This window comes from Pseudomonas sp. NFACC56-3 (genome assembly GCF_900100025.1).
GTDB classification, from domain to species: Bacteria; Pseudomonadota; Gammaproteobacteria; order Pseudomonadales; family Pseudomonadaceae; genus Aquipseudomonas; species Aquipseudomonas fluorescens_AA.
In genome coordinates this window covers 181,481-292,659 of sequence record NZ_FMTK01000006.1, presented here as the reverse complement: position 1 = coordinate 292,659, position 111,179 = coordinate 181,481, and the positions used below count along the sequence as shown (strand labels likewise).

94 protein-coding genes, 1 other RNA gene and 3 pseudogenes are annotated in these 111,179 nt (G+C 62.1%); 50 read left to right on the top strand and 48 right to left on the bottom strand.

Features of this window, described 5'->3' with window-relative positions:
• Nucleotides 1-234 (top strand): annotated as a pseudogene (locus BLO80_RS12085) (IS110 family transposase); the annotation flags it as partial.
• Between the two features lie 177 nt (nucleotides 235-411).
• Here the strand turns inward: BLO80_RS12085 and BLO80_RS12080 are convergent.
• The 4 genes from BLO80_RS12080 to BLO80_RS12065 all read right to left on the bottom strand — a co-directional run bounded on the left by BLO80_RS12080 (nucleotide 412) and on the right by BLO80_RS12065 (nucleotide 3,856).
• Nucleotides 412-990, bottom strand: coding sequence for a BON domain-containing protein (locus tag BLO80_RS12080; RefSeq protein WP_030139689.1), 579 nt, complete (start codon nucleotides 988-990; stop codon nucleotides 412-414).
• Entirely contained in the window at nucleotides 987-1,580 is a 594-nt protein-coding gene (locus BLO80_RS12075) for a phosphoheptose isomerase (protein WP_007928463.1), read from the bottom strand. The genes BLO80_RS12080 and BLO80_RS12075 overlap by 4 nt, the downstream gene beginning before the upstream one ends.
• 102 nt (nucleotides 1,581-1,682) lie before the next feature.
• Nucleotides 1,683-2,045: a YraN family protein gene (locus BLO80_RS12070; RefSeq protein ID WP_060740748.1), complete on the bottom strand. Its 363-nt coding sequence runs from the start codon at nucleotides 2,043-2,045 to the stop codon at nucleotides 1,683-1,685.
• Complete coding sequence (locus BLO80_RS12065) at nucleotides 2,045-3,856, bottom strand: penicillin-binding protein activator (protein ID WP_060740749.1); 1,812 nt, start codon at nucleotides 3,854-3,856, stop codon at nucleotides 2,045-2,047. The genes BLO80_RS12070 and BLO80_RS12065 overlap by 1 nt, the downstream gene beginning before the upstream one ends.
• A gap of 207 nt (nucleotides 3,857-4,063) precedes the next feature.
• Here BLO80_RS12065 and rsmI point away from each other — a divergent pair, with 207 nt between their 5' ends.
• From rsmI to lpxC, 18 genes are all read left to right on the top strand, one after another.
• Nucleotides 4,064-4,936 (top strand): 16S rRNA (cytidine(1402)-2'-O)-methyltransferase, encoded by an 873-nt coding sequence (gene rsmI / locus BLO80_RS12060; protein ID WP_092331983.1) that lies wholly within the window; start codon nucleotides 4,064-4,066, stop codon nucleotides 4,934-4,936.
• 74 nt (nucleotides 4,937-5,010) lie between these two features.
• Nucleotides 5,011-5,364, top strand: an RNA gene (rnpB, locus tag BLO80_RS12055) — RNase P RNA component class A.
• A 308-nt stretch (nucleotides 5,365-5,672) separates the two neighbouring features.
• Nucleotides 5,673-6,128, top strand: coding sequence for a division/cell wall cluster transcriptional repressor MraZ (mraZ, locus tag BLO80_RS12050; protein WP_003205355.1), 456 nt, complete (start codon nucleotides 5,673-5,675; stop codon nucleotides 6,126-6,128).
• Nucleotides 6,125-7,072, top strand: a complete 948-nt coding sequence (gene rsmH / locus BLO80_RS12045) for a 16S rRNA (cytosine(1402)-N(4))-methyltransferase RsmH (RefSeq protein WP_371914571.1) — start codon at nucleotides 6,125-6,127, stop codon at nucleotides 7,070-7,072. The genes mraZ and rsmH overlap by 4 nt, the downstream gene beginning before the upstream one ends.
• A complete protein-coding gene (gene ftsL / locus BLO80_RS12040; protein WP_003178214.1) occupies nucleotides 7,069-7,362 on the top strand; it encodes a cell division protein FtsL in 294 nt (97 codons plus the stop codon). Before rsmH ends, ftsL begins: the two co-directional genes overlap by 4 nt.
• Nucleotides 7,362-9,101 carry a peptidoglycan D,D-transpeptidase FtsI family protein gene (locus BLO80_RS12035; protein ID WP_170842280.1) on the top strand — a complete coding sequence of 580 codons (1,740 nt, stop codon included), beginning with the start codon at nucleotides 7,362-7,364 and terminating at the stop codon, nucleotides 9,099-9,101. Before ftsL ends, BLO80_RS12035 begins: the two co-directional genes overlap by 1 nt.
• The gene (locus BLO80_RS12030; protein ID WP_072408878.1) at nucleotides 9,101-10,564 is read left to right on the top strand and encodes a UDP-N-acetylmuramoyl-L-alanyl-D-glutamate--2,6-diaminopimelate ligase; all 1,464 of its coding nucleotides are present in this window, start codon (nucleotides 9,101-9,103) and stop codon (nucleotides 10,562-10,564) included. Before BLO80_RS12035 ends, BLO80_RS12030 begins: the two co-directional genes overlap by 1 nt.
• Nucleotides 10,557-11,924, top strand: a complete 1,368-nt coding sequence (gene murF / locus BLO80_RS12025) for a UDP-N-acetylmuramoyl-tripeptide--D-alanyl-D-alanine ligase (protein WP_092331856.1) — start codon at nucleotides 10,557-10,559, stop codon at nucleotides 11,922-11,924. The genes BLO80_RS12030 and murF overlap by 8 nt, the downstream gene beginning before the upstream one ends.
• Nucleotides 11,924-13,006 (top strand): phospho-N-acetylmuramoyl-pentapeptide-transferase, encoded by a 1,083-nt coding sequence (gene mraY / locus BLO80_RS12020; protein WP_039591553.1) that lies wholly within the window; start codon nucleotides 11,924-11,926, stop codon nucleotides 13,004-13,006. Before murF ends, mraY begins: the two co-directional genes overlap by 1 nt.
• A 5-nt stretch (nucleotides 13,007-13,011) precedes the next feature.
• Nucleotides 13,012-14,358, top strand: a complete 1,347-nt coding sequence (gene murD, locus BLO80_RS12015; protein ID WP_092331859.1) for a UDP-N-acetylmuramoyl-L-alanine--D-glutamate ligase — start codon at nucleotides 13,012-13,014, stop codon at nucleotides 14,356-14,358.
• Nucleotides 14,355-15,572, top strand: a complete 1,218-nt coding sequence (gene ftsW / locus BLO80_RS12010; RefSeq protein WP_092204140.1) for a putative lipid II flippase FtsW — start codon at nucleotides 14,355-14,357, stop codon at nucleotides 15,570-15,572. The genes murD and ftsW overlap by 4 nt, the downstream gene beginning before the upstream one ends.
• Nucleotides 15,562-16,632, top strand: a complete 1,071-nt coding sequence (gene murG, locus BLO80_RS12005; protein ID WP_092331862.1) for an undecaprenyldiphospho-muramoylpentapeptide beta-N-acetylglucosaminyltransferase — start codon at nucleotides 15,562-15,564, stop codon at nucleotides 16,630-16,632. The genes ftsW and murG overlap by 11 nt, the downstream gene beginning before the upstream one ends.
• Nucleotides 16,625-18,085, top strand: a complete 1,461-nt coding sequence (gene murC, locus BLO80_RS12000) for a UDP-N-acetylmuramate--L-alanine ligase (RefSeq protein WP_092204138.1) — start codon at nucleotides 16,625-16,627, stop codon at nucleotides 18,083-18,085. Before murG ends, murC begins: the two co-directional genes overlap by 8 nt.
• Nucleotides 18,082-19,047, top strand: a complete 966-nt coding sequence (locus BLO80_RS11995; protein ID WP_092204137.1) for a D-alanine--D-alanine ligase — start codon at nucleotides 18,082-18,084, stop codon at nucleotides 19,045-19,047. The genes murC and BLO80_RS11995 overlap by 4 nt, the downstream gene beginning before the upstream one ends.
• Nucleotides 19,048-19,050: 3 nt before the next feature.
• The gene (locus BLO80_RS11990) at nucleotides 19,051-19,917 is read left to right on the top strand and encodes a cell division protein FtsQ/DivIB (RefSeq protein ID WP_092204136.1); all 867 of its coding nucleotides are present in this window, start codon (nucleotides 19,051-19,053) and stop codon (nucleotides 19,915-19,917) included.
• A gap of 15 nt (nucleotides 19,918-19,932) precedes the next feature.
• Nucleotides 19,933-21,192 carry a cell division protein FtsA gene (gene ftsA / locus BLO80_RS11985; protein ID WP_003205342.1) on the top strand — a complete coding sequence of 420 codons (1,260 nt, stop codon included), beginning with the start codon at nucleotides 19,933-19,935 and terminating at the stop codon, nucleotides 21,190-21,192.
• Between the two features lie 98 nt (nucleotides 21,193-21,290).
• Nucleotides 21,291-22,484: a cell division protein FtsZ gene (gene ftsZ / locus BLO80_RS11980; RefSeq protein ID WP_072348503.1), complete on the top strand. Its 1,194-nt coding sequence runs from the start codon at nucleotides 21,291-21,293 to the stop codon at nucleotides 22,482-22,484.
• 112 nt (nucleotides 22,485-22,596) lie between these two features.
• On the top strand, nucleotides 22,597-23,508 hold the full coding sequence (gene lpxC / locus BLO80_RS11975) for a UDP-3-O-acyl-N-acetylglucosamine deacetylase (RefSeq protein ID WP_092331864.1): 912 nt from the start codon (nucleotides 22,597-22,599) through the stop codon (nucleotides 23,506-23,508).
• 264 nt (nucleotides 23,509-23,772) lie between these two features.
• Here the strand turns inward: lpxC and BLO80_RS11970 are convergent, their stop codons facing one another.
• From BLO80_RS11970 to BLO80_RS11950, 5 genes are all read right to left on the bottom strand, one after another.
• Nucleotides 23,773-25,269 carry a sensor domain-containing diguanylate cyclase gene (locus BLO80_RS11970; protein WP_092331867.1) on the bottom strand — a complete coding sequence of 499 codons (1,497 nt, stop codon included), beginning with the start codon at nucleotides 25,267-25,269 and terminating at the stop codon, nucleotides 23,773-23,775.
• 260 nt (nucleotides 25,270-25,529) lie between these two features.
• The gene (locus BLO80_RS11965; protein ID WP_092331869.1) at nucleotides 25,530-26,897 is read right to left on the bottom strand and encodes a heavy metal sensor histidine kinase; all 1,368 of its coding nucleotides are present in this window, start codon (nucleotides 26,895-26,897) and stop codon (nucleotides 25,530-25,532) included.
• Nucleotides 26,884-27,567: a heavy metal response regulator transcription factor gene (locus BLO80_RS11960; protein ID WP_092331871.1), complete on the bottom strand. Its 684-nt coding sequence runs from the start codon at nucleotides 27,565-27,567 to the stop codon at nucleotides 26,884-26,886. Before BLO80_RS11960 ends, BLO80_RS11965 begins: the two co-directional genes overlap by 14 nt.
• A 9-nt stretch (nucleotides 27,568-27,576) precedes the next feature.
• Entirely contained in the window at nucleotides 27,577-30,693 is a 3,117-nt protein-coding gene (locus BLO80_RS11955; RefSeq protein WP_092331874.1) for a multidrug efflux RND transporter permease subunit, read from the bottom strand.
• On the bottom strand, nucleotides 30,690-31,847 hold the full coding sequence (locus BLO80_RS11950) for an efflux RND transporter periplasmic adaptor subunit (RefSeq protein ID WP_092331875.1): 1,158 nt from the start codon (nucleotides 31,845-31,847) through the stop codon (nucleotides 30,690-30,692). Before BLO80_RS11950 ends, BLO80_RS11955 begins: the two co-directional genes overlap by 4 nt.
• A gap of 235 nt (nucleotides 31,848-32,082) precedes the next feature.
• Here BLO80_RS11950 and BLO80_RS11945 point away from each other — a divergent pair, with 235 nt between their 5' ends.
• Nucleotides 32,083-32,340 (top strand): hypothetical protein, encoded by a 258-nt coding sequence (locus BLO80_RS11945; protein ID WP_092331878.1) that lies wholly within the window; start codon nucleotides 32,083-32,085, stop codon nucleotides 32,338-32,340.
• A 27-nt stretch (nucleotides 32,341-32,367) separates the two neighbouring features.
• On the opposite strand, the gene BLO80_RS11940 is transcribed toward BLO80_RS11945, so the two are convergent.
• Complete coding sequence (locus BLO80_RS11940; protein WP_092331881.1) at nucleotides 32,368-33,336, bottom strand: LysR family transcriptional regulator; 969 nt, start codon at nucleotides 33,334-33,336, stop codon at nucleotides 32,368-32,370.
• 323 nt (nucleotides 33,337-33,659) lie between these two features.
• Between BLO80_RS11940 and BLO80_RS11935 the strand changes: the two genes are divergently transcribed.
• From BLO80_RS11935 to BLO80_RS11920, 4 genes are read left to right on the top strand one after another with little or no spacing between them, the layout of a single operon-like run.
• Entirely contained in the window at nucleotides 33,660-35,135 is a 1,476-nt protein-coding gene (locus BLO80_RS11935) for an efflux transporter outer membrane subunit (protein WP_092331883.1), read from the top strand.
• Nucleotides 35,136-35,142: 7 nt separating this feature from the next.
• The gene (locus BLO80_RS11930; RefSeq protein ID WP_092331988.1) at nucleotides 35,143-37,347 is read left to right on the top strand and encodes an FUSC family protein; all 2,205 of its coding nucleotides are present in this window, start codon (nucleotides 35,143-35,145) and stop codon (nucleotides 37,345-37,347) included.
• Nucleotides 37,337-37,537 (top strand): DUF1656 domain-containing protein, encoded by a 201-nt coding sequence (locus BLO80_RS11925; RefSeq protein ID WP_003205331.1) that lies wholly within the window; start codon nucleotides 37,337-37,339, stop codon nucleotides 37,535-37,537. Before BLO80_RS11930 ends, BLO80_RS11925 begins: the two co-directional genes overlap by 11 nt.
• 10 nt (nucleotides 37,538-37,547) lie before the next feature.
• The gene (locus BLO80_RS11920) at nucleotides 37,548-38,411 is read left to right on the top strand and encodes an efflux RND transporter periplasmic adaptor subunit (protein WP_092331885.1); all 864 of its coding nucleotides are present in this window, start codon (nucleotides 37,548-37,550) and stop codon (nucleotides 38,409-38,411) included.
• 224 nt (nucleotides 38,412-38,635) lie between these two features.
• Here BLO80_RS11920 and BLO80_RS11915 read toward each other — a convergent pair whose 3' ends face one another.
• The 14 genes from BLO80_RS11915 to BLO80_RS11845 form a co-directional block, all read right to left on the bottom strand.
• On the bottom strand, nucleotides 38,636-39,460 hold the full coding sequence (locus BLO80_RS11915; RefSeq protein WP_092331887.1) for an SDR family oxidoreductase: 825 nt from the start codon (nucleotides 39,458-39,460) through the stop codon (nucleotides 38,636-38,638).
• Nucleotides 39,461-39,497: 37 nt separating this feature from the next.
• The gene (locus tag BLO80_RS11910) at nucleotides 39,498-39,962 is read right to left on the bottom strand and encodes a multidrug transporter (RefSeq protein WP_092204125.1); all 465 of its coding nucleotides are present in this window, start codon (nucleotides 39,960-39,962) and stop codon (nucleotides 39,498-39,500) included.
• 161 nt (nucleotides 39,963-40,123) lie between these two features.
• The gene (locus BLO80_RS11905; protein WP_092331891.1) at nucleotides 40,124-41,575 is read right to left on the bottom strand and encodes a mannose-1-phosphate guanylyltransferase/mannose-6-phosphate isomerase; all 1,452 of its coding nucleotides are present in this window, start codon (nucleotides 41,573-41,575) and stop codon (nucleotides 40,124-40,126) included.
• 215 nt (nucleotides 41,576-41,790) lie between these two features.
• Nucleotides 41,791-42,456 carry an alginate O-acetyltransferase AlgF gene (locus tag BLO80_RS11900; protein WP_092331894.1) on the bottom strand — a complete coding sequence of 222 codons (666 nt, stop codon included), beginning with the start codon at nucleotides 42,454-42,456 and terminating at the stop codon, nucleotides 41,791-41,793.
• Nucleotides 42,457-42,470: 14 nt separating this feature from the next.
• Nucleotides 42,471-43,646, bottom strand: coding sequence for an alginate O-acetyltransferase (locus BLO80_RS11895; protein WP_092204122.1), 1,176 nt, complete (start codon nucleotides 43,644-43,646; stop codon nucleotides 42,471-42,473).
• Nucleotides 43,647-43,657: 11 nt separating this feature from the next.
• Nucleotides 43,658-45,223, bottom strand: coding sequence for an MBOAT family O-acyltransferase (locus tag BLO80_RS11890; protein WP_092204121.1), 1,566 nt, complete (start codon nucleotides 45,221-45,223; stop codon nucleotides 43,658-43,660).
• Nucleotides 45,224-45,444: 221 nt separating this feature from the next.
• Nucleotides 45,445-46,581: a mannuronate-specific alginate lyase gene (locus BLO80_RS11885; protein WP_092331896.1), complete on the bottom strand. Its 1,137-nt coding sequence runs from the start codon at nucleotides 46,579-46,581 to the stop codon at nucleotides 45,445-45,447.
• A gap of 11 nt (nucleotides 46,582-46,592) precedes the next feature.
• Complete coding sequence (locus tag BLO80_RS11880; protein WP_092331899.1) at nucleotides 46,593-48,041, bottom strand: alginate O-acetyltransferase; 1,449 nt, start codon at nucleotides 48,039-48,041, stop codon at nucleotides 46,593-46,595.
• Nucleotides 48,042-48,052: 11 nt separating this feature from the next.
• Nucleotides 48,053-49,642 (bottom strand): mannuronan 5-epimerase AlgG, encoded by a 1,590-nt coding sequence (algG, locus tag BLO80_RS11875; protein ID WP_092331901.1) that lies wholly within the window; start codon nucleotides 49,640-49,642, stop codon nucleotides 48,053-48,055.
• Between the two features lie 26 nt (nucleotides 49,643-49,668).
• Nucleotides 49,669-51,159, bottom strand: coding sequence for an alginate export family protein (locus BLO80_RS11870; protein WP_092331991.1), 1,491 nt, complete (start codon nucleotides 51,157-51,159; stop codon nucleotides 49,669-49,671).
• A 5-nt stretch (nucleotides 51,160-51,164) separates the two neighbouring features.
• Nucleotides 51,165-52,676: an alginate biosynthesis TPR repeat lipoprotein AlgK gene (gene algK / locus BLO80_RS11865; RefSeq protein WP_092331904.1), complete on the bottom strand. Its 1,512-nt coding sequence runs from the start codon at nucleotides 52,674-52,676 to the stop codon at nucleotides 51,165-51,167.
• 9 nt (nucleotides 52,677-52,685) lie between these two features.
• Nucleotides 52,686-53,855 (bottom strand): alginate biosynthesis protein Alg44, encoded by a 1,170-nt coding sequence (locus tag BLO80_RS11860; RefSeq protein WP_092331907.1) that lies wholly within the window; start codon nucleotides 53,853-53,855, stop codon nucleotides 52,686-52,688.
• Between the two features lie 35 nt (nucleotides 53,856-53,890).
• On the bottom strand, nucleotides 53,891-55,372 hold the full coding sequence (gene alg8 / locus BLO80_RS11850) for a mannuronan synthase (protein WP_371856603.1): 1,482 nt from the start codon (nucleotides 55,370-55,372) through the stop codon (nucleotides 53,891-53,893).
• 100 nt (nucleotides 55,373-55,472) lie between these two features.
• Nucleotides 55,473-56,789 (bottom strand): nucleotide sugar dehydrogenase, encoded by a 1,317-nt coding sequence (locus tag BLO80_RS11845; RefSeq protein WP_053124910.1) that lies wholly within the window; start codon nucleotides 56,787-56,789, stop codon nucleotides 55,473-55,475.
• A gap of 473 nt (nucleotides 56,790-57,262) precedes the next feature.
• Between BLO80_RS11845 and BLO80_RS29140 the strand changes: the two genes are divergently transcribed.
• Nucleotides 57,263-57,496 carry a hypothetical protein gene (locus BLO80_RS29140; protein WP_139196970.1) on the top strand — a complete coding sequence of 78 codons (234 nt, stop codon included), beginning with the start codon at nucleotides 57,263-57,265 and terminating at the stop codon, nucleotides 57,494-57,496.
• Between the two features lie 104 nt (nucleotides 57,497-57,600).
• On the opposite strand, the gene yaaA is transcribed toward BLO80_RS29140, so the two are convergent.
• Nucleotides 57,601-58,380 carry a peroxide stress protein YaaA gene (gene yaaA / locus BLO80_RS11840; RefSeq protein ID WP_092204114.1) on the bottom strand — a complete coding sequence of 260 codons (780 nt, stop codon included), beginning with the start codon at nucleotides 58,378-58,380 and terminating at the stop codon, nucleotides 57,601-57,603.
• A 309-nt stretch (nucleotides 58,381-58,689) separates the two neighbouring features.
• On the opposite strand from yaaA, the gene BLO80_RS11830 reads away from it, so the two are divergent.
• The 5 genes from BLO80_RS11830 (at nucleotide 58,690) to moaE (ending at nucleotide 62,974) form a co-directional block, all read left to right on the top strand.
• Nucleotides 58,690-59,814: a polysaccharide deacetylase family protein gene (locus BLO80_RS11830; protein WP_092331915.1), complete on the top strand. Its 1,125-nt coding sequence runs from the start codon at nucleotides 58,690-58,692 to the stop codon at nucleotides 59,812-59,814.
• Nucleotides 59,815-60,150: 336 nt separating this feature from the next.
• Nucleotides 60,151-61,545, top strand: a complete 1,395-nt coding sequence (locus tag BLO80_RS11825) for a PhoH family protein (protein WP_092204112.1) — start codon at nucleotides 60,151-60,153, stop codon at nucleotides 61,543-61,545.
• A 260-nt stretch (nucleotides 61,546-61,805) separates the two neighbouring features.
• Nucleotides 61,806-62,279, top strand: coding sequence for a cyclic pyranopterin monophosphate synthase MoaC (gene moaC / locus BLO80_RS11820; protein WP_092204111.1), 474 nt, complete (start codon nucleotides 61,806-61,808; stop codon nucleotides 62,277-62,279).
• Nucleotides 62,276-62,518 (top strand): MoaD/ThiS family protein, encoded by a 243-nt coding sequence (locus tag BLO80_RS11815; protein ID WP_092331917.1) that lies wholly within the window; start codon nucleotides 62,276-62,278, stop codon nucleotides 62,516-62,518. The genes moaC and BLO80_RS11815 overlap by 4 nt, the downstream gene beginning before the upstream one ends.
• Before the next feature lie 3 nt (nucleotides 62,519-62,521).
• Nucleotides 62,522-62,974 (top strand): molybdopterin synthase catalytic subunit MoaE, encoded by a 453-nt coding sequence (gene moaE, locus BLO80_RS11810; RefSeq protein WP_092331920.1) that lies wholly within the window; start codon nucleotides 62,522-62,524, stop codon nucleotides 62,972-62,974.
• A 137-nt stretch (nucleotides 62,975-63,111) separates the two neighbouring features.
• On the opposite strand, the pseudogene BLO80_RS11805 reads toward moaE, so the two are convergent.
• From BLO80_RS11805 to BLO80_RS11785, 5 genes and pseudogenes are all read right to left on the bottom strand, one after another.
• A pseudogene (locus BLO80_RS11805) lies at nucleotides 63,112-63,478 on the bottom strand (PAS domain-containing protein).
• Nucleotides 63,479-63,565: 87 nt separating this feature from the next.
• Nucleotides 63,566-64,693, bottom strand: coding sequence for an NAD(P)/FAD-dependent oxidoreductase (locus BLO80_RS11800; protein ID WP_092331922.1), 1,128 nt, complete (start codon nucleotides 64,691-64,693; stop codon nucleotides 63,566-63,568).
• A gap of 148 nt (nucleotides 64,694-64,841) precedes the next feature.
• Nucleotides 64,842-65,282 (bottom strand): annotated as a pseudogene (locus BLO80_RS11795) (ornithine cyclodeaminase family protein); the annotation flags it as partial.
• Between the two features lie 116 nt (nucleotides 65,283-65,398).
• Nucleotides 65,399-66,862 (bottom strand): ATP-dependent RNA helicase RhlB, encoded by a 1,464-nt coding sequence (rhlB, locus tag BLO80_RS11790; RefSeq protein ID WP_092331925.1) that lies wholly within the window; start codon nucleotides 66,860-66,862, stop codon nucleotides 65,399-65,401.
• Between the two features lie 98 nt (nucleotides 66,863-66,960).
• On the bottom strand, nucleotides 66,961-67,617 hold the full coding sequence (locus BLO80_RS11785) for an alpha/beta hydrolase (protein WP_092331928.1): 657 nt from the start codon (nucleotides 67,615-67,617) through the stop codon (nucleotides 66,961-66,963).
• A gap of 472 nt (nucleotides 67,618-68,089) precedes the next feature.
• Here BLO80_RS11785 and BLO80_RS11780 point away from each other — a divergent pair, with 472 nt between their 5' ends.
• The 4 genes from BLO80_RS11780 (at nucleotide 68,090) to BLO80_RS11765 (ending at nucleotide 72,252) form a co-directional block, all read left to right on the top strand.
• Nucleotides 68,090-69,121, top strand: a complete 1,032-nt coding sequence (locus BLO80_RS11780) for an amino acid ABC transporter substrate-binding protein (protein WP_092331930.1) — start codon at nucleotides 68,090-68,092, stop codon at nucleotides 69,119-69,121.
• Between the two features lie 65 nt (nucleotides 69,122-69,186).
• On the top strand, nucleotides 69,187-70,368 hold the full coding sequence (locus BLO80_RS11775; protein WP_092331933.1) for an amino acid ABC transporter permease: 1,182 nt from the start codon (nucleotides 69,187-69,189) through the stop codon (nucleotides 70,366-70,368).
• A 10-nt stretch (nucleotides 70,369-70,378) separates the two neighbouring features.
• Nucleotides 70,379-71,476: an amino acid ABC transporter permease gene (locus BLO80_RS11770; RefSeq protein ID WP_092331935.1), complete on the top strand. Its 1,098-nt coding sequence runs from the start codon at nucleotides 70,379-70,381 to the stop codon at nucleotides 71,474-71,476.
• An 11-nt stretch (nucleotides 71,477-71,487) separates the two neighbouring features.
• Nucleotides 71,488-72,252, top strand: a complete 765-nt coding sequence (locus BLO80_RS11765; RefSeq protein ID WP_003178331.1) for an amino acid ABC transporter ATP-binding protein — start codon at nucleotides 71,488-71,490, stop codon at nucleotides 72,250-72,252.
• A 59-nt stretch (nucleotides 72,253-72,311) separates the two neighbouring features.
• Here BLO80_RS11765 and BLO80_RS11760 read toward each other — a convergent pair whose 3' ends face one another.
• Together BLO80_RS11760 and BLO80_RS11755 are read right to left on the bottom strand one after the other, a co-directional pair.
• Nucleotides 72,312-72,794, bottom strand: a complete 483-nt coding sequence (locus BLO80_RS11760; protein ID WP_003178333.1) for a type II toxin-antitoxin system MqsA family antitoxin — start codon at nucleotides 72,792-72,794, stop codon at nucleotides 72,312-72,314.
• A complete protein-coding gene (locus BLO80_RS11755) occupies nucleotides 72,791-73,102 on the bottom strand; it encodes a type II toxin-antitoxin system MqsR family toxin (RefSeq protein ID WP_053213349.1) in 312 nt (103 codons plus the stop codon). The genes BLO80_RS11760 and BLO80_RS11755 overlap by 4 nt, the downstream gene beginning before the upstream one ends.
• 164 nt (nucleotides 73,103-73,266) lie before the next feature.
• Here BLO80_RS11755 and BLO80_RS11750 point away from each other — a divergent pair, with 164 nt between their 5' ends.
• The 5 genes from BLO80_RS11750 (at nucleotide 73,267) to BLO80_RS11730 (ending at nucleotide 77,185) form a co-directional block, all read left to right on the top strand.
• Nucleotides 73,267-73,926: a FadR/GntR family transcriptional regulator gene (locus tag BLO80_RS11750; protein WP_092331993.1), complete on the top strand. Its 660-nt coding sequence runs from the start codon at nucleotides 73,267-73,269 to the stop codon at nucleotides 73,924-73,926.
• Between the two features lie 14 nt (nucleotides 73,927-73,940).
• Entirely contained in the window at nucleotides 73,941-75,245 is a 1,305-nt protein-coding gene (locus tag BLO80_RS11745; protein WP_092331938.1) for a CynX/NimT family MFS transporter, read from the top strand.
• A gap of 87 nt (nucleotides 75,246-75,332) precedes the next feature.
• A complete protein-coding gene (locus BLO80_RS11740) occupies nucleotides 75,333-75,803 on the top strand; it encodes a nuclear transport factor 2 family protein (protein ID WP_092204097.1) in 471 nt (156 codons plus the stop codon).
• Nucleotides 75,804-75,843: 40 nt separating this feature from the next.
• Complete coding sequence (locus BLO80_RS11735; protein WP_060740799.1) at nucleotides 75,844-76,167, top strand: GIY-YIG nuclease family protein; 324 nt, start codon at nucleotides 75,844-75,846, stop codon at nucleotides 76,165-76,167.
• A 79-nt stretch (nucleotides 76,168-76,246) separates the two neighbouring features.
• The gene (locus BLO80_RS11730; protein ID WP_092331941.1) at nucleotides 76,247-77,185 is read left to right on the top strand and encodes a glutathione S-transferase family protein; all 939 of its coding nucleotides are present in this window, start codon (nucleotides 76,247-76,249) and stop codon (nucleotides 77,183-77,185) included.
• Between the two features lie 61 nt (nucleotides 77,186-77,246).
• Here BLO80_RS11730 and BLO80_RS30610 read toward each other — a convergent pair whose 3' ends face one another.
• The 3 genes from BLO80_RS30610 to yejK all read right to left on the bottom strand — a co-directional run bounded on the left by BLO80_RS30610 (nucleotide 77,247) and on the right by yejK (nucleotide 79,237).
• Nucleotides 77,247-77,537, bottom strand: coding sequence for an Ig-like domain-containing protein (locus BLO80_RS30610; protein ID WP_170866848.1), 291 nt, complete (start codon nucleotides 77,535-77,537; stop codon nucleotides 77,247-77,249).
• A 339-nt stretch (nucleotides 77,538-77,876) separates the two neighbouring features.
• Nucleotides 77,877-78,233, bottom strand: coding sequence for a glutaredoxin family protein (locus BLO80_RS11725; RefSeq protein ID WP_092331944.1), 357 nt, complete (start codon nucleotides 78,231-78,233; stop codon nucleotides 77,877-77,879).
• A complete protein-coding gene (gene yejK, locus BLO80_RS11720) occupies nucleotides 78,233-79,237 on the bottom strand; it encodes a nucleoid-associated protein YejK (protein WP_014340016.1) in 1,005 nt (334 codons plus the stop codon). The genes BLO80_RS11725 and yejK overlap by 1 nt, the downstream gene beginning before the upstream one ends.
• Before the next feature lie 395 nt (nucleotides 79,238-79,632).
• Here yejK and BLO80_RS11715 point away from each other — a divergent pair, with 395 nt between their 5' ends.
• Nucleotides 79,633-79,914: an HU family DNA-binding protein gene (locus BLO80_RS11715; protein WP_092331946.1), complete on the top strand. Its 282-nt coding sequence runs from the start codon at nucleotides 79,633-79,635 to the stop codon at nucleotides 79,912-79,914.
• Between the two features lie 87 nt (nucleotides 79,915-80,001).
• Here BLO80_RS11715 and rlmF read toward each other — a convergent pair whose 3' ends face one another.
• The 5 genes from rlmF to BLO80_RS11690 form a co-directional block, all read right to left on the bottom strand.
• Nucleotides 80,002-81,027: a 23S rRNA (adenine(1618)-N(6))-methyltransferase RlmF gene (gene rlmF / locus BLO80_RS11710; RefSeq protein ID WP_092331995.1), complete on the bottom strand. Its 1,026-nt coding sequence runs from the start codon at nucleotides 81,025-81,027 to the stop codon at nucleotides 80,002-80,004.
• 255 nt (nucleotides 81,028-81,282) lie between these two features.
• Nucleotides 81,283-84,129, bottom strand: a complete 2,847-nt coding sequence (locus tag BLO80_RS11705; RefSeq protein ID WP_092331949.1) for a valine--tRNA ligase — start codon at nucleotides 84,127-84,129, stop codon at nucleotides 81,283-81,285.
• A gap of 260 nt (nucleotides 84,130-84,389) precedes the next feature.
• Complete coding sequence (locus BLO80_RS11700; protein WP_092331951.1) at nucleotides 84,390-84,755, bottom strand: DNA polymerase III subunit chi; 366 nt, start codon at nucleotides 84,753-84,755, stop codon at nucleotides 84,390-84,392.
• 8 nt (nucleotides 84,756-84,763) lie between these two features.
• Nucleotides 84,764-85,192, bottom strand: coding sequence for a DNA polymerase III subunit chi (locus tag BLO80_RS11695; protein ID WP_072408970.1), 429 nt, complete (start codon nucleotides 85,190-85,192; stop codon nucleotides 84,764-84,766).
• Nucleotides 85,193-85,252: 60 nt separating this feature from the next.
• Nucleotides 85,253-86,743 (bottom strand): leucyl aminopeptidase, encoded by a 1,491-nt coding sequence (locus BLO80_RS11690; RefSeq protein ID WP_092331954.1) that lies wholly within the window; start codon nucleotides 86,741-86,743, stop codon nucleotides 85,253-85,255.
• 458 nt (nucleotides 86,744-87,201) lie between these two features.
• Between BLO80_RS11690 and lptF the strand changes: the two genes are divergently transcribed.
• The 8 genes from lptF to pdxJ all read left to right on the top strand — a co-directional run bounded on the left by lptF (nucleotide 87,202) and on the right by pdxJ (nucleotide 95,690).
• The gene (lptF, locus tag BLO80_RS11685) at nucleotides 87,202-88,323 is read left to right on the top strand and encodes an LPS export ABC transporter permease LptF (protein ID WP_092331956.1); all 1,122 of its coding nucleotides are present in this window, start codon (nucleotides 87,202-87,204) and stop codon (nucleotides 88,321-88,323) included.
• Nucleotides 88,316-89,377, top strand: a complete 1,062-nt coding sequence (gene lptG, locus BLO80_RS11680) for an LPS export ABC transporter permease LptG (protein WP_092331959.1) — start codon at nucleotides 88,316-88,318, stop codon at nucleotides 89,375-89,377. The genes lptF and lptG overlap by 8 nt, the downstream gene beginning before the upstream one ends.
• Nucleotides 89,378-89,575: 198 nt before the next feature.
• Entirely contained in the window at nucleotides 89,576-91,375 is a 1,800-nt protein-coding gene (lepA, locus tag BLO80_RS11675) for a translation elongation factor 4 (protein ID WP_060740809.1), read from the top strand.
• A 5-nt stretch (nucleotides 91,376-91,380) separates the two neighbouring features.
• Nucleotides 91,381-92,235, top strand: coding sequence for a signal peptidase I (gene lepB, locus BLO80_RS11670; RefSeq protein WP_092166276.1), 855 nt, complete (start codon nucleotides 91,381-91,383; stop codon nucleotides 92,233-92,235).
• 184 nt (nucleotides 92,236-92,419) lie between these two features.
• On the top strand, nucleotides 92,420-93,109 hold the full coding sequence (rnc, locus tag BLO80_RS11665; protein WP_092166278.1) for a ribonuclease III: 690 nt from the start codon (nucleotides 92,420-92,422) through the stop codon (nucleotides 93,107-93,109).
• The gene (gene era / locus BLO80_RS11660) at nucleotides 93,102-94,004 is read left to right on the top strand and encodes a GTPase Era (RefSeq protein ID WP_079303829.1); all 903 of its coding nucleotides are present in this window, start codon (nucleotides 93,102-93,104) and stop codon (nucleotides 94,002-94,004) included. The genes rnc and era overlap by 8 nt, the downstream gene beginning before the upstream one ends.
• 203 nt (nucleotides 94,005-94,207) lie before the next feature.
• On the top strand, nucleotides 94,208-94,897 hold the full coding sequence (recO, locus tag BLO80_RS11655) for a DNA repair protein RecO (RefSeq protein ID WP_092251906.1): 690 nt from the start codon (nucleotides 94,208-94,210) through the stop codon (nucleotides 94,895-94,897).
• A gap of 49 nt (nucleotides 94,898-94,946) precedes the next feature.
• Entirely contained in the window at nucleotides 94,947-95,690 is a 744-nt protein-coding gene (gene pdxJ / locus BLO80_RS11650; RefSeq protein WP_060740813.1) for a pyridoxine 5'-phosphate synthase, read from the top strand.
• Nucleotides 95,691-95,814: 124 nt separating this feature from the next.
• Here pdxJ and mltF read toward each other — a convergent pair whose 3' ends face one another.
• The gene (gene mltF, locus BLO80_RS11645; RefSeq protein ID WP_092331962.1) at nucleotides 95,815-97,275 is read right to left on the bottom strand and encodes a membrane-bound lytic murein transglycosylase MltF; all 1,461 of its coding nucleotides are present in this window, start codon (nucleotides 97,273-97,275) and stop codon (nucleotides 95,815-95,817) included.
• A gap of 288 nt (nucleotides 97,276-97,563) precedes the next feature.
• Here mltF and purL point away from each other — a divergent pair, with 288 nt between their 5' ends.
• Together purL and BLO80_RS11635 are read left to right on the top strand one after the other, a co-directional pair.
• Nucleotides 97,564-101,460, top strand: coding sequence for a phosphoribosylformylglycinamidine synthase (purL, locus tag BLO80_RS11640; RefSeq protein WP_092331964.1), 3,897 nt, complete (start codon nucleotides 97,564-97,566; stop codon nucleotides 101,458-101,460).
• Between the two features lie 4 nt (nucleotides 101,461-101,464).
• Entirely contained in the window at nucleotides 101,465-101,776 is a 312-nt protein-coding gene (locus BLO80_RS11635; protein WP_092331967.1) for a YqfO family protein, read from the top strand.
• 245 nt (nucleotides 101,777-102,021) lie between these two features.
• On the opposite strand, the gene BLO80_RS11630 is transcribed toward BLO80_RS11635, so the two are convergent.
• The 7 genes from BLO80_RS11630 to BLO80_RS30055 form a co-directional block, all read right to left on the bottom strand.
• The gene (locus BLO80_RS11630) at nucleotides 102,022-103,104 is read right to left on the bottom strand and encodes a scabin-related ADP-ribosyltransferase (protein WP_139196964.1); all 1,083 of its coding nucleotides are present in this window, start codon (nucleotides 103,102-103,104) and stop codon (nucleotides 102,022-102,024) included.
• 520 nt (nucleotides 103,105-103,624) lie between these two features.
• Nucleotides 103,625-105,337, bottom strand: a complete 1,713-nt coding sequence (gene nagE / locus BLO80_RS11625) for an N-acetylglucosamine-specific PTS transporter subunit IIBC (RefSeq protein WP_092331972.1) — start codon at nucleotides 105,335-105,337, stop codon at nucleotides 103,625-103,627.
• Between the two features lie 33 nt (nucleotides 105,338-105,370).
• On the bottom strand, nucleotides 105,371-107,884 hold the full coding sequence (gene ptsP, locus BLO80_RS11620; RefSeq protein WP_092331975.1) for a phosphoenolpyruvate--protein phosphotransferase: 2,514 nt from the start codon (nucleotides 107,882-107,884) through the stop codon (nucleotides 105,371-105,373).
• A 41-nt stretch (nucleotides 107,885-107,925) separates the two neighbouring features.
• A complete protein-coding gene (locus BLO80_RS11615; RefSeq protein ID WP_092331977.1) occupies nucleotides 107,926-108,948 on the bottom strand; it encodes an SIS domain-containing protein in 1,023 nt (340 codons plus the stop codon).
• Nucleotides 108,929-110,035 carry an N-acetylglucosamine-6-phosphate deacetylase gene (gene nagA / locus BLO80_RS11610; RefSeq protein ID WP_092331980.1) on the bottom strand — a complete coding sequence of 369 codons (1,107 nt, stop codon included), beginning with the start codon at nucleotides 110,033-110,035 and terminating at the stop codon, nucleotides 108,929-108,931. Before nagA ends, BLO80_RS11615 begins: the two co-directional genes overlap by 20 nt.
• Before the next feature lie 17 nt (nucleotides 110,036-110,052).
• Entirely contained in the window at nucleotides 110,053-110,784 is a 732-nt protein-coding gene (locus BLO80_RS11605; protein ID WP_092205378.1) for a GntR family transcriptional regulator, read from the bottom strand.
• A 190-nt stretch (nucleotides 110,785-110,974) separates the two neighbouring features.
• The coding region (locus BLO80_RS30055; RefSeq protein ID WP_218189371.1) for a hypothetical protein at nucleotides 110,975-111,179 on the bottom strand (205 nt) is incomplete at its 5' end.

Genomic DNA, 111,179 nt, shown 5'->3' with positions numbered 1-111,179 from the left:
AAAAAGAAGGGACGCCGCTGCCTGTCTAAGCGAGGTGACCCAGAGGCCCGTCGATTGATGCATAACGCCGCGATGTCGGCGAGGCGCACAGCGGCATGGAAGGGTTTTTATGAGGCACTAAGGGCCCGGGGACTCAGCACAACCGAAGCATTAGTAGCACTGGCCCGCAAGCTTGCCCGAGTGGTATTCGCCCTGCTGAAGAATCAGAGCGAATATTTACCGAAAGGCATTTAGGGGGTAGCCCTGCACCATAGAATCTCCCACAGTTTGGATTGAGGGGCTGTAAGGCCGCCTTGCTTTGGCTTTTGATCTTGATCTGGGCGCCCCCAACCAAACAAAAAAACGGCGCTCCCCCTGTATGAGTGAGCACCGTTTTTTAGCCGCATGCAGCCTCAAGAGCCGCGAGTCGCCTCAGTCAATATACTCAAACAACTTGACGATCTTCTGTACCCCGGACACACCCTGCACCAGGTTGGTCGCCTGGGCGGCCTCCTGCTTGGTCAGCAGGCCCAGCAGGTAGACGATGCCATTCTCGGTCACAACCTTGATGCGCGAGCCAGGAATGCTGGCATCGGTGAGCATCTGGGTCTTGATCTTGGTGGTCAGCCAGGCGTCATTCTGGCGCGCCAGCAGGGAGGAGGGTTGCAGGACTTGCAACTCGTTATGCACGGTCTTGACCCGCTGCACGGCGCTGGCTTCCTGCTCGGCCTTGGCCTTGAGGTCGGCGCGTGGGGTCTGGCCGGCCAGCAGTACGACACCGTTGAAGCTGGTGACGACGATGTGCGAGTTGTTGTCCAGGTCCGGGTCGGCCTTGGCAATGTTCACGCCGACCTTGGTTTCAATCAGGGAGTCGTCGATCTTGCTGCCGAAGGTGCGGGTACCGCGGTCGTCTTCAATCGGCTTTTCCCGGCTGGCATTAACCACCGATGTGCAGCCGCTGATGCCGAGGCACAGGGTCAAGGCCAGAAGGCCTAGGCGATTAGGGGTCATTCTTCACTCCCGAACAGTTGGCTGTCGATCAAGTCGCAAAGGCAGTGGATCGCCAGCAGGTGGACTTCCTGGATACGTGCGGTGACATTGGCCGGTACGCGGATCTCGACGTCTTCGGGCAATAGCAGCGATGCCATGCCACCGCCGTCACGACCGGTCAATGCTACGACAATCATTTCGCGATCATGTGCGGCCTGGATCGCTTGAATAATATTGGCCGAGTTGCCGCTGGTGGAAATCGCCAGCAGCACATCGCCAGGTTGGCCCAGGGCGCGGATCTGTTTGGAGAAGACTTCGTTGTAGCTGTAGTCGTTGGCGATCGAGGTGATCGTCGAGCTGTCGGTGGTCAGGGCGATCGCCGGCAGGCTCGGGCGCTCGCGCTCGAAGCGGTTGAGCAGCTCCGACGAGAAATGCTGGGCGTCGCCGGCCGAGCCGCCATTGCCGCACGAAAGCATTTTGCCCTCGTTGAGCAAGGCGTTGACCATCACTTGGCTGGCTTGCTCGATGTGCGGTGCAAGTACGTCCATCGCCTGTTGCTTGGTGTCGATACTGGCCTGAAAAAGCTGGCGAATTCGCGATTGCATGTCCATCTGTGTGACCTTAAGTAGCGCGGCTTATGGGCACAAACATGTGCGGCGCGCAAAGCAAAGAGCAAAAAAGTTAGGTGAAGGTGTCCGGCTCGGCATGGGCGCTCAACTGTCGAAGGCGTTCTGCAGCCAGTTCAACTGGGCGGCGTTGCTGTCGATGGCAACCACGTCGAAGCGGCAGGGATAATCGGCCCAGCGAGACTCGCGTTGCAGGAAATACTGCGCGGCGAACACCAGCTTCTGGCGCTTGCGCTCGTCAATGCTGTCGAGCGCGCCACCCCATTGGGTATTTTTTCTGTAGCGGACTTCGACGAATACTACTGTATCGCCGTCAAGCATGACCAGATCAAGCTCGCCGCGTTTGCACAACCAGTTCTGCGCCACCAGCCGCAGGCCGTGTTGCTGGAGATGCGCGAGGGCCTGGCCCTCGGCATCCCGTCCGCTTTGCTGGCGTGATCGGTCAGGCATCAGCGCTGGGTGTCCGGCAGGCGCTGCACCTGGCCGTTGACGAACTCGGCCCAAGGCAATTGACGCTGTACGCGCTGGGTGGGCGACACGGCCAAGCTGCCCGACAAACCTTCGATGCGACTGTCCGGCAGTGTCTTGAGCTGGCCCAGGCGCGGTGCCAGGCGATAGGCATCCGCGCCCATCGCGTACAACCGACCCAGGCTGCCACCCGCCTGGGGCCACTGCGCGGTGACCTGCTTGCGCAGCGGGTCATTGGCGTCGAGCAGCCACGGGGTTTCGCAGAAGCGGATGCCGCTCATGTCGTTGTACTGGTTCTGGTCGCCGCTGGCGCTGAACACCGAAGACGTCGCGTAGACCGGCACGTCGCCGGCGTATTGGAAGTTCAGGGTTGGCTTGATCTGCTGGGCCTGCTGCGGTGTCGAGGCCAGGAAGATGAACTCGATGTCCTGGCGACGGGACGGCTGGGCCGCGACCGTGGTGCCCACGGTGCTTTGCAGGCTCTTGGCGCGACCTTCGCTTTGGCGCAACTGGAACATGTCGGCGATCTGCTGGGCCAGTTGGACCGGCTGGTCGACCCGTTCGATCGCGACGATGGTGCCGCCGTTGGCCTGCCAGTCCTGGCTGAAGGCTTTGAGTACGCGATCGCCCCATTCGCCCTTCGGTACCATGGCGGCGGCGCGGTGCAGGCCATCGGCGCGGGCGCGACGGGACACTTCGCGAGCTTCGTCCTCGGGTGCCAGGCCGAACTGGAACAGTTGCGGTGGCCCTTGCTCGCCTTCGCTGTAGTTCAGCGCCAGGGTAGTGATTGGCAATTGCGGGCGGGTGCTGATCTGCTTGACCAAGGGTTTTTCCAGCGGGCCGATGACCAGTTGCACGCCGTCGGCCTGGGCCTTGCGATAGAACTCGTCCATGGAGGTCAGGCTGGCGCTGTCATAGAACTGGATGCTGGGCGGCGTCTGCCCGGCCTGCTGGGCCTGGTAGTGCGCGGCCATGAAACCCTCGCGCAAGGCCTTGGCAACCGCTGCCAGCTGGCCACTTTGTGGCAGCAGCAGGGCGATCTTGCTCAGTGGCTGGCTGGCCAGTTCCTTGAGCTTGACCAGGGGCGTCGGCAGTTGCAGGGCAGCGGGGTGCTTCGGGTTCTGTTCGCGCCAGTGGTCGATGGCCGCCTGCTGCTGTTCCAGGGTGCCGGCGGTCTTGACGGCCTGGGCCAGGCTCAACCAGCCGCCGAGGTCGTCGTTGGAGGCGGGCTGCAATTGGTCGGTGGGCAGCGAGGCGATCAGCGACCAGATGGCTTCGTGGTTTTTCGCCGCGGCATCGTCCTTCAGCAAGGGTGCGATGAAGATGCGCTCCTTGGCGGCGGCCAGGGTCTGGCCGTCGGCTTCGAGGGCGCGGGCGCGGACGGTGCCGGTGCGGACCTGCTGCTCCACGGGCATTTCGCTCAGGTGTTGCAGGCTTGGGTGGCTCAGGGCGGTGAGCGCTGCCTTGGGCTGGTTGCGGGTCATCGCCAGTTCCGCCGACAGCGTGCTGGCGAAAATCTGCTGGCCGGGCTTGAGTTGTTCCATCGGCACTTGTTGCAGGATCTGTGCGGACTGGCCGGCATTGCCCTGGCGGTAGGCCAGGTCTGCGGCGCTCAGGCGCAGCAGGGCGGCTTTTTCCGGGGTTTTGCTTTGGGTGGCCTGTTCGAGCAACTGCTCGATACTGGCATCCGGGGTCCGTGGAAGTTCGCCAAGGCTGGACGAGGGCGAGCTGGCGCAGGCCGCGAGGAGGGCAGCGAGGCAGAGGGCGGAGAGCAGCCGCAGGCAAGCGATCATGTAAGTGTTCCCGATACGAGATCAAATTAGCGTCGAATTGTACCCAAGCACTGGCCGGGGCGCGATGTTACTGGTGTGAATCGATCAATTTAGGTATTTCAAAGAGTGCGGCGCGCCACAAAAGACAGGGTATTGCCTCTGTGGTGAACAGCTGAGATGGCTGGCACACGCTACAATGGCGGTTTTTACGATCATGAGGTGCGCGTTTTGACTGCTCCAGGTGCTTTGAATTCCGCTGCCGGCTCGCTTTATGTGGTGGCGACGCCCATCGGCAACCTGGACGATATCAGCGCCCGGGCGCTGAAAATCCTGCAGGAGGTTGCGCTGATCGCGGCTGAAGACACCCGTCACTCCCAGCGCCTGCTGCAACATTTCGGCATTTCCACGCCGTTGGCGGCCTGTCATGAACACAATGAGCGGGACGAAGGCAGTCGTTTCATTACCCGGCTGTTGGCAGGCGACAACATCGCGCTGATTTCCGATGCCGGTACGCCGTTGATTTCCGACCCTGGCTATCATCTGGTGCGCCAGGCCCGGGCGGCGGGTATCAGCGTGGTGCCGGTGCCGGGGGCTTGCGCGTTGATCGCGGCGCTGTCGGCGGCAGGCCTGCCGTCGGACCGTTTCATCTTCGAAGGTTTCCTGCCGGCCAAGGCGGTGGGGCGGCGGGCACGCCTGGAAGCTATAAAGGAAGAGCCGCGTACGCTGATCTTCTATGAGGCGCCGCACCGCATTCTGGAATGCCTGCAGGACATGGAGCTGGTGTTCGGTGCCGAACGCCAGGCGCTGCTGGCCCGGGAGTTGACCAAGACCTTTGAAACCCTCAAGGGGCTGCCGTTGAGCGAGTTGCGCGCCTTTGTCGAAAGCGACAGCAACCAGCAACGCGGCGAGTGCGTCGTGCTGGTGGCGGGCTGGACGCCGCCGCAAAGCGAGGACGCCGTCAGCGGCGAGGCGATGCGCGTCCTGAACCTGCTGCTCGAGGAAATGCCCCTCAAGCGCGCCGCGGCCCTTGCGGCGCAGATCACTGGCGAGCGCAAGAATGTGCTGTATCAGGTCGCACTGGAAAAACAGAAAGACCAGTGAAACCGGGACACGGTGCTGGCCCGGGGCTTTTAGCGCTTGTTCTTCAAGCGCTCTACCGTTAACCTTCGCGGCGGAGAGTCGATCGGACAGTCGCTGCCCTCTATGAGAATTAGGGGGGGGAGGAAAGTCCGGGCTCCATAGGGCGAAGTGCCAGGTAATGCCTGGGAGGCGTGAGCCTACGGAAAGTGCCACAGAAAATAACCGCCTAAGCGTTTCGGCGCCGGTAAGGGTGAAAAGGTGCGGTAAGAGCGCACCGCACGGCTGGCAACAGTTCGTGGCTAGGTAAACCCCACTTGGAGCAAGACCAAATAGGGTCCCAAGGCGTGGCCCGCGCTGGGACCGGGTAGGTTGCTAAAGATGTCCAGTGATGGCCATCGTAGACGAATGACTGTTCAAGACAGAACCCGGCTTACAGATCGACTCTCCACCTTTTCCCTTCCTGCCGGAATCACTGGCAGACGCAGTTCCTAATACCAAAAAAATCTTACTCTTAACAAATCACTTTAACTTGTGCGCGCAGTCCCCTGTGCTGCTTCAGGTTGGAGCGAATTTTCCTACGTCAGATTCTTGTTACCCCTCCTGAAACGCTCCTAAATCTCCGATCTATAAGGCTTTTCCTTCATTACGCGCCTTGACGGTGCGGTGGGCGCATTCCTATAGTGTGCGCAAGTGGCGGAAAGTGGCATGAAGTGGGTTTTTTTGAAGGTAAAACGCCAAAAAGTGGAGAAACGCTGACGTGTTTCGCGGAGCTAACGCTATCAGTCTCGATGCAAAAGGCCGGCTCGCCATGCCCAGCCGGTATCGTGACGAGCTCGTTTCGCGAAGTTCGGGGCAGTTAATCGTCACGATCGACGCCGTTGACCCATGTTTGTGTGTTTATCCTCTGGATGAGTGGGAAATCATCGAAACCAAACTGCGCGCACTGCCTTCGCTGCGTGAAGAAAACCGCCGTCTGCAACGCTTGCTGATCGGTAATGCCGTCGACCTCGAGCTCGATGGCAGTGGTCGTTTCCTGGTGCCCCCGCGCCTGCGCGAGTACGCCAAGCTGGATAAGCGCGCGATGCTGGTGGGCCAACTGAACAAGTTCCAACTGTGGGACGAAGATGCCTGGAATGCGGTTTCTGCCGCTGACCTCGCTGCTATTCAACAACCGGGCGCCATGCCTGACGAACTGCGTGATTTGATCCTGTGACTATTGATAGCGGCTTTAACCACATCACCGTACTGCTTGACGAGGCCGTCGAGGCGCTCGCCGTATGTCCTGATGGCTGCTATCTGGACGGCACGTTCGGGCGTGGTGGGCACAGCCGGTTGATCCTCAGCCAGCTGGGTCCGGACGGCCGGTTGCTGGGGTTCGACAAGGATCCTCAAGCGATTGCCACCGGGCAAGCGCTGGCGGCCGAAGACGGCCGCTTTGTCGTTGTGCAGCGCAGCTTCGCCGAGCTGGGCGCGGAAGTCGCCGAGCGCGGCCTGGCCGGCAAGGTCAATGGCGTGCTGCTCGACCTGGGCGTGTCGTCGCCACAGCTGGACGACCCGGAGCGCGGCTTCAGCTTCCTCAATGACGGCCCGCTGGACATGCGCATGGACCCATCCCGTGGGATCAGCGCCGCCGAATTCGTCAACACCGCCCCGGTGGAAGAAATCGCCCGTGTCTTCAAGGAGTACGGTGAAGAGCGCTTCTCCGGCCGCATGGCCCGTGCCGTGGTCGAACGCCGCGACATCAAGCCTTTCGAGCGCACCGGCGACCTGGCCGAGGTGCTGAAAGTGGCCAACCCGGCCTGGGAAAAGGGCAAGAACCCGGCGACCCGGGCTTTCCAGGGCTTGCGCATCCACGTCAATAACGAACTGGGCGATCTGCAGGTGGGTCTCGAAGCGGCGCTCGAGGCGCTGGAGATCGGCGGTCGCCTGGTGGTGATCAGCTTCCATTCCCTGGAAGACCGTATCGTCAAGCTGTTCATGCGCAAGCTCACCAAGGGTGAAGCCGATAACCTGCCGCGCAACCTGCCGGTGCGTTTCGAAGCCTTCGTGCCGAAAATCAAGATCCATGGCAAGGCGCAGTTCGCTTCCGAAGCCGAACTCAAGGCCAACCCGCGCGCCCGTAGCGCCGTTATGCGCGTCGCGGAGAAGTTGCGGTGAGCAAGCTCTTCGCCAAGCCCCTGCCCGGCGGCAGCTTTTTCATGCTGCTGCTGTTCATCGGCGTGCTCGTGTCGGCCATCGCCGTGTCCTATAGCGCGCACTGGAACCGGCAGTTGCTCAATACCCTTTATAACGAACTCAGCGTGCGCGACAAGGCGCAGGCCGAGTGGGGCCGGTTGATCCTGGAGCAGAGCACCTGGACCGCCCACAGCCGTATCGAAGTCCTGGCCACCGAACAGTTGAAAATGCGCATTCCCGGCGCCGCCGAAGTGCAGATGGTGGCGCCATGATGAAACTCGAAGGGGCGCTGTTCCCGTGGCGGTTTCGTCTGGTCCTGGGCTTGCTCGGGATCATGGTGGCGGCGATTTCGTGGCGCATCATCGACCTGCAGGTCGTCGACCGTGACTTCCTCAAGGGGCAGGGCGATGCCCGCAGTGTGCGGCATATTCCGATCCCGGCTCACCGTGGCCTGATCACCGACCGCAATGGCGAACCCCTGGCCGTGAGTACCCCGGTGACCACCTTGTGGGCCAACGCCAAGGAAATGCAGCTGGCCAAGGAAAAATGGCCGGCCTTGGCCGCCGCACTCGGGCAGGACCCCAAGGCCCTGGCCGAGCGCCTCGAAGCCCAGGCCAACAAGGAATTCATTTATCTGGTGCGCGGCTTGACGCCCGAGCAGGGCCAGAGCGTGCTCGACTTGAAAGTACCCGGTGTCTACGGCATCGAAGAGTTCCGGCGTTTCTACCCGGCCGGTGAAGTCACGGCCCACATGGTCGGGTTTACCGACATCGATGACCGGGGCCGGGAAGGCGTCGAACTGGCCTATGACGAATGGCTCGCCGGAGTCGCCGGCAAGCGACAGGTCATCAAGGACCGGCGCGGCCGGCTGATCAAGGATGTCCAAGTCACCAAAAACGCCAAGGCCGGCAAGCCCTTGGCGTTGTCCATTGACTTGCGCCTGCAATATCTGGCCAACCGCGAACTGCGCAATGCCATCGTCGAGAACGGTGCCAAGGCTGGCAGCCTGGTGATCATGGACGTGAAGACCGGCGAGATCCTGGCGATGGTCAACCAGCCGACCTACAACCCGAACAACCGTCGCAACCTGCAGCCGGCGATGATGCGCAACCGCGCGATGATCGACGTGTTCGAGCCGGGTTCGACCATGAAGGCCGTGTCCATGGCCGCCGCCCTGGAAACCGGGCGCTGGAAGCCGAGCGACACCGTCGAGGTGTACCCGGGCACCCTGCAGATCGGCAAGTACACCATCCGCGACGTGTCCAAGACCGAAGGTCCGGTGCTCGACCTGACCGGCATCCTGATCAACTCCAGTAACGTTGGCATGAGCAAGATCGCCTTCGATATCGGCGGCGAAACGATCTATCGCCTGGCCCAGAAAATCGGCCTCGGCCAGGACACCGGCCTGGGCTTCCCGGGCGAGCGTGTCGGCAACCTGCCGAACTACCGTGACTGGCGCAAGGCTGAAACCGCCACGTTGTCCTATGGCTACGGTGTTTCCGTGACCGCGATCCAGTTGGTCCATGCGTTTTCCGCGCTGGCGAACAACGGGCGCATGGCACCGCTGACCCTGATCAAGACCGACAAGGCGCCGCAGACCACCCAGGTGATCCCGGAAAATGTCGCCAAGACCATGCAGGGCATGCTGCAGCAGGTGATCGAGGCGCCGCGTGGTGTCTATCGCGCCCAGGTGCCGGCCTACCATGTGGCGGGCAAATCGGGTACGGCCCGTAAGACCTCCGTGGGCACCAAAGGCTACGCCGAGAATTCCTACCGTTCGCTGTTTGCCGGCTTCGGCCCGATGAGCGACCCGCGCTACGCCATCGTCGTGGTCATCGACGAACCGAGCAAGGCGGGCTACTTCGGTGGCCTGGTCTCGGCGCCGGTGTTCAGCAAAGTGATGTCCGGCACCCTGCGCCTGATGAACATTACCCCGGATAACCTGCCGCCGACCCAGCAGGCCAATACCGCACCGGTCGTTCCCTTGAAAGCCGAAGGAGGGCGTGGCTGATGTCCCTGAGCCTGAACAAGATTTTCGCCCACGCCGGTCACGATCTGCTGATTCGTGAATTGGCCCTGGACAGCCGCAATGTACGCGCCGGGGACTTGTTCCTGGCGGTGCCGGGCGCCCGTGTCGATGGCCGCGACCATATCGCAGACGCCCTGAAGCGTGGCGCGGCTGCCGTGGCTTATGAAGTGCGAGGCGCCACCGTGCTGCCGATCACTGACGTGCCCTTGATTCCGGTCAAGGACCTGGCGGCGCAGCTGTCGGACATCGCCGGGCGTTTTTATGGCGACCCGAGCCGTCACCTGAACCTGGTGGGCGTGACGGGTACCAACGGCAAGACCAGCGTGACCCAGCTGGTGGCCCAGGCGTTGGACCTGCTCGGCCAGCATTGCGGCATTGTCGGCACCTTGGGCAACGGTTTTCATGGCGCACTGGAGAGCGGCCTGCACACCACGCCGAACCCGATTGCCGTGCAAGCGACCCTGGCGGACCTGAAGAAGGCCGGTGCCAAGGCTGTTGCGATGGAAGTCTCGTCCCATGGCCTGGATCAGGGCCGGGTGACGGCGCTGGCATTCGATGTGGCGGTGTTGACCAACCTGTCTCGGGACCACCTGGATTACCACGGCACCATGCAGGCCTACGGTGAAGCCAAGGCCAAGCTGTTTGCCTGGAATGATTTGAAATGCCGGGTCATCAACCTCGATGACGAGTTCGGTCGGCAACTGGCCGCCGACAAGCGCGAGTCCCGGTTGATCACCTATAGCCTGGAAGATACCAGCGCCTACCTTTATATACGTCAGGCCCAGTTCAACGACGAAGGCGTGCGCGCCACGCTGGTCACGCCCCAGGGCGAGCACCACTTGCGCAGCACCTTGCTCGGCCGCTTCAACCTGAGCAACGTATTGGCGGCCATCGGCGCCTTGCTCGGCCTGGACTACGCGCTGGACGAAATTCTCAAGGTGTTGCCAAAGCTGGAAGGGCCCGCCGGGCGCATGCAGCGACTGGGCGGTGGGGCGCAACCGTTGGTGGTGGTCGATTACGCCCATACCCCCGACGCGTTGGAAAAAGTCCTCACGGCCTTGCGTCCTCACGCCAAGGGCAAGTTGCTGTGCCTGTTTGGCTGCGGTGGCGATCGCGATCGCGGCAAACGCCCGTTGATGGCCGAAGTCGTGGAGCGGCTGGCAGACGGCGTGCTGGTCACCGACGACAACCCGCGCAGCGAAGACCCGCTGCGGATTTTCGACGACATCCGCGCCGGTTTTACCGCTGTGGATAACGTTACCTTCGTCGCCGGTCGCGGCCAGGCCATCGCCCAGTTGATCGCCAGCGCTTCGGCGGACGATGTCATCGTCCTGGCCGGCAAGGGCCACGAGGACTATCAGGAAATCAACGGCGAACGCCATGCGTTCTCCGATCTGGTGGAAGCCGATCACGCCCTGACCGCGTGGGAGGTGGCCCATGCTTAAGGCCCTGAAACTCAGCGAACTGACCAACGCCCTGAATGCGCGCCTCATCGCCGCGGACGCCAGTTTCGACGGCGTCAGCATCGACAGCCGAGCGATCGCACCGGGGCAATTGTTCGTCGCCCTGGCCGGGCCGCGTTTCGATGGCCACGATTACTTGAACGAGGTCGCGGGCAAAGGTGCGGTCGCGGCCCTGGTCGAGCGGGAAGTGAGCAACAGCACGTTGCCGCAATTGCTCGTCAACGACACCCGCCAGGCCCTGGGCCAGCTCGGTGCGCTGAACCGTGCGGCGTATGGCAACCCGGTCGCCGCCATCACCGGCTCCAGCGGCAAGACCACGGTCAAGGAAATGCTCGCCAGCATCCTGCGCACCCGCGGTCCGGTGCTGGCGACCCGGGGCAACCTGAACAACGACCTCGGCGTGCCGCTGACCCTGCTGGAACTGGCGCCGGAACACAGTGCTGCCGTCATCGAGCTGGGGGCTTCGCGGCTCGGCGAGATTGCCTACACCGTGGCCATGACCAAGCCTCATGTGGCGGTGCTCAACAACGCCGGTACCGCCCACGTCGGCGAGTTCGGCGGCCCGGAAAAAATCGTCGAGGCCAAGGGCGAAATCATCGAAGGGCTGGATGCCAATGGCATCGCCGTGCTGAATCTCGATGACAAGGCTTTTGAAATCTGGAAGACCCGTGCGGGCGAGCGCAAGGTGCTGACCTTTGCCCTGAGCAACCTCGCCGCGAATTTCTACGCCAGCGACCTGGACCGTGATGCCCGTGGTTGCCCGGCCTTCAACCTGCACAGCCCCGACGGCGCCGAGCGGGTCCAGTTGAACCTGCTGGGCACCCATAACGTCGCCAACGCCCTGGCCGCGGCGGCTGCCGCCCATGCCCTGGGCGTGTCGCTGCCGGGCATCGTCGCCGGGCTGAACGCCGTGCAGCCGGTCAAGGGGCGCTCCGTTGCGCAACTGGCCAGCAACGGCATGCGCGTCATCGATGACACCTACAACGCCAACCCGTCGTCCATGTGCGCGGCCGTGGACATCCTCGCCGGTTTCTCCGGCCGCACCGTGCTGGTGCTGGGGGATATCGGTGAACTGGGCGAATGGGCGCAACAGGGCCATCACGACGTTGGTGCCTATGCACGCGGCAAGGTGGATGCGCTGTATGCGGTCGGTCCGATGATGGCCCATGCGGTCGCCGCGTTTGGCGAACACGCGCGGCATTTCACCACTCAAGCCGAACTGATCCAGGCCCTGGGCGCCGAGCAGGACCCGAACACCACCTTATTGATCAAGGGCTCACGCAGCGCAGCGATGGAAAACATCGTCGCGGCACTGTGCGGCGCCTCCACGGAGAAACATTAATGCTGCTGCTGCTAGCGGAGTACCTGCAACAGTTCCACAAAGGCTTCGCGGTCTTCCAGTACCTGACCCTGCGCGGGATCCTGGGTGTGCTGACCGCGTTGTCGTTGTCGCTGTTCCTGGGCCCGTGGATGATCCGCACTCTGCAGAACCTGCAGATCGGCCAGTCGGTCCGTAACGACGGTCCGCAATCGCACCTGTCAAAATCCGGCACCCCGACCATGGGTGGCGCGTTGATCCTGTCGTCCATCGGCATCAGCACCTTGCTCTGGGCCGACCTGGCGAACCGCTACGTCTGGGTCGTGCTGCTGGTGACCCTGTTCTTCGGCGCCATCGGCTGGGTCGACGACTACCGCAAGGTGATCGAGAAGAACTCCCGTGGGCTGCCAAGCCGCTGGAAGTATTTCTGGCAATCGGTGTTCGGCCTCGGCGCGGCGATCTTCCTTTATATGACCGCCGCCTCGCCGGTGGAAACCACCCTGATCCTGCCGATGCTCAAGGACTACAGCATTGCGCTGGGCGCAGGTTTCATCGTGCTGACCTACCTGGTCATCGTCGGTTCGAGCAACGCGGTCAACCTCACCGACGGCCTCGACGGCCTGGCGATCATGCCGACGGTCATGGTCGGCGGCGCGCTGGGGATCTTCTGCTACCTGTCGGGTAACGTGAAATTCGCTGAATACCTGCTGATCCCTTATGTGCCGGGGGCGGGCGAGCTGATCGTGTTCTGCGGCGCACTGATCGGTGCCGGCCTGGGCTTTTTGTGGTTCAACACCTACCCGGCGCAAGTCTTCATGGGCGACGTCGGCGCGCTGGCGCTGGGCGCGGCCCTGGGCACCATCGCTGTCATCGTTCGCCAGGAAATCGTCCTGTTCATCATGGGCGGCGTGTTCGTGATGGAGACCCTGTCAGTCGTCATTCAGGTTGCTTCCTTTAAATTGACCGGCCGCCGCGTATTCCGCATGGCGCCGATCCACCACCACTTTGAACTCAAGGGCTGGCCCGAGCCGCGTGTGATCGTCCGTTTCTGGATCATCACCGTGATTCTGGTGCTGATCGGCCTTGCCACCCTGAAGCTGAGGTAGAACGAGTGTCCCTGATCGCTTCTGACCACTTCCGCATCGTTGTCGGCCTCGGCAAGAGCGGCATGTCCCTGGTTCGCTTCCTGGCGAACCGAGGCGTGTCGTTTGCCGTGGCCGACACGCGGGAAAATCCGCCTGAGCTGGCCACGCTGCGCCGTGACTATCCCCAGGTGGAGGTGCGTTGTGGCGAACTGGATGTCGAGTTCCTGTGCCGCGCCGATGAGCTCTACGTGAGTCCCGGCCTGGCCCTGGCGACCCCGGCCCTGCAGGCGGCTGCGGCCCGTGGCGTGAAACTGTCCGGCGATATCGAGTTGTTCGCCCGTAACGCCAAGGCGCCGATCATTGCCATCAGTGGTTCGAACGCCAAGAGCACCGTCACCACCCTGGTGGGCGAGATGGCCGCGGCGGCCGGCAAGCGCGTCGCCGTGGGCGGCAACCTCGGCACCCCGGCCCTGGACCTGCTCAGCGACGACGTCGAGCTGTACGTGATGGAGCTGTCGAGCTTCCAGCTGGAAACCACCGACCACCTGGGCGCCGAAGTGGCCACCGTGCTCAACGTCAGCGAAGACCACATGGACCGCTACAGCGGCCTGCCGGCCTATCACCTGGCCAAGCACCGGATCTTCCGTGGGGCCCGGCAGGTGGTGTTCAACCGCCAGGACGCCTTGACCCGCCCGTTGCTGGGCGAGGGCATGCCGTGCTGGTCCTTCGGCCTGGGCGTTCCGGATTTCAAAGGCTTCGGCTTGCGCGAAGAGAATGGCGAGAAATACCTGGCCTTCGAATTCCAGAACCTGATGCCGGTGCGCGAACTGAAGATTCGTGGCGCCCATAACCAGGCCAATGCCCTGGCCGCGTTGGCCCTGGGACATGCGGTCGGCCTGCCGTTCGACGCCATGCTGTCGGCCCTGCGCACGTTTGCCGGTCTCGAACACCGCTGCCAGTGGGTGCGCGACCTCGATGGCGTGGCCTGGTACAACGACTCCAAGGCCACCAACGTCGGTGCCGCGCTGGCGGCCATCGAAGGGCTGGGGGCGGACATCGAAGGCAAGCTCGTGCTGATCGCCGGCGGCGACGGCAAGGGCGCCGACTTCAAGGACCTGCGCGACCCCGTGGCAGCCAACTGCCGTGCCGTGGTGCTGATGGGCCGCGACCGCGAATTGATCGCCCAGGCCCTCGGCGATGCCGTGCCGCTGGTTCGCGTCGGTTCGCTGGACGAGGCGGTGCAGCAATGCCGCGCGCTCGCGCACCCGGGCGACGCGGTGCTGTTGTCACCGGCCTGCGCCAGTTTCGACATGTTCAAGAACTATGAAGAGCGCGGGCAGCTGTTCGCCCGGGCCGCGGAGGACTTGGCATGAGCCTGATGAATATCATCAAGCCGTACCCGTCGCCGTTGATCACCGGACGTGGCATCGACCTGGATTTCCCGATGCTCGCCGGTTGCCTGGCCTTGCTGGGCCTGGGCCTGGTGATGATCACCTCCGCGTCGTCGGAAGTGGCCGCCGTGCAGTCGGGCAACACGCTTTATCACATGATCCGCCACCTGGTTTACCTGGTGATCGGCCTGGGCGCGTGCGTCGTCACCATGATGGTGCCGATCGCCACCTGGCAGCGCCTGGGCTGGATGATGCTGCTCGGGGCCTTCGGCCTGTTGGTGATGGTGCTGGTGCCGGGGATCGGCCGTGAGGTCAACGGCTCGATGCGCTGGATCGGCTTCAGCTTCTTCAACGTGCAGCCCTCGGAGATCGCCAAGGTCTTCGTGGTGATTTTCCTGGCCGGTTATCTGGTGCGTCGCCAGAAAGAAGTACGCGAGAGCTGGATGGGGTTCTTCAAGCCGTTCATCGTCTTGCTGCCCATGGCGGGCCTGCTGCTGATGGAGCCGGACTTCGGCGCCACGGTGGTGATGATGGGCGCCGCGGCGGCGATGCTGTTCCTCGGTGGGGTCGGGCTGTTTCGCTTCATCCTGATGGTGGCGTTGGCGGTGGCGGCCGTGACCGTGCTGGTTCAGGCGCAACCGTACCGGATGGCGCGCCTGATCACCTTTACCGACCCGTGGGCCGACCAGTTTGGTTCCGGTTATCAATTGACCCAGGCCTTGATTGCCTTCGGTCGCGGCGAATGGTTGGGCGTGGGCCTGGGCAACAGCGTGCAGAAGCAGTTCTACCTGCCGGAAGCCCACACCGACTTCGTGTTCTCGGTCCTGGCCGAAGAACTTGGGGTGGTGGGGTCCCTGTGCACCGTCGCCCTGTTCGTGTTCGTCTGTGTGCGCGGCATGTACATCGGCTTGTGGGCCGAGAAGGCCAAGCAGTTTTTCGCCGCGTACGTCGCGTATGGCTTGTCGTTCCTGTGGATCGGCCAGTTCCTGATCAACATCGGTGTGAACGTCGGCCTCTTGCCGACCAAGGGCCTGACGCTGCCGTTCCTCAGTTATGGCGGCAGTTCCCTGGTGATCTGCTGTGCCTGTCTCGGCCTGTTGCTGCGCATCGAATGGGAAAGTCGAACCCACCTGGGCAGCGAAGAGATGGAATTCCAGGAGAGCGACTTCGCCGAGGAGCCGACTCATGGGCGCTAACGTGCTGATCATGGCGGGCGGTACCGGTGGGCACGTGTTCCCGGCGCTGGCCTGTGCCCGGGAGTTCCAGGCACGGGGCTACACCGTGCACTGGCTGGGTACGCCGCGGGGGATCGAGAACGAACTGGTGCCTGGCGCCGGCCTCGAACTGCACCGGATCGATGCCAGCGGCCTGCGGGGCAAGGGCAAGTTGTCGTTGCTCAAGGCGCCGCTGATGCTGCTCAAGTCGATCTGGCAGGCGCGAGCGATCATTCGCCGGTTGCGCCCGGTGTGCGTGGTCGGGTTCGGTGGTTATGTGACCGGCCCTGGTGGCGTTGCGGCAAAACTGGCCGGTGTGCCGGTGATCGTCCACGAGCAGAACGCCGTGGCCGGTACCGCCAATCGGTTACTGGTGCCGTTGGCCGCCCGGGTCTGTGAAGCTTTTCCCGACACCTTTACCCTGTCGGGCAGCCGCCGCACCACGGGTAATCCGGTGCGTACCGAGCTGTTCCTGGAGACACCGCGCCCGGCCCTGGCTGGACGCAAGGCGCGTTTGCTGATCCTGGGTGGAAGCCTGGGGGCGGAACCATTGAACAAATTGCTGCCCGAAGCCTTGTCGCTGGTCGCTCCCGACCTGCGGCCGGACGTGTTCCATCAGGCTGGCAAACATCACGATGAAGTGACCGCCGAGCGCTACCGCGCCGCCGGTGTCGAGGCGCAAGTGCAGCCTTTCATCAAAGACATGGCCCAAGCCTATGGCTGGGCCGACCTGGTGGTCTGCCGCGCAGGCGCGCTGACCATCAGTGAACTGGCTGCCGCCGGTCTGCCCTCGATGCTGGTGCCTTTGCCCCACGCCATCGACGATCACCAGACCCGTAACGCCGATTATTTGGCCCGTGAAGGCGCTGCCTTCCTGATGCCGCAAAGAACGACTGGCGCCGCGGATCTTGCCGCCCGCCTGACAGAGGTTTTGATGCAGCCGCAACGACTTGAAGACATGGCCCGCGCCGCCCGCCGCCTGGCCAAACCCGACGCCACGGCCCAAGTGGTCGATACCTGCCTGGAGGTGGCCCATGGTTGAGAATCGCAAAGCCATGCCGCAACCGGAAATGCGCCGTATCCGCCGCATCCACTTCGTCGGTATCGGCGGCGTGGGCATGTGCGGGATCGCCGAGGTATTGCTGAACCTGGGTTACCAGGTCTCGGGTTCCGACCTGAAAGCTTCCCCGGTCACCGAGCGCCTGGAGTCCTTCGGCGCGCAGATCTTTATCGGTCACCGCGCCGAGAACGCCGCCAATGCTGACGTGCTGGTGGTTTCCAGCGCCGTGAACACCTCCAACCCGGAAGTCGCCACCGCCCTGGAACGCCGCATTCCCGTGGTGCCACGGGCTGAGATGCTCGCCGAGCTGATGCGCTATCGCCATGGCATCGCCGTCGCCGGTACCCACGGTAAAACCACCACCACCAGCCTGATCGCCTCGGTGTTCGCGGCCGGTGGCCTGGACCCGACGTTCGTGATCGGTGGTCGTCTGAATGCCGCGGGCACCAATGCCCAGCTGGGCACCAGCCGCTACCTGATCGCCGAAGCCGACGAGAGCGATGCGAGCTTCCTGCACCTGCAACCGCTGGTGGCCGTGGTGACCAACATCGATGCCGACCACATGGCGACCTACGACGGTGACTTCAACAAATTGAAGAAAACCTTCGTCGAGTTCCTCCACAACCTGCCGTTCTACGGTCTGGCGGTGGTGTGCCTGGACGACCCGGTGGTGCGTGAAATCCTGCCGCTGATCAAGCGTCCGACCGTGACCTACGGCTTTGGCGAAGACGCCGACGTGCGCGCCATCAACGTGCGCCAGCAAGGCATGCAGACGTTCTTCACCGTCTTGCGCCCTGATCGCGAGCCGTTGGACGTGTCGGTGAACATGCCCGGTAACCACAACGTGCTCAATTCCTTGGCCACCATCTGCATCGCCACCGACGAAGGCGTCAGCGATGAAGCCATCGTCCAGGGCCTGTCCGGCTTCCAGGGCGTGGGCCGGCGCTTCCAGGTCTACGGCGAACTGCCGGTGGAAGGCGGCAACGTGATGCTGGTGGACGACTACGGCCACCACCCGACCGAAGTCGCGGCGGTGATCAAGGCCGTGCGCGGTGGCTGGCCGGAGCGGCGCCTGGTGATGGTCTACCAGCCGCACCGCTATAGCCGCACCCGCGACCTGTATGACGATTTCGTCCAGGTGCTGGCCGACGCCAACGTGCTGCTGTTGATGGAAGTCTACCCGGCCGGTGAAGAACCGATCCCTGGGGCCGACAGCCGCCAGCTGTGCCACAGCATTCGTCAACGCGGCCAGTTGGACCCGATCTACATCGAGCGTGGCGTAGACCTCGCGCCGCTGGTCAAGCCGTTGCTGCGCGCCGGCGACATCCTGCTGTGCCAGGGTGCCGGTGACATCGGTGGCCTGGCCCCGAAACTGTTGAAAAGTCCGTTATTCGCCGGAGCAATCGTGGCCTCCAGCGAGGGGAAACTGAAATGACTGCTGCCTACGCCAACCTGGTCTCGACCCTCGATCCGAAAGCCTTCGGCCGCGTGGCCGTGCTGTTCGGTGGCAAGAGCGCCGAGCGCGAGGTGTCCCTCAAGTCCGGCAACGCCGTGCTGCAAGCCTTGCAAAGCGCCGGCGTCGACGCCTTCGGCATCGACGTGGGCGATGATTTCCTGCAGCGCCTGCTGAACGAAAAGATCGATCGCGCGTTCATCATCCTCCATGGTCGCGGCGGTGAAGACGGCAGCATGCAAGGCCTGCTCGAATGCCTGGGGATCCCCTACACCGGCAGCGGCATCCTGGCATCCGCCCTGGCGATGGACAAACTGCGCACCAAGCAGGTCTGGCACAGCCTCGGCATTCCGACGCCGCGTCACGCCGTGCTGGCGTCCGAGGCCGATTGTATTTCGGCGGCCACGGAACTGGGTTTCCCTTTGATCGTCAAACCGGCCCATGAAGGTTCAAGTATCGGCATGGCGAAAGTGAATTCGCTGCCTGAGTTGACCGCGGCATGGAAAGACGCCAGTTCCTACGATTCGCAAGTGTTGGTCGAACAATGGATCACCGGTCCCGAGTTCACCATCGCCACCCTGCGTGACCAGGTGTTGCCCCCGATTGCGCTGGGCACGCCCCACACGTTCTACGACTACGACGCCAAGTACATCGCCAACGATACCCAGTACCGCATTCCCTGCGGGCTGGACGCTGCCAAGGAAAAAGAACTGATGGACCTCACGGCCAAGGCCTGTGAGGCGCTGGGTATTGCCGGTTGGGGCCGGGCGGACGTGATGCAGGATGCCGATGGGCAGTTCTGGTTCCTGGAAGTCAACACCGCGCCCGGCATGACCGATCACAGCCTGGTACCGATGGCGGCCCGCGCCGCCGGTCTGGATTTCCAGCAACTGGTGCTGTCGATCCTGGCGGCCAGTGTCGGCACTCAAGAGCCAAGAGGTTAAGCCATGCAAGGCGCATCGCTTCGTCATCAGCCATCCGCACCCGGTCGCAAGCCGGTGCCGCGGGGTGCCAGCCGAATGGTGGCCAAGGAGCCGATGTCGGCGCGCTTGCCGAAAGCCAATTTTGGTTTTCTCAAGAGCCTGTTCTGGCCGGTGCTGCTGGTGGCGTTGGGGTTCGGTACCTATGAAGGCGCGCAACGGTTGCTGCCGTATGCCGACCGACCGATCGCCCGGATCAACGTCCAGGGCGACCTGAGCTACATCAGCCAGCAGGCGGTGCAGCAGCGGATCGCTCCGTTCGTCGCGTCGAGTTTCTTCACCATCGACCTGGCGGGCATGCGCACGGAGCTGGAGCAGATGCCCTGGATCGCTCACGCCGAAGTCCGGCGGGTGTGGCCCGACCAGGTGTCGATTCGCCTGGAAGAGCAACTGCCGGTGGCCCGTTGGGGCGACGAGTCGCTGTTGAACAACCAGGGCCAGGCGTTTACGCCGCGAGAACTGGCCAACTATGAACATTTGCCACAACTGTTCGGTCCACAGCGGGCCCAGCAGCAAGTGATGCAGCAATACCAGGTGTTGAGCCAGATGTTGCGGCCGTTGGGCTTCTCCATCGCGCGCCTGGAATTGCGTGAGCGCGGCAGTTGGTTCCTGACCACTGGCGCGGGCAGCTCGGGGCCGGGCATCGAGCTGTTGCTCGGGCGCGGCAACCTGGTGGAAAAGATGCGCCGCTTCATCGCCATCTATGACAAGACGCTTAAAGAAAAGATTACGAACATTGCGCGCATCGATCTGCGCTACGCCAACGGCCTGGCCGTTGGCTGGCGGGAACCTGTAGCGCCGACGACGGCCGAACCCGCCGTCGCGAAGAATTAAGAAGAGGCAGGACCCATGGCAAACGTGCAAAGCGGGAAAATGATCGTCGGTCTCGATATCGGCACTTCCAAGGTGGTGGCGCTGGTAGGCGAAGTCGCGGACGACGGCACGCTGGTCATCGTCGGGATCGGTACACATCCGTCCCGCGGCTTGAAAAAAGGCGTGGTGGTGAACATCGAGTCCACCGTGCAATCGATCCAGCGCGCCATCGAAGAGGCGCAGCTGATGGCCGGTTGCCGGATCCACTCGGCGTTCGTCGGCGTGGCGGGCAATCACATCCGCAGCCTGAACTCCCACGGCATCGTGGCGATTCGTGATCGCGAAGTCAGCTCCGCGGACCTCGAGCGCGTACTCGACGCGGCCCAGGCCGTGGCGATCCCGGCCGACCAGCGTGTGCTGCACACCCTGCCGCAGGATTACGTGATCGATAACCAGGAAGGCGTGCGTGAGCCCCTGGGCATGTCCGGCGTGCGCCTGGAAGCCAAGGTCCACGTGGTGACCTGTGCGGTGAACGCCGCGCAGAACATCGAGAAATGCGTGCGTCGCTGCGGCCTGGAAATCGACGACATCATCCTCGAGCAACTGGCCTCGGCCTACTCGGTACTGACCGACGACGAGAAAGAGCTGGGCGTGTGCCTGGTGGACATCGGCGGCGGCACCACCGACATCGCGATCTTCACCGAAGGCGCGATCCGCCATACGGCCGTGATCCCGATTGCCGGCGACCAGGTGACCAACGACATCGCCATGGCGTTGCGCACCCCGACCCAGTACGCCGAGGAAATCAAGATCCGTTACGCCTGCGCCCTGGCGAAGCTGGCCGGTGCCGGTGAAACCATCAAGGTGCCGAGCGTCGGCGACCGTCCACCGCGCGAACTGTCGCGCCAGGCCCTGGCCGAAGTGGTCGAGCCGCGCTACGACGAGCTGTTCACGCTGATCCAGGCCGAACTGCGTCGCAGCGGCTACGAAGACCTGATCCCGGCCGGCATCGTGCTGACCGGCGGTACGTCGAAGATGGAAGGCGCGGTCGAGCTGGCCGAAGAGATTTTCCACATGCCGGTGCGCCTGGGCGTGCCCCATGGCGTCAAGGGCCTGGATGACGTGGTCCGCAACCCGATCTATTCCACCGGCGTGGGCCTGTTGATGTACGGCCTGCAGAAACAGTCCGACGGAATCTCGTTTTCAGGGATCGGCAGCCGCGACAGCTACAGCAGCGACGAGCCGAAGGCGCCGCTGTTCGAGCGGCTCCAGGCTTGGGTCAAAGGCAACTTTTAAACAGTTTCAAAGCTTCACGCGGCAGGTTTCAGGCTTGGCGCTGGAAGACGCAGCAAACGCAGTAGGCGAAAAAACTAGAGAATGAAAGGAGAGGGAAAATGTTCGAACTCGTAGACAACATCCCCGCTAGCCCGGTTATCAAAGTAATCGGTGTCGGCGGTGGCGGCGGCAACGCTGTCAACCACATGGTCAAGAGCAACATTGAAGGCGTTGAGTTCATCTGCGCCAACACTGATGCCCAGGCGCTGAAATCCATCGGCGCGCGGACCATCCTGCAACTGGGCACTGGCGTAACCAAAGGCCTGGGTGCCGGCGCCAACCCTGAAGTCGGTCGTCAGGCCGCCCTCGAAGACCGTGAGCGCATCGCAGAAGTCCTGCAAGGCACCAACATGGTGTTCATCACCACCGGCATGGGCGGCGGCACCGGTACGGGGGCGGCGCCAATCATCGCCGAAGTGGCCAAGGAAATGGGGATCCTCACCGTTGCGGTGGTGACCCGTCCGTTCCCTTTCGAAGGCCGCAAGCGTATGCAGATCGCCGACGAAGGTATCCGTCTGCTGTCTGAAAGCGTCGACTCGTTGATCACCATTCCCAACGAGAAGCTGCTGACCATCCTGGGTAAAGACGCAAGCCTGCTGTCGGCTTTCGCCAAGGCTGACGACGTACTGGCCGGTGCCGTTCGCGGTATCTCCGACATCATCAAGCGTCCAGGCATGATCAACGTCGACTTTGCCGACGTACGGACGGTCATGAGCGAAATGGGCATGGCAATGATGGGCACCGGCTGCGCCAGCGGTCCGAACCGTGCTCGCGAGGCCACCGAAGCGGCCATCCGCAACCCGTTGCTCGAAGACGTGAACCTGCAAGGTGCGCGCGGCATCCTGGTGAACATCACCGCCGGTCCTGACCTGTCCCTGGGTGAGTACTCCGACGTGGGTAGCATCATCGAAGCCTTCGCTTCCGAGCACGCGATGGTCAAGGTCGGTACCGTTATCGATCCGGACATGCGCGACGAGCTGCACGTTACCGTGGTTGCCACCGGTCTGGGCGCGAAAATCGAGAAGCCTGTGAAGGTCATCGACAACACCGTTCACACCTCCATGGCTTCGCAACCGCAACAACAAGTGGCTGCGCGTCAGGAAGCGCCTGCGGTGAACTACCGTGACCTGGACCGTCCGACCGTCATGCGCAACCAGGCCCAGGCCGGTACCGCGACTGCCGCGAAGATGAATCCGCAAGACGATCTGGATTACCTGGACATCCCGGCTTTCCTGCGTCGTCAGGCCGATTGATGAAATGTATCAGGGGGATACGGGTGATTGGTGTTCAGCAAAGGTCTGGTCTGCTATCATCGCCAGCCTTTGTTGATACCAGTTCGCAATTTGCGCTGAAGCGGCCCATGCCATGATTAAACAACGCACCCTGAAGAATATTATCCGTGCCACAGGTGTCGGCTTGCACTCCGGCGAGAAGGTCTACCTGACCCTCAAGCCCGCGCCTATCGATACCGGCATTGTGTTTTGTCGTGCCGACCTCGACCCTGTGGTGCAGATTCCTGCTCGCGCGGAAAACGTTGGTGAAACCACTATGTCGACCACTCTGGTCAACGGTGACACCAAAGTGGATACGGTGGAGCATTTGCTCTCGGCCATGGCTGGCCTGGGCATCGATAACGCCTACGTCGAGCTCTCCGCGTCCGAAGTCCCGATCATGGATGGCAGTGCCGGACCCTTCGTATTCCTGATTCAATCGGCTGGCCTGGAAGAGCAGGACGCAGCCAAGAAGTTCATCCGCATCCTGCGGGAAGTGACAGTGGAAGACGGCGACAAGCGCGCCACTTTCGTCCCTTTCGAAGGTTTCAAGGTGAGCTTCGAGATCGATTTCGATCATCCGGTTTTCCGTGACCGCACCCAGAGTGCAAGCGTGGATTTTTCCAGCACTTCGTTCGTAAAAGAAGTCAGCCGCGCCCGTACCTTTGGTTTCATGAGTGATATCGAGTACCTGCGCAAGCACAACCTCGCACTCGGCGGCAGTGTTGAAAACGCGATCGTGGTCGATTCCGATGGTGTGTTGAACGAAGACGGCCTTCGTTATGAAGACGAATTCGTCAAGCACAAGATCCTCGATGCAATCGGCGACCTCTACCTGCTGGGCAATAGCCTGATTGGTGAGTTCAAGGGCTTCAAGTCCGGCCACGCACTGAACAACCAGCTGCTGCGCAAGTTGATTGCCCAGAAAGATGCTTGGGAAGTCGTGACGTTCGAAGACGCCAGCACCGCACCGATCTCTTACATGCGCCCTGTCGCGGCTGTGTAAGCAAAAAACCTCTCTAGTTTTTTAAGGGCTGCCTTCGGGTGGCCTTTTTTTATGGCCGGGTTTTCGTCGGGAGCCGGGAGCGATGAGGGAAACCTGTGGCGAGGGAGCTTGCTCCCGCTGGGGCGCGCAGCGGCCCTGAAATCTGGCGCCGCGGTGTATCAAACTCATTAGCCAGGGCCGTTTGGGGCTGCTTCGCAGCCCAGCGGGAGCAAGCTCTCTCGCCACAGAGAACACCATGTCCATAGCCTTTTGGGTGCTGCGGTGTTACATCGCGCAGACCACACGATTGCGTCCGCTGGCCTTGGCCTGGTACAGCGCCTTGTCCGCGGCGAACAAGAGTTGTTCGAGTTCGTTGTACGGTCCCTGGGTCCAAGTGGCGATGCCGATACTGACCGTCATGGGCGCTCCCCCCTCGGACACCGGTGGCAGTTGTTCGACCGCATCGCGAATATTCTGGGCCATGGTGAAGGCGCCAGCGGTGGTGGTCTCCGGCAGCACCACCGAGAACTCCTCACCGCCATAGCGCGCCGCCAGGTCGGCGGGGCGTCGGACATGCTGGCCGATCAATTGCGCCAAGGTGCGCAGGGCCTCGTCACCCTGTTGATGACCATGGCGATCGTTGAACGCCTTGAAATGATCGGCATCGATCATCAGCACAGACAACGGTTGGCCCGAACGTTGGGCGCGCAGCCATTCCTGCTGCAACGTCTCGTCCAGTGTCCGTCGGTTGGCCAGGCCCGTGAGGGCGTCGACGGACGCCAGTTGGGCCAATTCCCGTTCAGCTCTGTAACGGCGGCGCAATTCGCGGCGCAGCAGCCAGGTGAGCCAGAGCAAACCGATGCACAGCGCGCCGGTGGCACCGCTGACCAACAACGCTGTGCGTCGCCATGAGGCGAAGACCTCTTGGGAGGAGAGTGCTACCACGACGATCAATGGCAAGTCACCCACCTGGGAAAAGGTGTACAGGCGCGGCTTCTGGTCCTGACCGGACACGCTGGTGAAGCTGCCGTTGCCTTCGCGCAGGATGCGCACGAAGTTCGGCCGCTTACTGAAGTCCTTGCCCGTCAGGTCTTCTGCCAAGGGCGGTTCTTGCGCCAATAGAATGCCGTCTCGGCTGACCAGGTTGACTGTGCCGCCATGACCGATGTTCAGGCTCTTGAACAATTGGTTGAAGTAATTCAAACGCATCGCGGCCTCGGCCACGCCCATGAACTCTCCCTGGTCGTCGCTCAGTCGATAGCTGAAGCTGATACGCCAATCTTGCGCGTGACTCCTGGAACGGAACGGGCGACTGATCATCATGTCCAGGCTCGGGTCCTGGACATGGGACTGGAAATATTCCCGGTCGGCGTAATTGCCTTTGCGCGGTTCGACCGAGGCGGAGTCGGCGATGACATCGCCATGCTTGTCGAGCAGCAGGATGTCGCCTTTGTAGGGGGCGGCAGTGGCGCGGTCGAACAACGCCAGATGGCGAATCGCGGGCGAAACGTCTTTCAGGTCGTCGCGTTTGGCGGCGGCGACCAGACCTTGCAGCGACAGGTCGTAGAGCTCCACGTTGCGCAGCACATCGGCGTCAATCAATTGCACGATATTGGACGCCGCACGTGTCGCAGCCTGTTGTGCGGCGGCATGTTCGCGGATCAACAGAAACGTCACGATGCTCAGGATGGCAATGACAACCAGCGAGCTGGCCAGTACGAGTACCCGTTCCGAACGTCTCGAAAGCGGGGTGTTGCCGGGTGTCGCACTGCGCGCGCTCATGGTTCCGATGTCTGCATTGTCATGTGGCTGGGATCCGTCCCAAAGGATTGCAAACCGGCAATAAACCAGATGCTGGCCTTTTGCTGATTGTGCTTGGATCAATGAGAGCGGGCAATCAGTGTTTGCGCAATTACCCGGTAATTAATGAAAGCTGGGGGCGCGTTCGGACGGTATTCCGATTTTGCTACAGTTGGCTTTCGCCCAGCATTCATTGGCCTGGAAAGATCTGATGATGCGTACGAACCTATGGGGGAGGGGCGTCAGGCTGGCAAGCGGATCCCGAACGTGTTGGCACCCTGGTCGCTGCGCACGAACACATCGCCACCGTGCATCAGTGCAATGGCCTTGACGATGGCCAGCCCCAGCCCATGGTTGGCGCCACTGTTGCTGCGCGAGGCATCGACGCGATAGAACCGTTCGAACAGGCGTGGCAGATGCTCGCCGGCGATCGGTTCGCCGGGGTTGGTGACGGCGAGGGTGATCTGGTCGCCAAGGGCTTCGATGCGCACGTCGATCACTTGCCCGGGTGCGGTGTGCTGCACGGCGTTGCTCAGCAGGTTGATCAGCGCCCGCCGCAGGTGGGCGATCTCGATGTTGGCCTGGGCGTCGCCGCTGACCCGGACCTGGACCTGGGCATCTTCCAGAATGAAGTCCAGGTAATCGAGGGTGGTCGCCACTTCGCCGGCCAGGGATGCGCTGGTCAACTTGGTGGCCTTGCTGCCCTGGTCGGCGCTGGCCAGGAACAGCATGTCGTTGATGATCGAGCGCAGCCGCTCCAATTCCTCGAGATTCGATTGCAGCACTTCGAAGTAATGTTCAGCCGAGCGCCCACGGGTCAGCGCCACCTGGGTCTGGCCGATCAGGTTGGTCAGGGGCGAGCGTAATTCATGGGCGACATCGGCGTTGAACGACTCCAGCCGCGAGTAAGCCTGTTCGACCCGGTCCAGGGTGGCGTTGAAGGAACTGACGAACTGGCTCAGCTCCGGCGGCAAGGGCGACAGTTGCAAGCGCCCGGACAGGCGGGGTGGAGCCAGGCGCCGGGCTTCCTCGGACAGCTTGATCAGCGGTTTGAGACCGATGCGTGCGACCCAGTAGCCCAGCAACGAAGCCAGGAGTACGCCGACAATCGCCAGGCTCACTAGCGCCACCAACAGGCGATGCTGGGTCTGGTAGAAGGTCTCGGTGTCGATGCCGATCATGAAGCGCAGCGGCGGGCGTTGGTCCTTGGCCGGGAATTGGCTCACCAGCACTTTCATCGGGTAGTGCCGATGGGGCAACGTCAGGTCGCGTTTACCCAGCGGGCCTTGGGCAAAGGCGCGGATCTGCGCATCGGGATTGCCGTATTCAAAGCGCGGATCGTCGCTGACGACCCAGAAATGGATGCGCTTGTCTTCTTCGCCAAGCAATCGCAGCTTGTTGTTGATCTTCACCCAGTGTTCAGGCGTGCCGTAGCGGCCGACGGTGGACTCCAGGACACTGTAGCGGGCATCGAGCTCGGCTTCGGGCAACAGGCCCAGGCCCTTGCCGACCTGTTGGTACAAAGCGCCCCCGATCAACAGGAACACCAGCGCCGCCACCAGCGTGAACATGGCGCTCAAGCGCAGGGCGATGCTGTCAGGAACGCTCATCGCCGCGACTCTCCAGCACATAACCCATGCCGCGAATGGTGTGCAGCAACTTCTGTTCGAATGGCCCGTCGAGCTTGGCCCGCAAGCGTTTGATCGCCACTTCCACCACGTTGGCGTCACTGTCGAAGTTGATGTCCCAGACCATTTCGGCAATGGCGGTTTTCGAAAGAATTTCGCCCTGGCGGCGAGCCAGGACGCTGAGCAGGGAGAACTCCTTGGCGGTCAGGTCCAGGCGTTGGCCGGCGCGGGTGGCCTTGCGGCTGATCAGGTCGATCCACAGGTCGGCGATGCTCACCTGCACCGGTTCATGGCCACCGCTGCGGCGGGTCAGGGCTTGCAGGCGGGCCACCAGTTCGAGGAAGGAGAAAGGCTTGCCCAGGTAGTCATCGGCCCCGTCGCGCAAGCCCTTGATGCGGTCCTCGACCCGTTCCCGGGCGGTGAGCATGATCACCGGTGTCTGCTTGCGGGCGCGCAGGGCCCGCAGTACGCCGAAGCCGTCCAGGCCCGGCAGCATCACGTCGAGCACGATCACCGCATAGTCGCTTTCCAGGGCCAGGTGCAGCCCTTCGATGCCGTCCGGCGCCACGTCCACGGTGTAGCCCTGTTCGGTCAGGCCGCGGTGCAGGTAGTCCGCGGTTTTTTCTTCGTCTTCGATGATCAGAACGCGCATGGCCCCGCCTCAGTGGTCTGTGCTCGCCAGCGCCGCCGTCGGCGCCGACCCTGGCTGTTGGGTGGGCCGATGGAACACTCGCTCGAGCCACAAGTATATGACCGGTGTCGTGAACAGCGTCAGCGCCTGGCTCACCAACAGGCCGCCCACCACCGCGATGCCCAGGGGCTGGCGCAGTTCCGCGCCGGGGCCATAGCCGAGCATCAGCGGCAGGGCACCGAGCAGGGCCGCCAGGGTGGTCATCATGATCGGGCGGAAGCGGGTCAGGCACGCCTGGAAAATCGCTTCCTGGGGCGCCAGCCCTTTGTTGCGCTGGGCGTCGAGGGCGAAGTCGATCATCAGGATGCCGTTCTTCTTGACGATCCCGATCAGCAGCACCAGCCCGATCAGCGCCATGATCGAAAAGTCCTGGCCCAGCAGCCAGAGCATGATCAGCGCGCCGAGGCCGGCCGAGGGCAGGGTGGAGATGATCGTCAACGGGTGCACGAAACTCTCGTAGAGCACGCCGAGAATGATGTACACGGCCACCAGCGCGGCGAGGATCAGCCACGGCTGGCTCGCCAGCGAGCTTTGGAAGGCCTGAGCCGCGCCCTGGAAACTACCGGTGATGGCGGCCGGCATGCCGATTTCGTTCTTCGCCTGGTCGAGCAGGCGCACCGCGTCTCCCAGGGCCACGCCAGGCGCCAGGTTGAACGACAGGTTGGCGGCCGGGAACATGCCGTCGTGGGCAATCGACAGCGGGCCGTTGCTCGGCGCATCGAAGCGGGCCAGGGCCGAGAGCGGCACCATTTCCCCACTCAGGGGCGAACGCAGGTAGAAATACGCCAGGCTTTCGGCCTTGCCCCGCTGCGCGGTATCGAGCTCCAGGATCACGTTGTACTGGTTGGTCTCGGTCTGGAATTCATTGATCTGCCGCTGGCCGAAGGCGTCGTACAGGGCCTGGTCGACATCGGTGGCGGTGAGGCCGAAGCGCGCCGCCGCGTTGCGGTCGATGTTGATGTGGGTGATGCTGCCGCCCAGTTGCAGGTCGTTGGAAATGTCACGGAACGCCGGGTTGCCGCGCAGCTTTTCGGTGAGTTTTTGCGCCCAGGCGTTGAGGCTCGGCCCGTCGTTGCTCTTGAGCACGTATTGATACTGGGCGCGGCTGGGGCCGGAGCTGAGGTTGATGTCCTGCCCGGCCCTGAGGTACAGCACCACGCCGGGGATTTTCAGCAGTTGCGGGCGGATCCGGTCGATGAAGCCGCTGGCCGACACGTCACGCTCGCCCCGGGGTTTGAGGGCGATCCAGAAACGGCCGTTGGCGATGGTCTGGTTGTTGCCCGAGACGCCGACGGAGTGGGAGAAGGTCTGCACCGCCGGGTCGGCGGCGACGATGTCGGCCAGGGCCTTGTGCTTGGCCACCATGTCCGGGAACGACACATCGGCGGCGGCTTCGCTGGTGCCCAGCACCAGGCCGGTGTCCTGCACCGGGAAGAAGCCCTTGGGAATGAACACATAGCCCACCACCGCCAGTGCCAGGGTCAGGCCGAACACGCCGATCATCAGCTTCTGATGGGCCAGGGTCTTGCGCAGGCCCCGCTCATACCCGCCCAGCAGACGTTCGCCGAACCCCGCCTTGCTATGGGCGTGATGCACCGGGGCGCGCATGAACAACGCAGCCAGGGTCGGCGCCAACGTGAGGGACACCACCACCGAGATCAGGATGGTCGAGGTGGCGGTCAGGGCAAACTCCTTGAACAGGCGCCCGACCACGCCGCCCATGAACAGCAGCGGAATGAACGCGGCGATCAGCGAGAAACTGATGGAGACCACGGTAAAGCCGATTTCGCCGGCCCCCTTCATCGCCGCCTCGCGCATGCCGTCGCCGGCCTCCAGGTGCCGGTGGATGTTCTCCACCACCACAATCGCATCGTCCACCACGAACCCTACCGAGATGACGATCGCCACCAGGGTCAGGTTGTTCAGGCTGAAACCCATCACGTACATCAGGGCGAAACTGGCGGTCAGCGACACCCCCAGCACCGCCGATACGATCAGGGTCGCCGAGAGCTGGCGCAGGAACAACGCCATCACCGCCACCACCAGCAGCACCGCGATCAGCAAGGTGATTTCCACTTCGTGCAGCGAGGCGCGGATGGTCTGGGTGCGGTCGATCAGCACCTTGACCTGCACCGCGGCGGGCAACATGGCTTGCAGGGTGGGCAGGGCCGCCTGGATGCGGTCGACGGTCTCGACGATATTGGCCCCCGGTTGCCGGAAGATCACCAGGTTGACCCCGGGCTCGTTGTCGGCCCAGGCCTGGACGTAGGCGTTTTCCGAGCCGTTGACCACCTTGGCGATGTCCTTGAGGTGGACCGGTGCCCCGTCCCGGTAGGACACGATCAGCTCTCCGTACTCCGCAGGCTTGAACAACTGGTCGTTGGTGGACAGGGTGGAAATGCTCGACTCGCCGTACAAGGCGCCCTTGGCCAGGTTGAGGCTGGCCTGTTGGAGCGCCAGGCGAATGTCCGCCAGGGTCAGGCCGATGGCGGCGAGCCGGTCGGCCGAGGCCTGGACCCGGATCGCCGGACGCTGCTGGCCGGTGATGTAGATTTGCCCTACGCCATCGATCTGGCTGATCTGACGGGAGAGCAGGGTTTCGACGTAGTCGCTCAGTTCGGTGCCGGGCATCAGCGTGGAACTGATGCTGAGGATCAGCACCGGGCTGTCGGCGGGGTTGACCTTGCGCCAGGTCGGCAGGTTCGGCATGTCGTTGGGCAGCTTGCCGGCGGCGGTGTTGATCGCCGCCTGCACTTCCTGGGCGGCGGTGTCGATGCTTTTATCGAGGCTGAATTGCAGGATCAGGTTGGTCGAGCCCAGGGCGCTGCTGGAGGTCATCTGGGTAATGCCGGGAATGGCACTGAATTGCACTTCCAGCGGCGTCGCCACCGACGACGCCATGGTTTCGGGGCTGGCCCCGGGTAACTGGGCGTTGACCTGGATGGTCGGGAATTCCGCCTCCGGCAAGGGCGCGACGGGCAGGCGAGGAAACGCGATCACCCCCAGCAGCACCAGGGCGAACGTCAGCAGTACCGTGGCGATAGGGTGGTCGATGCACCACGCCGAAACCGAGCCGCGACCCTTCATGGTTGCGGCTCCGCGGTCTTGGCCAGGGCGGGCGGATCGCTGAGCACCTGGATGTGGCTGCCCGGCTTGAGCCGTGACTGGCCGTCGCTCACCAGTTGGTCGCCGGCGTTCACCCCCTTGATGATGTGCAGGTCGCTGTCCTGGTAAACCATTTCCACCGGCACGCTCTCGACCTTGTCGCCCTTTATGCGGTACACGAAGTGTTGCTCCAGGCCGCGCTGGACCACGGTGGGCGGTACCACCAAGGCGTCCTTGTCGATGGCGGTCTGGATTTTCAGTGTCACCAGTTGCCCCGGCCACAGCCGTTGCGCGGCGTTGTTGAATTCAGCCTTGGCCCGCAGGGTGCCGGTGTTGGCGTTGATCTGGTTGTCGATGAGGCTCAGTCGCCCCTCGCCGAGCAGCTCCCCGGTGGCGCCATCGGCGCCGATATAGGCCTTGACCAAGGCTTGCTCGGGGGCGGCGATCAACCGTTGCAAGGTGGGCAGCATTTGCTGGGGCAGGGAGAACTCCACGGCGATGGGGTCGATCTGGGTCACCGTGAACAGGCCTGCGGCGTCGCTGGTGCGCAGGAAGTTGCCTTCGTCCACGTTGCGAATGCCGACGCGACCGCTCACCGGGGAGCGGATCTGGGTGTAGGACAGTTGCACCTGTGCCGAGTCGATAGCCGCCTGGTTGCCCTGGGCGGTCGCCTTGAGCTGGTTGACCAGCGCCTGTTGCTGGTCGTAGGTCTGCTTCGAGACGCCGTCATCGACGCTCAGCAATTTGTAGCGCTTGAGATTGACCTGGGCCACCGCCAGTTGTGCCTGGCTTTCGCCGAGCTGGGCCCGGGCCTGGTCGAGGCTGGCGCGGATCGAGCGGTCGTCGATGGTCGCCAGCAGGTCACCCTTCTTGACCAGTTGCCCCTCCTTGACCAGCAGCCGGGTGAGGATGCCGTCGATCTGCGGGCGGATCACCGCGCTGTGCAGCGACAGCACCGTGCCGATGCCGCTGGCAAAGCGCGGTACATCCTTTTGCATCACGCTGATGGCCCGTACCGGAACGGCGGCGGGAGCGCCGGGTTTGGCGGTCACGGGCTTGAGCACAAACCAGAGGGCGAGGGCCGCCAGGGCGATCAACAGCACGACAATCAGGACAGTTTTCTTCTGGATGCGCATGGATATGAAGGGCCGGTTCGAGACGCAGGAGTTGGAGCTTTCTTATATAGCGTTGCGAGCCGGTCAGGAAGGTGACGGCTAACTGACGGGCTTGTCAGCTTTGCCCCGGCTTGCTGTCGGATGAATGCATATACTGAATGAAACTGCCAGCGCGCGGTGATATCGGGCAGGTATACTGCCGCCTTTCGCGGCTCGCCCTTCGGGCCCGACTTGCATGCATGACCCGGAGCCTTACATGACTTCCCCGACACCTTCGCCCGCGGACGATCTCCCCGGCGGCGAACAGGCCGATTTGCCCGTCAGCGATGCTTCCAGCAGCGAGGACATCAAAGCGGCGATCCCGGCTTTCAAATTCCCGTTCAAACCCGGTGAACTGGCGGCGGCCAAGGGCGCCGGGCAACAGCCGTGGTACAAGAACGGCGCGAAGAATGGCCATACCAAGACCCCGGGCGCGGCGCCTCCCGGCACGCGGCGTTCCATGGGCAAGCGCTGAATTGCGCCTTCAGGCACGGGGACGACTTCAGCTCGTGACCCGTGCGCCTGTCAGGCTGCCACTCAATTCGTAAGCCGTCAGTTCAGCCTGGTGCGCCGCGAGGATTTCCGGCAGCGAGCCGCGCAGGTACTCGACCCAGGTCTTGATCTTCGCATCCAGGTATTGGCGCGACGGGTAGATGGCATAGAGGTTCAGTTCCTGGGAGCGGTAGTTGGGCATGACCCGCACCAGCGTGCCGTTGCGCAAGCCTTCGATGGCCGCGTACACCGGCAATACCCCTACGCCCATACCGCTGGTGATCGCGGTTTTCATCGCATCGGCGGAGTTCACCAGGAACGGTGAACTGTTGATGGTGACCATCTCTTGGCCTTCCGGGCCGTCGAACACCCATTTTTCCAGCGGGATGACCGGGCTGACCAGGCGCAGGCAGGCGTGGTTGAGCAGGTCGCTGGGTTTTTGCGGGCAGCCGCTGGCTTTCACGTAGGCGGGCGAGGCGCAAACAATGCTGTAGGTGATCCCCAGGCGCTGGGAGACGAAGCCCGAATCCGGCAGTTCGCTGGCGAGCACGATGGAGACGTCGTAGCCCTCGTCGAGGATGTCTGGCACCCGGTTGGCCAGGGTCAGGTCGAAGGTCACGTCCGGATGCGTCTTGCGGTAGCGGGCGATGGCGTCGATCACGAAATGCTGGCCGATGCCGGTCATGGTGTGGACCTTCAACTGTCCGGCCGGTCGCGCGTGGGCGTCGCTGGCTTCGGCTTCCGCTTCTTCGACGTAAGCCAGGATCTGTTCGCAACGCAGCAAGTAGCGTTTACCCGCCTCGGTCAGGGCAATGCGCCGCGTGGTGCGGTTGAGCAGGCGGGTTTGCAGATGGGCTTCCAGGTTGGAAACCGCACGCGAGACGTTGGCTGTAGTGGTATCCAATTGCACGGCGGCGGCGGTGAAACTGCCGGCTTCGGCCACACAGCTGAACGCGCGCATGTTTTGCAAGGTGTCCATGGAGGGCTCTCTTGGGAGGTGGCAAATTGTGACATGAAGTTACAGAGCTGCGGGACCCGACTAATGGATTATCGCGTTAACGGTAACAAAGATTCGCAAAAAGGTCGGCTTATCGCCGTTCGGCGGGGTGCCTAGAATTGCCGGCACTGTGGCGCTGGTCTGGCCCTGCTGTCTGGCGCAGCACCTGTGGGAGCGGGCTTGCTCGCGAAAGCGGTGAGTCAGTTGGCGGTGATGTTGCCAGGGGAACCGCCTTCGCGGGCAAGCCCGCTCCCACAGGGTGCCCCTACAGGTTCTCGACTCTCTCTCCTAGGAATCTTGCGCAAGTGCCGCGTTGCATCAGCAGAGAGCTGAAGACTCTCAGTGTTTGGGTTCTGACATTAACCATCAGCGGTTGCATCGGCACGGGGGGTATTGCGCCGCAAGGCCAGGTGTTGCCGGCCAATCAACTGGCCACCGATGCCGCGATCCGCGAGGCCGCCCGCGACGCCCACTGGCCCACCCGCCAGTGGTGGCAAGCCTATGGCGATCGGCAACTCGACCACTGGATCGACCTGGCCGTGCAAGGCAGCCCGAGCCTGGCCATGGCCGCGGCGCGAGTACGTCAGGCCAAGGCCATGGCCGGCATTGCCGAGGCCGCCGAGTCGTTGCAGATCAATGGCGAATCGACCCTCAAGCGGCATAACTGGCCCACCGATCAGTTCTACGGCCCGGGCGAGTTGGCCGACACCACGACCTGGGACAACAATGCTTCCCTGGGCTTGAGTTATGCCCTGGACCTGTGGGGCCGTGAGCGCAATGCCAGCGAACGGGCGGTTGACCTGGCCCACCTCAGCGTCGCCGAGGCACGGCAGGCGCAACTGGAATTGCAGAACAACATCGTGCGCGCCTACATCCAGTTTTCGTTGCACTACGCCCAGCGCGATATCGCCGCCGCGACCCTGCGCCAACAAGAGCAGATTCTCGACCTGGCGCAGAAGCGCCTGGACGGTGGCATCGGTACCCATTTCGAAGTCAGCCAGGCCCAGGCGCCGCTGCCCGAGACCCATCGTCAACTCGATGCCCTGGACGAGGCCATCGCCTTGAGCCGCAATCAATTGGCGGCCTTGGCGGGCCAGGGGCCGGGAGCGGGTGCGCAGTTGCAACGTCCGACCCTGGCCCTCGGCGCGCCCTTGAAGCTGCCGTCGGCCTTGCCCGCCGAACTGCTTGGCCAGCGTCCGGATGTGGTGGCCGGGCGTTGGCAAGTGGTGGCCCAGGCCCGGGGCATCGATGTGGCCCGGGCCGGCTTCTATCCCAACGTCGACCTGGTGGGGAGTCTCGGCTACATGGCCACCGGTGGCGGGGCGCTGGAGTTTTTGACCGGCAAGAAACTCACCTACAACGTCGGGCCGGCGATCACGTTGCCGATCTTCGACGGCGGGCGCCTGCGTTCGCAGTTGGGCGAGGCGGCCGCCGGGTATGACATCGCCGTGGCGCACTACAACCAGACACTGGTAAACGCGCTCAAGAGCATTTCCGATCAGTTGATCCGTCGCGAATCCATGGACAAGCAACGGGCCTTCGCCGCCGAGTCGGTGGCCGCGGCCCAGCGCACCTACGACATCGCCAAGGTGGCGTTCCAACGTGGCCTGACGGACTACCTCAACGTGCTCAACGCCCAAAGCCTGTTGTTCAAGCAGCAACAGGTGCAACAGCGGGTGGAGGCCGCCCGGTTGAGTGCCCATGCCGATCTGGTGACGGCGTTGGGCGGTGGGCTGGAGGCCGACAGCGACAGCCCTGACCTGAACCACGATGCTGAGTAGGTCTGTCGTGATGTCCTTACTTGCCCCCGCACGCTGGCTGTATCGCCTCGAATGGCGCCGTGGTTTCTTCGACTGGGCCCGCAGCGACGGGGTGACCTGGGTCTATATCTTCAAGGTCCTGTTTGCCGCGTTCCTGACCTTGTGGCTGGCGATGCGCCTGGAATTGCCACAACCGCGCACGGCCATGATCACCGTGTTCATCGTCATGCAGCCCCAGAGCGGGCAGGTGTTCGCCAAGAGTTTCTATCGCTTGCTCGGCACCTTGGCCGGCTCGGCGGTGATGGTGGCGCTGATCGCGATGTTTGCCCAGAACACCGAGCCGTTTCTCGCTTGTCTGGCGATCTGGGTCGGCCTCTGTTCGGCGGGGGCGGCGCGTTATCGCAACTTCCGCGCCTATGGTTTCGTGCTGGCCGGCTACACCGCGGCGATGATCGGCCTGCCAGCTTTGGCCCACCCCGAAGGGGCGTTCATGGCGGCGGTCTGGCGGGTACTGGAGATCTCCCTGGGGATCCTCTGCGCCACGCTGGTCAGCGCCGCGATCTTGCCGCAAACCGCCAGTGCCGCCATGCGCAATGCCTTGTACCAGCGCTTCGGGGTGTTTGCCCTGTTCGTCACCGATGGCCTGCGTGGGCGCAGCCAGCGGGAAGCCTTCGAAGCGCGCAACGTGGGTTTCATTGCCGAAGCGGTGGGCCTGGAAAGCCTGCGCAGCGTGACCGTGTTCGAAGACCCGCACATGCGTCGGCGCAACGGCCGGCTCAGTCGCTTGAACAGCGAATTCATGGGCATCACGACCCGCTTCAACGCCTTGCATCAGTTGCTCGAGCGCTTGCGCGGCAGCGCGGCGGATCATGTGGTCAACGCCATCAAGCCTGGCCTGCAAACCCTGGCTGAACTGTTGGACGGGTTCAGTGGCCGCGCCCTGACCGACGCCGATGCGGCCCGCCTGGCGGCCGCGCTGGCCGAGTACAAGGCCGATTTGCCGGCCCAAGTGCGCCGGTTGCGGGCGTTATTCCAGGAAACGGCGCCCAGTGACGGGCAGCAGCTGGATTTCCATACCGCCTACGAGTTGCTTTATCGCTTCGTCGAAGACCTGCATAGCTACGCCCTGACCCATGCCTCCCTGGCCGAACATCGCCACGAACGCGAGCGCTGGGACGAACCGTTCGTGCCCCAGACCAACTGGCTGGCCGCCACGGCATCGGGGGTTCGCGCCGCGTTCATCCTGCTGGTGCTGGGCAGCTACTGGGTCGCCACGGCCTGGCCGAGCGGCGCGACCATGACGATGATCGCCGCCGCCACCGTAGGCTTGTCGGCCGCGACGCCGAACCCCAAGCGCATGGCCTTCCAGATGGCTTGCGGTACGTTGTTCGGGGCGCTGATCGGTTTCGTCGAGATGTTCTTCATCTTCCCGTTGATCGACGGTTTCCCGCTGCTGTGCGTGATGCTCGCGCCGGTGATCATGCTGGGTTCATTCCTCAGTTCGCGACCCCGCTACGCCGGGGTCGGGTTGGGGCTGCTGATCTTTTTCTGCACCGGCTCGGTGCCGGACAACTTGACGCTCTACAACCCATACGCCTTTATCAACGACTACATCGCGATGATCCTCGGCATGCTGGTGTGCGCCGCGGCCGGGGCGATCATCTTGCCGCCCAATAGCCGCTGGCTGTGGCGCCGGCTGGAGCAGGACCTGCGCGAGCAGGTGGTGTTTGCCATCAGTGGCCGGCTCAAGGGGCTGGCCTCGGGGTTCGAAAGCCGTACCCGTGACTTGCTGCATCAGGCCTACGGGCTGGCGGCCGGGCAGCCGCAGGTGCAGCGGGACTTGCTGCGCTGGATGTTCGTGGTGCTGGAAGTCGGTCACGCGATTATTGAGTTGCGCAAGGAGCAGGCCATCTTGCCGGTGCACCCGGCATATGCCGAAAGCCAGCCATGGCGCCAGGCGATTCGGGTGATGGGGCGGGCGCTGGTGCGGCTGTTCCGCCAGCCGGGCCAGAGCAATCTGGAGCGTGCGTTGGTGGCGGTGGATCATGCCATCGGCCGTGTGCAGGCCACCGACGAACCCTTCGCCCCGCATTTCGACACCTCGGCCCTGCGCCGGGTGAAGAGCTACCTGCATTTCATCCGCACTTCGCTGCTGGACCCGCAATCGCCATTGGCCGGCTATGCCATGGCGCATGCCACATCGCTTCCCCAGGAACCTGAACATGCCCCGTGAGATCGCCTTCCATGGCGTGTACATGCCCACCATGACCCTGATGTTTTTCATCGCCGCCGGCCTGGCCTGGGCCTTGGACCGCTTCCTGTCAGGGTTGGACCTGTACCGTTTCTTCTGGCACCCGGCGTTGTTGCGCCTGAGTCTGTTTACCTGTCTGTTCGGCGCGCTGGCGCTGACGGTCTACCGTTGAGATCGATGCGATGAAAAAGTTTTTCAGCCTGCTGGCGACGCTGTTGGTACTGGCCCTGGCGTTGTGGATCGGCCGTACGCTGTGGGTCCATTACATGAACACGCCCTGGACCCGCGATGGCCGGGTGCGGGCCGACATCATCAATGTGGCCGCCGATGTCAGCGGCGAGGTGGTCGAGGTGTCGGTGCGCGACAACCAGTTGGTGAAAAAGGGCGACTTGTTGATGCGCATCGACCCCGAGCACTACCGCATCGCCGTGAAGCAGGCGCGCTCCCTGGTGGCCTCGCGCAAGGCCACCTGGGAGATGCGCAAGGTCAACGCCCATCGACGGGCCGATTTGGACAGCCTGGTGATCTCCCGGGAAAACCGCGACGACGCCAGCAACATCGCCGACTCGGCCCTGGCCGACTACCAGCAGGCCCAGGCCCAATTGGAAGCCGCGGAGCTGAACCTGTCGCGCACCGACGTTCGCGCGGCGGTGGATGGCTACGTCACCAACCTCAACGTGCACCGCGGCGACTATGCGCGTATCGGCGAGGCGAAAATGGCCGTGGTGGACATGCATTCGTTCTGGGTCTACGGCTTCTTCGAAGAGACCAAGTTGCCCAAGGTGCGGGTCGGCGATTCGGCGCAGTTGCAGTTGATGAGCGGTGAGACGCTCAAGGGCCATGTGGAAAGTATTTCCCGAGGCATCTACGACCGCGACAACCCCGAAAGCCGCGAACTGATCGCCGATGTGAACCCCACCTTCAACTGGGTTCGCCTGGCCCAGCGAGTGCCGGTGCGCATCCATCTGGACGAAGTGCCGGACGGCGTGCTGCTGGCGGCGGGAATGACGTGTACGGTGGTGATCGAATCCAACGACAACCGCTGAGATCACTGGCTACTCGTGGTCAATAGTAAAATTTTTCGCACACCATAAATTCCCTGTGGGAGCGGGCTTGCTCGCGAAAGCGGTGGTTCAGCTGCACTGATATCGACTGTGCCGGCGTCTTCGCGAGCAAGCCCGCTCCCACATTGGATCTTCGCTAAAGATGCGTTTTGTATTCGCCTCCGATTCCCTCGCCACAGAAGTAATGCCTGTTACTCCTCCGGTACTTACAGCGATTTTCCCAACCCGAACCGCTTCATCAACCCCTTTTCCAGCAACCCTTTGGGCAACAAACCCGCCATCAACGGCAGCGCCCGGCTGCCGTTGCCCAGACGCAGCAAGCGGGGTGGCTTGGGTTGTTGAACCGCCTTGAGCAGCGCCGCGGCGAATTCGTGGGCGGGGGTCGGGTTGTCCTGGGAAGCCTTGGCCCGGGCGCGGATGCCATCGCGCAGGGGCCACCAGGGCGATTGTTCGCTGATCAGTTGTTCGGCTTCATGGCCGGCATTCTTGGCGAAGCTGGAGGCAATCGCGCCAGGCTGGACCTCCATCACGCGGATGCCGAACGGTGCCAGTTCCATGCGCAAGGCATCGCTCAAGGCATGCACCGCCGCCTTCGAAGCGCAATAGGCGCCAGCGAACGGCGTGACCAGCACCCCGGAAACGCTGCCGATGTTCACCACCAGCCCCCTGGCCCGGCGCAGCACCGGGAACAGCGCCCGGGTGACCCCGACGATGGCGAACACGTTGGTTTCGAACTGGCGCTGCATGGCCGGCACGCCGCCGTCCAGCAGCGGGCCCATGGCGCCGTAGCCGGCATTGTTGACCAGCACATCCAGGCCGCCACATTGCTGGTTGATCCGCTCACCCAGTTGTTCCAGGGCCTGGCCATCGTTGACGTCCAGTGGCACGGCGGTGAACCCGGCCGCGGCGAGTGTCGCCACGTCTTCAGCCCTGCGCGCCGTGGTCCAGACCTGATAACCCGCGGCCTTGAAGGCGTCGGCGAGGGCGCGGCCAATGCCGCTGGAACATCCGGTAATCAACGCAACAGGCATGGCGCGGTCCTCGTGCAAAAAAATTGGGGAAGGGCAATCAGTTGGAAAAGCTACCGTGCAATCGCTCGGCGCGAAACTCCAGGGTCTGCGGGCGATAACCCGGGCGCAGGGGCGGCAGCGGCAGGCAGTCTTGCCAGTCGGCGCCGGCTTGCAATTCGCCGGGGCCACGGTAGCGCGGAGCGTCGTAGGGGCTGTCGGCCAGGTTGATGGTGTCCCCGGGCGCATAGGCGGCGACCCGCCAGCGCAGCTCGATCAGCGGCACGTCGTTGTTGTTTTTCAGGGTCAGCGACAGCGGCCGGTCGGCGGGGCATTGTTCGGGGGCATAGCGGATGCGCAGTTCCAGGCGCTCCAGTTGCCGGGTCTCGCGGTTTTCCTGCCAGAGCACCCACGCGGCGACCAGTCCCAGCCCGATGAAGGCCGCCAGGGAGACCGGCAAGGCCTTGGCCGGGTAGCGCAACAGCAGGATGAGCCAGGTGATGACCAGCAAGACGCCGATAAGCATGGTGGAAGCCTCCGTTACCGTAGGCACATCCTACCGAAGGGCGCGGGCAATGTTGAAGCAATGATGTCAGGCCATCACTCGACTCAAAAAAAAGCCCCCACCCAACCCACTGCGGATAGGGGACGCAGTGGGCTGGACGGGGGCTTCTCTTTTGCCAAGGGTTACTGGGCGATGGTTTTCACCGAGACGCCGCGTTCGATCGGCGTGGAACGACCGTAGATGTCTTCGAAACGCTCGATGTCATCTTCGCCCAGGTAGCTGCCGGACTGCACTTCGATGATTTCCAGCGGGATCTTGCCCGGGTTGCGCAGGCGGTGGACCGACGCGATCGGGATGTAGGTCGACTGGTTTTCGCAGAGCAGGAACACGTTCTCGTCGCAGGTCACTTCGGCGGTGCCGCTGACCACGATCCAGTGTTCGGCGCGGTGGTGGTGCATCTGCAGCGACAGGCACGCGCCCGGCTTGACCGAGATGTGCTTGACCTGGAAGCGACCGCCCATGTCCACCGAGTCATAGGAGCCCCACGGACGATAGACCTCGCAGTGGTTCTGGGTCTCGGTGCGGCCCTGTGCGTTGAGGGTGTTGACCATCTGCTTGACGCCTTGGACCTTGTCCTTGTGGGCGATCATCATGGCGTCCTTGGTTTCGACGACCACGATGTTTTCCAGGCCGATCACCGACACCAGCTTGCCGTTGCCGTGGATCATGCAGTTGCGGCTGTCCTGGATCACCACGTCGCCCTTGGTGACGTTGCCGTTGGTGTCTTTTTCATTGACTTCCCACAGCGACGCCCAGCAACCGACATCACTCCAGCCGGCGGCCAGGGGAACCACGCAGGCGCGTTGGGTTTTTTCCATCACGGCGTAGTCGATGGAATTGTCCGGGCAGCAGGCGAAGGTGGCTTCGTCGAGGGTCACGGTGTCTGCGGTCTGCTCACTGCGCTCCAGGGTCAGCAGGCAGGTGTCGTAGATGTCCGGGTCGTGCTTTTTCAGCTCTTCGAGGAAGCGGCTGGCGCGGAACAGGAACATGCCGCTGTTCCAGAAGTAACCGCCGGCCTCGAGGAACTCGGTGGCGCGCTTGGCGTCGGGTTTTTCGACGAAGTGCGAAACCCGGCTCACGCCTTCAGGCAGCAGCGCATCGTTGGTCGACTTGATGTAGCCATAGCCGGTTTCCGGCTTGGTTGGCGGAACGCCGAACAGCACCATCTCGCCACGCTCGGCAGCCACGGTGGCCAGGGCCAGGGCGCGTTGCAGGGCTTTCTGGTCTTCGATCACGTGGTCGGCCGGCAGCACCAGCATCAGCTCGTCGCGGCCTTCGTTGACCAGCATCATGGCCGTCAGGGCCACGGCCGGTGCGGTGTTGCGCCCGAACGGTTCCATCAGGATGCGCTGGGCTTCGAGTTTGCGGTTGGCCAACTGCTCGTTGACGATGAACCGGTGGTCTTTGTTGCAGACCACGATCGGCGTGTCCATGCCTTCGAACACCAGGCGCTCGAGGGTCTGCTGGAACAGGGTGTGTTCGCCGGTCAGGGCCAGGAACTGTTTAGGGAATTGCTTACGCGAAAGCGGCCAAAGACGTGAGCCGCTACCACCTGACAAGATCACCGGAATCATGTTTGTTACTCCTACAAATCGAAATGGTTATAGAGCTACTGCGTTCTGTCGTTTCACTCTCTTGTTGTTGTTCCGTACCCGAATGACACCCCCGATTCAGGGTGGGAGCGGGCTTGCTCGCGAAAGTGGTTCAGCCAACATCAATGTTGAATGTGAGACCGTATTCGCGAGCAAGCCCGCTCCCACAGGGGTACAACGTCAATCAGGTGAATTCATCAGCGGGTCGACACCGGGCGTTTCACCCAAACTGGCGACAGGCTGCTGCCCGAACCGGTGACGTACAGCACGGCGGCTTCGCCGCGCTCCAGGGCCACAGGCTTGAGGTCGCCGACTTTCTTGTCGCCTTCGAACAGCGCCAGGGTCACTTTCACCGGGTTGATTTCACGTTCGCCGCGGCCTTTGGCCGCCACGTTCGGTACCACTTCGGTCTTGCCATCGGCGGTCTTGAGGGTCAGCGCCTTGTCGGTGAGGTTCTGTACGCGGACCAGGGATTTCTGCTTGTTCTTGAACGGCGGTTCTTCGATCAGCTGAGGCTGGCCGCTGGCGTTGTTGACCAGGGTGTAATAGTGGTCGGGGGCCAGTTTTACCGGGACGGTCTGGCTGCCAACCTTGGCGCTGTAGTCGCCACCGGGCATGAAGCTGAAATCACTGCTGGCCAGGGGCGCCACGTCGTTGAGGTTGGTGCTGCCGACAGTGGCGCTGACTTCGGCGTTGCTGGCGTTGTAGATGCGCACGAAGCTCGAGCCTTTTGGTGCGACCGGGCCGTACAGGGCCGAGTCACCGGCAAAGGCGGACAATGAGAGGGCGCTCATGCTGGCGACGAGGGCTACGGCCTTGAAGGAGCGAGCAGCGAGACGGCGAGGAGTAGTGTTGAAAGTCATGGTGGACCTCTCTTTCAGTTTTGCGCCCGTTCGGGCGTCTCGGATGGGGTGTTGGCGGCTACGTTCTGTTGGCGAGCGCCGGCTTGCTTGAGCTCTGCGACCCACTGTGGGTCGGCGTCGCCGATTTCGTTGTTTACAGGCAGATAACGTTCAGGGAACTCCCAGATCAGCACCTGCGGCGGGCTGTTCTTGAAGGCATCGCTCTTGAGGTAGCTGAGCATTGGCAGAATCGGGCCGTGGCCGTCTTCGGCGTAGTTCACGACGTCGCTGTGCAGGGCTTGCTTGAGCGCACCGACGAAGTTCCAGTTGGGGTTGGCGCTGTAGCTGGTGCCGATCAGGGCCACGGGCACCTGGGCATCGGCGAACAGCGCGTCGTCGCCGGCCGGCTGGTCGTCGACTTCGCGGGTGTTGCGCTTGACCAGCGGCTCCTGGGCTGGCATCAGGTTTTCGAACAGCGGGTCCAGCGGCAGGAACTGGCGCAGGTCACCCTTGTGGGTGATTTTTTCTGCAGGCTCGGTGACGAAGCGCTGCGGCTCGCCGTTGAGCGGCGCGCGTTCGGCAATGGCCTTGGCCAGGTTCTCGGCAGCGACCTGGGCGCCTTCCGGCGTCCAGTGGGTGTCGGTGCGCAGGAACACTTGCTGGCCGCTTTGCTTGGCCTGTTGCAGCGGGCCGAGCAGGTCAGGGGCGAGGATATTGTCGGCCGCGACACGAGCATGGAAATCCTGGTAGAGGTTGGTGTGAATGCTCGATGGCTTCACTTCGCCCAGGTGCTCGGGGTACAGCCGCGCCTTGGCCGGCACGATCGCCATGACCAGGGTGATGCCTTGTTCCTTGAGCTTCTGGCGCACGCCTTCGACCAGCGCGTAGTTGCCTTGCAGGTTCAGCTCTTCATTGACGATCGGGTTGAACTCTTCGTCGCTGTACAGCCACTGGTCGCGGCCCAGGACCACGCCTTTGCGGCCTTCGTTGAACAGCTTGTAGTCCAGTGCGGCCCAGATGTTGGTGCCCAGGCGCTTGATCGGGAACTGGTCGTCGTAGTGCGTTTCCACGGCCTTGGCCCAGCGACCGTTGAGCACGGTCGCGTCGGGGTTGGTGCTGAAGCCGAAGAAACTGCGCATCGACCACAGGCCCAGTGCTGTCAGGATCAGCAGGAACAGTGCGATGTAAAAGATGCGTAATGAGCGGGTCATGTTCAGATCCCTCAGAACTGGAAGTAAAGGAACGGCGAGAAGCTTTGCGCCGAGAGTTTGAGAATCGAAGCGATGAACAGCAGCAGCACGAGGGCGCGCATCACGTAGCGCGACCAGTCCACGGTCCAGTAGGCCGGTTGCACCTGGGCTTCGACACCCACGGTGTAGCCGGGTTCGTGGATCGACGCCGGGTTGTCGCCCGGTACCGCCTTGATCAGCCCCGGTTGCGCGGTGGCCGGGCCGTTGGCCTCGGTGTTGACTTCAGGCTTGGTCTTGACCGGCGGACGGTTGGTGTAGAAGTCCCGCAGGCCGAAGAAGGCGAGGGTGACGTAAGCCACCACCAGCGTGGCGATCTGCAGGCCGGTGAGGTTGGCGCGGGTCAGTTCCGACAGCGACCAGTCGCCGAAGCTGAACATGGCGCCGTACATGCGACCGGCCACGTGCAGGTTCTCGGCCCGGAAGATCACCCAGCCCATCACCACCAGCAGGAAGGTCAGCGCCCAGCGGATCGGGTTGATGCTGCGTGGCGTGGTGTTGATGCCCACCGCTTTCTCGATGGCCAGCCACATGCCGTGCCAGGCACCCCAGATCACGTAGGTGATGTTCGCGCCGTGCCACAGACCACCGAGCAGCATGGTCAGGAACAGGTTGCGATAGGTCATCAGCGTGCCTTTGCGGTTACCGCCCAGGGTGATGTAGAGGTAGTCACGCAGCCAGGTCGACAGGCTGATGTGCCAGCGGCGCCAGAACTCGGTGATCGACTGGCTGATGTAGGGCTGCTTGAAGTTTTCCATGAAACGGAAACCCATCATCAGGCCCAGGCCGATGGCCATGTCGCTGTAGCCGGAGAAGTCGAAGTACAGCTGCGCGGTGTAGGCCAGGGCGCCGAGCCAGGCATCGCCCGTGGTCGGGTTCTGCAAGGCGAAGCAATGGTCGGCCACCACCGCCAGGGTGTCGGCGATGAACACTTTCTTGATGAAGCCCTGCATGAAGCGGGTGCAGCCTTCGGAGAACTTGTCCAGCGTGTGGGTGCGGTTGTTGAACTGGTCGGCCAGGTCGCGGAAACGCAACACGGGCCCGGCGATCAGGTGCGGGAAAATCGCCACGAACGCTGCGAAGTCGATCAGGTTGCGAGTCGCCGGCGTGTCACCGCGATAGACGTCGATGATGTAGCTGATGGACTCGAAGATGTAGAACGAGATCCCGATCGGCAACAACACGTGGGTCAGGATGAACGGGTTGAGACCGAAGCCGGTGATGATGGCGTTGAGGCTGTCCACGCCGAAGTTGGCGTACTTGAAATAGCCCAGGATGGCCAAGTCCACGCCCACGCCGAGCAACAGCCAGCGCTGGGCCGGTTTGGTGCGCACACCGGCGGCGCCGACTTTCAGGCCGATCCAGTAGTTCCACAGGGTCACGCCGGCGAACAGGGCGAGAAAGTCCACCCGCCACCAGGCATAGAACACGTAGCTGGCGATCAGCAGCAGCAGGTTGCGATAGCGTTGCCCGCTCAAGTAGTACAAGCCGAGAAAGATCGGCAGGAACAGGAACAGGAACACGTTGGATGAAAATACCATCCCGATCTCTCCATGTTGAATCAACAGTCAAGGGCCAGAGCCCCCCCAAACCCCCCCATGAAAACCGGGGGGTTGATTACATTCGAAACAAACCACATTCCCTGTGGGAGCGAGCTTGCTCGCGATTGCGATCTGACATTCACTTTGGTGGCGACTGACACACCGTCATCGCGAGCAAGCTCGCTCCCACAGGTTTTCCCCGCCAGGCGGGGAGGGTGGGCTCAGCTTCCTTTCTCACCCTTATCCCGCGAAGGGTCGTACACCTTGGTCAAGTCCCCGCCGAGGCGGAAGGTCTTGAACGGTTGCATTTCATGCTTGCGCTCCAGCACATCCTCGGAGCAGGTGTAGAGGCTGCAGAACGGTTCGAGCCAGGCGAATTTCGAATCGACCTTCAGGTCTTTCATGTCCTGTTCGTCGCCGTTCTTCTTCTCGAAGATGTCCGGGTCCTTGACCCCGGCCAGCACCCGGTCACCCAGTCGCTTGAGGGCGCCGTTGTTTTCCTGGCGCAGGTCCACACCGTTGACCTGGGCGAAGCTGGCGATCATCGCCAACGGCGGCAGGGCATAGTTGTGGTAGGACAGGGCCCGTTGCTTGCGCTTGAGTTCGTTGGGCAGGAAACCGTCGGCATCGACCTGGTTGACGCCGACCTTGTATTCCTTGACAGCCCAGTCGAACAGGTCGCGGCGGTTGGTTGCCACGGAGGTGGCCATCACCGACCAGGCGGCCCAGTAGGAATGGTTGTTGGTCTTGTCCAACGGCAGGTTGTCCCAGTCGCTGACCACCTGATCGGCCATCCGGCTGAACCAGCCTTCGATCAGTTGCGCCTGCTCCTGGTGGTTGGCCAGTGGGCGCGACTCGGAGAACTTCAGGCGCACATAGGCCGAAGCCATGCTGCCCAGCGCCCATTTGCGCATGGACTTGCCGGTGTGGTTGAAGTCCTTGGACATCAGCGCATCGGCCTGGGCCCAGGCGGTCAGCCAGTTCAGCGTGCATTCCAGCTGCTCGGGGCGGCCGTCACGCATGAACTGCATGACTTGCTTGCTGACGCCACGCTCGATCTTGGTGATGTCGGCGGTGCTGTCGCGGAAGGCTTTTTCCGACTGCACGTTCAATGTTGCGCGGGCCTTGTCGGAGCCCTCGTATTTGCTGCGAAATTGCAGGGAGCCGGTGTAGGGCGTCGGCGTGGCGTCGCAACCCTGGGCGGCATCGCCGACCTTGACCTTCTCGATCGGTGCGAAGTAACCCTGTGGCGGGCGTAGCGGGGCCGCGGCCTGGGTCGCCCCGGCGAACATCGCCAGGGTCAGCAGGGACGGTGCCAGCAGTGTTTTCAACGTTCGGGTGCGCGTGGTACTGGTCATGAGACGAGACCTCATTGTCCGATTTGAGCCGTTTGTTCGGCTTGCGGAGATGCGTTGCGTTTACAGATTTTCGCCTCGACTTGCTGTGGTGCCGCGCCGGCTTCGGGACCCTGGACTTCGACAGCCAGCAGGTTCTGCGAAGCCCAGTCCGCGTCGGTGCGCAATTGGAAGGCGAAACGTCCGTCGGTGTCGGAGGTATCCGGTTTTTCGATCTTGATATCCTCGTGGCGCCCATTCATGTACCAGAGGGTGGCTTGCAAGGTTTTCACCGAGGTATCGGCGAAGCGGATGTCGACCTGGTGACTGCTGTTACGCAGATCCATGTTCTTGCTATTGACCATCAATTCGTTCTTGCCCGGCTTGAGCGCGGTCTTGCTGCTCATGAGTGCCGGCTTGCCTTCGCAACCGTTGTTGTCCAGCAGGGCAAACATCTGGCGGTAGATGGTTTCCTGGTCCAGGCGATACAGCGGCGAGAATTCCCAGATCAGGATTTTCGGCGGGCTTTTCTGGAATTCTTCGCTGCCCAGGTACTGGATCATCGCGCCTTCGAAACCACCGCCGGGGAACGCGACGTTGAGGATGTCGGCGCCGATGGCTTCTTCCAGGAAGCCGGCGAAGTTGTAGTTCTTGCCACTATGGCTGGTGCCCACGAGGGTGATCTGCGGGTTGCCGGAATCACTGAACAGGTCGCCGTCGCCGGCCTCGCCCTTGGGCTCGGTGGTGAACTGGTCCATGTACTGGATTGCATAGCTGGTGCCGCACAGTTGCCCGGCCATGTTGTGCAGGGTGCCGGTCTTGCCCATGCGGCCGGATTTCTTGGTCTCGAACTCACGCTTGGGAATGTCGGCGAAGGCCGGAATCTGCTTGATCTTCTCGGCGACGATCTTGGCTGTGCGCTGGGCGCCATACGGCGTCCAGTGCTGGTCGCCACGGAAATAGAAATCGTGGGCCGGCAGCGTCTCGGGCAGGTTTTCGTTGGTCAGCGGCGATAGGTCTGGCACCACATAACCCATCTGGGCGAAGCGGCCGAGCATGGATTTGTAGTTGGTCAGGGCTTTCTCGTAGTCGAAGGCGGCCTTTTCCTGTGGGTTGAGCTTGTTGCGGTTCACCAGGCCCCGGGTCGGCTGGTAGACGATCACCAGCTCGATGCCTTTTTTCTTGAACGCATCGTGCAACTGCTGCATGCGCTGGTAGCCGGCCGGCGTGGTGTTGAATTCGGTGCGCAGGTCTTCCTGGGTACGGAACAGCCAGTCGCCCTGAGCCTGCACCAGCGTGGTGAAGTTCTGCTGGTAGCGCGTGGTGTAGTTCTTCGGATCGTGAGCCGCGGGGCACAGGTTGCAGCACGGTTCGGCCGTAAAGGTCGGCGCCTTGATGTCGTCGGCGCGCGCGCCGCTTGCAGCGGCCAGGATGCCGGCAGTCAGGGCGGACAGGCCCAGGAGTTTGATCATCTGTGGGTTCATAAAGGTCATCCTCAGTCCCGCAATTCGGTCTGGCGTTCGACAGGGTCGATCAGCACGGCTTTCTGCTGGCGCACCAGCAGGTCGAGAATTTCATCCTGGCGTTCGCCCAGAACTCCCGTGAAAGTGATGCCGCTGGATTTGGTCGGCGCGAGCATGGACACGCGGTACAGCTCGACGCTCAGCGGCGAGTCGATGGTCAGCGGGCCGCTGCCGTTGCCAGCCAGTTCGCCACCCACCACGATCAGCGAGACCTCGGCGTCGAACGGGTCGAGCTTGATGTCCCGGTCGGTGTTGGACAGGTCCTTGATGTGGCCGTAGATACCGGTCAGGCCGTTGGCCATGGCGACGTTTTCGTAGAGGCGGATGTTCACGCTGTTACGAATACGGATGCCGTGGCGGCGGTTGCTGATCACCTTGTTGTCCCACAGCAGGTTGTCACCACTCTCGTAGAGCGTGATGCCGTCGGTGTGGTTCTTGTAGATCTCGTTGTAGGCGATGATGTTGTTCACGCTGTTACGGTCGATCACCAGGCCCGAGAGTTTGTTGTCGTAGCTGCGGTTGTTGAAAATGAAGCTGTCGTTGACCTCACGGGAAATAATGATCCCGTGCTTCTTCTTGGTCCCGTAGACGGTGTTGTCGGCAATGATCAGCCGATGGGAACGGTCGTGGGGGTCGATGCCGTAGACGATGTTGTCTTTGTAGGTGTTGCCCTTGACCACGAAGTCGCGGGTCTCATAGCAGTAGAAGCCGTACCACATGTCCGAGAACTCGGAACCGATGATCCAGCCAGTCGGTTCCGGGCGCTTGAGGACCTTGGCCATGTTCGGCGTGTACTGGGAAATACTCACCCCGTACGACTTACTGTTGGCGTAGCCGAAACTGGCCATCTTGGTGTTGACGATGTAGGTCTCGGTGCCACCCCAGGCCAGCAGGAATGGACGGAACTCCTTGGGCGAGCGGAACGTGGCAGGGCCGTTGTCCTTTTCGCGCCAGCCGGTGACCTTGGTGTCGCGGATGAACATCTGGCCATCGTTGACCAGGAATGAGCCGCCCTCTTGGGACAGGCGCAGTTCCTGGGTCTGTTTGTCGATCTCCAGGATGCCTTTCTGGCCGACCACGATCGGAATCCTGGCCAGGTAGACACCTGGCGAGGTTTCGATGATGTACTTGGGCTGTTTCTTGGCCAGGTCCTTGAGGTTCATGTAGCCATCGTCAACGAAGATGGCCTGTGGGATACCGTGCTGACGCACGACCCACTCGGCCATCTTGTTGTCGCCGCCAATGAAGTCCTTCAAGGCGTTTTCCTGCATCATCCGGCGCACGCTGACCTTGCCGGGCTTGGTGCGCACGATCTTGGCCGCGGCCGCTTCGGCAGTGAAGCCTTTGAGGTCGGGCAGAGTCGGCTTGGCCAGTTCCAGCGGTGCGGTCGGCGCGCTGCTGACCGTGTAGGTCTTGGCCCGTTGCAGTTCCTTGACCACGTTGCCCGGCTTGACCGCCGGTTCAACGTTGGCGAACGCCGGCGAGCCAGCCAGCAGCATGGCTGCGACCAACAGGCTGATCGAACCTTTCATCGCCTGGCTGTTCCTGAGGTAGCGGTTCATATCGGGCACTCCCATGGCCATTCGCATCAGAAGCGCCAGATCACGTCGACAAAGGCGCGATGCATGTACGAATCGACCTCTTTGCCGTAGGCGTCGCCTGGCTTGAACACACCGCCACGAAAGCGCACCAGCGCCGACGGCTCATCGATGGACTGGCTCAGCGCGGCCGGCAGCAGGCCTTGCTTGAAGTACTTGGTGACCACCAGGTCGACTTCCTGGCCCAGGTCCTTGTCACCGTCACGCAGCGGCAGGGTCGAGGTGGACAGGATGGCGCCGGTCACGTCGTCGGTGTTGTTTTCCACGGCGTTGATGCCGTTGCTACCCACCGGCTTGTTGCCGTCCACGCGCCAGAACTTGTGGTACACCAGGCTGGCGTCATATTCGTCCCGCAGTTGCCAGGAACCGAACAGGCTGGCGCTCTGGGTGTTGGCCATTTCGCCGCGGAAGGCTTCGCCGAAACGGTGGACCCGCGAGCGGGTGCCGGTGAAGTTCGAGCGGTTGCTTTGCAGGCCGTTCTGTTGGTACTCATCGCTGGCGCGGGCATAGGCCGCACCGACTTGCCATTGCGGGTCGAGACGCAAGCGGATACCCAGGTCAGTGGCCCAGCCGTCCACATCATCGCTGTGCTTGGCTTCTGTCGGGCGCGTGCCGTCGGCGTTGAGCGGGTTGACGGTGTCGCGCTCGCCGCTCATGCCGGTGATGCTGGCCCAGTAGTTGACGGTGTTGGTGTTGCGCCAGTTGTAGGCATCGCTATTGGCTTCCAGGCCCAGCCAGGAGATGTCGCCGTTCTGGGTCTTGTCCAGGGTGTCGGTGGGCTCGCCCGGGGTCGGGTAGTCGAGGCTGCCGTTGTCATGGGAATGGTGGGCGCGGATACCGGCCCACTGGCCTGGCATCCACTGGTAGCCCACGTCGCCATAGACGTGCAGGCGGTCCTTGTCCTTGGGGGACAGTTCCTTGAGGTCGGTGCGGTATTCGCTGAAGCGTTCGGCCACGCCGAGGTTGGCCCGCAGCAAGGTGGTGTCGAAGGTCCAGTTCAGGGCTTCGATGTTGGTGTCGCGCCATTGGCCGTCGTCGTTGCGCAGGCGTTGGCGACCGAACTTCAACTGCTCGCCCGGGTAGGGGGTCAGGCCGCGGTAGCCGATCCAGAACTCGCGCATGGCCAGGTAGCTTTTCTTGGCTTCGCGATCGCCGCTGTCGGTTTGCTGGGTGCTGCCATCGGACTGTTGCAGGGTGTCGGTCTCGATGATGTCGGAGGACGTCACGGCCTGGGCCATGGCGTAGGCGCTCCAGGCACCGCTTTCGCTTTCACCGTAGACCCAGGGACGCAGGTCCAGGCCGACACCGTTGACGTCGCCACCGCTCTGGGTGCCGAGGTCACGGTCGTCTTCGGACTGGCCGGTGATCTTCACTTCCAGGCCGAAATTCTTGCTCTCGGTCAGTGCCGCCAGGGTCGGGCAGGACCACAGCAGAGCAAACGACAGGCCAATACCAGCCTGCACAAAAGGATTGAGCTTCAAAAGCTTCATAGAGGTTCCTCGCCGTCATCTTCTTTTAGGGCTTGCAGTTCCAGCGTATCGGGGCTCATTGCGCCGCGAATGGCCTGCTCTTGTTGTAGCAGGCGTTGCGCTTGTGCAAGTTGTTCCGGCGGTAATTGTGCTTCGAGGGTTTGGGCAAGCTCGATGGCTTGCGGGGTGTTCTGCGCCTTGGCCAACTGGCTGAATACATAAGCGTTGACCGGGTTGGGCTTGGTGCCCTTGCCCTGGGAGAACAGCTGGGCAATGGCGAAGTCGGCGCTGTTCTGGCCGTTGCGGGCGGCCTTGAGCAGGTGGTCCAGGGCTTTTTGCGAGTACACCTGGCCCAGGTAACCGCGGCGATAGATCTGGCCGAGGTAGTAATCGGCGGCCACTTCGCGGCCCACGGCTTTCTGGAAATGCGCCTCGGCGGCCTTGGCATCGGCCGGGACCCACTTGCCTTCGTAGTACAGCTTGCCCAGTAACAGCTCGGCGCGTGGCTGGTCGGCGGCGCGGCCGTTTTCCAGGTATTGCATCATCTTGTCGACGTCACCCAGTTCCGGGAAATCGTAGAGCAGTTGCGCCAGGCTGACCCACGCTGCGGGGTAGCCAGGGGCGATGCCTTCGAGCAACGACTGGGCGGTCTTTTCGTCGGTCTTGCCCAGGCTGGCATCGGCCAGGACACGGGCGACGCTGTCCACGCGCTGGGCGGATACGACGCCACGGGCGTGACCGTCCTGCATCTGCTTGAGCAATGCGGCCTGCTGTTCCGGTTGGCCGCGTTTCTGATAGACCGTGGCCAGTTCGACGTAGCAGATGTCCGTGGTCGCCAGCGCGGCCTTGCAGACCTTCTCGATTTCATCCAGGTGCTGGTCGTAGGTGCCCTGGGTGCGGTAGAGCAGAATCTGCGCCAGGCCCGCTTCCGGGTAGCCAGCGCTGCGCCATTGGCTGATCTGCTGCTGGGCGTTGACGTTCGGGAAACTGTGGGGATATTGCAGGTACAGCATCGCCAGCGGGATCAGGGTGTTACCTTCGCCGTTGGCGAAGGCTTTCTTCAACAGGCCTTCGGCTTCGTGTTTTTCCGCTTCGGTGGAACCGGGCTTGGCCACCAGCAGGCGACCCAGGCGAGCCTGGGCCCGTGGCGAGATATCGGCCGCGGCGCGGTAAGTCGCCTCGGCTTTTTTCATCTGCTCGGGGTCGCGGCTGTCCACCTGGATGTCGGCCAGGCCCACCTGGGCCTCGCTGTAGCCCAGGTCGGCCAGTTGCTGGTAGTTCTGCTGCGCCAGCGCCGTGTCGCCGCGCTTGAGCGCTTCGTTGGCCAGGCGCTGGTCGGGCAGGCCGGCACAGCCGCTGAGACTGACTGCCAGCGCCAGAGCACACAACGCATATCCTGTGTGGGAGCGAGCCTGCTCACGATGCAGGCCGCTCGCTGTACCAGACAGACCGCGTCGATCCCATCGCGAGCAAGCTCGCTCCCACAGGGAATGCGGTGCATTGTTGTTTTGTGGAGTGGTCACGGGCATATCCTCGACTTAAATACCGACGGCCATGGCTTTGTCGATCAGCCAGTTCAGGTTCGGGCCACGGTCGCTGGTGACTTCTACCGGACGGCCGGCCAGCGCGCTGTCCAGGGGTTCGTCAGGTTGGATCAGCACACGGATATCGGAGGACAGGTCGGCACTTTTCAGGCTGGTGCTGCTGACGATCTTGCCGGTACGGAGGGTGTCTTCGCCGGCGACCTGGAAGTTGACCGGGGTGCCTGGGCGCACGTCGTTGAACTGGCGATAGGAGAAGCGCGCTTCGACGTTGGCTTCGGTGCCTCGTGGGACCAGTTGGAAGATCACGTCGCCCTTGCTGGCGTACTGGCCGTTGGCGACCAGTTGCTGGGCCACGATGCAGTCGCACGGGGAGGTCAGGGTGCCGGTCATTTGTTTGCCAAACAGCTCCTCGACCTTGGCCGGCTGCAACTGGTTGTCGTCCAGGTGACCCTTGAGCACGTCGAGCATGCTGGTGCTGAAGGTCGCCAGCGGGGCGCCTTTGGCGGCCACACCGTCGGCCTTGACCAGGCTCTGCACGGTGCCGTCGCGCGGCATGGTGATAGCCATGCCCGGTACGTTCACCAGGCCGGCCTGGGCATGGCTGACGAAGTACATGCCGTACACCGACTTGAAGATGAAACCGAACGCCGCCAGGCCAACGACGAAGACCCCCAGGCTGAAGGTCACGGCGCGCAGGCGACCCAAGGCACTCATGCCACCGTTTTCGTCTTTCTGTTTGCGGGCCTTGGTGAAGTTGTCGCGCTGCAGGGTCGCCAGCACGTCACCGACACCGACGATGTCGCCGGCCAGGTGCGAGGTGATGATGTGACGCAGTGTCGAGATGTCCCGCGGCTCCAGGTTCTGGAACTGGCAACCGGTGCGGCCGGTCTGGCGGTCGTAGGAACGGATCTGCAACTCCACGTCCATGGCCAGGCCAAGATTGTCGATCACGAACTGCAGGCGAGCCTTGTAGGTCTCGCCAACCTTGAGCGGCAGTTGGCCGGCGTTGAAGCACAGCCCACCGGCGGACAGGTCCAGGACCTTGACTTCCATGGGCGTACGGTCGGGGCCGAAGAAGCGCAGCTTGGCCGGGATTTTGACCCGGGCATGTTGGCGCTGGGCTTCGGATTCATGCACTACGTTGACATTCACGGCGGTGTTCATAGGGGCGATTTCCTAGTTAATTCATTCAAGTCCGGTCAGACCATCGTCAGCAGCACGGCGACAAAAATGCTGCCGGCGGAGAAGGTCATGGTCCGAGACGACCAAGTGTTGAACCAACGTTGAAAGCTGGCGAGATCACGGGTCAGTGAGGTGGGCTGGCGGGTCCAGGACTGCTGGTCAAGGCGGAAGAACACGTAGATCTTCACCAACGCGCCGACGATCTGGTTGTAATAGAGAATCGCCGGGTAGGCAGGGCCGATCCGGTGACCGGAGCACGACAGCAACAGGGTCAGCAGCAACCGGGTGATGCCGATCCACAGCAGGTACACCAGGATGAACGCGGTGCCGTACTTGAAGCTGGCGATCAGTGCTACGGTCAGGCCCAGCAGCGAGGTCCACATCGACACGCGCTGGTCGAACAGCACCACCGAGGTGAACAGGCCCAGACGGCGCATGCCCAGACCCAGTGCCCGGGAGTTCTGCCGCAGGTTGTTGCCGTACCAGCGGAACATCAGCTTGCGGCTGGCCTTGATGAAGCTCTTCTCCGGCGGATGCTCGACGGTGTTGATCGCCGCATCGGGCACGTAGAACGTGTCGTAGCCCAGGCGCATCAGGCTGAACCAGCTCGACTTGTCGTCACCGGTCAGGAACTTGAAGCGGCCCAGGCGCCAGTGTTGCAGCGAGTCGCTTTCCACGTCGGCGATGAAGTCCGGGTTGGTGACCACGGTGGCGCGGAACACCGACATGCGCCCGGTCATGGTCAGCACACGCTTGGACAAGGCCATGGAGCACATGTTGATGTGCCGCTGGGCGAAGCGCAGTTTGTGCCACTCGCTCATGATGTAGCCGCCGCGCACTTCGCAGAACTCGTTGGTGGTCAGGCCGCCGACGTTGCCGAACAGCTGGAACCACGGCACGGTCTTGCGCACGACGCCTTCGGCGAGCACGGTGTCGCCATCAATCACAGCGACCACGGCGCGGTCGTCCGGCAGGTGGCGGGAGATGGCGCGGAAGCCGTAGGCCAGGCCGTCACGCTTGCCGGTGCCGGGGATACGCACGAAGTCCAGCTTGACCCGCTCAGGTGGGTTCATGCGGGTCCAGAGGCTCTTGACCAGCAATTCGTCGGACATTTCCACGATGGAGCAGACCACGGTGGTGGGCAGCCCACAGTCGATGGCCTCGCGGATCACCGAGCCATACACCTGGGCAGTGGTCAGCGCATCGATCCGGAAGCTGGTGACCATCAGGTACACGTGGGACGGATCCGCCGCCTTGCCCAGCTTGCGGACCTTGCGGCGCAGGTGTGGGTAGACGATGTACAGGAAGATCATGCCGCGCACGAAATGCGTTGCTCCCATGGAGTAACGCCAGATGCCCACGGCGCCGATCAGGAAGATGAAGTCCTTGGATTCGGAGTCGAACGTGGACGTGGGCAGCGCCATGGCGATGCCCATCAATAAACTCAAGTAAAACAGCCAACCGGCGGCCTGAAGCAGGCCGTGCTTTAGCCTGTGCATAATCTGCATCCGTCTCTATCTCGGGCGGGCCTTGTGGGCGGCCCGATGGGTTAAGGCAGGCGAAAGGCCGGCCGGGGCATGCCCCGGCCGGCAAACAGACTTACCAGCAGATGCCTTCGGTCCGGCCACTCGGGTTGGTGGCCTTGGACATGAAGCCGACCAGGTCGATGACCTGCTTGCCTTCCGGGACGTTTTCGGTCAGCGCGCGGAACTTCTCGTCGCGGTTACCCAGGATGATGATGTCGGAGCTGTCGATCACCGAGTCGAAGTCGGCGTTGAGCAAGGACGAGACGTGAGGAATCTTCGACTCGATGTAATCCTTGTTCGCACCGTGGACGCGGGCGTATTCGACGTTGCTGTCGTAGATCTTCAGGTCGAAACCCTTGCCGATCAGCATTTCCGCCAGTTCCACCAGCGGGCTTTCACGCAGGTCGTCGGTGCCGGCCTTGAAGCTCAGGCCCAACAGGGCGACTTTGCGCTTGTCGTGGCTGGAGACGATGTCGAAGGCGTTCTGCACCTGGGACTCGTTGCTGCGCATCAGCGAGTTGAGCAGCGGCGCTTCCACATCCAGGGCGCCGGCGCGGTAGGTCAGGGCGCGAACATCCTTGGGCAGGCAGGAGCCGCCGAAGGCGAAGCCTGGGCGCATGTAGTACTGGGACAGGTTCAGGGTCTTATCCTGGCAGACCACGTCCATCACTTCACGCCCATCGACGCCGACGGCCTTGGCAATGTTGCCGATCTCGTTGGCGAAGGTCACCTTGGTAGCGTGCCACACGTTGCAGGTGTACTTGATCATCTCGGCGACGGCGATGTCCTTGCGGATGATCGGCGCATCGAGCTCTTCGTACAGCGACTGCAGGACGTCACCGGAGGCGGTGTCGAACTCACCGATAACGGTCATCGGCGGTTGGTCGTAGTCCTTGATCGCGGTGCTTTCACGCAGGAACTCAGGGTTGACCGCGACACCGAAATCGACGCCAGCTTTCTTGCCGGAGCAGTCTTCCAGGATCGGGATCACAACGTTTGCCACTGTGCCCGGCAATACGGTGCTGCGAACTACGATAGTGTGGCGGGTGGTCTTGTCACGCAGGACAAAACCAATCTCGCGGCACACCGCTTCGATGTAGTTCAGTTCCAGATCGCCGTTCTTTTTGCTCGGTGTACCGACGCAGATCATCGACAGGTCAGTATCGCGAATCGCCTCGGCGAAGTTGGTCGTGCCGCGCAGTCGGCCAGTTTGAATGCCTTGCGCCAATAGCTCACCAAGACCCGGTTCAACGATCGGCGATTTGCCGGCGTTGATCATGTCGATTTTGTCTTTGGCGACATCCACGCCAACTACATCATGGCCCCGTGCAGACAGGCAACCGGCACATACTGCACCGACGTAACCCAAACCAAATATGCTAATGCGCATCGCATTTACCTCTGTTTTCACGCCATTAAATGGCCGGAGTTAATAGTGTTCAGCGGTCATCGAGCACTCGGAAGTGTGGAATGCAGGCGCCACAGTGCCGTGTGCAGGCATACTAAGTTCCGAGTGTCTAAATAAGTGCACTCAAGTTGTGCGCAAAGCGGCCTAGTTGTTATGACCTGCCCTGTTATGCAGCCAGTCCCTGTAAATCAAGAACGCTCGTGCAAAAAGTCTCTCACCTCTGATCCCTGGCAAAAGCCCACAAAATCAGAAGCTTGTGTGCTCGGGTGAGCACGTTAATAGGGGCGCAGCCTTGGCCTTGTAGGGGATAGTAATGGTGCGTTATCTCCTGTCCTTTATAAGATGGATCCAAATAGGCGACCGTTTCGCTAAATTGCCATGACAACTTGGTTACTTTGGTCGACGGCCTATGTAAGTCATCTCTTACACGCTCCGTGAGAATCGTTACGGGTGGTATGAGCCGTGCAATTTCACATAGTTCCGATCCGCTCATCGCGATTTTCGAAATTTTTCGAAATATTATCCAAGATGGCACTGCCCTCAATATGATGGCACTTGCCGTTTCATCCTTTGTTAATGGGGAGTTAGGAGGGATAGATGGTTTTGTGCCACTACCGATAAAAAATTTTGGTGCCACTACGCAAAAAACTGACGAGTGTCGAGTGAAAGAAAAGTTAGAGGGGGAGTAGGGCGATTAATTGACGTCATGAAACTGGCGAAACAGGCGGGGAACTAAGATGACAGATCGGGGCTTGATCGAAGCCCCCGATCAGGGGCGATATAAGGTTATGCCTTATTCGGGAGCATGATCGCGCAAGAACACTAGTTTGTCCTGGCTCGACTGTAGTGCATTGAAGCGATAACCCTGAACATCGAATTGGCGGAGTGCCGCAGGGTCGTTGATGCGTTCTTCAATGACGAAACGACTCATCAGGCCGCGGGCCTTTTTGGCGTAGAAGCTGATGATCTTGTACTGGCCATTTTTCAAGTCGCGGAATTCGGTATCGATGACGCGCGCTTTCAGTGCGCTGCGCTTGACCGCCGAGAAGTATTCATTGGACGCCAGGTTCAACAGGACGTCATCGCCTTGTTCGGCCAGGGCTTCGTTCAGCCATTCGCTGATGCGCGTGCCCCAGAAGGCATACAGGTCCTTGCCGCGGGCATTGGCCAGCTTCGTGCCCATCTCCAGGCGATAGGGTTGCATCAGGTCCAGTGGGCGCAGCAGGCCATAGAGCCCCGAGAGCATGCGCAAGTGCTGCTGGGCATAGTCGAAGTCGGCTTCGCCGAAGCTTTGCGCATCGAGGCCGGTGTACACGTCACCCTTGAAGGCCAGCAGCGCCTGCTTGGCGTTGGCTGGGGTGAACGCTGGCGTCCAACTGCCGAATCGCGCGGCATTGAGGCCGCCGATCTTGTCGGAGACGTGCATCAGTTCACTGATCTGTGCCGGCGAGAGTGCGCGCAGTTGTTCGATCAGCTCCTGGGAGTGATCCAGGTACTGCGGCTGGGTAAAGCGCGCGGTGGCCGGCGGTGTTTCGTAATCGAGGGTCTTGGCGGGGGAAATCACCATCAGCATGCAATCGTCTCCTTGAAGGTCCGGCGATTCTAGGGGGTTGTCCGGGTGGACTCCAGCTATCGAGGCAATAGGTGATGGATGGGCGAGCGTTGATGGGCTTTTGTGGCGAGGGAGCTTGCTCCCGCTGGGTTGCGAAGCGACCCCAAGAAAGAGGGCGACCGCTTCGCGCTCGAGCGGGAGCAAGCTCCCTCGCCACAAAAGCTTGTCTCTTCACAAAAGCTTGTCTTTCCACAACGCGCTCCCTTCCCGTAATGAGCTCATCAGGATCGGCTATGATGCCGCGCGGGTTTCGTTATGGAGACATCCCTTTTGCGCATCGCCCTTGTGTTATCGGCCTGGCTGTTGAGCTTCGGCGCCCTCGCGGCGCCCAACGACGTCGCCACCCTGGACCGCACGACCTGGCCGGAACAACTCACCAGCCCGACGCTGTTCGACGTGGCCTCGCGGGCCGAGATCCTGATGTTCGCCCGGGGCTTGCTGGACGTCGATGCCATGGACGAAATCGCGCTCAAGCAGTACCTGGGGCTGCGCACGGTCAATATGGCCGCGATCGACGCCCTTCGCGCCCGGCTGTGGCAACGGTTGCTGAGCAACTACAACTTCGCCCAGCGCAGTTGCGATCAGGATGCGTCCTTCTGTTACCTGGTCGAGGACATGGCGACCCTGCGTGAAGAGGCCCGCAGGTTCCATCTCGATGACGACTCCTACTACATCAAATGGGCGGCACCGAGCCAGATCTTTCATACGCAATATCGTGATGAACTGCTACGCAAAGCCGCGCTTTTTCCGCAAACCAGCAGTGAAATCGCTCGTTTTGGCGAATACGAGCGCAACGGCGAGGAGATGAACGACCGGCTGTTCCTGTTGACCTTCGACAGCGCCGCCAATGTCGTGCCGGACAACACCCCGTGGCTGACCGACTACCTGCGCAAGGCGAACATGAACGGCACCTTCTTCGTGCTGGGCAAGGACATCCAGGCGCGGTTGCAAGAGCGCTCGGTCAACAGTCTCCAGGCGTTGTATGCGGGCCAGTGCGTGGGTGTGCAGGGCTGGGAATTCCGTTCCCACAGTCATTGGCAGGATTGGCAGGATTCGGTCCGGCGCAGTGTCGAACTGGTCAAGGGCAAGCTGCCCGAGAACTACGTGCCGCTATTCCGCCCGCCCCAAGGCCAGCGGCGTGGCGATGCCGAAGGATTTTTCCGACAGCAGGGCCTGCAGGTGGCGCTGTGGGACATCGATCCCCAGGACAGCGGCAATCGGCTCAAGCCTGAGCAAAGCGCCCAGCGTGTGCTGACCCTGATGCTGCTGTGGCGCCACGGGGTGATCAATTTCAACGCCAAGCAGGATGGGGTGAAAACGGCGATGCCCTGGCTCATGGCGCAGACGGCTCAGAGCGGGATCGGGTGGGCGGACTGTCAGGAGGCGTTTCGCTGAAACCGGGAAAAGCCCGGAAACATTGGGGAAAGAGGAAAATCCGGGACACATTCATGGCGACCGGACTTCCGACTTTAACGGCGCGACGGCGGTACGCCAAGGGTTATTCGTCACTCTGAAAAATAAACTTCAAAAAAGCGTCAAAGTGCTTTTTCCTGTCATGGTTTTTGGAGTATCAAGAAGTCAGACCGCCGAAACCTGCAACACAGGTGGCGTCTTCCAAGACCCAGATTGTGTGCAGTTCACCTGAGCCCTCGCGGGTGAATTCGGTGGCTACCTCGAGGCGCAGCACTGTCACGGTATTGCGTCGAATGGCCCCCAGATAGGTGACCGAGTATGGATGACCACGGACGTAGCCTTTCCTCCAACCAGCCAATCCTCTATGTACTCGATACCAACGTATTGATCCACGATCCAAACGCGCTCCTGAACTTCGAAGAACACCACGTCGCCATCCCGATGACCGTGCTCGAGGAGCTGGACAAGCTCAAGAGCGGGCACCACAGCGTTGCGGCCGAATGCCGGCAGGCGATCCGCCTGATCGACAAGACCTTGGGGGATGCCTCCCCGGAAGACGTTGAGCTCGGCGTGCCGATCCAGCGCGGCAAAAGTGGTCCCAAGGGCTTGCTTTCGATCCTGATGAGCAAGCGCACCGAGCCCAACCTGGTGCTGCCTGAACACCTGAACGACAACATCATCATCAACCAGTTGATCGACCTGCACGCGCGCAACAAGGACCAGTCCGTGGTGTTGGTGACCAAAGACATCAACATGCGCCTCAAGGCCCGCGCCTGCGGGATCGCGGCGGAGGACTACAGCACCGACCAACTGGTTGACGACGTATCGCTGTTGCCCAACGGCTACCACACCATGACCGGCTCCTTCTGGGACCGTGTGAGCAAGGTCGAGACTCGCCAGGACCATGGCCGCACCTGGCACCAGGTACAACTGATCGACAACCTGCCGGCCGTGCACATCAACGAGTTCATCATCGACGAACAAGGCTTCGTCGGCTGGATCAAGGAAATCCAGGTCGACAAACTGCTGATCCTCGACCTGCACCAGGAACCGCTGCTGCACCAGGAAGCCTGGGGCCTCAAGCCTCGCGACATCTACCAGAGCCTGGCCCTGTTCGCCTTGCTCGACCCGGATATCCACCTGGTCAACCTGTCCGGCGCCGCCGGTTCTGGCAAGACCATCCTGGCCCTGGCCGCCGCCATCGAGCAGACCATGGTCAGCAAGCGCTACCGGCGCATCATCGCCACCCGCAGCGTGCAGGGCCTGGACCAGGAGATCGGTTTCCTGCCCGGCACCGAGGCGGAGAAAATGGAACCGTGGCTGGGGGCGATCACCGACAACCTCGAAGCCTTGCACATGGATGACGAAAGCACCCATGGCAGCGTCGACTACATCCTCAGCAAAGTGCCGTTGCAGTTCAAATCCCTCAACTACATTCGCGGGCGCAGCTTCCAGCAGAGCCTGATCCTGATCGACGAATGCCAGAACCTGACCCCGCACCAGATGAAAACCATCATCACCCGTGCCGGCGCCGGTTCCAAAGTGGTGTGCCTGGGTAACCTGGCGCAGATCGATACCCCTTACCTGTCCGCGACCAGCTCCGGGCTGACCTACCTGACCGAACGCTTCAAGGACTTCCCCAACGGGGTCCACATCACCCTGCAGGGCGTACCGCGCTCGATCCTGGCCGAATACGCCGAATCCCACCTGTAACCCCAACCCAACCGGGCGGCCTTCAAGCCGCCCGGTTTGTTATGGCTGTACAAAAATCCCTGTGGGAGCGAGCTTGCTCGCGATGCCGGTGTATCAGATAAAAAATAAATGTCTGACCCACCGCCATCGCGAGCAAGCTCGCTCCCACAAGGGGTTTCGCAGTGCCTTCCGAATCCGAGACGCAAGTGGCTGCGACAATCAACCCTGCCGGAATCTGACCCACAGGTTTACAATCGACATTCCCGATCAGGAGTAACCCTGTGCTGACCCATCTCGATTCCCAAGGTCGCGCCAACATGGTCGATGTGACCGACAAGGCCGTGACGTTCCGTGAAGCCACGGCCGAGGCCTTTGTGCGCATGTTGCCCGACACGCTGCAGATGATCGTCAGCGGCGGTCACCCCAAGGGCGATGTGTTCGCCGTCGCGCGCATCGCCGGTATCCAGGCCGCGAAAAAAACCAGCGACCTGATTCCGCTCTGCCATCCGTTGCTGCTCACCAGCGTCAAGGTCGAACTCACGGCCGAAGGAGAGGAGCGGGTGCGCATCGTCGCCCGCTGCAAGCTGTCGGGCCAGACCGGCGTGGAGATGGAAGCCCTCACCGCCGCCAGCGTTGCGGCGCTGACCATTTACGACATGTGCAAGGCCGTGGATCGGGGCATGACCATCGAAGGCGTACGGGTGCTGGAAAAACTCGGCGGCAAGAGCGGCCACTTCCAGGCGGATGCGTCATGAAGATTACCGTGAAGTTCTTTGCCCGTTACCGTGAAGCGCTCGGTGTGGATGCGGTAAAGGTGGAAGGCGATTTCGCCACGGTCGACGACGTGCGCGTGCTGCTTGCCCAGCGTGACGGTGCTGATGTGCTGAAGGAGCAGAACCTGATGTGCGCACGCAACGAAGACCTGTGCCAGCTCGACGAGCCCCTGGCGGACGGTGACGAAGTGGCGTTCTTTCCTACCGTGACCGGAGGCTGAGCCGTGGCGATTCGTGTGCAGGCCGAACCGTTCGACCCGGGCGTCGAAGTCAACGCGATGCACGCGGCCAATGTCGGCGTGGGGGCGGTGGTGAGCTTCGTCGGTTACGTGCGCGACTTCAATGACGGCCTCGACGTGTCCGGGATGTTTCTGGAGCACTATCCGGGCATGACTGAAAAGGCCTTGGGCAAGATCGCCAGCGAGGCCGAGCAGCGCTGGCCGTTGCTCAAGCTGGAAGTGCTGCACCGCATCGGTGCCCTGGAACCGGGCGAGCCGATAGTCTTCGTCGCGGCCGCCAGTGCCCATCGCCAGGCGGCGTTCGACGCCTGCGCCTTTGTCATGGACTACCTCAAGACCCGTGCGCCGTTCTGGAAAAAGGAAAACACCGTCGACGGCCCGCGCTGGGTTGAAGGGCGGGACAGTGATCATGCGGCGGCGGATCGCTGGAAGCAGTAGGTCCCCCTGTTGTTTTTTCGCAAGCCATGAGTCCGTCATCGCGAGCAAGCTCGCTCCCACACTGGATCTTCATGCACCAAGGATCCCTTGTGGGAGCGAGCTTGCTCGCGAAGGCGTCAGGCCAGGCAATACAAATCTCAGCCCTTCAACTCCTTCAAATGCTTGTACACCGTCGCCCGCCCCATATTCAGCACATTGGCCACATAGTTGGACGCGCTCTTGCCCTTGAAGGCGCCCGCTGCTGAGGCTGCGAATCTTCTGTCCGTCCCAGTTCAGTTTCTCGTACGGCCCGATGTTACGTTCGCTGATGTCCTCACTGAGCATGTCTTCCAGGGACAAGTCATCGCCAATCTCGCGCTTGGACAGGTTATTGGCGATGTAATCGACTTTCTGGCTGCGCAGGTCGTGCAGCACCACTTCGGCGTGGGGGTAGAACAGCGTGGCGATGGCGCCGGCGATGGTGCGGAAGTTCTCCAGCGCCGGATCGGAGGGCGAAGCGGTCATGACAGGGCTCCAGGCAGCGTCAGCGCCCCGTGGAACAGGGCGCGGGAAGTGTTGCCGCAATCGTGGCGATGCGTCACGCCGGTTGGCTCACCCCAAGCGCTTGGGGGAGAGCATGGCGCTGCTCAGGCCGAAACGAGCCAGGGCTTCGGGCAGCGGCTCGCCACGCACCAGCGCCGCGCTGGCCTGGCCCATGGCCGGTGACGTCTGGATGCCGTAGCCACCCTGGGCCGCGACCCAGAACAGTCCGGGCACCTGTGGATCGAAACCGGACACCAGGTCACCGTCGTGGACGAAACTGCGCAATCCGGCCCAGGTGCGGGTCGGGCGGCGGATGGTCAGGGTGGTGGCTTCTTCGATCTGGTAGATGCCCATGGCGATGTCCAGCTCTTCCGGCTGAACGTCGTGAGGCTCCACCGGGTCGGCGTTGGCCGGCGAGCCGAGGAACATGCCAGCGTCGGGCTTCATGTAGAAGGATTCGTCCAGGCTCACGAGCATCGGCCAGTCATGGCTATCCACGCCTTCGGGGCCGGCGAAGATGAATGCCGCACGCCGCTTGGGTTGCAGCCCCAGCTTCCGGGCGCCAGCCAGGTCGGCTACCTGATCGGCCCAGGCACCGGCAGCGTTGATCACGATGGGGGCGGTGAAGCGTTGGCTGGCTGTCTTCACCTGCCAAAGTCCCTGGTCGTCGCGGCTCAGGCCCAGCACTTCGCTGTCGGTGTGCACTTCACCGCCATTGCGGCGAATACCGCGCAAGTAGCCTTGGTGCAGGGCGTCGGTGTCGATGTCGCACGCTGTCGGGTCATAGATCGCCCCGTGGACCGTGTCCCGCCGCAGGATCGGCAGCCGCACACAGGCTTCATCGGCGCTGAGCAGTTGCATCTGCGGCACCGTGGCCTTGGCGCTCAGGTACTGGTTGTTCAGCTCGGCCGGGTCGCCGGTGAAATCCACGGTCATTTCACCCCGTGGACTCAGCAACGGGTGCTCGCAGAAGCCGGCCGGCGGGGCGTCGAAAAAATCCCGGCTGGCCTGGGTCAGCGCCCGCACCTGCGGGGTGCCGTAGGCAGCGGAGTACAGCGCCGCCGAACGTCCGGTGGAGTGATAGGCCGGATGGGACTCGCGTTCGAGCACAATCACCCGGCCATGGGGCGCCAGCCAGTAACCGGTGGAAGCACCGGCAATGCCGCCGCCGATGATGATGAAGTCTGCTGAGGTCATGAAGCTCTCCTGTAGAGCACATTGCCAGGCGTTCGCCAAACCCTGGTGGGAGCGGGCTTGCTCGCGAAGGCAGCAGCACATTCAACATTGATGTGGCTGGCACAGCGCTTTCGCGAGCAAGCCCGCTCCCACAGGGAATCGAGTTGTGTCAGATATTGCAGTGCAAACGGTAAAGCGCATTCGCCAGCGCAACATCCTCCAGCCCCAGGCCGATGGAGCGGAAGAACACGTGGCGTTGGTAGTCGGGACGCGCCACGTGTGCGCTGAGCAATTCAGGCAAGTCGCCGACGATACGCGACGCCTCCCAGCCGTGCTGTTCGCCAGCGTTCAACATTTCACCAGCCGAGTCCGGCGTGGTCTGACGATAATCGCAGAACACGTCCATATCATTGAGGCGCTGAGGCGGTATTTCATGGGCGCGCGGGGCGTTGGTGCTGATGGAGGTGATCAGCGCCGGTTTGTCCAAAGTCTGCGGGTCGAGCACAGCTTTGGCGGACGAAGTGCAGAGCATCACCACGTCGGCGTCGTGCAGCGCCGTTTCGAGGGTGTCGGCGATTTGCAGGCGCGGGTCCAGGCCGGTGAGCGAGGCACGTTCCTGTTTTTAAACTAATTTGTCTATTATGGACTTTTAGTTTATTCGGGCAATCCCGGGCGAAAAAAAAGCGCAGCCTTCAGGGCTGCGCTTTTTGTTCGTTGTCGCGACGGTCAGGAGCGCTTGCGCTCAACCGGGCGAAGCAGATGTGTCGGCGGGGTTTCGCAATTGATCTTTTTCCCCAGCAGCGCCTCGATGGACGGTAACTGATAGGAGTCATCCTCACCGGCGAAGCTGATGGATACACCCGCAGCGCCTGCACGACCGGTGCGGCCGATCCGGTGTACGTAGTCATCCGGCACTTCCGGCAGGGTGAAGTTGATCACATGGCTGATCCCGTCGATGTGGATGCCGCGACCGGCCACGTCGGTGGCCACCAGCACGCGGATCTTGCCTTCGCGGAAACCTTCCAGTGTCTTGATGCGCTTGTGCTGTGGCACATCGCCCGACAGTTGGGCCGCGTTGACGCCATCGCGCACCAGGCGTTCTTCGATGCGCCGCACTTCGTCCTTGCGGTTGGCGAACACCATCACGCGCTCCCAACCGTTGTCGTTGACCAGGTTGTAGAGCAGCTTGTACTTGTCGGCACCGGCGACCGCGTAGATATGTTGCTCGACGTTTTCGCTGGCGACGTTCTCGGCTTCGATCTCGACGATGGCCGGGTCGGTGGTCCACTGCTTCGCCAGGTTCATCACGTCCTCGGTGAAGGTGGCGGAGAACAGCAAGGTCTGGCGTTCGCTTTTGGGTGGGGTCTGGCGAATGATCTGGCGCACTTGCGGGATGAAGCCCATGTCGAGCATGCGGTCGGCCTCGTCCAGCACCATCACTTCGACCATGTCCAGGTGCACGTCGCCGCGCTGGTTGAAGTCCAGCAGACGGCCCGGCGTGGCGACCAGGATGTCGCAATGGCGGGCTTCGAGGTGCTTGAGCTGCTTGTCGAAATCCATGCCGCCCACGAACGTCATGACGTTCAGGCCGGTGTACTTGGTCAGGTCGGCGGCGTCCTTGGCGATCTGCACCACCAGCTCGCGGGTCGGCGCGATGATCAGCGCCCGTGGTTCGCCCATGTAGCGTTCCTTGGGCGGCGGGGTCTGGAGCAACTGGGTAATAATGGAAATCAGGAACGCGGCGGTCTTGCCGGTGCCGGTCTGGGCGCGACCGATGGCGTCTTTGCCGGCGAGGGTGAAGCCCAGCACCTGCGCCTGGATCGGCGTGCAATACGGGAAACCCAGGTCCTGGATGGCATGCATCAGTTCCGGGGCGAGCTTGAAGTCATGGAAGCGCGTCTTGCCTTCCTGGGGTGCTACGACGAAGTCCTCGAGTTTCCAGGCGACGACCGGCGGTTTCGGTGCGCGTTCGCGGCGCGGCCGGGGGGCTTCGTTGCGTGGTGTCTCGGGCTCGGGGGGCGTAACAGGCTGGGCGACGGGTTCTTTTTTCGCCTGTGCGACGGGGGCCGTCCGGCGCGGTTGTTGCGCATCGGTACGGCTCGGGCCGTGGGTCGGCGCAGTGGAGCCAGGCGCGAGTTGCTCGGCCTCGCTTTTACCGAACATCTTCTTGAGTGCTTTGAGCACGGTCATCTCATCGATTGGTTAAGGAATGTACGCCGGCCAGTGTAATGCAAGAAACGGGCGCGGCGTAGTGGGATCGTCAAAGGACCGGCGTGGCGTTTGGCCTCTTAGCGCAACCGTTCGGCCAGCCAGGTGCCGATGTCATGAATCTCCTCGGGTAACACTTCGTGGCCCATTGGGTATTCCTGCCATGTCACGGTGACACCATGCTGCTTTAAATACTCTTTTGCGGTCCGGCCCATCGGGTTGAGTACCACTTCGTCGTATTGGCCGTGCAGGGCCAGGACCGGAATGCGTTGCTGGCTGGCCGACAATTGCAGTTCATCGCTGAACGTCGGTGCATAAGTAGACAGCGCGATCACGCCGCCCAGCGGCCCCTGCCATTTCACGAAGGCGGTGTGATAGACCACCGCGCCTCCTTGGGAAAAACCGGCGAGGAAAATCCGCGAGGCGTCTACTCCGCTGGCTCGCTGGGTTTCGACCAGATCGATGACCCGTTGTGCCGAGGCTTCGAGTTGTTGTTCGTCAATGGCCCGCGCCGGGCTCAAGGCGCGGATGTCGTACCAACTGGGCATCTCATAGCCGCCGTTGATCGTGACTGGCTGGGTCGGCGCCTGGGGTAGAACGAAACGTGTGGTGAGCAGTTTTTGCTGCAGCATTTCGGCCACCGGCAGGAAATCATAACGATCGGCGCCCAGGCCGTGGAGCCAGATAACGCACGCGTCAACAGTGCCGCTGGGCTCGAGAATCAAGGGGTCGGTCATGGTTGTGCTCCAAATCTGTGCGGGTGCGCCCAATCAGTGCGTGATTACAGTGCGCTTCCGGTGCCTCAGTTAATTAGATGTCGCAAAGTTGAAAGTTTTTGTCTTAACGTGTTCTACATGGCCTAAGCGCAGCGGTCTGGTACGGGCTTTGCTATGGGGTTGCTGAGTGATGATTCTTACGCTGCGCGGTAACACTATCAGTTAGACGCGTCGCATGGGATATCAGAAATCCGGTGATGAATGTTCGCCAGCAGCCGCTACGGGCTTCGCGAACGTGAAGGGCTACAGCCCGTTCGGCCGATTGGTGAGAGATGGGCATGACCGCTGTTTACGGACATTCTCATTATTAGACTCATAGCGAAGGTCCAGACGTCGGTTGACCCTAAAAAAAGCCAACAAGGGTCGGCAATGCCTCAAAAGGGTGCGACAGGACTCGAGCTCCGACACAACAAGAGCAAAACTGGAGGTTTGAATGAAGTTACTGAAATCCACCCTGGCAATCGTCACTGCAGCAGCAGTACTGGGTGTCAGCGGGTTCGCTCAGGCGGGTGCAACCCTGGATGCCGTGAAGAAGAAAGGTTTTGTGCAATGCGGTGTGAGTGATGGCCTGCCGGGTTTCTCGGTACCTGATTCGACCGGCAAGATCGTCGGTATCGACGCTGACTTCTGCCGCGCCGTTGCCGCTGCGGTATTCGGCGATGCGAACAAGGTCAAGTTCAGCCAGTTGAACGCCAAGGAGCGCTTCACCGCCCTGCAATCGGGCGAAATCGACATGCTCTCGCGCAATACCACCATGACCAGCTCCCGTGACGCGGGCATGGGCCTGAAATTCCCAGGCTTCATCACTTATTACGACGGTATTGGCTTCCTGGTTAACAACAAGCTGGGCGTCAAGAGCGCCAAGGAACTGGATGGTGCAACCATTTGCATCCAGGCCGGTACCACCACCGAACTGAACGTTTCCGACTACTTCCGTGGCAACGGCCTGAAGTACACCCCGATCACTTTCGACACCTCCGATGAAAGCGCCAAGTCGCTGGAGTCCGGTCGTTGCGACGTGCTGACGTCCGACAAGTCCCAACTGTTCGCTCAGCGTAGCAAGCTGGCTGCGCCGAAGGACTACGTGGTCCTGCCGGAAACCATTTCCAAGGAGCCATTGGGCCCAGTCGTGCGTAATGGCGACGACGAGTGGCTGGCCATCGTCCGCTGGACCGGCTACGCCCTGCTCAACGCTGAAGAAGCTGGCGTGACTTCGAAGAACGTCGAAGCCGAAGCCAAGTCCACCAAGAACCCGGACGTCGCCCGTATGCTGGGTGCCGACGGTGAATACGGCAAGGACCTGAAGCTGCCGAAGGACTGGGTCGTGCAAATCGTCAAGCAAGTCGGTAACTACGGCGAAATGTTCGAGCGCAACCTCGGCAAGAGCACTCCGCTGGAAATCGACCGCGGCCTGAACGCTTTGTGGAACGCTGGCGGCATTCAATACGCACCACCAGTGCGCTGATGGTTCTATCACCCGGTGGGCCAACCACCGGGTGATGTTCTGTTCCATTCCTTGCGGGGCACTTCATGCAAAATTCAATCGGCGCACCTAAGCAGAGGCTCAGCCTCAGCGATCCACGAGTGCGTGCGTGGGTATTTCAGATCGTCACCATCGTGGCGGTCATTTCGCTGGGCTGGTTTCTGTTCGATAACACGCAGACCAACCTCCAGCACCGGGGCATCACCTCCGGTTTCGGCTTCCTGGAGCGCAGTGCCGGGTTCGGCATTGCCCAACACCTGATCGACTACACCGAAGCGGACAGCTATGCCCGTGTCTTTGTCATCGGGTTGCTCAACACGCTGCTGGTGACGTTCATCGGCGTGATCCTGGCAACAATCCTTGGTTTCATTGTCGGCGTGGCCCGACTGTCGAAAAACTGGATCATTGCCAAAGTGGCGACCGTGTATGTCGAGGTTTTCCGCAACATCCCACCGCTGCTACAGATCCTGTTCTGGTATTTCGCGGTGTTCCTGACCATGCCGGGGCCGCGCAACAGCCATAACTTCGGCGACACCTTCTTTGTCAGCAGCCGCGGCTTGAACATGCCGGCAGCGCTGGTGGCGGACGGATTCTGGCCGTTCGTGGCCAGTGTCGTGCTGGCGATTGTCGCCATCGTGCTGATGACCCGCTGGGCCAACAAGCGTTTTGAAGCGACCGGCGAGCCATTCCATAAATTCTGGGTGGGTCTGGCGCTGTTCCTGGTGATTCCGGCGTTGTGCGCGTTGATCTTCGGCGCTCCCGTGCATTGGGAGATGCCGCAGCTCAAGGGCTTCAACTTCGTCGGTGGTTGGGTACTGATTCCCGAGCTGCTGGCCTTGACCCTGGCCTTGACCGTATACACCGCGGCGTTCATCGCCGAGATCGTGCGCTCGGGCATCAAGTCGGTCAGCCATGGCCAGACCGAGGCGGCTCACTCGCTGGGCCTGCGCAACGGTCCGACCTTGCGCAAGGTGATCATCCCGCAAGCCCTGCGCGTGATCATCCCGCCGTTGACCAGCCAATACCTGAACCTGGCGAAAAACTCTTCGCTGGCGGCCGGTATCGGTTACCCGGAAATGGTTTCGCTGTTTGCCGGTACGGTGTTGAACCAGACCGGCCAGGCCATCGAGGTGATCGCGATCACCATGAGCGTGTACCTGGCGATCAGTATCAGCATTTCCTTGCTGATGAACTGGTACAACAAGCGCATTGCGCTGATCGAGCGGTGAGGAAACGCGCATGACATCTCATACTTTCAAACCTGACATGCCCCCTCCGAGCAACAGCATCGGCGTGGTGGCGTGGATGCGCGCGAACATGTTCTCCAGCTGGCTCAATACCTTGCTGACGTTGTTTGCGTTCTACTTGATCTACCTGGTGATTCCACCGATTCTGAATTGGGCGATCCTCGACGCCAACTGGGTCGGTACCACCCGCGCCGACTGCACGAAGGAGGGCGCCTGCTGGGTGTTCATCCAGCAGCGCTTCGGCCAGTTCATGTACGGCTATTACCCAACGGAGCTGCGTTGGCGCGTAGACCTGACCGTGTGGCTGGCGGTACTCGGTGTAGCACCGCTGTTCATCTCGCGCTTCCCGCGCAAGGCCATCTACGGCCTGAGCTTCCTGGTGCTGTACCCGATCATTGCCTGGTGCCTGCTGCACGGTGGCGTTTTCGGCCTGGATGCCGTGGCGACCAGCCAGTGGGGCGGCCTGATGCTGACGTTGGTGATCGCCACTGTCGGTATCGCCGGCGCACTGCCGCTGGGCATCGTCCTGGCCCTGGGCCGGCGTTCGAACATGCCGGCGATCCGGGTGGTCTGCGTGACCTTCATCGAGTTCTGGCGCGGTGTGCCGTTGATCACGGTGCTGTTCATGTCGTCGGTGATGCTGCCGCTGTTCCTGCCCGAAGGCATGAACTTCGACAAGCTGCTGCGAGCACTGATCGGGGTGATCCTGTTCCAGTCGGCCTACGTGGCCGAAGTGGTGCGTGGCGGCCTGCAAGCCATTCCCAAGGGCCAGTACGAAGCGGCCGCGGCGATGGGTCTGGGGTACTGGCGCAGCATGGGCCTGGTGATTCTGCCGCAAGCCCTGAAGCTGGTGATCCCGGGTATCGTCAACACCTTCATTGCGTTGTTCAAGGACACGAGCCTGGTGATCATCATCGGCCTGTTCGACCTGCTCAACAGCGTGAAACAAGCTGCCGCCGACCCGAAATGGCTGGGCATGGCCACTGAAGGCTATGTGTTCGCCGCCCTGGTGTTCTGGATTTTCTGTTTTGGTATGTCCCGCTATTCCATGCATTTGGAACGCAAGCTGGACACTGGCCACAAGCGTTAGGAGCGTAGTTTATGAGTGAAGCGATCAAACAGCCTGTGAGCCCTGAAGGCATTATTCAGATGCAGGGCGTCAACAAGTGGTATGGCCAGTTCCATGTGTTGAAAGACATCAACCTGAACGTCAAGCAGGGCGAGCGCATCGTGCTGTGCGGCCCGTCGGGCTCCGGCAAGTCCACCACCATCCGCTGCCTCAACCGCCTGGAAGAGCACCAGCAGGGTCGCATCGTGGTCGATGGCGTGGAACTGACCAACGACCTCAAGCAGATCGAAGCGATCCGCCGTGAAGTCGGCATGGTGTTCCAGCACTTCAACCTGTTCCCACACCTGACCATCCTGCAGAACTGCACCCTGGCGCCGATGTGGGTACGCAAGATGCCCAAGCGCAAGGCCGAGGAAATCGCCATGCATTACCTGGAGCGCGTGCGCATTCCAGAGCAGGCGCACAAGTATCCGGGTCAGCTCTCCGGCGGTCAGCAACAGCGTGTGGCCATCGCCCGTGCCCTGTGCATGAAACCGAAAATCATGCTGTTCGACGAGCCGACCTCGGCCCTCGACCCGGAAATGGTGAAAGAGGTGCTGGACACCATGATCGGCCTGGCCGAAGACGGCATGACCATGCTCTGCGTGACCCACGAAATGGGCTTCGCCCGCACCGTGGCCAACCGCGTGATCTTCATGGACAAAGGTGAAATCGTCGAACAGGCCGCGCCGAACGACTTCTTCGACAACCCGCAGAACGACCGCACCAAGCTGTTCCTGAGCCAGATTCTGCATTGATCCGGTCTTAGGCTGTGAAACAAACCCGGACGTGTCCGGGTTTGTTTTTAATGGGCCGCTCAGCAAGCCGTGAGGGTCTCGTGTTCCTTGTGCACCGTCGTTTTGAATTGCCGCAAGTCTGCGTCTTCAGCGAAGGCATGGACATCGGCAAGCAAATGCGGATAGCGATCAAGCAGGCGCATCAGCAAGATCAACGCCTTGGGTGGCACTACCTCGCCGCGCTCGTAGCGGGAAAACGCATTGTGTCCACCGCCCGATAGCAGCAGTACCGCTTCCTTTTGCGATAGATGCAGTTTGCGCCGGACACGTTTGATCTCTTCGCCGATCATTCGCCTGGCCGCGTTGACCAGCTCATCACCTGCGTGGTCGTAGCGATCCGAGCAGCTTGAATCGAGCTCGACTTCGCCGCACATCTGACATTCCCAGCCAGACAAGTCATCGACCCGGCGTTCCAGTCCCTTGACGCTCATGGTTTCGCCGCGACCTTCGAAATGCAACATGCCTTCCGGGGCACCACAGCTGAAGCATTGCTGGTGTTTCATGAGTTTTTCTCCTTGAAGGAAATGACCGGTGGGCCTCCGCTGGGGCGGTACGTCACCTTCAGGTAAATCTGCAGGCCGTGTGAATTGGCGTGGTAGACGTCATGCCAGACTCGATGATCGTCATAGGTGGTCATCGATTTGTAGAACTGTTTTCGCTCAAGCCCATGGATGACCTGCTGCATGTCCGAGACGTTTAAACCGAGCGTCCGAGCAGTGTTCTTCGCAGTGCTGGTGAAAGCTTTCCCTTTAAGCCGCCTGACATCTGCCTGTATCGCCGCCAAGGCGTAGTGGGGTGTGTTCTTTTCCATAGAACGGCGTGCCTTGCCCTTGAAATTACCCTCAAAGGGTAATTTTGACTAATCGAAAATCTCGTTTCTTTCCCTCCCGTTGATCCTAGGCAGTTGCCGTCCTACGCGAAGCTGACTAACATGTCAGAAAATTCATCCTATGATTGGATGAAAGGGTGGGTTTCATGTCAGACATTTCTCCATTAATTAAGCGGTCCTTGGTCGACCAAGCCCTGGACCAACTGCGCCAGCGCATCAGCGATGGCGTATGGGCCGTGGGGCAGAAGTTGCCCACCGAGCCCGAGTTGGTGGCCGAGCTGGGTATCAGCCGCAATACCGTGCGCGAAGCCATGCGTGTGCTGGCGTTTTCCGGGCTGATCGAGATCCGCCAGGGCGACGGCAGTTATGTACGGGGGACGGTGGACCCGCTCGATACCCTCAAGGTGCTGTCGCGCTGTTCATTGGCTCAGGCCCGGGAAACCCGGCATATCCTCGAGGTCGAGGCCATCGGCCTGGCCGCGCTGCGGCGCACCGAAGAAGACTTGCTGGCCTTGCGCAAGGCGCTCCAGGCCAGTGGCGAGCATTACCACGGCGACCTGGAGCACTACATCGCCTGCGACCTGGTGTTCCACCGCTTGCTGGTGGATGCCGCGCACAATCCAACGCTCAGCGAGCTTTATCGTTACTTTTCCAGCGTGATCGGCGCGCAGTTGCGCCAGAGCCTCAATATTGTCCCTCGCCATCAGCATGTGTTCGACCTGCACGTCGACATGCTCGAAGCGGTCGAACGCCAAGACCCGGAGCAGGCCAAGGCCCTGTGCCGGCAGTTGATCAATGAACCCTGAACCCGAGTTTTTCCATGTCCCGCGATTCGCTTGACCCTGCCACCACGACGGCGTGCAAACGCGCCGCCGAACTTGAAGAATTGTTGATCGACGCCGAAGCCGACGACGCCCAGGTCCAGCAGAGTCAGCCGTTGATGCGCCGGCCCTGGCTGTTGCTGCTCGGGCTGATCCTGGTGGCACTGAACCTGCGTCCGGCGTTGTCGAGCATGGCGCCGCTGCTCAGCGAAGTGTCAGGAAGCCTTGGCCTGTCGGCTGCCCAGGCCGGTTTGCTGACCACGTTGCCAGTGCTTTGCCTGGGCCTGTTCGCGCCGCTGGCACCGGTGCTGGCGCGGCGCTTCGGGGCCGAGCGCGTGGTGCTGGGGATCTTGCTGACACTGGCGGGCGGGATTGTCCTGCGCAGTGCGTTCGGTCAGGTTGGGCTGTTCGCCGGCAGTATCCTGGCCGGTGCGAGCATCGGCGTGATCGGCGTGCTGCTGCCGGGCATCGTCAAGCGCGACTTCGCCAGACAGGCCGGCGCCATGACCGGTGTCTACACCATGGCGCTGTGCCTGGGCGCGGCGATGGCGGCCGGGGCGACAGTGCCATTGAGCGAGTACCTTGGCCACAACTGGGCCTCGGGCCTGGGGTTCTGGGTGGTCCCGGCGCTGCTGGCCGCGGTGTTCTGGTTGCCGCAAGTGGGCCAGAAACACGGCGCCCATCAGGTGGCGTACCGGGTCCGCGGCTTGCTGCGTGATCCCCTGGCCTGGCAGGTGACCTTGTACATGGGGCTGCAATCGTCACTGGCCTATATCGTCTTTGGCTGGCTGCCCTCGATCCTGATTGGACGTGGCCTGACCCCGACCCAGGCCGGGCTCGTGCTATCCGGCTCGGTCATCGTGCAATTGATCAGCTCCCTCGCGGCGCCCTGGCTGGCCACGCGTGGCAAGGACCAGCGCCTGGCCATCGTGATCGTCATGGTCATGACCCTGGGCGGGCTGTTCGGTTGCCTCTATGCCCCCATCGATGGCTTGTGGGGCTGGGCGATATTGCTGGGCTTGGGGCAGGGCGCGACGTTCAGCCTGGCGCTCACGCTGATCGTGTTGCGTTCGCGGGATGCCCATGTGGCCGCCAACCTGTCCAGCATGGCCCAGGGCTTCGGTTATACGCTGGCGTCGCTGGGGCCCTTCGCGGTGGGGGTGGTCCACGACTTGACCGGGGGCTGGAACGCCCTCGGCTGGATCTTCGGCCTGGTTGGCCTGGGGGCGATCATCGCGGGCATCGGCGCAGGCCGGGCGCTGTACGTCGGGGTCGAAAGCGAAAGAGTCACCGACCTTCGTTGATATCATTTTCATGGCGAATGACGATAGTTTTCCATGCGTTGGCAGATTATCGTGCAGGCCTACTGAAACGTTTTTCGGAGCCGGTCCATGAGTGATGCCCACAACGCCTTGATCACCCGTTTTTATCAGGCCTTCCAGCGCCTGGACGCCGACGCCATGAGCGCCTGCTACACCGACGACGTGCTGTTCAGCGATCCGGCGTTTGGCGAGCTGCGCGGACGCGATGCCGGCGACATGTGGCGCATGTTGACGACCCGGGCCAAGGACTTTTCCCTGACCTTCGATAACGTGCGCAGCGACGAGCGTACCGGCGGTGCTCACTGGGTGGCGACGTACCTGTTCAGCCAGACCGGCAACATCGTGATCAACGACATCCAGGCGCGCTTCGTGTTTCGCGATGGCAAGATCTGCGAGCACCATGACAGCTTCGATCTATGGCGCTGGTCCCGCCAGGCGCTGGGTGCCAAGGGCTTGCTGCTGGGGTGGACGCCGCTGGTGCGCAACGCCGTCAGAGCCCAGGCGCTGAAGGGGTTGCGGGCGTTCCAGGCCAGTCGCTGATAAGATCGCGGCTTGTCTTTGCCCACCTGTTGAACATCTTGTGACGACCGCCGACCTCTCTCCCGATCTGCCTGCGCAAGGCCCCGCCGAAGCGGACAAACCCTGGTTCGTCTACTTGGTGCGGGCCGCCAATGGTTCGCTGTACTGCGGCATCAGTGATGACCCGGTGCGGCGCTTCGCCAAGCATCAAAGCGGCAAGGGCGCGCGCTTCTTCCTGTCCAGCCCGGCAGTGGCCCTGGTGTATACCGAGGCCTGTCGCGACAAGGGCGAGGCCCTGCGCCAGGAGCGACTGATCAAAAAGCTCAAGAAAAGCGCCAAGGAATGCCTGGTGGCCAGTGCGCTGTCGCTTCATCAGCCTGGTTGATAGGCCTTTATCAGGCCGGTAGGCTGGCCCGGTCAGGCGCGCTAAGCTGCAAGACTTCATTCCTGCAGTGGCGAATCTCATGTCAGAGCTGATTCTTCATCATTACCCAACGTCTCCTTTCGCGGAAAAGGCCCGGCTGTTGCTGGGCTTCAAGGGCCTGTCCTGGCGTTCGGTGAGCATACCGCCAATGATGCCCAAGCCTGACCTGACGGCACTGACAGGCGGCTATCGCAAGACGCCGGTATTGCAGATTGGCGCGGACATCTATTGCGACACGTCCCTGATCGCCCGACGGCTGGAGCAGGAAAAAGCCTCGCCGGCCCTGTTCCCCGAAGGCCGGGAAATGCTGGCCACATCCTTTGCCGCCTGGGCCGACTCGGTGGTGTTTCAGCATGCGGTGAGCCTGGTGTTCCAGCCTGAATCGGTGGCGGTGCGTTTCGCCAAGCTATCGCCTGAAGCCATCAAGGCGTTCATCAGCGACCGCGCCGGGCTGTTCAGTGGCGGTACGACCACGCGCTTGCCTGTCGAGCAGGCCAAGCATCAGTGGCCGACGATCATGGCGCGCCTGGAGCAGCAGTTGCAGCGCGAGGAGGGCGATTTCCTGTTGGGTGATGCGTCGATTGCCGACTTCGCCATGGCCCATCCGCTGTGGTTCCTCAAGGGCACCCCGGTAACCTCGCCGCTGGTGGACGCATATCCGGCCGTTTCCGCATGGTTGGCACGGGTGCAGGGCTTCGGCCATGGTGCGTCGAGCCAGATAAGTGCCGAAGAAGCCCTGGACGTTGCCCGCAACGCGACACCGGCAGCGCTGCCGGATGAGTCGTTCGAAGAGCCGAACGGGTTCACGGCAGGGCAGCAGGTGACCATCGCCGCGACGGACTATGGTGTTGATCCGGTGGCAGGGGAGTTGTTGTTTGCGGGTAGCGAAGAGTTGATTCTGCGTCGCGTAGATGAGCGTGGCGGGGTGGTGCATGTGCACTTTCCAAGGCTAGGTTTCAAAATTTTTTCGAAAATGTGAATGTTGGTTGGTTTACGAGGAGTTGCCCTTGTTTCTAAGGGCAATTCCGGATTTTTATTGTTCAAAGGTAGAACATCAAGTCTTCGGCATAACCAGACGAGTCCGTGGGAGTCGTGCAGATTCCACCTATCACTAACACCGCGCCAGAATTTTGGTGGCTTGCTTGGGTGAGATCCAACGTGGTAGCAAAATCTCCATTTGCATTGCAAATGGCGGTTCCCAGAGTAGCGTTAGTGTTGGTTTCCCAAATGGTTACTGCACTATTTGGGTGACCCCTACCAGTGACGAAAGGAGGATTGTTTCCCCTACTATTTGGTGCGGGGCTTGAAAAAGCGGGGGCCGTAAGAGTCATTTTTTTCTCCTGTTGCTCTGAGTTTTATTATTAAGAGGGCTGAAAATCCTCTTACTATTAAGTTATGCAGTAGCTAGAGGCGGGAGTACTGTCAGAGTTGACAGTTTTTTATGATGGTTGGCTATTAAGTTTTTATTTTTTTTGCAGCTAAGTGCTTAAAGCCCCAGAGGAGTTTTGAAGTTGCGCGGATTCAACTCTACAGGCCGTCGGTCGTTGGTAGTGATTGAGGGCCGCTTCTGGTTCCTGCTGGAGATAACTCAAAAGTGGCGACCAGATTCTCCTGCAGCTTTCTCTAAAATACTGTCAACTTCTCAGGGGCTTCCGATGAGGCCATCAGAACTATAAAGCAGACAACGCCTTGAGAATATTCTCCGGCTCGTACCCACGAATCAACGTGCCATTCACATCGAGGATCGGAATCCCCCGGCCTCCCAGCGCCTCGTAGGCCTTGCGCGCCTCGGGGTCCTTCTCGATATCGAACTCGCGAAACGGCACGCCTTTCTCATCCAGGAACCGTCGGGTGGCCTTGCAGTAGCCGCACCAGCCGGTGGCATACAGCACCACGCGGGCATTGCTGCGAATCTGTTCTGAAACCATCTGCGACGGGTTGAACACCCGCTCGATCTTGCCCCAGTTCTGGTAAGCCACCACCACCAGCAGAACCAGCAGGCATTTCTTCAGCACCCCGGCGAGCATTAGTTACGGCGCTTGAGCTGATCAGTCAAGGACGTCGGTAACCCCTTGATGATCAGTGTGCCGGCTTCTTCGTCATATTCGATCTTGGAGCCCAGCAAGTGCGCTTCGAAGCTGATGGACAAACCTTCGGCGCGGCCGGTGAAGCGACGGAACTGGTTGAGGGTGCGTTTATCCGCCGGAATTTCCGGCGACAACCCGTAGTCCTTGTTGCGGATATGGTCGTAGAAGGCTTTCGGGCGATCTTCGTCGATCAACTCGGACAGTTCTTCCAGGCCCATGGGCTCGCCGAGCTTGGCCTGGCTGCTGGCGTAGTCCACCAGGGTCTTGGTTTTTTCCCGGGCATCGTCTTCCGGCAAGTCTTCGCTTTCGACGAAGTCACTGAAGGCCTTGAGCAGGGTGCGGGTCTCGCCGGGGCCATCGACGCCTTCCTGGCAGCCGATGAAGTCGCGGAAGTACTCCGAGACCTTCTTGCCGTTCTTGCCCTTGATGAACGAGATGTACTGTTTCGATTGCTTGTTGTTCTGCCATTCCGACACGTTGATCCGCGCCGCGAGGTGCAACTGGCCCAGGTCCAGGTGGCGGGACGGGGTCACGTCCAATTCATCGGTCACCGCCACGCCTTCGCTGTGGTGCAGCAGGGCGATGGCCAGGTAGTCGGTCATGCCCTGCTGGTAATGCGCGAACAACACGTGGCCGCCCACCGACAGGTTGGACTCTTCCATCAGTTTTTGCAGGTGTTCCACCGCCACCCGACTGAACGCGGTGAAATCCTTCCCGCCGTCCAGGTACTCCTTCAGCCAGCCGCTGAACGGATGTGCCCCGGACTCGGCATGGAAAAAACCCCAGGCCTTGCCTTGCTTGGCGTTATAGCTTTCGTTGAGGTCGGCGAGCATGTTCTCGATGGCCGTGGACTCTGCCAGTTCGGAGTCGCGGGCGTGGAGCACGGCAGGGGTGCCGTCGGGTTTTTTGTCGATCAGGTGGACGATGCAATGACGGATCGGCATGGATTTCTCGGCTGATGAAAGAGAGGAGGGCGTGCTCCCCGAAAAAGGCCCAGTGTACCGCAATCACTGGTTTTGGAACCCTGCAAAGGCCTTTTCAGGCCCGTCCGACTGCCTATATGCATTTTTTTAACGTTTTAGCGCAAGAAAGCTGACCAAATGGGTAGCTAGAGGCGGATATTTCAGAGGCGTTGTGCTAGTTTTGCCCGGTCTTACGCGAAGTCACTGCGTTAAGCGTGCATTCAGCATTTGTCAGGTCGAACCAAACCCGGTTTTCGGCATCTATTACCCCGATCCGTCGTGGTGATTGCCGAGGGTGCCTGATCCAGAGAGATCGGGCTCGATGGCTGACACTGCACTCTGCAATCCATATGAATTTGATAGGGAAGGAACACTACATGGCTCTTACTAAAGACCAACTGATCGGCGATTTGTCTGAAGCTGTAGACGCACCAAAAGCTACTGTGCGTGCTCTGCTGGACCAACTGGGCCAAATCGTGGCTGATCAGCTGGAAAATGGCGGCGAAATCACTCTGCCAGGTGTTGGCAAGCTGAAAGTCACCGAGCGTCCTGCCCGTACCGGCCGTAACCCTTCGACTGGCGCTGCCATCGAAATCGCTGCCAAGAAAGTGATCAAGCTGGTTGTGGCCAAAGGCCTGACCGACGCGGTCAACAAGTAAGATCGCTGTAAAAAAACCGTGCCTCGGAGCGATCCGGGCACGGTTTTTTATTGCCTTGGAAAAAGTGGTCTGTGGCGCTATGCCGATTCAGCCCTTGCGAACCCAACGCGACTGGCGCCACGCCTGTTGCTGCGCCTCGGTCTGGAAGGTCCAGGCCACGAAACGGCTCTGCTTCTGGCCCTGGGACATCTCCACCACGTGGCTGTGCAGCGCCCCGGCCTTTTTCAGCGCGGCCTGAATCGCCGGCAGGTTCGACGCCTTCGACACCAGGGTGCTGAACCACAACACTTGCTCGGCTACCTGGGCACTCTCGCCGACCAGTTGCGTCACGAACCGGGCTTCCCCACCCTCGCACCACAACTCCGCGGCCTGGCCGCCAAAATTCAGCACTGGCAGCTTACGCTTCGGATCGGCCTTGCCCAGTGCCCGCCACTTGCGCTGGCTGCCCTTGGTGGCTTCTTCCAGGGAGGCGTGGAACGGCGGGTTGCACATCGTCAGGTCGAACTGTTCGCCATCCTCCAGCAGGCCCAGGAGGATCTGCTTGCGGTTGGCTTGCTGGCGCAACTGGATGGCCTTGCTCAAGCCGTTGGATTGGACGATGGCCTTGGCCGAGGCGACGGCGGTCGGGTCGATCTCCGAGCCAAGGAAGTGCCAGCGGTAGTCGCTGTAGCCGATCAACGGATAGATGCAGTTGGCGCCGGTGCCGATGTCCAGCACCTTCACCGCCGCTCCCCGAGGGATTTCGCCGTCGTTATGACTGGCGAGCAGATCGGCGAGGAAGTGCACATAGTCCGCGCGACCAGGCACTGGGGGGCACAAGTAGTCGGCTGGAATGTCCCAATGGGCGATGCCATAGAAGGATTTGAGCAGCGCCCGGTTGAATACCCGCACCGCGTCGGGGCTGGCGAAGTCGATGCTTTCCTTGCCGTACGGATTGAGGATCACGAACTTGGCCAATTCAGGCGTGGACTTGATCAACGCCGGGAAGTCGTAGCGGCCCTGGTGACGGTTACGCGGGTGCAGGCTGGCCTTCTCTCGCGGCGCCACAGGTTTGGCCTCGATGGCGGGCTTGGGCTTCTGGCGGACAGGTTTTGGGGAGCGAGGGGCAGTCATGGGCGGGTCGATTCGGGGATGGCTCAAAAAGTGGCGGGTATTGTCCCACATCCAGCCTGATCTTGAGGCTTGCGCCGATTAAATGTGGGAGCGGGCTTGCTCGCGAAGGAGGTGTGTCAGTTAACAAATAGGCTATTTGATCCACCGCTTTCGCGAGCAAGCCCGCTCCCACAAGGAGCCTTCATTGTTTGATGGAAAGTGCCAGGCAGAAAAAAGGAGGCCGCCAGGGCCTCCCTCTTCAGTGACGAACCGCTGTTACAGGCTGGAGATCCGCCCATGCTGTTCGGCCAGCTTGCCCAGGGCCTGCTCGGCCTCGGCCAGTTTGGCCCGTTCCTTCTCGATGACTTCGGCCGGAGCCTTGTCAACGAAACCGGCATTGGACAGCTTGCCGCCGACCCGCTGGACCTCACCCTTCAGACGCAGGATTTCCTTGTCCAGGCGCGCCAGCTCGGCGGCCTTGTCGATCAGGCCGGCCATCGGCACCAGTACTTCCATCTCGCCGACCAGCGCGGTGGCGGACAGTGGCGCTTCTTCGCCGGCCGCCAGCACCGTCACCGACTCGAGCTTCGCCAGCTTCTTGAGCAGCGCCTCGTTTTCGTTGAGGCGGCGCAGGTCTTCGGCGCCGGCATTCTTCAGGAACAGGGTCAGCGGCTTGCCCGGGCCGATGTTCATTTCGGCACGGATGTTACGCAGGCCCAGCATGAAGGTCTTGAGCCATTCGATGTCGTCCTCGGCTGCCGGATCGATGCGGGTCTCGTTGGCCACCGGCCACGGTTGCAGCATGATCGTCTTGCCCTGGATGCCCGCCAGCGGTGCGATGCGCTGCCAGATTTCCTCGGTGATGAACGGCATGAACGGATGCGCCAGGCGCAGGGCCACTTCCAGCACGCGAACCAGGGTGCGACGGGTGCCGCGCTGGCGCTCGACCGGTGCGTTTTCGTCCCACAACACCGGCTTGGACAGCTCCAGGTACCAGTCGCAGTACTGGTTCCAGATGAACTCGTACAAGGCTTGTGCGGCCAGGTCGAAACGGAACTGGTCCAGTTGGCGGGTCACTTCGGCTTCGGTGCGTTGCAACTGGGAAATGATCCAGCGATCGGCCAGGGTCAGCTCGTAGGCTTCGCCGTTCTGGCCGCAGTCTTCGCCCTTGTCCAGCACGTAGCGCGCGGCGTTCCAGATCTTGTTGCAGAAGTTGCGATAGCCTTCGACGCGCCCCATGTCGAACTTGATGTCGCGACCGGTGGACGCCAGTGAGCAGAAAGTGAAACGCAGGGCATCGGTGCCGTAGCTGGCGATACCCTCGGCGAATTCTTCGCGGGTGGCCTTCTCGATCTTCTTCGCCAGTTTCGGCTGCATCAGGCCGGAGGTGCGTTTCTGCACCAGGGTTTCCAGGTCGATACCGTCGATGATGTCCAGCGGGTCCAGGACGTTGCCCTTGGACTTGGACATCTTCTGGCCCTGGCCGTCGCGCACCAGGCCGTGGACGTAGACCGTCTTGAACGGCACTTGAGGAGTGCCGTCCTCGTTCTTCACCAAGTGCATGGTCAACATGATCATCCGGGCGACCCAGAAGAAAATGATGTCGAAACCGGTGACCAGCACGTCGGTGGAGTGGAATTTCTTCAGGAACTCGGTCTGCTGCGGCCAGCCCAGGGTCGAGAAGGTCCACAGGCCCGAGCTGAACCAGGTGTCGAGGACGTCGTTGTCCTGCGCCAGGGCGACGTCCGGGCCGAGGTTGTGCTTGGCGCGGACTTCGGCTTCATCACGGCCGACATAGACCTTGCCCGATTCGTCGTACCAGGCCGGGATGCGATGGCCCCACCACAGCTGACGGCTGATGCACCAATCCTGGATGTCGCGCATCCACGAGAAGTACATGTTTTCGTATTGCTTGGGCACGAACTGGATGCGGCCGTCTTCCACGGCGGCAATCGCCGGTTCGGCCAGCGGTTTGGTGGACACGTACCACTGGTCGGTCAGCCACGGTTCGATGATGGTGCCGGAGCGGTCGCCTTTCGGGACTTTCAGGGCGTGATCGTCGACGCTGACCAGCAGGCCGGCGGCCTCGAACGCCGCGACGATCTGCTTGCGTGCTTCGAAGCGGTCCAGGCCGGCGTATTCGGCCGGCAGCGTGCCGTCGACGCTTTCGTTCAGCGTGCCGTCGAGGTTGAACACCTGGGCCGCCGGCAACACGTTGGCGTTCTTGTCGAAGATGTTCAGCAGCGGCAGGTTGTGACGCTTGCCGACTTCGTAGTCGTTGAAATCGTGGGCCGGGGTGATTTTCACGCAGCCGGTGCCGAATTCAGGGTCGCAGTAATCGTCGCCGATGATCGGGATGCGCCGGCCAACCAGGGGCAGTTCGACGAACTTGCCGATCAGGGCCTGGTAGCGCTCGTCGTTCGGGTTTACCGCGACGGCGGCATCACCAAGCATGGTTTCCGGACGCGTGGTGGCGACGATCAGGTAATCCTTGCCTTCGGCGGTCTTGGCGCCGTCGGCCAGGGGATACTTGAGGTTCCACAGGAAACCTTTCTCGTCGTGGTTCTCCACTTCGAGGTCGGAAATGGCCGTGTGCAACTTGGTGTCCCAGTTGACCAGGCGCTTGCCGCGATAGATCAGCCCGTCTTCATGCAGGCGCACAAAGGCTTCCTTCACCGCTTCCGAAAGACCGTCGTCCATGGTAAAGCGCTCGCGGCTCCAGTCCACGGACGAGCCGAGGCGACGGATCTGGCGGCTGATGTTGCCACCGGACTCGTCTTTCCATTCCCAGACTTTCTCGAGGAATTTCTCGCGGCCCAGGTCGTGGCGATTCTGGCCTTGGGCTTCGAGGCGGCGTTCCACCAGCATCTGCGTGGCGATACCGGCATGGTCGGTGCCCGGCTGCCACAAGGTGTTGCGACCTTGCATGCGACGGAAACGGATCAGGGCGTCCATGATCGCGTTGTTGAAGCCGTGGCCCATGTGCAGGCTGCCGGTGACGTTCGGCGGCGGGATCATGATGGTGTAGGAATCGCCCGCGCCTTGCGGAGCGAAATAATTCTCGGACTCCCAGGTGTTGTACCAGGAAGTTTCAATGGCGTGCGGCTGGTAGGTCTTATCCATGCGCGGCGGGACCCTATTGGCATTTATTCAGGAAAAGCCGGGAAGTATAGCGGGGCGAAGGACGCAGGGCGAGCCAGTACGCAGTGAGCGCGTATTAACAGGCGCAACAAATCCTGTGGCGAGGGAGCTTGCTCCCGCTGGGGCGCGAAGCGGCCCCCAAAATGTCAAGGTGAGTGAGATGGGGCTGCTCGCCCGTGTTACGGCTGCTTTGCAGCCGAGCGGGAGCAAGCTCCCTCGCCACAAAAAGCGGGGGAGTGCTTTTATTCGTACTGACTGAGCAAGCGCTCCATCCGCGCATCCAGCCGGCGCTTGATCTCGGTTTCGATGTGCGGGGCGAAGTCGTCGATGACGTCTTGCATGATCAACTGCGCCGCAGCGCGCAACTCGCGGTCCAGGTGCAGCAGGGCGTCGGGGCCCTTGGCTTCGGCCTTGGCGGCAGGCTCGGGTTCGGGCTGGCCGTGGATCGGATCGAACAGCAGGGGAATCTGCTCGTCATGCACCGGCTCGGGCACGACCGTGTCGGTCAACAGCGGTGGTTGCAGGTTGTCGTCGCCGAGCAGTTGGCGGATCGACTCGAGGTCATCCAGCAGGTGCGCGGGCTTTTGTGGCGATTTTGGAGTGTCCATCGTAGGGCTCAGAGTCGCTGTAAACGGTGGTCTTGCAGAGGATAGCCCTGTTCACGGTAGAAACGGAAACTCTCCCGCGCGGCTTGTCGGATGGCCGGGTCTTCCACCACCACTTCCGCCACACGGGCGAAGCGCTGGGCAAAGGCCGGTACTTTCAGGTCGAGGTTGACCAACAGGTCCTGGTGCTGGCCGCAGTCATCTCCCAGCCCCAGCACGATCAGTCCCTCGGGTTCGCTTTCGGCCGGGCCGTGGGGTACGAAACTCTCGCCCTTGAACGCCCACAGGCGTGCGTCCAGGTCGTCGCGCTGGGCGGCATCGCTGCAATGCAGGTAGATACGGTGCCCCATCCGCCAGGCCTTTTCGACGAGCTTGCAGGCGAAATCCAGCCGCGCCGACGGATCGGCGCTGGGCAGGATATAGAAATCGACTTTGGTCATTGCGGTTCCTGAGCCGCCGCTGGCGCCACCCGAGGGCGACGCCAACGACGGTCATTGGTGTCAGGCCTTGGCGCGGTCCAGCAGGTACTGGGTCAGCAGGGGCACTGGGCGTCCGGTGGCGCCTTTGTCCTTGCCGCCGCTGGTCCAGGCCGTGCCGGCGATGTCCAGGTGCGCCCAGTTCAGGTTCTTGGTGAAACGCGACAGGAAGCAAGCCGCGGTGATGGTCCCTGCTTTCGGGCCGCCGATGTTGGCGATGTCGGCGAACGGGCTGTCCAGTTGTTCCTGGTACTCGTCGAACAAGGGCAATTGCCAGGCGCGGTCGTCGGCTTGCTGGCCGGCGCTGAGCAATTGGCCGATCAGTTCGTCGTTGTTGCCCAGCAGGCCCGAGGTGTGGGCACCGAGGGCGACGACGCAGGCGCCGGTCAGGGTGGCGATGTCGATCACCGCCTGCGGCTTGAAGCGCTCGGAGTAGGTGAGGGCGTCACACAGCACCAGGCGGCCTTCGGCGTCGGTGTTGAGGATTTCCACGGTCTGGCCGCTCATGGTGGTGACGATGTCGCCCGGACGCGAGGCCGTGCCGCTGGGCATGTTCTCGGCGCAGGCCAGGATGCACACCAGGTTGATCGGCAGTTGCAGTTCGAGCACGGCGCGCAGGGTGCCGAACACGCTCGCGGCACCGCCCATGTCGTACTTCATTTCATCCATGCCGGCGCCTGGCTTGAGGCTGATGCCGCCGGTGTCGAAGGTGATGCCCTTGCCGACCAGTGCATAGGGTTTCTCGGACTTCTTGCCACCGTTGTATTGCATGACGATCAGGCGTGGCGGCTGGGCGCTGCCCTGGCCGACGGCATAGAACGAACCCATGCCCAGGTCCTTGATCTTCTTCTCGTCGAAGACTTCGACCTTCAGGCCCTTGAACTCTTTGCCCAGTGCCTTGGCCTGTTCGCCGAGGAACGTCGGGTGGCAGATGTTCGGCGGCAGGTTGCCCAGGTCACGGGTGAAGGCCATGCCGTTGGCAATCGCGGTGGCGTGGGTCACGGCGCGCTGGACTTCAGCCTGGGCGGCCTTGATGGTCAGCAGGGTGATTTTCTTCAGGGCGCGGGGTTCGGCTTTCTGGCTCTTGAACTGGTCGAACTGGTATTCGCCGTCCACCAGGGTCTCGGCCAGCAGGCGGTTCTTGCCATAGCTGTCGCGACCCTTGACCACCAGCTCGTCCAGCGCCAGGACGGCATCGGCACCGCCCAGGCCCTTGAGGGTGCCCAACACGCCAGCGATGATTTTACGGAACGGGCGGTCGCCCAGTTCGGCATCCTTGCCCACGCCCACCAGCAGCACCCGATCGGCCTTGAGGTTGGGCAAGCTGTGCAGCAACAGGCTCTGGCCGACCTTGCCGGCCAGGTCGCCGCGCTTGAGCACGGCGCTGATGGCGCCGCCGCTCAGGCTGTCGAGCTGGGTGGCGACGACGCCGAGCTTGCGGTTTTCACCGACGGCAACCACCAGCGTGGCGGTCTTCAACGTTTCTGGGCTGACGCTTTTTACAACCAGTTCCATGTCCGGATCCCTGAGTGAATGGTCAAGAGGCCAGGCGCCGACACAATGGCGCGCTGAGCGAGCTTCTTCTATATAAAAGAAGCGCCGGTGCTTGCCGGCGACAAAGGCCGCAGTTTGAACCCCGGCGCCCGGGCCTGACAACCCTCGACGGCGCTAACTTTTGGCTTTAAGCACCGGTTTAAAGCGTGCGAAGTGACAGGCGCCTCCAATCACAGGATAATGCGGCTCTTTTTTCGGCGGTTCGCGTTGGCGGACCGGCTCGATACGTTTGCTTGTTTGGCCGCCTTAAGGGTGTGTATGAAAAGTCGCCGAGCGACGATCAGGCAAGGCGAAAACAGGCGAGGAAGCGGAGTTGACTGGCTGTCAATGAGCATTCCGAGCCTGTTTTCAACGCTGCATGATCGTCGCGCAGGCACTTTTCATACAAAACCCAGCCTGACAACCCTGGAGTGTCTGGTGTGATCGTCTTTCGTTATCTATCCCGCGAAGTCCTGCTGACCCTGAGCGCCGTGAGCGCCGTGCTGCTGGTCATCATCATGAGCGGACGCTTCATCAAATACCTTGCCCAGGCGGCCTCCGGTGCCCTGGATCCGGGCTCCCTGTTCCTGATCATGGGGTTCCGCCTGCCGGGCTTCCTGCAATTGATCCTGCCGCTGGGGTTGTTCCTCGGCATTTTGCTGGCCTATGGGCGCCTGTACCTGGACAGCGAAATGACCGTGCTGTCGGCCACCGGCATGAGCCAGCAACGGCTGTTTCGCATGACCCTGTTCCCGGCCACATTGGTGGCGCTGGTGGTGGCCTGGCTGAGCCTGAGCCTGTCGCCCCAGGGCGCCAACCAATTCCAACTGCTGATCAACCAGCAGGACGCCATGACCGAATTCGACACCCTGGTGCCAGGGCGTTTCCAGGCCCTGCGCGACGGCACGCGGGTGACCTACACCGAACAGCTCTCGGATGACCGGATCGACCTGGGCGGCGTCTTCATTACGCAAAAGAACCTGTCTTCGGACACCAAGAAGGACCGTGGCATTTCCGTGCTGGTGGCCGAGAAGGGCCGGCAGGAAATCAACCCCGACGGCAACCGCTACCTGATCCTGCACAACGGCTATCGCTACGATGGCAAGCCGGGGCAGGCCGACTACCGGGCCATCAAGTACGACACCTATGGCGTGCTGTTGCCCAAGCCCGAGGTCAGTGACGAAGTCACCGATCGCGATGCGATGCCGACCGCCAGCCTGCTGGGCAACCAGGACATTCGTGCCCGCACCGAGCTGCAATGGCGCCTGTCGTTGCCGCTGCTGGTATTCATCGTGACCCTCATGGCGGTCCCGCTGTCGCGGGTCAACCCGCGCCAGGGCCGTTTCCTCAAGTTGCTGCCGGCGATTCTCCTGTATATGGCTTACCTGACCATCCTGATTTCCGCCCGCGGCGCCCTGGAGAAGGGCAAGATCCCGCCGACGCTGGGCTTGTGGTGGGTGCATGGCATCTTCCTGGCCATCGGCCTGGGGCTGCTCTATTGGGAACCGCTGCGCCTGAAACTGGCCAGTCGTCGCAGCGCGCTGGAGGTGGCCCGTGGTTAAACTCGACCGCTACATCGGCAGCAGCGTGTTCATGGCGATTCTCGCGGTGCTGGGGATCATCCTTGGCCTGGCGACCCTGTTTGCCTTCATCGATGAAATGAGCGACGTCAGCGACACCTATACCCTGACGGACGTGGCGAGCTACGTGCTGCTGACCGCGCCCCGGCGCCTGTACGACATGCTGCCGATGGCGGCGCTGATCGGCTGCCTGATCGGCCTGGGCAGCCTGGCCAGCAACAGCGAACTGACCATCATGCGCGCCGCAGGCGTGTCCATTGGTCGGATCGTCTGGGCGGTGATGAAGCCGATGCTGGTGCTGATGCTGGTGGGTGTGTTGATCGGCGAATACATCGCCCCGGCCACCGAGAACACCGCCCAGGCCAACCGCTCCCTGGCCCAGGGCGGCGGTGATGCGCAAAGCGCCAAGCACGGCCTGTGGCACCGCCAGGGTGACGAGTTCATCCACATCAACTCGGTCCAGCCCAATGGCATCCTCTATGGCGTGACCCGCTATCGTTTCGACGACCAGCGGCACATGCTGTCATCGAGCTTCGCCAAGCGGGCGAATTTCGCCGAGGATCACTGGCAACTGAGTGATGTCACTACCACCCTGTTCCATGACAAACGCACCGAAGTGGTCACCGCCCCGCAAGAGCGTTGGGACGTGTCGATCAGCCCGCAGTTGCTCAGCACCGTGGTGATGGCGCCGGAATCGCTGTCGATTACCGGTTTGTGGGGCTATATCCACTACCTGGCGGACCAGGGCCTGAACAATGGCCGCTACTGGCTGGCTTTTTGGGTCAAGGTGTTGCAGCCGCTGGTCACCGCCGCCCTGGTGTTGATGGCCATTTCGTTCATTTTCGGCCCGCTGCGTTCGGTGACCCTCGGTCAACGAGTGTTCACCGGCGTGCTGGTGGGCTTCACCTTCCGTATCGCCCAGGATCTGTTGGGGCCGTCGAGCTTGGTGTTCGGTTTCTCGCCGCTGTTCGCGGTGCTGGTCCCCGCGGCTGTCTGCGCATTGGCCGGGGTCTGGCTGTTGCGTCGGGTGGGTTGATCGCACGCGTAGCGAGGGGGCTGTGGGAGCTGGGCTGTGTGGGAGCAAAGCTTGCTCGCGATACGGGCGATGCGGTCTTTCGGAAATCGAGGTGGCTGTTTCGCGAGCAAGCTTTGCTCCCACTCGCGCGGTGTATCAGGTACAATTCCCGGCTATTTTTCGGCGGGCCATGCCTGCAGCCTTTTTGAGTGTTGATCCGTGAGTGATTTGAGTCATATCCGCAATTTCTCCATCATCGCCCACATTGACCATGGCAAGTCGACGCTGGCTGATCGCTTCATCCAGATGTGCGGCGGCCTGGCCGAGCGTGAAATGGAAGCCCAGGTCCTGGACTCCATGGACCTCGAGCGTGAGCGCGGGATCACCATCAAGGCCCACAGCGTTACCCTCTATTACAAGGCCCGCGACGGCGTCACCTATCAGCTGAACTTCATCGATACCCCCGGCCACGTCGACTTCACCTATGAAGTCAGCCGGTCGCTGGCGGCCTGTGAGGGCGCATTGCTGGTGGTCGATGCCGGTCAGGGCGTCGAAGCCCAGTCGGTTGCCAACTGCTACACGGCCATCGAGCAGGGCCTGGAAGTCATGCCGGTGCTGAACAAGATCGACCTGCCCCAGGCCGATCCGGACCGCGTGAAGGAAGAAATCGAGAAAATCATCGGCATCGACGCCACCGACGCGGTCACCTGCAGCGCCAAGACCGGCCTGGGCGTGGATGAAGTGCTCGAACGCCTGGTCACCACCATTCCCGCGCCAACCGGCAACATCGAAGATCCGCTGCAAGCGTTGATCATCGACTCCTGGTTCGACAACTACCTGGGCGTAGTCTCCCTGGTACGCGTGCGCCATGGCCGCGTGAAGAAGGGCGACAAGATCCTGGTCAAGTCCACCGGCAAGATCCACCTGGTGGACAGCGTCGGGGTCTTCAACCCGAAACATACCGCCACCGTCGACCTGAAGGCCGGTGAAGTGGGCTTCATCATCGCGGGTATCAAGGACATCCACGGGGCGCCGGTCGGCGACACCCTGACCTTGAGTTCCACCCCCGACGTCGATGTGCTGCCCGGTTTCAAGCGCATCCAGCCGCAGGTCTATGCCGGCCTGTTCCCGGTCAGTTCCGACGACTTCGAGGATTTCCGCGAAGCCCTGCAAAAGCTGACCCTGAACGACTCGTCCCTGCAATACACCCCGGAAAGCTCCGACGCCCTGGGCTTCGGCTTCCGCTGCGGGTTCCTGGGCATGTTGCACATGGAAATCATCCAGGAGCGCCTGGAGCGCGAGTACGACCTGGACCTGATCACCACGGCGCCGACGGTAATCTTCGAGCTGCTGCTCAAGAACGGCGAAACCCTCTACGTCGACAACCCGTCCAAGCTGCCGGACCTGTCGGCCATCGAGGACATGCGCGAACCGATCGTGCGGGCCAACATCCTTGTGCCTCAGGAGCACCTGGGCAACGTCATTACCCTGTGCATCGAGAAACGCGGCGTACAACACGACATGCTGTTCCTTGGCACGCAGGTCCAGGTGACCTACGACCTGCCGATGAACGAAGTGGTGCTGGACTTCTTCGACCGTCTCAAATCCACCAGTCGCGGCTATGCTTCGCTGGACTATCATTTCGATCGTTACCAATCGGCTAATCTGGTGAAACTGGATGTGCTGATCAACGGCGAGAAGGTCGATGCCCTGGCATTGATCGTGCACCGTGACAACGCGCACTACAAAGGTCGTGCATTGACCGAGAAGATGAAGGAACTGATTCCGCGGCAGATGTTCGATGTGGCAATCCAGGCCGCCATTGGCGGGCAGATTGTGGCGCGTACAACCGTCAAGGCGCTCAGAAAGAACGTATTGGCCAAATGCTACGGCGGCGACGTCAGCCGTAAGCGCAAGCTGTTGGAAAAGCAGAAGGCCGGTAAAAAACGCATGAAGCAGGTCGGTAACGTGGAAATTCCACAGGAAGCCTTCCTTGCGGTGCTCAGGTTGGATAGTTAGGTCCTATGTCGCTAAATTTCCCGCTGTTGCTGGTTATCGCCGTATTTGTCTGCGGCCTGTTGGCGTTGCTTGATCTGTTGTTCCTGGCGCCTCGGCGTCGGGCGGCCATCGCCTCTTATCAGGGCAGCGTCAGCCAGCCTGATGGTGTGGTGATCGAAAAGCTCAACAAGGAACCGCTGTTGGTCGAATACGGCAAGTCGTTCTTCCCGGTGCTGTTCATCGTGCTGGTGCTGCGCTCGTTCCTGGTGGAACCGTTCCAGATCCCGTCCGGCTCGATGAAGCCGACCCTGGATGTGGGCGATTTCATTCTGGTGAACAAGTTCTCCTACGGGATCCGCCTGCCGGTGATCGACAAGAAAGTCATCGAGGTGGGTGACCCGCAGCGCGGTGATGTCATGGTGTTCCGCTTCCCGAGCGACCCGAACGTCAACTACATCAAGCGCGTGGTCGGCCTGCCGGGCGACACGATCCGCTACACCGCCGACAAGCGTCTGTTTGTCAATGGCGAATCAGTGGCCGAACAGTTGCTCGGCTCCGAGCCGGGTACGCTGGGCAGTGCCGAACTCTACCGGGAAAAACTCGGCGAGGCCGAACACCTGATCCGCAAGGAAATGAGCCGCTACCGCGCAACGCCGGACCGTTCGTGGACCGTGCCGGCGGGGCACTATTTCATGATGGGCGACAACCGCGACAACTCCAACGACAGCCGTTACTGGGATGATCCGAACATTCCCAAGGACCTGCTGGGCATGGTCCCGGACCGAAACATCGTCGGCAAGGCCTTTGCGGTCTGGATGAGCTGGCCGGAACCCAAACTCAGCCACCTGCCGAATTTCTCGCGGGTTGGCCTGATCAAGTAATCCCACACGGCGCTGTTGAACACAGCGCCGAATGCTTTTCTGGAGCCTGCACAAGGTTGCCCGAAGGCATGAAGCCAACGATAGTCAGGACGTCATTTTTGAACACAGCGTTAATTGTCCCAAGCCAACGGTGCCTTGCCACCCTGGCGGTGGAATCCAGCCACGAACTCAGCGTGGGTAAACCGTGAGCGTTTCTCTAAGCCGTCTCGAGCGTCAGCTCGGCTACACCTTCAAGGACCCGGACCTGATGCTCCTGGCCCTCACTCACCGCAGTTTTGCCGGGCGCAACAACGAACGCCTGGAATTCCTCGGTGATGCCATCCTCAACTTCGTGGCCGGCGAGGCGCTGTTCGAGCGCTTCCCGCTGGCCCGCGAAGGCCAGTTGTCGCGTTTGCGCGCGCGTTTGGTAAAAGGTGAGACCCTGGCTGTACTGGCCCGTGGTTTCGACCTGGGCGACTACCTGCGCCTGGGCTCCGGTGAATTGAAAAGCGGCGGTTTCCGTCGCGAGTCGATCCTGGCCGATGCCCTGGAAGCGTTGATTGGCGCGATCTACCTGGACTCAGGCATGGACATGGCGCGCGAACGCGTACTGGCCTGGCTAACTTCCGAGATCGACAGCCTGACGCTGGTGGACACCAACAAGGATCCGAAGACCCGTTTGCAGGAGTTCCTGCAGTCGCGCAGTTGCGAACTGCCACGCTACGAAGTGGTGGATATCCAGGGTGAGCCGCATTGCCGAACCTTCTTCGTCGAATGCGAAGTTGTCCTACTGAATGAAAAAAGCCGGGGCCAGGGTGTGAGTCGTCGTATTGCCGAACAGGTAGCGGCCGCCGCAGCACTGATCGCCCTGGGCGTGGAGAATGGCAATGACTGATACAACCGTCACCCGCTGCGGCTATGTCGCCATTGTCGGTCGGCCGAACGTGGGCAAGTCCACGCTGCTGAACCACATCCTGGGCCAGAAACTGGCGATCACCTCGCGCAAGCCCCAGACCACCCGCCACAACATGCTGGGTATCAAGACCGAAGGCGCCGTGCAGGCGATCTATGTCGACACCCCGGGCATGCACAAGGGTGGCGAAAAGGCCTTGAACCGCTACATGAACAAGACTGCCTCGGCGGCGTTGAAAGACGTCGACGTGGTGATCTTCGTGGTCGACCGCACCAAATGGACCGAAGAAGACCAGATGGTCCTCGAACGCGTCCAGTACGTGACAGGGCCGTTGATCGTGGCGCTGAACAAGACCGATCGCATCGAAGACAAGGCTGAACTGATGCCGCACCTGGCCTGGTTGCAGGAACAGTTGCCCAATGCCCAGATCATCCCGATCTCTGCCCAGCACGGCCATAACCTCGACGCGCTGGAGCGGGTGATTGCCGAACACTTGCCGGAAAACGATCATTTCTTCCCTGAAGACCAGATCACCGACCGCAGCAGCCGTTTCCTCGCCGCCGAGTTGGTGCGCGAGAAAATCATGCGCCAGATGGGCGCCGAGCTGCCGTACCAGATCACGGTCGAGATCGAAGAGTTCAAGCAACAGGGCAAGACCCTGCACATTCATGCGTTGATCCTCGTCGAACGTGACGGCCAGAAGAAAATCATCATTGGCGACAAGGGCGAGCGCATCAAGCGCATCGGCACCGAGGCGCGCAAGGACATGGAGCTGCTGTTCGACTCCAAGATCATGCTCAACCTGTGGGTCAAGGTGAAGGGCGGCTGGTCCGATGACGAGCGTGCGTTGCGTTCGTTGGGTTACGGCGACCTGTAACCCCAAGATCATGGTGGGCGGGCTTTTGTGGCGAGGGAGCTTGCTCCCGCTCGGCTGCGAAGCAGTCGTAAAATCAGGCAATGCGGTGTATCTGACTGAACGAAGTCGCTGAACCTGGGGCTGCTTCGCAGCCCAGCGGGAGCAAGCTCCCTCGCCACGAAGCTTTCTTCCATAGTCGATATCTTCTGATATTCAGGCCCTTGATGCCCCCAACCCAACCCACCGGCCAACCCGCCTACGTCCTCCACAGCCGCGCCTACCGCGAAAGCAGTGCCCTGGTGGACTTCCTCACGCCCCAAGGGCGGCTGCGGGCGGTGCTGCGGGGCGCGCGGGGCAAGGCGGGGACGCTGGCGCGGCCGTTCGTGCCGCTGGAAGTCGAATTTCGCGGGCGGGGCGAGTTGAAGAACGTCGGGCGCATGGAAAGCAACGGCGTCGCCGCCTGGCTCAACGGCGAGGCGTTGTTCAGCGGCTTGTACCTCAATGAACTGCTGATCCGCCTGCTGCCCGCCGAAGATCCCCACCCGGCCGTCTTCGACCATTACGCCGCCACGCTGCTGGCCCTGGCCGAAGGCCGTCCACTGGAGCCGCTGCTGCGTTCGTTCGAATGGCGGCTGCTGGATGACCTGGGCTACGGTTTCGCCTTGAGCACCGACCTGCACGGCGAGCCCATCGCCGCCGACGGCCTCTACCGTTTGCAAGTGGATGCTGGCCTGGAGCGGGTCTATCTGCTGCAACCGGGGCTGTTCAATGGCGCCGAGCTGCTGGCCATGGCCGAGGCCGACTGGAGTGCGCCGGGCGCCTTGTCGGCGGCCAAGCGTCTGATGCGCCAAGCCCTGGCCGTGCACCTGGGCGGTCGGCCCCTGGTCAGTCGCGAGCTGTTTCGCAAGCCCTGATCAACCCGTATGCTGTGGGCCGACTATCTGCCCCTTCAGGAGCCTTTTTGTGAGCACCAGCAATCGCATTCTTCTCGGCGTGAACATCGACCATGTCGCCACCCTGCGCCAGGCCCGCGGTACGCGCTACCCGGATCCGGTCAAGGCCGCGCTGGACGCGGAAGAGGCGGGTGCCGACGGCATCACCGTGCACCTGCGTGAAGACCGTCGTCACATCCAGGAGCGCGACGTGCTGCTGCTCAAGGACGTACTGCAGACCCGCATGAACTTCGAAATGGGCGTGACCGAAGAAATGATGGCGTTCGCTGAACTCATCCGCCCGGCGCACATCTGCCTGGTGCCAGAGACACGCCAGGAACTGACCACCGAAGGCGGCCTCGACGTAGCGGGGCAGGAATCGCGGATCAGCCTGGCGGTGGAACGCCTGTCGAAGATCGGTGCCGAGGTGTCGCTGTTCATCGATGCCGACGAACGGCAGATCGAAGCGTCCAAGCGGGTCGGCGCACCGGCCATCGAACTGCACACCGGTCGTTACGCCGATGCCGAAACCCCCACCGAGGTGGCCGACGAGCTGCAGCGGGTCGCCGATGGCGTCGCCTTTGGCCTGGCCCAGGGCTTGATCGTCAACGCCGGCCATGGCCTGCACTATCACAACGTCGAAGCCGTCGCGGCCATCAAGGGCATCAACGAGCTGAACATCGGCCACGCGCTGGTGGCCCATGCGTTGTTCGTCGGGTTCAAGTCGGCGGTGGCGGAGATGAAAGCGCTGATCCTGGCTGCCGCCAAGTCCTGAGCCAGCCACTATCCCCTGTGAGAGCGAGCTTGCTCGCGATAGCAGACTGACAGTCAACATCAATGCTGAAGGTCAGGCCCTCATCGCGAGCAAGCTCGCTCCCACAGAGGACGTGGTGACTTAATTAAAGCTGCGGGGATTCCTGGTTCGGCTTGCTCTTGTCCACGCCCGGCACGTGCAGGTTGCCCTCGGCCACCTGGTCGCCTTCGAGTTGCGGCTGCGTCACCCAGGTCAGGATGTCGTAGTAGCGACGGATGTTCGCCACGAAATGTACGGGCTCGCCGCCCCGGGCGTAGCCGTAGCGGGTCTTGCTGTACCACTGCTTCTGGGACAGGCGCGGCAGGATCTTCTTCACATCCAGCCACTTGTTCGGGTTCAGCCCTTCCTTGGCCGCCAGTTTGCGGGCGTCGTCCAGGTGGCCGCTGCCGACGTTGTAGGCAGCCAGGGCGAACCAGGTGCGGTCGGGCTCCTCGATGCTTTCATCCAGTTGGTCCTTCATGTAGGCCAGGTACTTGGCGCCGCCCATGATGCTTTGCTTCGGGTCCAGGCGGTTGGATACGCCCATGGCCTGGGCGGTGTTCTGGGTCAGCATCATCAGGCCGCGCACGCCGGTCTTGGACGTGACCGCCGGTTGCCACAGCGACTCCTGGTAGCCGATCGCGGCCAGCAGGCGCCAATCGACTTTTTCCTGCTTGGCGTAGGCCTTGAAGTGCTGTTCGTATTTGGGCAGGCGTTGTTGCAGGTGCTGGGCGAACGTGGTGGCGCCCATGTAGCCGAGGACATCGACGTGGCCGTAGTAGCGGTCCTTGAGGCGTTGCAGCGTGCCGTTCTTCTGCACTTTGTCGAGGTAGTTGTTGATCTCGTTGAGCAGGCTGTTGTCTTCGCCGGGGGCCACGGCCCAACTCTGGCTGCGGGCATCGCCCAGGTCGAAGGCCACGCGCACGTTGGGGAAGTACACCTGGTTCATCGCCACTTCGTTGGAGTCCACCAGGGTCAGGTCGATCTGCCCCTCGTCGACCATGCGCAGCAGGTCGACCACTTCAACCGCGTCGGACTCTTCGTATTCGATGCCGGGGTATTGCTGTTTCAGCTGCGCCAGCTGTTCGGCGTGGCTGCTGCCCTTGAGCACCATGATCTTCTTGCCCGCCAGGGCGGCCGCGTCGGTGGGGCGTGACTGGCCGTTGCGGTAGATGATCTGCGGGGTGACTTCCAGGTAGGCGTGGGAAAACCGTACCTGCTTCTTGCGCTGTTCGCTGCTGACCAGGCCCGCGGCCGCCAATACCGGACCGTTGGGCTTGCCGACCTGGTTGAACAGGTCGTCGAGGTTGTCGGCGGTCTCGATCTTCAGTTCCACCCCCAAATCGTCGGCGAATCGCTTCACCAGCTCGTATTCGAAGCCGGTTTCACCGTTACGATCCTCAAAGTAGGTGGCGGGGCTGTTTCGGGTAACCACCCGCAGCACGCCATCCTCCTTTACGCGCTCCAGTGTGTTGGGTTTCTCAACACAACCACTGAGCACCAGGAAGAGTCCGGTTGCGATCAGCCATCTGGCATATCGCGGACGCAAAGCCGTTGGGGAAAACATCTGCGCAGTATACGCAAACGGCCCCTACCGCCATATCTCGACAGCAAAAGGCCAGTCTGCTAGCGGTTGCAAAACATGTCCGCAACACCGGCCGGCCGGGGTATGGCAGGCTTTGCGCCGCTGAAAAATATCTCTGCGCGGACCTTGGCACGGGGGGCCAATACCGTCGTACGCGCAAAGACCGACATTCGGCCAGCACCGTGCATGCCGTTTCGGGTGCCGTTGCCGGCGGTTTAGGCTAGAATGCACGGCCTCAAAGCACACCCCCTTCCCGAGGCTGTCCCGAAGATGTTGATCCTGCGCGGCGCTCCTGCCCTTTCTGCCTTTCGCCACAGCAAACTCCTTGAGCAACTGAGCCAAAAGGTTCCGGCTGTCAGTGGCTTGTATGCTGAATTCGCTCACTTCGCCGAAGTCACCGGCGGTTTGACCGGCGACGAACAGCAGGTGCTCGCGCGCCTTCTGAAGTACGGCCCCAGTGTTCCTGTCCAGGAGCCGGCCGGTCGCCTGTTCCTGGTGCTGCCGCGTTTCGGCACCATTTCGCCGTGGTCGAGCAAGGCCAGTGACATCGCCCGCAATTGCGGCCTGGCGAAGATCCAGCGCCTGGAGCGCGGCATTGCCTTTTATGTCGCCGGTGAGTTCAGCGAGGCCGAGGCCCAGTTGATCGCCGAAGGCCTGCATGACCGCATGACCCAGGTCGTGCTGGGCAACCTGGAGCAGGCCGCCGGTCTGTTCAGCCACGCCGAACCCAAGCCGCTGACGGCCATCGACGTACTGGGCGGCGGCCGTGCCGCACTGGAAAACGCCAACGCCGAACTGGGCCTGGCCCTGGCCGAAGACGAGATCGATTATCTGGTCAACGCCTTCCAGGGCTTGAAGCGCAACCCGCACGACATCGAACTGATGATGTTCGCCCAGGCCAACTCCGAGCACTGCCGCCACAAGATCTTCAACGCCAGTTGGGACATTGACGGCCAGAGCCAGGAAAAAAGCCTGTTCGGCATGATCAAGAACACCTATCAGATGCATAACGAGGGTGTGCTGTCGGCCTACAAGGACAACGCGGCGGTGATCGTCGGCAATGTTGCCGGTCGCTTCTACCCGAACCCCGAGACCCGCCAGTACGGTGCGGTCCAGGAGCCGGTGCACATCCTGATGAAGGTCGAGACCCATAACCATCCGACCGCCATTGCGCCGTTCCCGGGCGCGTCCACCGGTTCCGGTGGCGAGATCCGCGACGAAGGCGCCACCGGGCGCGGCGCCAAGCCCAAGGCCGGCCTGACCGGCTTCACCGTGTCGAACCTGCAGATCCCAGGTTTCGAACAGCCGTGGGAAAAGCCCTACGGCAAGCCTGAGCGCATCGTCAACGCCCTCGACATCATGATCGAAGGTCCCCTGGGGGGCGCGGCGTTCAACAACGAATTCGGCCGTCCGGCCCTGACCGGCTACTTCCGTACCTTCGAACAGTCCATCACCACCCCCCGTGGCGAGGAAGTCCGTGGTTACCACAAGCCGATCATGCTCGCGGGCGGCATGGGCAACATCCGCGCCGAACACGTGCAGAAAGGCGAGATCCTGGTCGGCTCCAAGCTGATCGTCCTCGGTGGCCCGGCCATGCTGATCGGCCTGGGCGGTGGCGCGGCTTCCTCCATGGCCACCGGCACCAGCTCGGCCGACCTGGACTTCGCCTCGGTCCAGCGGGAAAACCCGGAAATGGAACGCCGTTGCCAGGAAGTCATCGATCGTTGCTGGCAGCTGGGTGAACACAACCCCATCAGCTTCATCCACGACGTCGGCGCGGGCGGCCTGTCCAACGCCTTCCCGGAACTGGTCAACGACGGTGGCCGTGGTGGCCGCTTCGAACTGCGCAACATTCCAAACGACGAGCCGGGCATGGCCCCGCACGAAATCTGGAGCAACGAATCCCAGGAGCGTTACGTCCTGGCGGTCGGCCCGGCCGACTTCGAACGCTTCCAGGCCATTTGCGAGCGCGAACGCTGCCCGTTCGCGGTAGTGGGTGAAGCCACCGCCGAGCCGCAACTGACCGTCACCGACAGCCACTTCGGCAACAGCCCGGTGGACATGCCGTTGGAAGTGCTGCTGGGCAAGGCCCCGCGCATGCACCGTTCGGCGGTTCGCGAAGCGGAGCTGGGGGATGATTTCGATCCGTCCACCCTCGACCTCGGCGAGTCCATCGAGCGCGTGCTGCATCACCCGGCCGTGGCGAGCAAGAGCTTCCTGATCACCATCGGCGACCGTACCATCACCGGCCTCGTGGCCCGTGATCAGATGGTCGGCCCATGGCAGGTGCCGGTGGCCGACGTGGCCGTGACCGCCACCAGCTTCGACGTCTACACCGGCGAAGCGATGGCGATGGGCGAGCGCACGCCGCTGGCGCTGCTGGATGCCCCGGCCTCGGGCCGCATGGCGATCGGCGAGACCCTGACCAACATCGCGGCTTCGCGCATCGGCAAGATTTCCGACATCAAGCTGTCGGCCAACTGGATGTCCGCCGCCGGTCACCCGGGTGAAGACGCCCGCCTGTACGACACCGTCAAGGCTGTCGGCATGGAGCTGTGCCCGGAGCTGGGCATCACCATTCCGGTGGGCAAGGACTCCATGTCCATGGCCACGCGCTGGAACGACGAAGGCGTGGACAAGAGCGTGACGTCGCCGCTGTCGCTGATCGTGACCGGTTTCGCCCCGGTCACCGACATCCGCCAGACCCTGACCCCGCAACTGCGCATGGACAAGGGCACCACCGACCTGATCCTGATCGACCTGGGCCGTGGCCAGAACCGCATGGGCGCCTCGATCCTGGCCCAGGTGCATGGCAAGCTCGGTTCGCAAGCGCCGGACGTCGACGATGCCGAAGACCTGAAGGCGTTCTTCGCCGTCATCCAGGGCCTCAACGCCGACGGTCACCTGCTGGCCTACCACGACCGTTCCGACGGTGGTTTGCTGACCACCGTGGTGGAAATGGCCTTCGCCGGTCACTGTGGCCTGAGCCTGACCCTCGACAGCGTGGCCGAGTCCACGGCTGAAATCCCGGCCATCCTGTTCAACGAAGAACTGGGTGCGGTGATCCAGGTTCGCCAGGACGCCACCCCGGACATCCTCGCCCAGTTCAGCGCCGCCGGCCTGGCCGATTGCGTCTCGGTGATCGGTCAGCCGATCAACAACGCCCACATCAACATCACCTTCAACGGCGACACCGTCTTCGAAGGCCAGCGCAGTCTGTTGCAGCGTCAGTGGGCTGAAACCAGTTACCAGATCCAGCGCCTGCGCGACAACGCCGAGTGCGCCGAGCAGGAGTTCGACGCGCTGCTGGAAGAAGACAACCCGGGCCTGAGCGCCAAGCTCAGCTACGACGTCAACCACGACGTGGCCGCGCCCTACATCAAGAAAGGCATTCGCCCACAAGTGGCGGTCTTGCGCGAGCAGGGCGTCAACGGCCAGGTGGAGATGGCGGCAGCGTTCGACCGCGCCGGTTTCAACGCGATCGACGTGCACATGAGCGACATCCTGGCCGGTCGTGTCGACCTGAACGACTTCAAGGGCATGGTCGCCTGCGGCGGTTTCTCCTACGGCGACGTGCTCGGTGCCGGTGAAGGCTGGGCCAAGTCGGCGCTGTTCAACAGCCGCGCCCGCGACGCATTCCAAGGCTTCTTCGAACGCACCGACAGCTTCACCCTCGGCGTGTGCAACGGTTGCCAGATGATGTCCAACCTGCACGAGTTGATTCCGGGCAGCGAGTTCTGGCCGCACTTCGTGCGTAACCGCTCCGAGCAGTTCGAAGCGCGCGTGGCGATGGTCCAGGTCCAGGAGTCGAACTCGATCTTCCTGCAGGGCATGGCCGGTTCGCGCATGCCGATCGCCATCGCCCACGGCGAAGGCCATGCGGAATTCGAAAGCGAAGAAGCCTTGCTCGAAGCCGACCTGTCCGGTTGCGTGTCGCTGCGGTTTGTCGACAACCACGGCAAGGTCACCGAAACCTACCCGGCCAACCCGAACGGCTCGCCGCGCGGGATCACCGGCCTGACCAGCCGCGATGGCCGCGTCACGATCATGATGCCGCACCCGGAGCGGGTGTTCCGCGCGGTGCAGAACTCGTGGCGTTCGGACGACTGGAACGAAGACGCGCCCTGGATGCGCATGTTCCGTAACGCCCGCGTCTGGGTGAACTGAGGCGGTGTACAAGCTCTGCTTCTTCGTCCCGGCCAGCCACGTAGACGAGGTCAAAAGCGCCGTATTCGCTGCCGGTGGCGGGCGAATCGGCGACTATGACCACTGTGCCTGGCAAGTGTTGGGCCTGGGCCAGTTCCGCCCTCTGGACGGCAGCCGGCCGTTCATTGGCGAGGCGGGCCAGGTCGAGCAGGTCGAGGAGTGGAAGGTAGAGCTTGTCGTTGCCGATGAGCTGATTCGTGGGGTGGTGGACGCGCTGAAACAAAGCCATCCCTACGAGACGCCGGCATATGAAGTATGGCGGTTGGAGGATTTCTGATCCTCGGTTCGTTGAAATGAAAAACCGCTGATTGAACCAGCGGTTTTTTATTGCCCGGGTGAATGGCAAAACCATGCCCGCCAGCGCAAGCAGGTTCCCCCTTGGAGTCCAGTGATCCCGTTGGCACAGTCCACCCTGTGGGAGCGAGCTTGCTCGCGATAGCGGTGGGTCCGCTTAGATGAGCAGTGGATGTGCCGCCGTCATCGCGAGCAAGCTCGCTCCCACATGGGCTCTTCCTTGCCCGTCTACTGATGCCGGTTCTCGAGCCGGCAGGCTTCTTTTTCAATGCCGATGCATTCGACCGGTTCGCCCACACCTTTCTCGAACCGGCGAGCATTCATCAAGAGCCCGCCCTTGATACCGCCGATGAAGGCGAAGGCGCCTGGACGGTTGCCGGTGTCCTCCCCTGACAGATCCACCGCCACGCTGTTGGGCCTGACTTCGTACACCCAGCCGCCGTTTGCCGCTTCCGTGACCGCCCAGATCTTGGCGTCGCTATAGTCACGAAACGCCACGACGACCGATTGAACGGAAGGAGACTCCGGGCTGCTCGCCCAACGCAAGACCGGTGGTTGCGAGTTTCTTGCCCGTAACCCACTGGCCAGTGCGTCCGCTCCTTGCACAGGGTTGATCCTCGAGGAGCCCACCGCCCAGAGGGATTCTTTGTTTGTCACCCAGGCCAGGCCTTCTGGCGGGGTGATCTTGCCCCAATCGATAGGCGTCGCTGCGACTTCCAGCATCGTCTCGTGACCGGAGGGTTCGCGGTAGTCCGGGTTGGCGATGCAATCGGTCAGGTCGGTTTTCTTGCAGGCCTGCTTGATAAAGTGCCCTTTGACCCCGCCGGGGTAGCTGATCTCTTCCTCGCCGATAATAGGCCCCCCCGATTCCTGTTGGTCGATGCCATGGGGGGCCTTGAACTCGAATACCCATTCATTGGCGAAGCTCTGGGCGATACGCTGGCTACGCGTCGTACTGCTGTAGACCGAGCGCTGGGCCCCAGCCCCATGCTTGAACCAGTTGTACATCCATGTGTCCTCGGGGAAGGTCACGGATTTGGGTAGCAAGCCGACCTGGAAGGCCTCGAGGCCTTGATTGGTGGTGTCTCCCCGATAAAGCGTGTCCAGGTCGGTCCGCCAGCGCAATAAGGGTTGGGTCTTGCGGATGTCCACGCTGGGATCCGCCGTGACCTGCAGCCAGGCCTGGTACCAAGGTTCATCCTTCTGCGCCGAGTCCGGGGTCGTTGCCCACGCATTGGGGCTCGCCTGCCAGGCGCCTGCCAATACCATGGCGACAGTCGCCGCCCGTATAAAACCGCTGCTTCTACTCATGATGTGGACACCTCTCCTGAAACGAGGATGCCAATCGAATCACATATTTCATTACGACCTATTCTTCGAATTGACAGTGGAATTACCGATTGCTCAGTGCCAAGGCAACGCTGGAATGTGCCTAGGTTCACTGCGTGAGAGAGAATAGATGACTGTGATTGGCTGTAAGCTCTTATTTTGTAACAAGCGTCTCAGTTGGGTGCGGTCGCGAATATCAGGTTGTGTTTATTGGCTGTTACTGGTCTGAATTATCCGTTACCTGTTATTTCTGACAGTTGTTAGCGCTTGGTTGATGACCTTTAATCGAGGGTTTTGTCGAGGGATCGCGCTAGATAACTTTTCGGTTGGGGACAGGTTCGGGCTTGATGCAATAAGTACCCGCCTCATCGCGAGCAAGCTCGCTCCCACAAGAGGCAGGTGTCGATCACAGGTTTGTGAACAACACCCAGCCACTGTGGGAGCGAGCTTGCTCGCGATAAATCGAAAGAAGAATACAAAAATCCCGGTAGAACACGGGGTGCTAGGCCCCGGCATCGACCTTGCGGCCATGCGCCAGGCCATCCAATGCCTGCCATAACCGCGGCGCCTTCTCCCCCAGCAGCAAGTGCCAGACGCCACCCTCCAACAAGCTCATACCCTGACACCCCAATCCTTTGAGCTGGCTTTCCGACAAGCCCTTGTCATCGGCCAGCCGCACCCGTAGCCGGGTCGTCGCCACGCACTCGAGTTGCAGGACGTTGTCCTGACCTCCGAGGGCGTCCAGCCATTGTTGCGCTTCGGCGCTGGAAAGGGCGGCAGGCGTTGTCGGTGCAGGGGCATTCGGCACCGGCGCGGTGACCGGGCGAAGGGAGGAGGGCATCGCCAGGCGGATTTCATCGGCAATGCTGTCGGCCATCGGCCCCACCACCACCTGCAGGCTCCCGCCGTTACCGGGGCGCACCACGGCCATGGCGCCGAGGGCCTTGAGCTGGGCGTCGGACGCCTTGTTGCGATCCACCATGTCCAGCCGCAAGCGCGTGGTGCAGGCACCGATGGTGATCAGGTTGTCGGCGCCGCCCAACGCCTGGATGTAGGCCGCGGCCCGCTGGTTTTCGGCGATGGCCGGTTTGTCGCCTGCCGGTACCTCTTCACGCCCCGGGGTCTTCAGGTCGAAGCGGCGGATGCAGAAGTCGAACACCAGGTAATAGATTGCCGCGTAGGCCAGGCCCACCGGGACGACCAACCAGCCGTTGGTGGATTTGCCCCAGCCCAGGACCATGTCGATGAAGCCACCGGAGAAGGTAAAGCCCAGGTGAATGTCCAGCAGATTGGTCACGGCCATCGACACACCGGTGAGCAGCGCGTGGGCCAGGAACAACAGGGGCGCGAGGAACATGAAGGCGAATTCGATCGGCTCGGTGACACCGGTCAGGAACGAGGTCAGCGCCATGGACAGCAGGATCCCACCCATGACCTTGCGCCGCTGGGGCAAGGCATTGCGGTACATCGCCAGGCACGCGGCGGGCAGGCCGAAGAGCATCACCGGGAACATGCCGGTCATGAACTGGCCACCCTTGGGGTCGCCGGCGAAATAACGGCTCAGGTCACCGGTGACCACCGCACCGGTGTCGGGGTCGGTGAAACTGCCGAAGATGAACCAGGCCATGTTATTGAGGATGTGGTGCAGGCCGGTGATCAGCAATCGGTTGAACACTCCGAACACGAAGGCGCCGAAACTGCCGCTGTCCATCAGCAAGGCGCCGAAACCGTTGATACCCTGCTGGATCGGCGGCCAGATAAGGCCGAACACCACGCCCAGCCCGACGGCGCTGAAGCCGGTGACAATCGGCACGAAGCGCCGGCCACCAAAGAACGCCAGGTACTCCGGCAGCTTGATGTCCTTGAAGCGGTTATACAGCGCGCCCGCCAGCAGGCCGCTGATGATCCCGGCGAGCATGCCCATGTTGATGCTGGCATCGAGCACCTTCAGGGTGGCGATCATCACCAGGTAGCCGATGGCCCCGGCCAGCCCCGCCGTACCGTTGTTGTCCCGGGCGAAGCCCACGGCGATGCCGATGGCGAAGATCATCGCCAGGTTGGCGAAAATCGCCTGGCCGGCATCGTGGATGATGGCGATGTTCAACAGGTCGGTGTCGCCCAGGCGCAGCAACAGGCCGGCGATGGGCAGGATCGCGATGGGCAGCATCAGTGCCCGGCCGAGGCGTTGCAGCCCTTCGATGAAATGCTGGTACATGGCGTCTCTCCCTTTATTGTTTTTCGAAGTGGCTCAGCCCAGGGGCCAGTGTCGATGGCAGGCACGGCGTACCGCGAGTGCGCTGCCCAGGTTCAGCAGTTCGCTGCTCAAGCGAGCGCACTGCGCGGCGTCGAGGTGGCGCACGCGGTCCTTGATTTCGCCGATCTGCGGCGGGCTGACCGACAGTTCGCGTACACCCAGGCCGATCAGTACGGGCGTGGCCAATGGGTCCGAGGCCAGGGCCCCGCACACGCCGACCCAACGCCCATGCCTGGCGGCACCGGCGCAGGTCTGGGCGATCAGCCGCAGCAGCGCGGGGTGCAAGGCATCGACCCGGGCGGCGAGGCCGGCGTGGTCGCGGTCCATGGCCAGGGTGTATTGCGACAGGTCATTGGTGCCGATGGAGAGGAAATCCGCATGTTCGGCCAATTGTTCGGCCAGCAACGCGGCGGCCGGCACTTCGATCATCACCCCCAATTGCGGGCGTTCGCTCAGGCCCAGTTCGGTGCCAAGGGCATCGAGGCGTTGGCGGATGTGCAGCAGTTCGTCGACTTCGGTGACCATGGGCAACAAGATTCGACAGCGGTCCAGCGGACGGGTTTGCAGCAAGGCGCGCAGTTGCTGGTCGAGCAGGTCCGGTCGCACCTGGGCCAGGCGAATGCCGCGCAGGCCCAGTACCGGGTTGGCTTCGCTCGGCAGTGGCAGGTAGTCCAGTTGCTTGTCACCACCGACGTCGATGGTGCGAATGATCACCGGCCTGTCGCCCATGGCATCGAGTACGGCTTGATAGGCCTGGCGCTGCTCTTCTTCGTCGGGAGCGGTGTGGCGGTCGACGAAGAGAAACTCGGTGCGCAACAAGCCAACGCCATCGGCACCGTTGGCCAAGCTTTCGCCGGCTTCGGCGCTGGAGGCCACGTTAGCGGCGACTTCAACCTCCACGCCATCGACGGTTCGCGCCGGCGTGTGGGCGAGGGTCTGTTGTTGGGCGCGCAGGGCTGTGCGTCGGGTCTGTGCTTGCCGCACTTGCGCCAGGCGCTCGGCGGTGGGTGTGAGTTCGAGGCGGCCACCATCAGCGTCCAGCACCACCGATTGCCCTGGCGCCTGTGCAAGCAGTGTCTCGCCCAGCGCCACCAGGCATGGCAGGCCTTTGCCTCGGGCCAGGATCGCCACATGGGACGTCGCGCCACCCTCGACCATGCACACGCCGGCCACACCTTGTGCGCTGAGTTGCAGCAGGTCCGACGGGGTCAGTTCCTGGGCGGCGACGATGGCGCCCGCCGCGACGTCGAACTGCCAGGCCTCACCCAGCAACACCCGCAGGACCCGTTGGCGCAGGTCGCGCAAATCGTTGGCGCGCTCGGCCAGTAGCGTGCTGCCCAGTTGTTGCAGGACCTGGCATTGGGCGTCGATGGAGCGGCTCCAGGCGTGGGGCGCCGCACTGCCTTGTTCGATGAAGAGGTCGGCGGCATCCAGCAGTAGCGGGTCTTCCAGCAGCGCCAAGTGGGCACTGAAGATCGCCTCTTCATCGTGGTGCTGCCTGGCCCGGGCGTGCTCCAGCGTGAGGTGGATCTCGCCACGGACCTGGGCCAGGGCGTCACTCAGGCGTTGTCGCTGCTCTTCGATGGCATGGCCGCCGATGTCTTCCGGCAATTGAATGCCACTCAACCGAACCATCGGCCCAGTCACCAGGCCGGGCGCGGCACATACGCCGTGCAACACGCCCGCTTCGGCATTAGTCCGTGGTGGTTCGGGCGGCGGCGCGCTGGCATGGGCCTCTTCCACCAGGGCTGTGGATAAGGTCGCCAGCAAGGCTTGCAACGCCGCCTCGGCATCGCTGCCCCGGCAACTGACGTGCACTTGCGCCTGTTCGGTGATGGCCAGCCCCATCATGCCCATGACGCTGTCGCAGGAGGCCGACTTGCCGTCGAAATGCAGCTGCGAGCGGCTCTTGAAGCCTTGCGCGGTCTGGCGCACCAGCGCCGCCGGACGGGCGTGAAGGCCGCCGCGATGGGCGATGCGGACCTGGCTGAATACTTCAATGCCACAGTCCTGTTCGTGATGTTCCGCCTGGCCGCCGGCCTTGGCGAGAATGTGCAGCAGCGGCTCGCCGACCTTCACCCCTTCGAGCGTGATGGGCCGTGCCTGGAAACGCTCGCCGTTGGTGATGACCAGCAGGCTGACCAAGCTCTTGCAGCGCAGCGCCACTTTATCCACGTCATAACGCAGCAGCGGCTGGCCATGGCTGACCCGTGCACCTTCCTTGACCAGCATGGAAAACCCGTCGCCTTGCAGCTCGACCGTATCCAGGCCCAGGTGCAGCAGCAGTTCGGCGCCATTGTCGGCCCGCAGGGTCACGGCGTGGCCGGTGCGGGCGACGTGGATTACTTCAGCGTCGCAGGGCGCGTAGAGGGTATCGTTCAGCGGGTCGATGGCGATCCCATCGCCCATGGCGCCGCTGGCGAACACTGCGTCCGGGACATTGGCGAGGGTGAGCACCGGGCCGCTGAGGGGGGCGCTGAGGATCAGCTCTTTATTGTTGTTGGGCATGGGCTCGCTCTCTTCAGGCTCTTGTTTGAAAAGCAGTCGGATCAGTGGGTACGGGTGACCTTGCTCAGGTGCCGTGGCTGGTCCGGGTCCAGGCCTCGGGCCACGGCCAGGCTCGCGGCCATCGCGTAGAAGCTCTGGATCGCCAGGATCGGGTCCAGGGCCGGGTGCTCGGCGCGGCTCAAGGTCAGGTCGCGTTCGACAATGTCATCAGGTGCCGCCAACAGGACCCGGGCACCGCGCTGGCGCATGTCCGCGGCCAGGCTCAACACGCCGGCCTGTTCGGCACCGCGCGGGGCGAACACCAGCAGTGGGTAGTCATGGTCGATCAGCGCCATGGGCCCATGGCGAACTTCGGCACTGCTGAAGGCTTCGGCCTGGATCGCCGAGGTTTCCTTGAACTTGAGCGCTGCTTCCTGGGCGATGGCGAACCCGGCGCCCCGGCCGATCACCATCAACCGCTGACAGTCGCGCAGGGCGTCGACAGCGCTGTGCCAGTCCTGGCGGGCGGCCTCGCGCAGGCCCTCGGGCAGGGCGCCGCCGGCTTCGAGCAACTCGGCGTCGGCTTTCCAATGGGCCACCAGTCGCGCACTGGCGCTGAGGGTGGCAATGAAACTCTTGGTCGCGGCGACGCTGCTCTCGACGCCGGCACACAGCGGCACGCTGAATTCACAGGCGGCTTCCAGAGGCGAGTCGGTGGCGTTGACCAGGGCCACGCTCAAGGCGCCACGCTTGCGCAACAGGCGCAGGCTGTTCACCAGGTCCGGGCTCTGTCCCGACTGGGAAAACCCGAACGCCACCTGGCCGCTGACCTTCAGCGGCGCCTGTTTCATGGTCACCACCGACATCGGCAGCGAGGCCACCGGGATGCCCAACTGCTGCATGGCCAGGTAAGCGAAATAGCTGGCGGCGTGGTCGGAGCTGCCGCGGGCGACAGTCATTGCCACTTGCGGTGGCTGGCGGCGCAGACGTCCGGCGATTTCCTCGAGGGCCGGGTCCAGTCGCTGCAACTGGCGTTCGACCGCTTCATGGGAGGCCAGGGCCTCTTCAAGCATTTTGGAAGTCAATGGCTTCTCCTTCGACCATCACGTCGGTCAGGGTCAGGGAACGGTCAAGGCGTACACAGTCGGCCCAGGCGCCGGGTTGCAGGCGACCGCGCTCGGGCAGGCCGAGGTAGTCGGCGGGAAACTGGGACAGACGCTGGGAAGCTTCGGCGATGGGCAGGCCGATTTTCACCAGGTTGCGCAGGGCCTGGTCCATGGTCAGGGTGCTGCCGGCCAGGGTGCCATCGGCCAGGCGCACCCCGCCCAGGCATTTGGTCACGGTGTGGCTGCCCAGCTTGTATTCGCCGTCGGGCATGCCGGCGGCGGCGGTGGAGTCGGTGACGCAGTACAGGCACGGGATCGCCCGCAGGGCCACGCGCATGGCGCCGGGGTGCACGTGGAGCAAGTCGGGGATCAGCTCGGCGTAGCGGGCATGGGCCAGGGCCGCGCCGACGATGCCCGGCTCGCGGTGATGCAGCGGGCTCATGGCGTTGTACAGGTGGGTGAAACTGGTCGCCCCGGCGGCCAACGCCGCGACGCCTTCTTCGTAGCTGCCCAAGGTATGGCCGATCTGCATGCGCACGCCCCGGGCGCTGAGGGCGCGGATCAAGGCATCGTGACCGGCGATTTCCGGGGCGATGGTAATCACCCGGATCGGCGCCAGGGCCAGGTAGCGCTCCACCTCGGCCAGCAGCGCGGTGTGGGCGAAATTCGGTTGCGCGCCCAGTTTTCCAGGGTTGATGTAAGGGCCTTCCAAGTGCACGCCCAGGACCCGGGCGCTGCCGTTCGGGCGTTGTTCACAGAACTCGCCGAGGGCCTGCAGCACGCTGGCGATTTCTTCGCTGGGCGCGGTCATAGTCGTGGCCAGCAGCGCGGTGGTGCCGAAACGCACATGGGTGCGGGCGATGGTTTCGAACGCCGGGGCGCCTTGCATGATGTCCTTGCCGCCACCGCCATGGACGTGCAGGTCGATGAAACCGGGCAGCAGGTAGGGCAGGTCGTTGCTGGCCGGATCGCAAGGCTGGCCTTCGATGGACACGACCTTGCCGTGTGCATGGATCAGGCGGCCGCGAACCCAGCCATTGGCGGTGAGGATATTGTCTTCGGACATGGGGACTCTCTAGTCGTCTAGCGCCGCAGTTCTGCGACAAAGTCGTAGTAGTCGTTGCGGCAATAGGTGTCGGTGACTTCGATGGGGGTGTTGTCTTCCAGGTAGCCGACCCGGGTCATCAGCAACATCGCGGTGCCGGGGGCGATGCCCACCAGGGCGGCGAATTCGTCCGAGGCATTGATGGCCTGGATGTGTTGCAAGGCGCGCACCACCGGCTTGCCGATGCCGTCGAGAAATGCGTAGAGGGAATCGCCCACCGCTTGCGGCTTGGGAATGAGGCTGGCGGGCAGGGTGCTCATTTCGATGGCCATGACCGTGTCGTCGGCCTTGCGCAGGCGCTTGAGCCGAGCGACTTTGTCGGTGGGCGACAGGCCCAGGCGGATCAGTTCTTCGTGGGTGGGCGGGGTGATTTCCCGCTCCAGCCATTGGGAACCCGGCACAAAACCCTTGAGCCGCAGCATTTCGCTGAAGCCGCTGAGGCGTGACAGCGGCTGTTCCAGGCGCGGGGTGATAAAGGTGCCCGAGCCCTGGTTGCGGCGGATCAAGCCTTGTTCGAACAGCACCTCCAAGGCCTTGCGGGCCGTGACCCGGGAAATGCCCAGTTGCTCGCTCAAGCTGCGCTCGGACGGCATCGCCTGCTCGGCTTTCCACTGGCCGGCATGAATCGCCGTCTCCAGGTTACGCGCCAATTGCAGGTACAGCGGCGTGGGTTGGGTGTCGTCAGGGCGCAGGGCCAGGATGTCGTTCATAGGGTGTCCGATGCGGTTGTCGAGTTGTTGTCGCTCGGTAAGTGGGGTGGAAGCTAATACCACTTGAATACCATGTCAACGCCGCTTGCCTGGGTTCTAGAGGCGTTGTTAGCGGGTTTTATCGGGGTGGGATTGAAGTGGTATTAGGGGGAGGGGATTCGAACGCAAAGATCTTCAGGTGCGACAACGCCTACTGGGTGAACTGGTATTCATCTGTAGGTAATTTCTGAAGATGGGATCTTTTGATTTTATTTTTCGATGCTGACAGGCGGTCGCCCGAGCCCACTAAGGCTAACGAGCTGTCGTGGCGAGGGAGCTTGCTCCCGCTAGGGCGCGAAGCGGCCTCAAACCTGACAACCCGGTGTGTCAGGAAAATTGAGTTGTCTGCTTTGGGG

Bases quoted from the DNA above. Each gene is read 5' to 3' on its own strand.
- BLO80_RS11755 (WP_053213349.1), bottom strand. From the start codon at position 73,102: ATGGAAAAGAACACACCCCACTACGCCTTGGCGGCGATACAGGCAGAT.
- ftsW (WP_092204140.1), top strand. From the start codon at position 14,355: ATGAGCCTGATGAATATCATCAAGCCGTACCCGTCGCCGTTGATCACC.
- BLO80_RS11725 (WP_092331944.1), bottom strand. From the start codon at position 78,233: ATGCTCGCCGGGGTGCTGAAGAAATGCCTGCTGGTTCTGCTGGTGGTG.
- murC (WP_092204138.1), top strand. From the start codon at position 16,625: ATGGTTGAGAATCGCAAAGCCATGCCGCAACCGGAAATGCGCCGTATC.
- BLO80_RS12080 (WP_030139689.1), bottom strand. From the start codon at position 990: ATGACCCCTAATCGCCTAGGCCTTCTGGCCTTGACCCTGTGCCTCGGC.
- ptsP (WP_092331975.1), bottom strand. From the start codon at position 107,884: ATGCCCAACAACAATAAAGAGCTGATCCTCAGCGCCCCCCTCAGCGGC.
- BLO80_RS12075 (WP_007928463.1), bottom strand. From the start codon at position 1,580: ATGGACATGCAATCGCGAATTCGCCAGCTTTTTCAGGCCAGTATCGAC.
- BLO80_RS11995 (WP_092204137.1), top strand. From the start codon at position 18,082: ATGACTGCTGCCTACGCCAACCTGGTCTCGACCCTCGATCCGAAAGCC.
- BLO80_RS11905 (WP_092331891.1), bottom strand. From the start codon at position 41,575: ATGATTCCGGTGATCTTGTCAGGTGGTAGCGGCTCACGTCTTTGGCCG.
- BLO80_RS11770 (WP_092331935.1), top strand. From the start codon at position 70,379: ATGACATCTCATACTTTCAAACCTGACATGCCCCCTCCGAGCAACAGC.
- BLO80_RS12035 (WP_170842280.1), top strand. From the start codon at position 7,362: ATGAAACTCGAAGGGGCGCTGTTCCCGTGGCGGTTTCGTCTGGTCCTG.
- lpxC (WP_092331864.1), top strand. From the start codon at position 22,597: ATGATTAAACAACGCACCCTGAAGAATATTATCCGTGCCACAGGTGTC.
- BLO80_RS11895 (WP_092204122.1), bottom strand. From the start codon at position 43,646: ATGACCCGCTCATTACGCATCTTTTACATCGCACTGTTCCTGCTGATC.
- mltF (WP_092331962.1), bottom strand. From the start codon at position 97,275: ATGTTTTCCCCAACGGCTTTGCGTCCGCGATATGCCAGATGGCTGATC.
- BLO80_RS11750 (WP_092331993.1), top strand. From the start codon at position 73,267: ATGTCAGACATTTCTCCATTAATTAAGCGGTCCTTGGTCGACCAAGCC.
- BLO80_RS11940 (WP_092331881.1), bottom strand. From the start codon at position 33,336: ATGGACACCTTGCAAAACATGCGCGCGTTCAGCTGTGTGGCCGAAGCC.
- nagE (WP_092331972.1), bottom strand. From the start codon at position 105,337: ATGTACCAGCATTTCATCGAAGGGCTGCAACGCCTCGGCCGGGCACTG.
- BLO80_RS11885 (WP_092331896.1), bottom strand. From the start codon at position 46,581: ATGACCAGTACCACGCGCACCCGAACGTTGAAAACACTGCTGGCACCG.
- BLO80_RS12070 (WP_060740748.1), bottom strand. From the start codon at position 2,045: ATGCCTGACCGATCACGCCAGCAAAGCGGACGGGATGCCGAGGGCCAG.
- BLO80_RS11920 (WP_092331885.1), top strand. From the start codon at position 37,548: ATGAAAAAGTTTTTCAGCCTGCTGGCGACGCTGTTGGTACTGGCCCTG.
- BLO80_RS11945 (WP_092331878.1), top strand. From the start codon at position 32,083: ATGACTTCCCCGACACCTTCGCCCGCGGACGATCTCCCCGGCGGCGAA.
- BLO80_RS11695 (WP_072408970.1), bottom strand. From the start codon at position 85,192: ATGACCAAAGTCGATTTCTATATCCTGCCCAGCGCCGATCCGTCGGCG.
- BLO80_RS11605 (WP_092205378.1), bottom strand. From the start codon at position 110,784: ATGAACGACATCCTGGCCCTGCGCCCTGACGACACCCAACCCACGCCG.
- ftsZ (WP_072348503.1), top strand. From the start codon at position 21,291: ATGTTCGAACTCGTAGACAACATCCCCGCTAGCCCGGTTATCAAAGTA.
- BLO80_RS11915 (WP_092331887.1), bottom strand. From the start codon at position 39,460: ATGCCTGTTGCGTTGATTACCGGATGTTCCAGCGGCATTGGCCGCGCC.
- BLO80_RS11800 (WP_092331922.1), bottom strand. From the start codon at position 64,693: ATGACCTCAGCAGACTTCATCATCATCGGCGGCGGCATTGCCGGTGCT.
- BLO80_RS11815 (WP_092331917.1), top strand. From the start codon at position 62,276: ATGAAGATTACCGTGAAGTTCTTTGCCCGTTACCGTGAAGCGCTCGGT.
- mraY (WP_039591553.1), top strand. From the start codon at position 11,924: ATGCTGCTGCTGCTAGCGGAGTACCTGCAACAGTTCCACAAAGGCTTC.
- BLO80_RS11780 (WP_092331930.1), top strand. From the start codon at position 68,090: ATGAAGTTACTGAAATCCACCCTGGCAATCGTCACTGCAGCAGCAGTA.
- BLO80_RS11775 (WP_092331933.1), top strand. From the start codon at position 69,187: ATGCAAAATTCAATCGGCGCACCTAAGCAGAGGCTCAGCCTCAGCGAT.
- era (WP_079303829.1), top strand. From the start codon at position 93,102: ATGACTGATACAACCGTCACCCGCTGCGGCTATGTCGCCATTGTCGGT.
- BLO80_RS11960 (WP_092331871.1), bottom strand. From the start codon at position 27,567: ATGCGCGTTCTGATCATCGAAGACGAAGAAAAAACCGCGGACTACCTG.
- BLO80_RS11825 (WP_092204112.1), top strand. From the start codon at position 60,151: ATGGATGACCACGGACGTAGCCTTTCCTCCAACCAGCCAATCCTCTAT.
- purL (WP_092331964.1), top strand. From the start codon at position 97,564: ATGTTGATCCTGCGCGGCGCTCCTGCCCTTTCTGCCTTTCGCCACAGC.
- BLO80_RS11950 (WP_092331875.1), bottom strand. From the start codon at position 31,847: ATGCGCATCCAGAAGAAAACTGTCCTGATTGTCGTGCTGTTGATCGCC.
- BLO80_RS11705 (WP_092331949.1), bottom strand. From the start codon at position 84,129: ATGGATAAGACCTACCAGCCGCACGCCATTGAAACTTCCTGGTACAAC.
- BLO80_RS11880 (WP_092331899.1), bottom strand. From the start codon at position 48,041: ATGAACCCACAGATGATCAAACTCCTGGGCCTGTCCGCCCTGACTGCC.
- BLO80_RS11890 (WP_092204121.1), bottom strand. From the start codon at position 45,223: ATGGTATTTTCATCCAACGTGTTCCTGTTCCTGTTCCTGCCGATCTTT.
- BLO80_RS11700 (WP_092331951.1), bottom strand. From the start codon at position 84,755: ATGGACACTCCAAAATCGCCACAAAAGCCCGCGCACCTGCTGGATGAC.
- BLO80_RS11845 (WP_053124910.1), bottom strand. From the start codon at position 56,789: ATGCGCATTAGCATATTTGGTTTGGGTTACGTCGGTGCAGTATGTGCC.
- BLO80_RS30610 (WP_170866848.1), bottom strand. From the start codon at position 77,537: ATGACTCTTACGGCCCCCGCTTTTTCAAGCCCCGCACCAAATAGTAGG.
- rlmF (WP_092331995.1), bottom strand. From the start codon at position 81,027: ATGACTGCCCCTCGCTCCCCAAAACCTGTCCGCCAGAAGCCCAAGCCC.
- BLO80_RS11765 (WP_003178331.1), top strand. From the start codon at position 71,488: ATGAGTGAAGCGATCAAACAGCCTGTGAGCCCTGAAGGCATTATTCAG.
- BLO80_RS11715 (WP_092331946.1), top strand. From the start codon at position 79,633: ATGGCTCTTACTAAAGACCAACTGATCGGCGATTTGTCTGAAGCTGTA.
- BLO80_RS11860 (WP_092331907.1), bottom strand. From the start codon at position 53,855: ATGAACACCGCCGTGAATGTCAACGTAGTGCATGAATCCGAAGCCCAG.
- BLO80_RS11990 (WP_092204136.1), top strand. From the start codon at position 19,051: ATGCAAGGCGCATCGCTTCGTCATCAGCCATCCGCACCCGGTCGCAAG.
- BLO80_RS11910 (WP_092204125.1), bottom strand. From the start codon at position 39,962: ATGCTTATCGGCGTCTTGCTGGTCATCACCTGGCTCATCCTGCTGTTG.
- BLO80_RS11760 (WP_003178333.1), bottom strand. From the start codon at position 72,794: ATGAAACACCAGCAATGCTTCAGCTGTGGTGCCCCGGAAGGCATGTTG.
- BLO80_RS11745 (WP_092331938.1), top strand. From the start codon at position 73,941: ATGTCCCGCGATTCGCTTGACCCTGCCACCACGACGGCGTGCAAACGC.
- BLO80_RS11630 (WP_139196964.1), bottom strand. From the start codon at position 103,104: ATGAGTAGAAGCAGCGGTTTTATACGGGCGGCGACTGTCGCCATGGTA.
- nagA (WP_092331980.1), bottom strand. From the start codon at position 110,035: ATGTCCGAAGACAATATCCTCACCGCCAATGGCTGGGTTCGCGGCCGC.
- BLO80_RS11970 (WP_092331867.1), bottom strand. From the start codon at position 25,269: ATGAGCGCGCGCAGTGCGACACCCGGCAACACCCCGCTTTCGAGACGT.
- murG (WP_092331862.1), top strand. From the start codon at position 15,562: ATGGGCGCTAACGTGCTGATCATGGCGGGCGGTACCGGTGGGCACGTG.
- BLO80_RS29140 (WP_139196970.1), top strand. From the start codon at position 57,263: ATGAGCCGTGCAATTTCACATAGTTCCGATCCGCTCATCGCGATTTTC.
- BLO80_RS11690 (WP_092331954.1), bottom strand. From the start codon at position 86,743: ATGGAACTGGTTGTAAAAAGCGTCAGCCCAGAAACGTTGAAGACCGCC.
- BLO80_RS12065 (WP_060740749.1), bottom strand. From the start codon at position 3,856: ATGATCGCTTGCCTGCGGCTGCTCTCCGCCCTCTGCCTCGCTGCCCTC.
- recO (WP_092251906.1), top strand. From the start codon at position 94,208: ATGCCCCCAACCCAACCCACCGGCCAACCCGCCTACGTCCTCCACAGC.
- BLO80_RS11955 (WP_092331874.1), bottom strand. From the start codon at position 30,693: ATGAAGGGTCGCGGCTCGGTTTCGGCGTGGTGCATCGACCACCCTATC.
- BLO80_RS11730 (WP_092331941.1), top strand. From the start codon at position 76,247: ATGTCAGAGCTGATTCTTCATCATTACCCAACGTCTCCTTTCGCGGAA.
- yaaA (WP_092204114.1), bottom strand. From the start codon at position 58,380: ATGCTGATGGTGATTTCCCCCGCCAAGACCCTCGATTACGAAACACCG.
- lepB (WP_092166276.1), top strand. From the start codon at position 91,381: ATGTCGCTAAATTTCCCGCTGTTGCTGGTTATCGCCGTATTTGTCTGC.
- yejK (WP_014340016.1), bottom strand. From the start codon at position 79,237: ATGCCGATCCGTCATTGCATCGTCCACCTGATCGACAAAAAACCCGAC.
- algK (WP_092331904.1), bottom strand. From the start codon at position 52,676: ATGCCCGTGACCACTCCACAAAACAACAATGCACCGCATTCCCTGTGG.
- BLO80_RS11965 (WP_092331869.1), bottom strand. From the start codon at position 26,897: ATGAGCGTTCCTGACAGCATCGCCCTGCGCTTGAGCGCCATGTTCACG.
- BLO80_RS11740 (WP_092204097.1), top strand. From the start codon at position 75,333: ATGAGTGATGCCCACAACGCCTTGATCACCCGTTTTTATCAGGCCTTC.
- alg8 (WP_371856603.1), bottom strand. From the start codon at position 55,372: ATGCACAGGCTAAAGCACGGCCTGCTTCAGGCCGCCGGTTGGCTGTTT.
- BLO80_RS11900 (WP_092331894.1), bottom strand. From the start codon at position 42,456: ATGACTTTCAACACTACTCCTCGCCGTCTCGCTGCTCGCTCCTTCAAG.
- BLO80_RS11785 (WP_092331928.1), bottom strand. From the start codon at position 67,617: ATGACCGACCCCTTGATTCTCGAGCCCAGCGGCACTGTTGACGCGTGC.
- algG (WP_092331901.1), bottom strand. From the start codon at position 49,642: ATGAACCGCTACCTCAGGAACAGCCAGGCGATGAAAGGTTCGATCAGC.
- ftsA (WP_003205342.1), top strand. From the start codon at position 19,933: ATGGCAAACGTGCAAAGCGGGAAAATGATCGTCGGTCTCGATATCGGC.
- BLO80_RS12030 (WP_072408878.1), top strand. From the start codon at position 9,101: ATGTCCCTGAGCCTGAACAAGATTTTCGCCCACGCCGGTCACGATCTG.
- rhlB (WP_092331925.1), bottom strand. From the start codon at position 66,862: ATGACCGTGCTCAAAGCACTCAAGAAGATGTTCGGTAAAAGCGAGGCC.
- murF (WP_092331856.1), top strand. From the start codon at position 10,557: ATGCTTAAGGCCCTGAAACTCAGCGAACTGACCAACGCCCTGAATGCG.
- BLO80_RS11925 (WP_003205331.1), top strand. From the start codon at position 37,337: ATGCCCCGTGAGATCGCCTTCCATGGCGTGTACATGCCCACCATGACC.